Raw genomic sequence first — 113806 nt, 5'->3', positions numbered from 1 at the left:
GCATGGTGTCCGAGCGCGACATGGCCGAGACCCTGGGCGAGGTGCTGGGCCTGCCGCTGCTCGCGGCCAAGGACTGCCCTGACACCCCGCCCGCGGGCGTGCAGCTCTCGGCCAAGTTTCTCAAGCACCATGCGCTCTGCCCGGTTGGCGAGGACGAGCGCACGGTGACCCTGCTCTGCGCCGATCCGCAGGAGACCTACCCCGTCGATGCCGTGCGGCTGGCCACCGGGCGCGAGGTGCGGCTGGTGGTCGGCCTCCGTTCGGAGATCGCCGATCTCATCGAGCGTTACTACGGCCAGGGCCGCAGCGCGCTCGGCGCCATCGTCGAGGACGTGGGCGAGGAGGCGCGCGAGGAGGACGATGTCGAGCACCTGCGCGACCTCGCCTCCGAGGCGCCGGTGATCCGCCTCGTGAATCTGCTGATCCAGCGCGCGGTGGAGCAGCGCGCCTCGGACATCCACATCGAGCCCTTCGAATCCCGGCTCAAGGTGCGCTACCGCATCGACGGCGTGCTGGTGGATGCCGAGAGCCCGCCGGCGGCGCTCACCGCGGCGGTGATCTCGCGCATCAAGATCATGGCCAGGCTCAACATCGCCGAGCGCCGCCTGCCGCAGGACGGCCGGATCATGGTGCGGGTGCAGGGCAAGGAACTCGACCTGCGCGTCAGCACCGTGCCCACCCAGCACGGCGAGAGCGTGGTGATGCGCCTGCTCGACCGCGAGTCGGTGGTGTTCGACTTCCAGCAGCTCGGCTTCACCGAGGAATTCCTGCCGAAGTTCCTGAAGGTGCTGGACCAGCCGCACGGCATCCTGCTGGTGACCGGCCCCACCGGCTCGGGCAAGACCACCACGCTCTATACCGCGCTCTCGAAGCTCAATACCGACGACGTCAAGATCATCACCGTCGAGGATCCGGTCGAGTACCAGCTCGAGGGCATCAACCAGATCCAGGCCCGGCCGCAGATCGGCCTCGACTTCGCCGCCGCCCTGCGCAGCATCGTCCGCCAGGACCCCGACATCATCATGATCGGCGAGATGCGCGATCTCGAGACGGCGAGGATCGCCATCCAGTCGGCGCTCACCGGCCACCTCGTGCTCAGCACCCTGCACACCAACAGCGCCGCCGGCGGCATCACCCGCCTGCTCGACATGGGGGTGGAGGACTACCTGCTCACCTCCACGGTGAACGGCATCCTCGGCCAGCGCCTGGTGCGCCGGCTCGAGCCCACGCATGCCGAGCGCTACGAGGCAACACCGGAGGAGATCGCGAAGTTCGGCCTGCGCCGCCTGCAGCCCGAGGGTCCGATCCACCTCTACCGCCCGCGGCCCTCGGCGCTGACGCCCACCGGCTACCTCGGCCGCACCACGATCATGGAGTTCCTGGTGGTGGACGACGCGATCCGCAAACTGGTGATGCAGCACGCCACCAGCAGCGAGATCGAGCGCGAGGCCCGCGCCCGCGGTATGCGCACCATGTACGAGGACGGCCTCGCCAAGGCGCTGGCCGGGCTCACCACCATCGAGGAAGTGCTGCGCGTGACCGAGGAGGCCTGATCGCGTGGCGCTCTTCCGCTACAAGGCCCTGAGCGCCGCTGGTGAAACGCTCTCCGGCAGCATGGAGGCCCCGCGCGCCGAAGACGTGGTCGCGCGTTTGCAGGAACAGGGTTACCTGCCGCTGGAGGTGGGCACCACGCTGGACGAGGGGGCGGGAGAGGGCCTGGCCGCGCTGTTCCGGCGAAAGGCGATGGACGCGGCCGGCCTGCTGCATTTCACCCAGCAGCTCGCCACCCTGCTCGGCGCCGGGCAGCCGCTGGACCGCGCGCTCGGCACCCTGCTCGACCTGCCCGAGCACCCGCAGGGCAGGCGGGTGGTCGAGCGCATCCGCGAGGCAGTGCGCGGCGGCCTGCCGCTCTCGGCGGCGCTGGAGCAGCAGCACGGGCTGTTTCCGCGGCTCTACGTGAACCTGGTGCGGGCCGGCGAGGCGGGTGGCGGCCTGCAGCCGGCCCTGCTGCGGCTGGCCGACTACCTCGAGCGCGCCGCGGCGCTGAAGGCGCAGGTGGTTTCCGCCCTGGTCTATCCGGTGCTGCTGCTGGTGATGGCGCTGGCCGTCTCGGCCTTCCTGCTCGGGGTGGTGGTGCCGCAGTTCAACGAGCTCCTGGAAAGCACCGACGTGGTGCTGCCCTGGTACACGCAGGCGGTGCTGGCGGGCGGCCTGCTGGTGCGCGATTACTGGCTGCCTGCCTTCGTCGCTCTGGCCCTCGGCCTGCTGCTCGTGCTGCGCCAGCTGCGCCAGCCCGGGCCGCGGGCGCGCTTCGACGCCTGGCTGCTGGGCCGCCCGCGCCTCGGTGAACTGCTGGCCCGCTACGAGACGGCGCGGCTTGCCCGCACCCTCGGCACCCTGCTGGGCAATGGCGTGCCCCTGCTCGCCAGCCTCGGCATCGCCGCGCAGGTGCTGGGGAACCGGGCGCTGGCCGCGGCACTCGAACAGGCGGCCGAGGACGTGAAGACCGGGCAGGGTCTGGGCTTCGCCCTCGGCAAGACCAAGCGCTTCCCTCGTCTCGCCGTACAGATGGTGCAGGTGGGGGAGGAGTCCGGCGAGCTTCCGGCCATGCTGCTCAAGGTGGCCGACACTTTCGACACCGAGACCCAGCGTGCCATCCAGCGCGCGCTCTCGGCCCTGGTGCCGCTCATCACCGTGCTGATGGCGGTGCTGGTGGGCCTCGTCATCGTGGCCGTGCTCGTTCCGATCTACCAACTCACCAGTTCCGCAGGAGTGCTGTGATGCGCGTGATGCACCGGGGCCTTGCCGCCCGCCGCCAGTCGGGCTTCAGCCTGATGGAGATCCTGATCGTGGTCGGCATCATCGCCGCCATCATGGCCTTCGCCGCCAGCCAGATCTTCGGCGGCCGCGACCAGGCGAACGTGCGCCTGGCCGAAACCCAGCTCGAGACCCTGGCCTCGAAGGTCGAGCAGTACCGCATGGACACCGGCCAGCTGCCGGCCTCGCTCGAGGCCCTGGTGTCCAACCCCGGGGTGAATGGCTGGCTCGGACCCTACGTGCGCAAGGCGGAGGACCTGCAGGACCCGTGGAAGCGGCCGATCCAGATCCGCACGCCGGGCCGCAACGGCGAGTTCGAGCTGGTGAGCTTCGGCAGCGACGGCAAGCCCGGCGGCGAGAGCACCGCCGCCGACCTCGTGCGCCCCTGAGCCGGCGCCGGGGGCCACTGTTTTTTTCCTCGGGCCTGCCGATGCCGCGCTTTCCCGCCCGCTTCCCAGCCGTCCGCTGGCAGCAGGGCTTCAGCCTGATCGAGCTGCTGGTGGTGGCGGGCCTGGCCGCCGTGGCCTTTGCTCTGTTCGCCGGCGCCCTCGTCGGCGCCCTGCCGGGGCAACAGTTGCGCGAGGCCACCGGCGCGGTGGCGGCCGAGCTGCGCGCCACCCGGGCCCGGGCGCTGGCCAGCGGGCGCGACCAGCAGTTCCTGATCGACACCGTGAACCGGGAATGGCGCAGCCTCGAGGCCGGGCGCGAGACGCCCAGGCGCCAGGGCCGGCTGCCGGAGGCCCTGCAGCTCGGCGCCACGGTGGCGCGCGAGGAGCAGCCCGGCCCCGGCATCGCCGCCATCCGCTTCTTCCCCGACGGCAGCAGCACTGGCGGGCGCATCGTGCTGCGGCGCGAGGGGGCGGCCTGGCACGTGGACGTGCACTGGCTCACCGGCGCGGTGCGGGTGGAGCGCGGGGCGGGTGGGCGATGAGGCGGGACGTGATGCGGCGGACGGGTGGGGGGGGGCGGCAGCGCGGCTTCACCCTGCTCGAGGTGCTGCTCGCCTTCGCCCTGCTCGCGGGGGCGGCGGTGCTGCTGCTGTCCATCCTCTCGAACGGCCTGCGCGACGTCGCCGATGCCGAGCGCCACGGCGAGGCCGCCCTGCATGCCCGCAGCCTGCTCGACAACCTCGGTCGGGTGGAGCGCCTGCGGCCGGGCCGCCGCGGCGGCGAGCTCGAGGGTGGGCGCTATCGCTGGACGCTGGAGGTGCGGCGCGTGGCCGATCCTCTGCCCGGCGCGGCCCTGCCGCCCGCCGGACAGGGGGGCGAGGGCGGAATCATCGATGCGGGCGAGCCGGTGCTCTACGAGCTCTCGCTGGTGCTGGAGTGGGGCGAGGGCGGGCCGCGGCAGCGCCTTGCCACCCGCACCCTGCGGGCGCTCTACCCGCTGCCGGAGGACCTGTGAGGGCGCGCGGCTTCAGCCTGATGGAGCTGCTGCTGGCGGTGGCGCTGATGGCCACCGGGCTGGCGCTGGCCTTCGGCATCGTGCAGGGCGCCACCCGGGCCGCCGCCTCGGCCGAGCGTGTGGCGATGCAGAGCGACCGGGTGCGCACGGTGCAGGGCTTCCTGCGCCGCCAGCTCTCGCTGGCCCTGCCGCAGGCCATCGACCCCGCGGCGGGCTTCGAGGAACTGCGCCTGCTGCGCCTGTCCGGCGAGCGGGTGGAGCTGGTGGCCGAACTGCCGGGCTATCTCGGCCGGGGCGGGGCCTACCTGCAGGTGTTCCGGCTGGAGCCGGGGCCGCGCGGCCAGCGGCTGGTGTTCGAGCACCGGCTGATGACCCCGGAAGGCCCGCTGCGCGCCGAGCGCCCCCCCGAGGTGCTGCTGGAGGGCCTTGCCGAGGCCCGCTTCGAGGCCCGCGGCTTCGCCCCCGATGGCCGGGTGGAGGACTGGGCCCCGCACTGGGACCGCATCGGCCAGCTGCCGAGCCAGGTGCGGCTGCTGGCCCGCTTCCGCGAGCCGCGCCAGGCCTTCCCCACCCTCGTGGTGCCGCTGCGCTACAGCCTCTCGGGCGCGACGGGCGGCCTGCCCGAGGCCGCGCGCCGCGATGGCCGGGGGGAGGGCGAGCAATGAAGCGGCAGCGCGGCGTGGCCCTGGTGGTGGTGCTCTGGCTGCTGGCGCTGCTTTCGGCGCTGGTCGGCCTGTTCGCCCTGAACGCCCATGCCGAGGCCCTGCAGGCCGCGGCCCTGCGCCAGCGGGTGGAACTGGAGCATGCGGCCGAGGCCGGGATCGAGGCGGTGGCGGCGCGCCTGCTCGCCATCGACGAGCGCCGCCGGCCCCTGCCGGACGGCCGCGAGCAGGCCTTCGATTTCGGTGACGGCATCGAGGTGCGGGTGGCGGTGGTGGACGAGAGCGGCAAGATCGACCTCAACGTGGCCGACGCCGGCCTGCTCGCCCGCCTGTTCCAGCAGTTCGGCCTGGGAGCGGGCGAGGCCGCGCAGCTCGCCGGGGCGATCGTCGACTGGCGCGATGCCGATGGCCTCGTCTCCCCCGGTGGAGGGGGCGAGGCCCGCGAGTACCGGGCGGCCGGCCTGCCCTACGGCCCGGCCGACCGGCCCTTCACCCGGGTGTCGGAACTGCAGCGGGTGCTCGGCATGCGCCATGCCCTGTACCGCGAGGTGCGGCCCTACCTCACGGTCTACACCGGGCTTGCCCAGCCCAACCTCGCCTTCGCCGACCGCCCGGTGCTGGCCGCCATGGGCCTGGCCCCCGCGGTGATCGAGCAGGTGCTGGCGGCGCGGGCGCAGCTGCAGCCCGGCATGCCGCCGCCGGTGCTGCCCGGCGGCATCGTCCTCGCCGCCTCCGGCACCGGCACGTATAGTATTTCCAGCCGCGCCGCGCGGGCCGACGGGCCGATGGCCGAACTCGAAACCACCGTGCGCGTCGGCGCGGGGGGCTTCCTCGGCCAGGTCTACACGCCGCTGGTCTGGCGCCACGGACAACAGGACTGATGGCCACCGCCCCCCTTCCCGCCAAGCTCGACTGGGACACCCTGCGCCTGCGCTGGTCGGCCAGTGCGCTCGCGCGCCATCTCGCGGCCTGGTGGGAGGACCTGCTGGCCCTGCTGCCGCCCGGCTGGCAACAGCGCTGTTTCCCGCCCGCCCGCCGGCTGTGGCTGCGGCTGGAAGGGGAGGAACTGCGGCTCGAGGAAGAGGCCGGCGCCGACCGCACTCCGCTGCCGCCGCTGCCGCTGGCAGGCGGGGAGGGGCCGGCCGCGCTGGCCGCCAGCCTCGACCGCCGTGGCGTGGAGGGCGAGCTCTGGCTGGCGCTGCCGCCGTCGCAGGCCCTGAGGCGCGAGCTGGCCCTGCCGCTGGCGGCGGAAGCCCAGCTCGAGGCCGTGCTGCGCCACGAGATCGACCGCCAGACCCCGTTCAGCCCGGACCAGGTGGTGTATGCCTCCCGGGTGCTGGCCCGGCAGCCTGCCGAAGGGCGGCTGCGGGCGGAACTCGTGGTCGTGCCGCGCGCCGTGCTGGAGGCGGCGCTGGCGGCCCTGGGGCCGCTGGCCGGGCGGCTGGCCGGCGTCGATGTCGATGATGCCGCGGCCCGTGCCGGAGGGCGCCGCAACCTGCTGCCGGCGGCCAGCCGGTCGCTGCGCCGTGACCGCGAGCCGATGCTGCGCCTCGCCCTGGTGGGCGGGAGCCTGTTCTGCCTGCTCGCTGCCGGCATGCTGAGCCTGGGCAACCGCGAGCGCGCCCTGGCCCGGCTCGAGGCCGGGCGCGATGCCGCCTTCGAGACCGCCCGCGAGGCCCGCGCCCTGCGCCAGCAGCTCGAGGCCGCGGCCTCGGCGGCCAACTTCCTCGCCGAGCAGCGCGCCGCCCGGCCGACGGTGCTGGAGGTGCTGGCCGACCTCAGCGCCCGCCTGCCCGACGACGTGCATCTCCAGCGCCTGTCGGTGGAGCAGGGGCGGATCACCCTCACCGGCTTCGCCCGCTCGGCCGGCACCGTGGTGCCGACCCTGCAGGCCTCGCCCTACCTCAAGGGGCCGGCCCTGGTGGGCACGGTGCAGCAGGACCGCGCCACCGGGCGCGACGGTTTCACCGTGGTGGCCGAACTGGTGCCGGGAGGACGCGATGCGCCCCGTCCTTGAGCGCTACCGGCCACTGCTCTGGCTGGGCCTGGGGCTGGCCCTCGCCTATCTTCTGCTGGTGCATCCCTGGTGGACCGCGCCGATGCGCGCGCTCGGCGGCAAGATCGCCGAAGTGCGTGACGAGGAGCTTGCCCTGCGCATGGAAGGGCAGCAGATCCCGCTGCTCGAGGCCCGCCTGCGCGAGGTGCGCGAAATCGAGGCGGCCAACCCCGGGTTCCTCGCCGAGCCGGACAAGGACCTCGCCACCGCGGCCCTGGTGCAGCGCCTCGAATCCGACATCCGCCGCGTCTCGCCCAACCCGCTGGCCTGCGAGATGGTGGCGCGCACGCCCCTCGAGGCCCCAGCCCGCGACCCTTACCCGCGGGTCACGGTGCAGATCCGCCTGCGCTGCGACGCCGCCCTGCTGGGGCAGCTCCTGCACGCCCTGGAAAGCGGCAGCCCGCAGCTCTTCATCGACAACCTCGCCCTCAACAGCATGGCCGGCTACTTCGGCATGGGGCAGGCGGTGACCGACACCCGCATCGACGTGGTGTTCGACCTCTATGGCTACCTGCGGCCGGGACCGCGCCCGGGGGGGCCCAATGCCTGAGCGCCTGCGCCCCGCCACCTGGCTGCTCGCCACCCTGGCCGTCTGGGCCTTCGGCCTGCTGCTGCTCGCCGTGGCCGGTCTCGGTGGCCGGGTGGGCCCGCACCCGGCCAATCCCGCCCTGGCGCCGCCGGTGCCCGAGCTGCGCTTCCGCGAGACGGCGCCGCGGCTCGGCCCGCCCGAGCAGTACCTCGCCGTGGGCGAGCGGCCGCTGTTCTCGCCGGACCGCCGCCCGGCGCCGGTGGCCGTGGCCGCCGCCGAGCAGAAGGCGCCCTTCGAGGGCGTGCTGACCTCGGTGGTGCTCACCGAGGCCCTGCGCATGGCGGTGTTCAGCGAGCAGAACGGGCAGGTGAACCGCCGCGTGCGCCTCGGCGACCCCATCCCCGGCACCGCCTGGCGGCTCGTCGGGCTGGAGCCGCGCCGCGCCACCCTGGAAGGCCCGGAGGGCCAGCGCGTGCTCGACCTGCGCCTGTTCGACGGCCAGGGCGGTTCGCTGCCCACCCCGATTCCGTTCACCGAGGCCAAGCCCGAGCAGGCCCCGGCCCCCGGTGCGCCGCAAAGCCTGGTCGAACAGGCCGCGGCCGCCGAGGCCGAGGCCCAGCGCGGTGCCGCCGACCAGGCCCAGATCGAGGCCATCCGCGCCCGCATCGAGGCGCGCCGCGCGGCCCTGCGCGAGCAGCAGGCCCGCAACGCCAACGCCCCCATCGCCGAGCAATGAGCCCCATGAAGACCACGCCGCTGCTGTCCGCCGCCCTTGCCACGGCCCTCGCCGGCTGCGCCACCGTGCCGGTGCCGGAGGTCCGCCGCAGCGCCGAGGCCGGCCCCGTGCCGGAGATCCGCCGCGCCGAGGGTGAGGTGCTGGCCGATGCCACGCCCTCCGGCGGGGTCATGCTGCAGCCCGGCACCGGCCGGGTCATCAACGAGGCGCTGGCCTCGCAGCCGCCACCGGCCCTGCCGCAGGCCGGCGAGGCCACCTTCAACTTCGAGGGCGAGTCCCTGCACGCGGTGGTGAAGCTCATCCTGGGCGATCTTCTGCAGCAGAACTACGTCATCGCCCCTACCGTGCAGGGCACGGTGACGCTCGGTACGCCGCGGCCGGTGAGCCCGGCCCAGGCGCTCGCCCTGCTCGAGATGGTGCTGGGCTGGAACAATGCCCGGCTGATCTGGAGCGAGGGCCGCTACGCCGTGGTGCCGGCCGACCAGGCGGTGGCCGGCAACCTGCCGCTGCGCACCGGCAGCCCGGCCACAGCCCGTGGCTTCGAGCTGCGCGCCGTGCCGCTGCAGTACGTCTCGGTCACCGAGATGGAGAAGCTGCTCAAGCCCTACGTGCGCCAGGGCGCGGTGGTGCAGACCGATGCCGCGCGCAACCTCATCGTGCTCGGCGGCACCCGCAGCGAGCTCGAGAACTACCTGCGTACGGTGCGCATCTTCGATGTCGACTGGCTCAAGGGCATGTCGGTGGGCGTGTTCCCGATCCAGAGCTCGGAGGCCGAGAAGATCGTCGCCGCCCTGGAGCGCACCTTCGGCCCGGAGAGCGGCACGCCGCTGGCCGGCATGTTCCGCTTCCTGCCGGTGCAGGGCAGCAACTCGATCATCGTCATCACCCCGCAGCGCGAGTACCTGCAGGCGGCGCGCGAGTGGATCGAGCGCCTCGACATGGCGGGCGAGGGCGCCAGGCTCTACGTGTACGAGGTGAAGTACATGAAGGCCGGCGACCTCGCCTCCCAGCTCGGCACGGTGTTCGATGCCCAGGTGAATGCCGGGGGCGGCGGGCCGGCGCCGGTCTCGCCGGGCCTCACGCCGGTGGAAGTGGGGGCGGTTTCCCGGCCGCCGCAGCAGCGCAGCCAGGCCCCGGCCGCCGGCAGCAGCGGCGGCACTTCGCTGCCGGGCGGGCGCGGCGGTGAATCCGGCATCGGCATCAGTGCCATCGAGGAGAGCAATGCCCTGATGGTGCGTGCCAGCCCGGCGCAGTGGGAGTCGATCCGCCGCGCCATCGAGCGCCTCGACGTGATGCCGGCGCAGGTGCACATCGAGGCCCAGGTGCTCGAGGTGGCCCTCACCGGCAGCCTCAGCTACGGCGTGAACTGGTTCTTCGACAATGCCGTGCCGGCCGAGCTGCGCGGCCTGCGCCCCGGGCGCGGCAGCCTGGGCCAGGTGGCCGGGCAGATCGCGGCCGGCGCCAGCGGCGGGCCGGCCAGCCTGGCCTACACCTTCGCCTCGGCCGATGCCGCCGCCATTGTGAGTGCCCTCGACAGCGCCAGCGACGTGCGCGTGCTCTCCACGCCCTCGGTGTTCGTGCGCAACAATGCCGAGGCCAACCTCACCGTGGGTCAGGACCTCGCGGTGGAGAGCACCACCTTCAATCCCGGCACCGGCACCGGCAGCAACGTCATCAGCAACATCCAGTACCTGCGCACCGGCACCACGCTGAAGGTGCGGCCGCGCATCGGCGGCGATGGCATGGTCTTCCTCGAGATCAGCCAGACCATCAGCTCGCCGAGCGCCGACCCCGGCGCCGGCGGCAACCCGAACGTGAGCACCCGCGAGGTGACCACCGAGGCCATGGTGCAGGACGGCGAGACGGTGATGCTGGCCGGCCTCATCAGCCAGACGGATTCCAGGGGAAGTTCCGGCGCGCCGGGGCTCTCGCGTATCCCCTTCCTCGGCGGCGCCTTCGGCCGCCAGAGCCAGTCGAAGAACCGCACCGAGGTGGTGGTGCTGATCACGCCGCGGGTGGTGCGCAGCCCGCAGCAGACCCGCAGCTACACCGACGAGTACCTCGAGCGCTTCGAGGGCATGGCGCCGCTGCGCGCGCCGGCCCGCGACTGAGCCCCCAGCCCGGCCATGCGTTTTCCCCACGGCTCCGTGCTGCGCGAGCTGCTCGGCCGCGAATGGCGCGAGCGCTACCAGGGCAGCCTGCTGGGCGCGGCCTGGCTGGTGCTGCTGCCGTTGGCCCAGCTCGCGGTGCTGGCCTTCGTGTTCGGCCAGCTGCTGCCGGCGCGCTCGGCCAGCGCCGGCATGGCCTATCCGGTCTTCCTCGCCCTCGGCCTCTTCCCCTGGCTGCTGTTCGCCAACGCGGTGAACCGCGGCGTCACCACCTACCTCGACCATGCCGGCCTGATCGCCCGCGTGCCCCTGCCGCCCGCGCTCTACGTGCATGCGCGGGTGCTGGCGAGCGTGCTGGTGGACCTGGCCGGCTTCCTCGTGGTGCTCGCCGTGCTGCTCGCCTCTGGCCTGCGGCCCTCGGCGCCCGGCCTGCTCGCCGCCACGGCGGCGCTGGCGGTGCTGGCGCTGATGGCCCTGGCGCTGGCCCGCATCGCCGCCCTGCTGCAGGTCTTCGTCCGCGATCTCGCCCCTCTCGTGGGCCAGCTCACCGGCCTTGGCTTCTTCCTCTCGCCGGTGCTCTACGAGCGCGCGCAGCTGCCGGCGCCGGTGGCCGCGGCGCTGGGCTGGAACCCGCTGGTGGCGCCCATCGAGGCGATCCGCGGCGGGCTCTCGGGCAGCGCGGCCCTGCCGTGGGCGGCGCTCGCCGCATCGGCGGCGGTGGCGGTGCTGCTGCTCGGCCTCTCGCTCGCCCTGCAGCGCCGCGCCGGCCGGCATCTGGAGGACTTCCTGTGAGCGGCGAGTGGCTGGTGCGGCTCTCCGGCGTGGGCAAGCGCTACCCGGTGGTGGGGGCGCGTGGCGACCGCCTCTCGGCCCTCGGCCGCCTGCTGCTCGGGCGCCCGCCGCGGCGCGAGGTGCCGGTGCTCTCCGGCATCGACCTCGAGGTGCGGCGCGGCGAGTCGCTGGCGATCATTGGCGAGAACGGTGCCGGGAAATCCACCCTGCTCAAACTGGTCACCGGCACCCTCACCCCGAGCGAGGGCCGCATCGAGCGCCGTGGGCGCATCGGCGCCCTGCTCGAGCTCGGGGCCGGCTTCCACCCGGAATACAGCGGCCGGGACAACGTGCGCATGGCCGCGGCCCTGCACGGGCTCTCCGGGCTCGCGCTGCAGGCCAAGTTGCCCGAGATCGAGGACTTCGCCGCCATCGGCCGCTACTTCGACGAGCCGGTGAAGCACTACAGCAGCGGCATGGCCATGCGCCTCGGCTTCGCCGTGGTGGCCGCCACCCGTCCCGACCTCCTCATCACCGACGAGGTGCTGGCGGTGGGCGACGAGCGCTTCCAGAAGAAATGCATCCGCTGGATCGACGGCTATCTCGCCGGGGGCGGCACCCTGCTGCTGGTCTCCCATAGCCCCTACCACGTACGCAAGCTCTGCCGCCATGCGCTGTGGCTGCGCGAGGGCCGGATCGAGGCCCAGGGCGAGGCGCACGCGGTGTCGCGGCGCTACGAGGCCTGGCTGGAGGCGCGTGATGCGGCCGCCGGCGAGGCGGCAGCGGAGGGCCTGCCCGAATACCGCATCGAGTCGCTGGACCTGAGCCTGGCCGGAGGGCGGCTCTCGGTGCGGCTCGTTGCCCGCTCCCGCGAGGGCGAGCGCCCGCACCTGCTGGTGGGTCTGGTGCGGGCCGATGGCACGCCGGTGTACGGCGTCAGCACCGAGATCGACGGGCAGGGGCCCTGGCCGCTGCCGGAGGGCGGCTTCGGCGCCCGGCTGGAGCTCGATGTCTCGGCCCTGCTGCCCGGCCGCTACCGCTTCCGCGCCCACACCATGGACCCCGAGGCCCTGCGCGTCTTCCACACCGTGGAGCAGGCCTTCGACCTGCCGGGCGAGAGCCGCGAGTTCGGCTTCGTGCGCCTGCCGCACCGCTGGGAGGCGCCATGAGCCCGGCGCCCGCACGCATCGACCCCAGCCGCCTGCCGGTGGTGGTGGTGCCGGTGTTCAACGCCCTGGAGGCGGTGGATGCCTGTCTCGCCGCGCTCGACCGCAGCCTGGCCCCGGGGACCCGGGTGCTGCTGGCCGACGATGCCTCCCCCGATCCGCGGGTGCCGGCCCTGCTCGAGGGCTGGGTGCGCCGCACCCGGCTCGCGGCCCGCCTGGTGCGCCGCGAGCGCAACCTCGGTTTCCCGGCCAACTGCAATGCCGCCTTCGCCGAGACCGGCGAGGACGACGTGGTGCTGCTCAACTCCGATACCGAGCCGCAGGGGCCGTGGCTGGAGCGGCTGGCGGCCTGCCTCGCCAGCGACCCTCGCATCGCCTCGGCTACCCCCTGGAGCAACAATGGCGAGATCGTGAGCTTCCCCCTGTTCGTCTCGCCCAATCCGGCGCCCGCGGATCCGGCGGCCCTCGCCGCCGCGGCCGCGCGGCTCGCGCCCGCCTATCCCGTGCTGCCCACCGCCGTGGGCTTCTGCATGGCCCTGCGCCGTGCCGCCCTGCGCGCCGTGGGGGGCTTCGATGCCGAGACCTTCGGCCGCGGCTATGGCGAGGAGAACGACTGGTGCCTGCGCGCCGAGGCCCATGGCTGGCGCCACGTGCTCTGCGACGACGCCTATGTGGTGCACCGCGGCCATGCCTCTTTCGCCGCCACCGGCCTTGCTCCCGGCGGCGAGAACCTGCGCCGGCTCAATGCCCGCTGGCCCGGCTACAACGAGCGCATCGCCCGCTACATCCTCGACGACCCGCTGCGCGGCCCGCGGCAGCGTCTTGCCGAGGCCCTCGCTATGCTGGCGGCCGAGAGTCCGCAGGGAGACCTGTTCCGATGAGCGAGGCCACGCCGCTGCCCTTCACCGGCGAGCGCTACCACCCGGAAGTGCCGCGCGAGATGGCCTACGAGCACTGGCACCGCTACGCCTTCGCGATGGAGCTGGCGCGCGGCCGCCAGGTGCTGGATGCCGCCTGCGGCGAGGGCTATGGCGCCGCCCTGCTGGCGCGTACCGCGGCCATGGTGACCGGCATCGACCGCGCGCCGGAAGTGATCGCCCATGCCCGCCGCCGCTACGTGCATCCCAGGCTGCGCTTCCTCGAGGGCGACGTGCTCGATCTCTCCGCCATCGACACCGAGAGCCTCGACCTCGTGGTGAGCTTCGAGACCCTCGAGCACCTCGCCGAGCACGACCGCCTGCTCGCCGGCTTCGCCCGGGTGCTGAAGCCCGATGGCCTGCTGCTCGTCTCCACGCCGGACAAGCACACCTACACCGACCTTGCCGGCGAGCAGAACCCGCACCATGTGCGCGAGCTCTACCGCGAGGAGTTCGAGGCCCTGCTCGGCCGCCATTTCGCCCGCTGGCGGCTCTATGGCCAGCGCGTGGTCACCCATTCCCTGCTCTGGCGCCTCGATGGCGGCACCGGCGCCACCACCGCCTTCACCCAGGACGGCGAGGACGTGTTCGGCGGCATCCGCACCCTGCCGATGTACCACGTGGCGGTGTGCGCCAAGCGCGGCGAGTCGCTGGCCGGCCTGCCGGCCTTGAGCTGCTTTGCCGATGCCCAGCAGAGCATCCATGCCCATTACCACCAGGTGATCCGCGAGCTGCTCGCCACCGACCGCTACGCCCACACCCTGCGCGAGCGCCTGCGCGCCGCCGGCCTGCCCGACGGCCCGTGACGGCAGCGCAGGGCAGCGGCGGAGTCGATGCCGTGGTGGTGGCCTACGACAGCGCCAGCACCCTCGAGGCCTGCCTGCACTCCCTGCTGGCGCAGCCGCCGCTCGTCCGCCTCGTGGTGGTGGACAACGGCTCGCGCGACGACAGCCGGGCGCGGGTGCGGGCCATGGCGGCCGGCGAGCCGCGCCTCTCGCTCCTCGAACTCGACCACAACCCCGGCTTCGCGGCGGCCTGCAATGCCGGGGCGGCGGCCGGAGACTCGCCCTGGCTGCTGTTCGTGAACCCGGACTGCGAACTGCCGCAGGGCACGCTCGAGCGCCTGCTGGCGCATGCCGCCGCCGTGCCCACGCCCGGCGCCCTCGGCGCCGACCTGCGCGATGCCGAAGGCCGGCGCGATGCCGCCGCGCGGCGGCACGACCTCAGCCTCGGCCGCCTGCTCGCCGCCCGCGGCGGGCGCGATGCCCTCGCCCTCCCGGTGGAGGAGGGCAGGGCCCTGCAGCCGGTGGAGGCCTGCTCCGGGGCCCTGATGCTGGTGCCGCGCGTGGCCTTCGAGCGTATCGGCGGCTGGGACGCCGGCTACCGCCTGCATGTCGAGGACCTCGATTTCTGCCGCCGCCTGCGCGCGGCCGGCTTCAGCGTGGCGGTGGCCAACGACGTGCCGGTGCTGCACCACCGCGGGGTGTCGAGCCGCGCCCGGCCGCTGTTCGTGGAATGGCACAAGCACCGCGGCCTGTGGCGTTACTGGCGGCGCTTCGAGGCGCCTGGCCGGGCCTGGGCCTGGCGGCCGCTGGTGGCCCTGGCCCTCGCGGCGCGTTTCACATTGATCGCCCTGCCGCGTGCGATGCTGGGAGCACGCTCCCGCCGCCGCGCCCGATGAGCCCTGGCCCGCCCGATCGCCTCGCCCTGCTCGAAGCCGTGACCCGGGCCCTGGTCGACCCGGTGTTCGTGCTCGACCGCGACGGCCGCTATCTCGAGGCCTTCGGCGGCAGCGACCGCGCGGCCTACGACAGCCTCGCCTATCTCGTCGGCAAGACCCTGCACGACATCATGCCGGCCGCCATCGCCGACGGCTTCCTCGCCGACGTGCGCCGGGTGATCGATACCGGCCAGCCGCATGTCTACGAGTACACCCTCTCGGCCGACGACTGCGCCGGCAATGCCCACGACGGCCCGCCGGGGCCGCAGTGGTTCATGGGTCGCATCGCTCCGATCGTGGCCGGGGCGGGCGACGTGCCCGACTGCGTGGCCTGGGTGGTGATCAACATCACCCGCCGCCGGCAGCTCGAGGCCGAACTGCAGCGCTTTGCCACCACCGACGAGCTCACCGGCCTCCTCAATCGCCGCGCCTTCCTCGCCCGGCTGGAAGCGGCGATGGAGACCGCCCGCGCTGCCGGCTTGCCGCTGGCGCTCGCCATCCTCGACCTCGATCACTTCAAGGCGGTGAATGATCGCTTCGGCCATGCCGTGGGCGATGCTTTCCTGCGCTACGTGGCGAAGGCCCTGCTGGCCTGGCCGGCCGCCGGCAAGGTGCTGGGCCGCATCGGCGGCGAGGAATTCGCCGTGCTGTTCGAGGGTCTTGCCCTGCCGTCGGCCGCGGCCCTGCTGCGTGAATGGCAGGCGCAGTTCCATGTCCGTCCGTTCGAACTCGCCGACCAGGCGATCGGCGTAGCCTTCAGTGCCGGCGTGGTGGCCATGGCCGACGAGGACGCCAGCACCACCGATCTCCTGCGCCGCGCCGACCACTGGCTCTACGAGGCCAAGCATGCCGGGCGCGGGCTGGTGGCGCATCCGGGCTGGATCGACCGGCGCCTGGGCTGAGCCGGGAACCGGAGTGCCTCAGCGGTGGCGGTTGATGGCGTCGCGGGTCTCGCGCGCCACGCGGGCGGCAGCCTCGGCGAAATCGGCGCCGCCGCTGGCGTAGAGGATGGCCCGCGAGCTGCTGATGACGAGCCCGGTGCGGTCGGCGTCGAGGCCGTGCTTCAGCACCGCCCCGACATCGCCGCCCTGGGCGCCGATGCCGGGCACCAGCAGGGGCACCGCGCCGCCGACGATGGCGCGCACCTCGCCCAGCTGTTCCGGCCAGGTGGCGCCGACGACCAGGGCGAGATTGCCGTTCGCGTTCCAGTCGCGCGCGGCCTTTTCGGCCACGTGCTGGTAGAGCGGGCGGCTCGTGCCGTCGGCACCGGCCACCGGCAGGTCCTGCAGGTCGGCCGCCCCCGGGTTCGAGGTGCGGCAGAGCACCACCACGCCGCGGTCGGCGCGTTCGAGGTAGGGCGCCAGCGAATCGCCGCCGAGGTAGGGGTTGGCCGTGACCGCGTCGGCGCGGAAGCGGTCGAAGGCCTCGCGGGCGTAGTTCAGGGCCGTGCTGCCGATGTCGCCGCGCTTGGCATCGAGGATCACCGGGATGCCGGGATGCGCGGCATGGATGTGGGCGATGAGCCGCGCCAGCGCATCCTCCGCCCCCTGCGCGGCGAAGTGGGCGATCTGCGGCTTGAAGGCGCAGGCGTACTCGGCCGTCGCATCCACGATCGCCCTGCCGAAGGCGAAGACCCGGTCCGGGTCGTCGGCCAGCGGGGCGGGGTAGCGCCCCGGTTCCGGGTCGATGCCGACGCACAGCAGGGAGCCGGAGGCAGCCCAGCGGCGCTTCAGCATGGAATGGAAGGTCATGGCCGGAGATCCTTGGGTGGAGGAAAGAGTGATGAAGCGAGCAGAGAGGAAGGAGTGGTTCTCGTGCTGTCCACTCGTTCCTCTCTCCTCTCCACTCGTTACTTCAAGGCCTTGAACCGGATGCGCTTCGGCTTGGCGCCCTCCTCGCCGAGGCGGCGCTTCTTGTCCTCCTCGTACTCGCGGTAGTTGCCCATGAAGAACTCCACGTGCGAGTCGCCCTCGAAGGCGAGGATGTGGGTGGCGATGCGGTCGAGGAACCAGCGGTCGTGCGAGATCACCATGGCGCAGCCGGGGAACTCCAGCAGCGCGTCTTCCAGCGCGCGCAGGGTTTCCACGTCGAGGTCGTTCGAGGGTTCGTCGAGCAGCAGCACGTTGCCGCCCTGCAGCAGGGTCTTGGCGAGATGCAGGCGCCCGCGCTCGCCGCCGGAGAGCGAGCCCACCATCTTCTGCTGGTCCTGGCCCTTGAAGTTGAAGCGGCCGATGTAGGCGCGCGACTGGATCTCGATGCCGTTGATGTTGAGGATGTCGGCGCCGCCCGAGACCTCCTGGAAGACGGTGTGGTTGCCCTCCAGCTTGTCGCGGCTCTGGTCGACGTAGGCCAGCTTCACCGTCGGGCCGATCAGGATCTCGCCTTTGTCGGGCGTTTCCTGCCCGGTGAGCATGCGGAACAGGGTGGACTTGCCGGCACCATTCGGACCGATGATGCCGACGATGGCGCCAGGCGGCACGATGAAGCTGAGGTCGTCGATCAGCAGGCGGTCGCCATAGCTCTTGCTGACGTTCCTGAACTCGATGACGTTGTTGCCCAGGCGCTCGCCCGGCGGGATGAAGATCTCGTTGGTCTCGTTGCGCTTCTGGTATTCCTGCGACTGCAGCTCTTCCAGGCGGGCGAGGCGGGCCTTGCCCTTGGTGCGCCCGCCCTTGGCGTTCTGCCGCGCCCACTCCAGCTCCTTTTGGATCGCCTTCTGCCGGGCCTTCTCCTGGTTCTCCTCCTGGCGCAGGCGTTCGTCCTTCTGCTGCAGCCACTCGGTGTAGTTGCCCTTCCACGGGATGCCGCGGCCGCGGTCGAGCTCGAGGATCCACTCGGCGGCGTTGTCGAGGAAGTAGCGGTCGTGGGTCACGGCCACCACGGTGCCGGGATAGCGCTGCAGGAACTGCTCCAGCCACTCCACCGACTCGGCGTCGAGGTGGTTGGTGGGTTCGTCGAGCAGCAGCATGTCGGGCTTCTGCAGCAGCAGGCGGCACAGCGCCACGCGGCGCTTCTCGCCGCCCGAAAGATGGGCGATCTTGGCATCCCAGGGCGGCAGGCGCAGGGCGTCGGCGGCTACTTCCAACTGCTGCTCTACCTGGTGGGCGTCGCCGGCGGCGAGGATCGCCTCGAGTCGCGCCTGCTCGGCGGCGAGCTTGTCGAAGTCGGCGTCCGGCTCGGCGTAGGCGGCGTAGACGGCATCGAGCTGGGCCTGGGCACTGAAGAGCTCGCCCAGGCCTTCCTCCACCGCCTGGCGCACGGTGTGTTCCGGGTTGAGCTTCGGTTCCTGCTCGAGGTAGCCCACCTTGATGCCGGGCTGCGGGCGGGCCTCGCCGACGAAATCGGTGTCCACGCCGGCCATGATCCGCAGCAGGCTCGACTTGCCGGCGCCGTTCAGGCCCAGCAGACCGATCTTCGCGCCGGGGAAGAAGGACAGCGAGATGTCCTTGAGGATCTGGCGCTTGGGCGGAACGGTCTTGCTGACACCGTTCATGGTGTAGATGTACTGCATGCTTCACTCCATTCAGACGCGCCCGGCCGCGGCGGCGCCGGCGGCGGGAGGGGGCATTCGGGGACCCGTCGAGTATACCGGACGGGCCCGGCCGCCCCGCGGCGCGGCGGGGGAGGGCTCCGGCGGCTGAATGGCGGCAGCCGGCCGGCCGCGTGGCCAGAGACGATTCAGGCAGGACGCGGGATGCTCGGGCCACGTCCCACCGGAGCCCACTGCCATGCGTACCGGACTGCTGACCTCCTCCCTCGCCGCCTTCGTGGCCGCTGGCGCGCTTGCGCTCGGCCAGCCCGTCGAGGCCCGCGACGACGGCCGCCGCCACCATGAGCGTGGCCACTCGGTGCAGCATCACGGCTGGAGTGACCGCGACTACCGCCAGGGTTACCGCGACGGCCGGCGGGATGCCCGCCGCGACCATCGCCGCGACGGCCACCCCGGCCGCGGCTATGGCCCGCCACCGCGGGTGGTCTATCACGCCCCGCCGCCGGTGGTGATCCACGTGCCGCCGCCGCGGGTGGTCTATGCCCCGGTCTATCGCACGCCACCGCGCTGGCAGCGTGGCTACCGCATCCACGACTACCACTGGGCGCCCACCTATGTCGTGGTCGATTACCACCGCTACGGCCTGCGCCACCCGCCGCACGGCCACCACTGGCGCCGCGACGAGCGCGGCAACTGGCTGCTGGTGGCGATTGCCACCGGCATCGTGGTGGACGCCATCCTCAACGGCTGACGCGCTGCGCAGGCCCGGGCGACCGGGCCGGGGCGGGCCGGCATCCCCAAGGGAGGCAGGGCGGGCGGCTACACTAGGGCCTCCCGCCCCTTTCCTTGCCGAGGCCCGAGCCCGATGTTCCCGAGCAGCATGCGCATCGCCGATTACGACACCGAACTGGCCGCGGCCATCGCCGCCGAGCGCCAGCGCCAGGAAGACCATGTCGAGCTGATCGCCTCGGAGAACTACGCCAGCCCGCGCGTCATGGAGGCGCAGGGCTCGGTGCTGACCAACAAGTACGCGGAAGGCTACCCGGGCAAGCGCTACTACGGCGGCTGCGAGCACGTCGACGTGGCCGAGCGGCTGGCCATCGAGCGCTGCAAGGCCCTGTTCGGCGCCGACTACGCCAACGTGCAGCCGCATTCGGGCTCGCAGGCCAACCAGGGCGTGTTCTTCGCCCTGCTGCAGCCGGGCGACACCATCCTCGGCATGAGCCTCGCCCACGGCGGCCACCTCACCCACGGCGCCAAGGTGAATGCCTCGGGCAAGCTCTTCAATGCCGTGCAGTACGGCGTCAACGAGCAGGGCCTCGTGGACATGGACGAGGTCGAGCGCCTCGCCCTCGAGCACCGGCCGAAGATGCTCATCGCCGGCTTCTCGGCCTACTCGCAGATCATGGACTGGGCACGCTTCCGCGCCATCGCCGACAGGGTGGGCGCCTACCTGTTCGTCGACATGGCGCACATCGCCGGCCTCGTCGCCGCAGGCGTCTACCCGAACCCGCTGCCGCACGCGCACGTGGTCACCAGCACCACCCACAAGACCCTGCGCGGCCCGCGCGGCGGCATCATCGTGATGAGCAAGGCCGGCGCCGGCGAGAAGGCCGAGGAAATCGAGAAGAAGCTGCAGAGCATCGTCTTCCCGGGCATCCAGGGCGGCCCGCTGATGCATGTCATCGCCGCCAAGGCCGTGGCCTTCAAGGAGGCGCTCGAGCCGGCCTTCAGGACCTACCAGCAGCAGGTGGTGAAGAATGCCAAGGCCATGGCGGGCGCCCTCATGGCCCGCGGCTACAAGATCGTCTCTGGCGGCACCGAGAACCACCTGATGCTGGTCGATCTGATCGGCCGCGAGGTCTCGGGCAAGGATGCCGAGGCCGCGCTCGGCTCGGCCCACATCACGGTGAACAAGAACGCCGTGCCGAACGACCCGCGCTCGCCCTTCATCACCTCGGGCCTGCGCATCGGCACTCCGGCCATCACCACCCGCGGCTATACCGAGGCCGACTGCATCGAGCTTGCGAACTGGATCGCCGACGTGCTCGATGCCCCGGCCGATGAGGCGGTCATCGCCCGGGTGCGCGCGGCGGTGACCGCGCAGTGCCGCAAGTACCCGGTCTACGGCTGAGCCGCTGACGGATGCACTGCCCCTTCTGCCCGCACGAGGACAGCCGCGTGATCGACTCGCGCGTGGCCGAGGACGGCAGCAGCATCCGCCGCCGCCGCGAGTGCCCGGCCTGCGGCGAGCGCTTCTCCACCGTCGAGCAGGTGGAGTGGCGCCTGCCCGCGGTGGTGAAGAGCGATGGCCGGCGCGAGCCTTTCGACGAGCGCAAGCTGCGCGCCAGCTTCGACAAGGCCCTGCAGAAGCGGCCGGTGCCGGCCGAGCGGATCGATGCCGCGGTACGCGCGGTGGTGAACGAACTGCGCAAGAGCGGCGAGCGCGAGCTGCCCTCGCGGCGCATCGGCGAGCACGTGATGGACCAGCTAAAGCCGCTCGACCAGGTGGCCTATGTGCGCTTCGCCTCGGTGTACCGCAGTTTCGGCGACGTGCAGGATTTTCGCGAGGAGATCGAGAAGCTGGAGCGCGACCTGCCGGCGGCCCAGACCCTCGAACTGCCGTTTTCCGATCCCATGCCGAAGCCGGGCCGGACGCGGAAGTGATGGCCATCGCCCCGGCGTTCAGCGAGATCGACCACCGCCACATGGCCGAGGCCCTGCGCCTCGCGGCCACCGGCGAGTTCACCACCAGGCCGAACCCGATGGTGGGCTGCGTGCTCGCCCACGGCGCCGAGGTGGTAGGGCGCGGTGCCCATAAGCGCGCTGGCGGCCCGCATGCCGAGGTCTTCGCCCTGCGTGAGGCGGGGAGCCGGGCGGCCGGGGCCACGGCCTATGTCACCCTGGAGCCCTGCGCCCATTTCGGCCGCACCCCGCCCTGTGCCGATGCCCTGGTGGCGGCCGGCGTGACCCGGGTGGTGGCGGCCATCCGCGACCCGTTCCATGCCGTGGCCGGGCGCGGGTTCACCGCCCTGCAGGCCGCCGGCATCACGGTGGAGCAGGGCCTGCTGGCCGACGAGGCCGAGTGGCTCAACCGCGGCTTTCTGATGCGCGCCCGCCATGGCCGGCCCTGGGTGCGGGTGAAGCTGGCGATGAGCCTGGATGGCCGCACGGCGCTCGCCAGCGGCGAATCGAAGTGGATCACCGGCGAGGCGGCGCGCGCCGATGTGCAGCGCTGGCGGGCCAGGGCCTCGGCCATCCTCACCGGCCTTGGCACCGTGCTGGCCGACGACCCCCGGCTCACCGCCCGGCTGCCCGAGGGCGTGGAGTGCGTGCCGCCGATGCGCGTGGTGCTCGACCATCACGGCGCCCTGCCACGTGCCTGCCGTCTACTCGATGGCGAGGCGCCCACCCTGGTGGCGCATGCCGACGACATCGTCCCGGACTACGGTCCCACGGTGGAGGGCTTCGCCGTGCCCCGGCTCGGCGGCCACCTCGACCTCGAGGCGGTGCTGGCCCAGCTCGCCATCCGGCAGGTGAACGAGGTACAGGTGGAGGCCGGCGCCACCCTGGCCGGGGCCTTCCTGCGCGCCGGCCTGGTCGACGAGCTCCTGCTCTACGTGGCGCCGGTGCTGCTCGGCGACCGCGGCCGGCCGCTGTTCGGCGGCCTTGGCATCGAGCGCATGGCCGAGCGCATCGGCTTCGAAACCGTGGACCTGCACGCCTTCCCCGACGGCGACCTGCGGCTCTGCCTGCGGCCGCGGGGCTGAGGCATGGGGCGCGGGCCCGTGGGCGCCCGCGCCCGCTGCAACGGCGCGTTGTCCCGGCCGCGACGCCCGCCCCGGGCAGGCTCCCTATAATCGCGGGCTTCCCGAACCGGACCCCGCGATGTTCACCGGACTCATCCAGGCCGTCGGCCGCCTCGTCGCCCGCGAGTCGCTCGGCGGCGACCAGCGACTGCGTTTCACCGTGGGGGGCTTGCCCTTCGCCGATGTCGAGCTCGGCGAATCGATCGCCTGCAATGGCGTCTGCCTCACCGTGGTGGCCTTCGATGCCGCGGCCCCGGACGGGGCCTGGTTCGATGCCGACGTCTCCACCGAGACCCTGGCCCTCACCACCCTCGGCAGCCTGCCCGTGGGCGCGGCGGTGAATCTCGAGCGGGCGTTGCGGGTGGGCGACCGCCTCGGCGGCCACCTCGTCAGCGGCCATGTCGACGGCATCGGCCTCGTCGAGTCGGTGGAGGCCGACGCCCGGGGCCAGCGCTGGCGCTTCCGCGCGCCCAAGGCCCTGCTGCGCTTCATCGCCGCCAAGGGCTCGGTGGCGGTGGACGGCACCTCGCTGACGGTGAACGCCGCCGATGGCGAGGGCTTCGAGGTGATGCTGGTGCCGCACACCCTGGCGCACACCGGCTTCGGCGGCATGGCCGTGGGCACCCCGGTCAACCTCGAGGTGGACACGGTGGCGCGCTACGTGGCGCGGTTGCAGGAAACGGAGGGCTGGGCATGAGCTTCGCCCCGATTCCCGAGATCCTCGAGGACCTGCGCGCCGGCAGGATGGTGGTCATCGTCGACGACGAGGACCGCGAGAACGAAGGCGACCTCATCATGGCCGCCGAGCTGGTGCGGCCTTCCGACATCAACTTCATGGTCACGCACGCGCGTGGCCTCGTCTGCCTCTCGCTGACCCGCGAGCGCTGCCGCCAGCTGGGCCTGGGGCCGATGGTGAGCAGCAACACCTCGCCGCACCACACCAACTTCACGGTCAGCATCGAGGCCGCGGAGGGCGTGACCACCGGCATCAGCGCCTACGACCGCGCCCACACCATCCGCACCGCGGTGCGTCCCGATGCCCGGCCCGAGCACCTCTCGCAGCCCGGGCACATCTTCCCGCTGATGGCCCAGCCAGGCGGCGTGCTGACGCGCGCCGGCCATACCGAGGCGGCCTGCGACCTCGCCCTGCTGGCGGGCCTGGAGCCGGCCGGCGTGCTGGTGGAGATCCTCAATCCCGATGGCTCGATGGCGCGCCGCCCCGAGCTGGAGGTGTTCGCCCGCGAGCACGGCCTCAAGATCGGCTCGATCGAGGACCTGATCCGCTACCGCCTCGCCACCGAGCACACCGTCGAGCGGGTGGACGAGCGCCCGATCGAGACGGCGCACGGCCCGTTCCGCCTGCTCACCTACCGCGACCGGCTGAGCCGCGAGCTGCACTTTGCCCTGGTGCGCGGCAGCCCTTCGGGCGAGCGCCCGACCCTGGTGCGGGTACACGTGAAGAACGTGCTGGCCGACGTGCTGCAGTGGCAGCGCCCGGACTTCGGCGGTTCGGCCTCTGATGCCCTGGCGCGGATCGCCGCCGAAGGCGAGGGGGTGCTGGTGGTGCTGGCCGATGCCGTGGGGCCGGACGCCCTGCTGGCGCGCATCACCGAGCAGCCCGAGGCCCCGGCCGGCCGGGTGCAGGAGTGGCGGCGCAATGGCGCCGGTTCGCAGATCCTCGCCGACCTCGGCCTGCGCCACCTGCGGGTGCTGGGCACGCCGCGCAAGCAGATCGGGCTCGGCGGCTACGGCCTCGACGTGCTCGAGTACCTGCCCCTGCGCTGAGCCGGGCGGGGGGACGGCCGAGGGCGTACACTGTCGGGCCGTTTTCCCTGCCACGACGCCATGCCCCGATTCGAAGGCGACCTCCGGCCCCGCCCCACGGGCCAGTACGCCATCGTCGCCAGCCGCTGGAACCCGAAGATCACCGATGCCCTCGTCGAGGGCGCGCGCCAGGCCCTGCTCGCCCACGGGGTGGAGGAGGGACGGGTCGAGGTGGTGCGGGTGCCCGGGGCCTGGGAGATTCCGCCGGTGGCCGCGGCCATTGCCGCCAGCGGCCGGGCCGCGGCGATCATCGCCCTGGGCTGCGTGGTGCGCGGGGATACCCGGCACTACGAGCAGGTGGCCGATGGCTGCAGCCAGGCCCTGATGCGGCTGCAGCTCGATTTCCGTCTGCCGGTGGCCAACGGCGTGCTGGCGGTGGAGACCTATGCCGATGCCGAGGCCCGCGCCGGCGGCCGCATGGGCAACAAGGGCGAGGAGGCGGCGCTGGCCGCCCTCGAGACGAGCGATCTTTTGACGCACTGGCAGAAGACCCACGAATGAAGCCGATCCGCACCGATGGCATCGATCCTGCCGCACGCTCCCGTGCGCGCCGCCGCGCCCTGCAGGCCCTGTACGCCTGGCAGATGGCGGGCACCTCGATCCCGCAGGTCCTGCAGCAGTTCCAGCACGAGCAGGACATGGAAGTGGCCGATCTGGAGTACTTCGAGGCCCTGGTGAAGGGCGTGGCCGAGCACCGGGCCCTGCTCGACGAGCGGCTTGCCGCCTTCCTCGACCGGCCGATCGAGCAGGTCGATCCGATCGAGCGCGCGGTGCTGCGCATCGCCGCCTTCGAACTGCTGCACCGCCTCGACGTGCCTTACCGGGTGGTGCTCAACGAGGCCATCGAGACCGCCAAGCGCTTTGGCGCCGAGCATGGCCACACCTACGTCAATGGCGTGCTCGACCGCGCCGCCGCCGCCTTCAGGCCGGCCGAGGCCGGGGCCGGCCGGCGCTGACGCCGCGCCATGCCCGAGTTCAGCCTGATCGAGGCCTTCCGCCGCCGTGCCCTGGCGCGCGAGGACGTGCCGCTCGGCATCGGCGACGATGCCGCCCTGTTCGACCCGCCGGCGGGCGAGCGCCTGGCCCTCGCCGTCGATACCCTGGTGGAGGGCGTGCACTTCAACCGCGGCCTGCCACCCGCCTCGATCGGCTGGAAGGCGCTGGCGGTGAACCTGTCCGACCTCGCCGCCATGGGCGCCACCCCGGCCCTGGCCCTGCTGGCCCTCACCCTGCCCGCCGAGGACCCCCGGTTCGTCGAGGAACTGGCCACCGGCTTTGCCGCCCTGGCCGACAGCCATCGCGTGGCCCTGGCCGGCGGCGATACCACCCGGGGGCCGCTTGCGCTGAGCGTCACCGTGGTCGGCCATGTGCCGAAGGACCTCGCCCTGCGCCGCAGCGGCGCGCGGCCGGGCGACGATGTCTGGGTGAGCGGCAGCCTCGGCGATGCCGCCGGGGCCCTGGCCCTGTGGAAGGCCGGCACGCCGATGCTGCGGGTCGGACCGCTGCGCCAGCGCCTCGACCGGCCGACGCCGCGGCTCGGCGCCGGGCAGGCCCTGCGCGGACTGGCCACCGCCTGCATCGACATCAGCGATGGCTTCCTTGCCGATCTCGGCCATCTGCTGGCCGCGAGCGGTGTCGGCGCGGAGGTGGAGGTCGAGGCCCTGCCGGCCTCCACCGACCTGCGCGAGGCCTTCCCCGACCCCGTCGCCCGCCGCGCCCTGCAGCTCAGCGGCGGCGACGACTACGAGCTGTGCTTCACCGCTCCGCCGAGCGAGCGTGCGGCGGTGGAGCGGCTCTCCGGCCGGCTTGCCCTGCCGCTTTCCCGGGTGGGACGCATCACCGCCGGGGCCAGCCTGCGGCTGCTCGATGCCGACGGCCTGCCCCTGCCGCTGCCGGAGCGCCGCGGCTACGTGCACTTCGCCGAGGACGGCGCGTGAGCCTGCTTCCCGCGGGCACGCGCCGGCGGCTGATGCGCGATCCGCGCGGCTGGCTCGCCGCCGGCTTCGGCGCCGGCTTCTCGCCGCGCATGCCGGGCACCATGGGCTCGCTGGCGGCCATCCTGCCCTGGTGGGGCTGGCTGCACGCCCTGCCACCGGCCGACTACGCCGGCTTCCTGCTGCTCGCCTTCGTGGTCGGCGTGCTCTCGGCGAACTGGGTGATCCGCCAGTGCCGGGTCGAGGACCCCTCGCTGGTGGTCTGGGACGAGTACCTCGGCATGTGGGTCGCGCTCTGGATGCTGCCGCGGGAATGGCCCTGGGTGCTGCTGGCCTTCGTCCTGTTCCGCCTGTTCGACATCTGGAAGCCCTGGCCGGTGCGCTGGGCCGACCGCCGCCTGAAGGGCGGCTTCGGCACCATGGTGGACGACCTGCTGGCGGGCCTGATGGCGCTGGCGGTGGTGCAGGGCCTGCTCGCCGCCTGGCCCCTGCTTGCGGTCCGCTGAGGCCTTCAGCCGAGGTCGTCGAGGGTGAAGGCGGCGCGCCGCCAGTCGGCCCTGCCGCCGCCATCGAAGCCCACCACGTCGAACCGGCAGTCACGCCCGGCATGCCGGGGATGCCGCTGCAGGAAGGCGCTGGCGGCGAGCGCGCAGCGGCGGGCCTTGCCCCGGTCGATGCTGGCGAGCGCGCCGCCGAAGGCCGCGTTGCCGCGCCGCCGCACCTCGACGAAGACCAGCACCTCGCCGTCGAGCATCACCAGGTCGAGCTCGCCCACCTTGTAGCGCACGTTGCGCGCCAGCGGGCGCAGGCCCTGCGCCATGAGCAGGGCGAGGGCGGCCGCTTCGGCGGCATCGCCCACCCGTTGGGCAGCGGTGCGGGGGGCTTGCGCGTCCATGCGCCCGGGCTCCGGTTCAGGGCGTGCCGGATGCCGGTTCCACCGGTAGCAGGGCGCCATCGGCGGCGCGGCGGGTCAGGCCGCCGCTGAACTCGGCCCAGGCCGGGCGGCGTTCGATCACTCCGGCGGCATCGAGGCCCAGTTCGCCCGTGGCCCCACGCAGCACCGCGCCGCCCTGCAGGGCCTCGAGATGGGTGGCTACCTTCCAGGCGTCGTATCCGAAGGCGAACAGGCGCGCCGCGCCGCCGCGCGCGCTGGGCAGGCTACGGGCCACGGCCTCGGCCTCGCCCGGGCCCACGAGATCGCCGAGCAGCCAGGGCAGCTCGGGGTACTGCAGGCCGTCGAGCTCCCGGTCCAGCCGCGGGTCGGCACCCGACTGCACCAGCGAGGTGGCGACCACCGGCAGGGCGGCGAGGCCGGCGGCCTCGCGCTGTGGCATCAGGATGCGCACGGCGGGCGCGCGGGCGGCGATGAACAGGGCCTGGGCCTCGGCGGCGCGCGGCGCGAGCCGCCCCAGGGCCTCGGCGGCGGTGCCGCCCAGGGGGTCGATCGAGGCCTCGGCCAGCAGTTGCCCGCCTTCCGCCACGAAGCGTTCGCGGAAGCCGGCCAGCCCGCGCTGGGCGCTGTCATCGGCCTCGACGATGGCGAGCACGCGGCGGATGCCGCGTTCGAGCAGGCGCTGGGCCACGGCGGCCCCCTCGTCTTCCGGGGCGAGGGCGAAGCTGGCCCCGCCCGGACCGCCGAGCGGGGTGCGGTTGAGCGCCACCCAGCCGAGTCCATCGGCAGGGAGGGCGGCGAGCGCCGCCACTTCCTCGCGGCCGAGCGGGCCGAGCACCCGCTCGGCGCCCTGTTCCACGGCCCGGGCCCGGGCCTGGCGTGCGCCCTCGGCACTGCCCCGGGTATCGAGGAAGAGCAGCTGGGGCCGTGGCCGCTGTTCCGCGTAGTAGGCGGCAAGCAGGCCGTCGCGCACGGCGGCGCCGGCCGCCGCGAGCTCACCGCTCATGGGCAGCAGCACGGCAATGCGCCGGGGCGGGGCGTAGCCATCGGCAAACGGCGGAATGGCCGGGGCCGGTGCGCTGGCGGGCCGCACCGCCTCGAGGCCGCGCCGCCGCAGTTCACGCTGCGCCAGCGGCAGCAGGGCATCGTCGGCGGCAAGGAAACCCGCCTGCCGCGACAGGGCCGCGTCCGGCACGGCCTTGAGCTGGCGCTCGGCATCGCGCAGGGCGCGGGCGCGGGCTTCGCCCTCGAGGTAGGCCGCGCGCTCCGCCAGCGCCGCGGCCATGCCGAAGCGGTCGCCGCTGGCCGCCAGCGCCCGGGCGCGCAGGCCGAGCCAGTCGGCGCGCCGCTCCCGCGGCACGGTCTGCGGGTCTTGCTGCAGCAGGGCCAGCGCCTCGGCGCCGCGGCCCTCGGCCAGGGCCAGCTCCGCCGCGAGCAGGTCGTAGCGCAGCTGCTCCGTGGCCTCGAGGCGCCGCCGCGGCAGTTCGGCCAGCGCGCCGCGTGCCGTGGCGAGGTCGCCGGCCTGCAGTGCGCGCTCCGCCCGTGCGAAGCGGTCGGCCGCCTCCTCGGGCCGCACGCCAGGAGCGCTGGCACAGGCCGCCAGGCCAAGGGCGAGGACGAGCGGCAGCAGGAGCGGGAAGGCGGGGCGTCGGGCCGGGCGGATCGCCATGCGGGATGTCTCGGGGGCTGGGGTCTGGAATGATACGTGCCGCCGGGAGGACACGATGTCGGAAATCGCCAGAGGAACGCTGTACGTCGTTGCCACGCCGATCGGCAATCTCGACGATCTCACGCCCCGCGCCCGTGGGGTGCTGGCGGCGGTGGATGCGATCGCCGCCGAGGACACCCGGAACACCGCGGTGCTGCTCTCGCAGTTCGGCCTGCGCACGCCGCTCGTGGCCGTGCACGACCACAACGAGGGCGGGGTGGCGGCCCGGCTGGTGGAACGCCTGCGGGGCGGCGAGGCCCTGGCCCTGGTTTCCGACGCCGGCACCCCGCTGGTTTCCGATCCCGGCTACCGGCTGGTGCGGGCGGTGCGCGAGGCCGGCCTGCCGGTGGTGCCGGTGCCCGGCGCCTGCGCCGCCATCACCGCGCTCAGCGTGGCCGGCATCCCCAGCGACCGGTTCTGCTTCGAAGGGTTCCTGCCGGCGAAGGCGGGCGCGCGCCGCGAGCGCCTCGCCACCCTCGCTGCCGAACCGCGCACCCTGGTGTTCTACGAGAGCGCGCACCGCATCGAAGCCATGCTGGTGGATGCCATCGCGGCCTTCGGCACCGGGCGCGAGGCCATGCTGGGCCGCGAGCTCACCAAGCGTTTCGAGACCCTGCTCGGGCCCACGCTGGGCGCGATCGCCGCGGCGGTGGCCGCCGATGCCAACCAGCGCAAGGGCGAGTTCGTTCTGGTGGTGCGCGGCAGCGAAGATGACGAGGCAGCCCAGCTCGCCGAAGGCCGGCGCCTGTATGCCGCACTTTCGGCGCATCTCAAGCCCTCGGTGGCGGCGAAGCTCGCCGCGGAGTTGAGCGGGGCGCCGCGCAAGGCGTTGTACGGCGGGGAGTGAGTGGGGCATTTCTCCGGGGAGCGCCTGCCTTCGCGGTGATTGCGCCCCCGTGCCGCTCAAACTCTGCGTCCAGCGCCGTATTCGCGGACGCTCGGCGTCGTGCCTCGCTCACGGGGGCGCACTCCCCGCGGGCGCGGCGCTCCGCGTGGCTGCGGCGAGCCGTGCTTTTCCCGACAGCACCGCGACGAACTTCCCGCGCCGCGCCCGTGCGGATGGCGGTCAGTGGGGAGAGGCCTAGGATGGCCTGCGTCGCCGAATATGGAGCCGGACGCGGAATCTGAGGCGCCCGCGACCGCCTTCCGCACGAGGCAGGCGCACTCCAGATGGAACCGTGCGCGGCCGGCAAGCGATCCAGCGGAACATGCCACACGCGCCAGCCGACCGCGCCGGTTCATCCGCCACCCCGCCGCGGCGCGTACACTGGCGGCGACGGAGTCGGCCAGGCAGTCGCGTCGGGAGCAATCCCGCCGAGGAAAGTCCGGGCTCCACAGGGCAGGGTGCCAGGTAACGCCTGGGCGGCGCGAGCCGACGGAAAGTGCAACAGAGAACAGACCGCCGAACGGCCCGCGAGGGTGCGTGGCAAGGGTGAAACGGTGGAGTAAGAGCCCACCGCTCGCGGGGCCAACGCCGCGGGGCACGGCAAACCCCACCCGGAGCAAGACCAAATAGGGGTGCGATGGGCCGGCCCGGCCTGCACCCGGGTAGGTTGCTTGAGCGCCACCGCGAGGTGTCGCCGAGAGGAATGGCTGCCAGCGGCCGCAAGGCCGCCTACAGAACCCGGCTTATCGGCCGGCTCCGTCACCTCCTCCCCCATTGTCCCCGGGGTTCGCCGGGCGGCGGACCCGTGCCCGCCCGGCCGCCGCTGCCCCCCTCCTCCCGGCCCGCCGTCGCCTTGCTGCTTCCCTGCCGCGCTCCGGCGGCCCGGTGGCCGTGCCGGGCCGGCTGCCACAGGCCAAGCGTCGGGCCGGTCACGTTTCCACTGAAAACAAGGCCTGTGGATAAATACTTAAAGTGATACTTGAAGTGTTGGCTAAGGCCTTGATGCGCCTAGCGAAATTGCCCGCAAAAAGTCATTGACACTCCCCCGTCACGGGCCTACCGTGGGCGCCTGAGGGAATTTCTGGTTTTTTGTGGGAGAAGGTGGGAGTCCACCGACGGGCATGTTCCAGGGCGAGACCGCCATCACGATCGACGACAAGGGCCGGCTGGCGATTCCCGTCGCCTTCCGCGAGATCGTCGCGCGTGAGTGCGGCAACCGTCTCGTGCTCACCTACAACCCCTTCGACCAAGGCTCGCTCTACCTCTATCCCGAAGCGGCCTGGCAGGCAGTGCGCGACCAGGTGGTGGCGCTCTCGCCCTTCGTGCCGGAACACCGCGTGCTGCAGCGCATGCTGGTGGGCGCGGCCACGCCGCTGGAGCCGGATTCCGCCGGGCGGGTGCTGCTTCCGGCCTCGATGCGGATGACCTCGGGCATCGAGAAGCGGGCGGTGCTCATGGGCATGGGCGGGCGGCTCGAGCTGTGGAGCGAGCAGGCCCACCTCGCGCAGATGCGGCAGACCATCGGCCAGGCGGGCATCAGCGCGGCGATGCAGGACCTGCGGTTGTAGCGGCGATGGCCAGCGCGTCCATCGCACCGACCCCGCGACACGTGCCGGTGCTTTGGGCGCCGGTACTGGAAGGCCTCGCCGTCAGGCCCGCGGGAACCTACCTCGATGGCACCTTCGGTCGCGGCGGCCACGCCCGCGGCATTCTCGAACGACTCGGCCCGGAGGGCCGCCTGCTGGTGATGGACAAGGACCCGGAAGCGATCCGTGAAGCCGAAGCCCTGGCGGCTGGCGATGCCCGCGTCCGGGTGCGCCATGCCAGCTTCGCCACGCTGGGCGAGTGGGGCGAGACGGCCGGCGGTCTCGATGGGGTGCTGTTCGATCTTGGCGTGTCCTCGCCGCAACTCGACGAGGCCGCGCGCGGCTTCAGCTTCCGCCTCGATGGCCCGCTCGACATGCGCATGGATCCGACGCGCGGCATCAGTGCGGCGGAGTTCGTGAACACCGCCAGCGAGGCCGAGATCGCCCGCGTGCTGTGGGAATACGGCGAGGAGCGGCAGAGCCGCCGCATCGCGCGTGCCATCGTCGCCCGCCGCGCCGAGCGACCCTTCGAGCGCACCGGCGATCTTGCCGACCTGATCGCCAGGCTGCTGGGCCGCGGCGATGGCAAGACCCATCCCGCCACCCGCAGCTTCCAGGCCATCCGCATCCACGTGAACGCCGAACTGGACGATCTCGTGGCCGGCCTCGAGGCCGCGGAGCGGGCGCTGAAGGTGGGCGGGCGGCTGGCGGTGATCAGCTTCCATTCGCTGGAGGACCGCATCACCAAGCAGTTCATCGCCGAGCGCGCCAAGGCGCCGCCGGCCAACCGCCGCAGCCCGGTGGTCGCGCCTTTCGTGCCGCGCCTGCGTGACGTGGGCGGCGCCATCAAGGCCGACGAGGCCGAGGTGGCGATCAATCCACGCGCCCGCAGTGCGGTGCTGCGGGTGGCCGAGAAGCTCGCCGTGGCAGGGGAGGGCGCATGAGCCTGCGGGCCTTCCTGCTGCTCCTGCTGCTCGGCCTGGTGGCCAGCAGCGCCGTGGCCGTGGTGCTCAGCCGCCACCATCACCGCGCCGGCTTCATCGAGCTCTCGCGGCTGGAGAAGGAGCGCGACGAGCTGAACATCGAGTTCGGCCGCCTGCAGATCGAGCAGGCCACCTGGTCGGAGCCGAACCGCATCGAGCAGGTGGCGGTGACCAAGCTCGGCATGAAGTTCCCGGAAGGCGCGGAAGTGGTGGTGGTGCAGCCATGAGCACGCGCCCGCGTCCCAACACCTTCGATCCGCGCCTGCGCCTGCTGTGGCTGGCAGCGGTGCTGGTGGCCTGCGGCTTCACCCTGGTGGCGCGCGCCGCCTGGCTGCAGCTGGTGAGTACCAGCTTCTATCAGCAGCAGGGCGATGCCCGCTTCGTGCGCGAGGTGCCGATCGTGGCCTCGCGCGGCAGCATCCTCGACCGCAATGGCGAGACGCTCGCCGCCTCCTCGCCGGTGGCCTCGGTCTGGGCCAATCCCAGGGAACTGCTTGGCCATCCCGAGCGCCTGCCCGAGCTGGGGCGGGCGCTCTCCATCGCCCCGGAGGAGCTGGCGCGGCGTGTCTCCGAGCGTGCCGACCGCGAGTTCGTCTACCTGCGCCGGCACATGAATCCCGACGAGGCCGCGGCGGTGATCGGACTCGGCATCCCGGGGGTGCACCAGCAGCGCGAGTTCCGCCGCTTCTATCCGCATGGCGAGGTGATGGCCCATGTGCTGGGCTTCACCAACATCGACGACCAGGGGCAGGAGGGTCTGGAGCTGGCCTTCGACGGCTGGCTCACCGGCAAGCCGGGCCTCAAGCGCATCGTCCGCGACCGCCAGGGGCGCATCATCGAGGATGTGGACCTGGTGCGCCCGGCCGAGCCGGGACGCGATCTCGTGCTCGCCATCGACCGCCGCGTGCAGTACCTCGCCTACCGCGAGCTCAAGGCCGCGATCGCCAAGCATCAGGCCCGCAGCGGATCGGTGGTGGTGCTCGACATCCCGAGTGGCGAGATCGTCGCCATGGTCAACCAGCCGAGCTACAACCCGAATGCCCGCGGCAGCGGCGATGGCGCGGCGCGCCGCAACCGCGCCGTCACCGATCTCATCGAGCCCGGTTCGGTGATCAAGGCGATGACGGTGGCGGCGGCGATGGAGAACGGCGCCGATCCGACCCGGCAGATCAACACCAGCCCGGGCTTCTTCCCGCTGCGCAACCACACCATCCGCGACGTGAACAACTACGGCATGGTGGACATGACCCGCCTGCTGATGAAGAGCTCGAACATCGCCGCCACCAAGCTGGCGCTGGAGATGTCGAACGAGCACTTCCACGACGTGCTCAGCCGCTTCGGCTACGGTCAGGGCACGGGCAGCGGTTTTCCCGGTGAGGCAACGGGCGTGCTGCCGCCGCCGCGCCGCTGGGGCGAGGTGGTGAAGGCCACCATCTCCTATGGCTACGGGCTCTCGGCCACGCCGCTGCAGATCGCCCAGAGCTATGCCGTGCTGGCGAACGAAGGCCGCATGCTGCCGCCCACCTTCGTGAAGGGTGGGAATGCCGCGGCGCCGCGTGGCCGCCAGGTGATCGACCCGCACATCGCCCGCAGCGTGGTCGGCATGCTGGAGACGGTGGTCGCCCCGGGCGGTACCGCCACCACTGCCGCCGTGGCCGGCTACCGCGTGGCCGGCAAGACCGGTACCACCCGCCAGTCGGTGCCGGGCGGCTACCAGCAGCGCTATGTCTCGGTGTTCGCCGGCATCGTGCCGGTGCAGCAGCCGCGCTTCGCCATGGTGGTGGCGATCCACGACCCCTCTGCCGGCCGCTTCTATGGCGGGCAGGTGGCGGCTCCGGTGTTCCACAGCGTGATGGACGGTGCCTTGCGCTTGATGGACGTGCCGCCGGACAATGTGCGTCAGTGGTTCGCCACCGCGCCGAAGGCCGCGCCTGCCGAACTGGGCAGCGATGGCCTGGTGCCGATGGACGCCCCGCCCGTGGCGCAGGCCCGGCCCGCCGGAGGGCTGCCGTGAGCGGCCTGCGTCTCTCCGACCTGCTGGTGGGCGTGGCAGCGGTGCCCACCGTGCTCGACGTGCCGGTGCCGCGCCTCGTGGCCGACAGCCGCGCCGTGCAGCCGGGCGATGTCTTCGTGGCCCTGGCCGGCGCCAGCACCCATGGCCTGCACCATGCCGAGGCGGCGCTTTCGCGCGGCGCAGCGGTGGTGCTGCACGATGGTCTGGTGCCCGCCGGCCTCGTGCCGCCGGCCAGGGCCATCGCCGTGCCGGCACTGCGTGCCCGCCTCGGCGCCTGGGCCGACCGGGTCGCCGGCGAGCCTTCCGCCGCCCTGCGGGTGGTGGGTGTCACCGGTACCAATGGCAAGACCTCGACCGTGCAGCTCCTGGCCCAGGCCCTCGAGGCGCTCGGCGTGCCGGCGGGCACCATCGGCACGCTCGGCGCCGGCCGGGTGGGGCGGATCGTCGAAGGCGAGCGCACCACTCCCGACGTGCTCAGCGTGCATGCCCTGCTCGGCCGCCTGCGCGCGGACGGCGCGCAGGCGGTGGCGATGGAGGTGAGTTCGCACGCCCTCGACCAGGGGCGGGTGGACGGCGTGCGCTTCGAGGTCGCGGTGTTCACCAACCTCACCCGCGACCACCTCGACTACCACGGCACGATGGAGGCCTATGGCGAGGCCAAGGCCCGGCTGTTCGCCATGCCCGGCCTGAAGGCGGCGGTGTTCAACATCGACGATGCCTTCGGCGCCCGGCTCGCCGCGCGTGGCGGCGTGGCCGAAGTCTGGACGGTCTCGGCTGCCGGCCAGGCGTCGGCCCGGCTGCACCTCGAGGAGCTGGCGCTGGATGGCGAGGGTCTGCGCTTCGTGCTGGTGGAAGGCGGGCAGCGTGCTTCCGTGCGCTCGCCGCTGCTCGGCCGCTTCAATGCCGACAACCTGCTGGCCGTGGCCGCGGCCCTGCGGGCTCTCGGCTTTGCTTTCGAGGCGGTAGCCGGGGTGCTGGGCGGGCTTTCGCCGGTGCACGGGCGCATGACCCGGCTCGGCGGTGGCACGCAGCCGCTGGTGGTGGTCGATTATGCCCACACCCCGGACGCCCTGGCCCAGGCCCTGGCCAGCCTGCGCGGCCATGCCCGCGGGGCCCTGGTCTGCGTGTTCGGCTGCGGTGGCGAGCGCGACCGCGGCAAGCGCCCGGAGATGGCCGCCGTCGCCGAGGCCGGCGCCGACCGGGTGATCGTGACCGACGACAATCCGCGCGGCGAGGACGGCGAGGCCATCGTGGCCGACATCCTCGCCGGCTTCCGCCGTCCCGGCGAGCACCGCGTGCTGCGCGATCGCCGCGCCGCCATCCGCGCCGCGGTGCGCGGAGCCGCGGCCGGCGACATCGTGCTGGTGGCCGGCAAGGGTCACGAGCCCTACCAGGAGGTGGCCGGTCAGCGCCTGCCCTTCGACGACGTGGCCGAGGCCCGGGCCGCGCTGGAGACCCGCGCATGAGACCGGTGCCGCTTTCCCTGATCGCCCAATGGACCGGGGGGCGCCTGCTCGGTGAGGACCGCGAGATCAGTGCGGTCTCTACCGATACCCGCACCCTGGCGCCGGGCGCCCTGTTCGTCGCCCTGCGCGGTGAGCGCTTTGATGCCCATGACTTCATCGACCGCGCGGAGGCCGCCGGCGCGGCGGCGGTGATGGTCTCGCGCCCGGTGGATACCGCGCTGCCGCAGCTCCACGTGGCCGACACCGAAGCGGCGCTGGGCGGGCTGGCCGCCGGTCTCGCCGAAGGCCGCCCCGCGGTGGTGCTGGCGCTCACCGGCAGCAATGGCAAGACCTCGGTCAAGACCCTGCTGCACGGCATCCTGCGCCATGCCGGCGCGGCCTATGCCAATCCGGGCAATCTCAACAACGAGATCGGCCTGCCGCTGGCGGTGATCGGGGCGTCCGAGGACGCGCGCTTCGCCATCTACGAGATGGGTGCCGGCAAGCCCGGCGACATCGCCTACCTGTGCCGCATCGTCACCCCGAACGTGGCGCTGGTGAACAACGTCGGCGCCGCCCACATCGAGCGCATGGGCAGTCTCTCCGGCATCGCCGAGACCAAGGGCGCGATCTACGAGGCCCTGCCCGACGACGGCATCGCCGTGGTCAATGCCGACGATGCCTACGCCCCCTACTTCATGCAGCGCATCGGCACGCGCCGGGTGCTGCGCTTCGGCATCGAGCAGGACGCCGACGTGCGCGCCCTGCACATCGCAGAGGGCCCGCAGGGCTCGCGCTTCGAGCTGCGCACCCCGGCCGGCCGCGCCGAGGTTCTCCTGCCGCTGCCGGGGCGCCACAGCGTGATGAATGCGCTGGCCGCTGCGGCGATGGCGCTGGCTGCCGGCGCCGGCCTCGAAGCCGTGCTGCGCGGACTGGAGGAAGCCCTGCCGGTGAAGGGCCGCCAGGTGGCGCATGCGCTGCCGGGCGGCAATGTGCTGGTGGACGACAGCTACAACGCCAATCCCGGCTCGGTGGCCGCCGCCATCGCCACCCTGGCGGCGGGCGGCGGCGAGGCCTGGCTGGTGCTTGGCGACATGCGCGAGCTGGGCGCCGACGGCCCGGCCATGCATGCCGAGGCCGGGCGGCAGGCGAAGGCGGCCGGGTTGACGCGCGTGTGGACGGTGGGCGAGCTCGCCGCGGAGACGTCGCGGGCCTTCGGCGAGGGCGGGCGGCATTTCGCCAGCCGCGAGGCACTGGCCGCGGCGTTGAAGGCGGCGCTGGCAGCCGCCCGCGGCGTGCGCTGCCTCGTCAAGGGGTCGCGCGGCAGCGCGATGGAGAAGGTGATCGAGGCCGTGCTGGCCGGGGAGGGCGGCGATGCTGCTTGAATTGATGCGCTGGCTGTTCCCGGGCTTCGGCCTGTTCGAGTTCATCACCATGCGCGCCATCCTCGGCGCGATGACGGCGCTGGGCCTCGCACTCTGGTTGGGCCCTCGGGTGATCGAGCGTCTGCGCCGGCTCAAGGCCGGCGGCCAGCCGATCCGCAGTGATGGCCCGCAGAGCCACTTCAGCAAGGCCGGTACCCCGACCATGGGCGGCGCGCTGATCCTGCTCGCAGTCACGCTCTCCACCCTGCTGTGGTCGGAGCTGTCGAACCGCTATGTCTGGATCACCCTCGCCGTGCTGCTGGCCTTCGCCCTGATCGGCTGGCTCGACGACTGGATCAAGATCGTCCGCCGCGATCCCAAGGGGCTGAAGTCGCGCCACAAGTACGCGCTGCAGTCGCTGTTCGGCCTGGTGGCGGCGGGCGTGCTGTTCGCCACCGCCGACCATCCCTCGAACACCACGCTCTACCTGCCGCTGCTGAAGAACTTCGCCCTGCCGCTCGGGGCCATGTTCGTCGTGGTGGCCTACTTCTGGATCGTCGGCTTTTCCAATGCGGTGAACCTCACCGATGGCCTCGACGGCCTTGCCATCATGCCGGTGGTGCTCACCGCCGGGGTGCTGGCGGTATTCGCCTATGCCTCGGGCAATGCGGTGTTCGCCGAATACCTCGGCATCCCGCGCGTGCCCGGGGCCGGCGAGCTCGCCATCCTCTGCGCCGCCATCGGCGGGGCGGGGCTTGGCTTCCTCTGGTTCAACACCTACCCGGCGATGGTGTTCATGGGCGATGTCGGGGCCCTGGCCCTGGGCGCGGCGCTGGGCTGCATCGCCATCATCGTCCGTCAGGAGATCGTGCTGGTGATCGTCGGCGGCATCTTCGTCATCGAGACGCTCTCGGTGATGGCCCAGGTGGCCTCGTTCAAGCTCACCGGCCGGCGCATCTTCCGCATGGCCCCGATCCACCACCACTTCGAGCTCAAGGGCTGGCCCGAGCCGCGCGTCATCGTGCGCTTCTGGATCATCTCGGTGATGCTCGCCCTGGTCGCGCTGGCGACCCTGAAGGTGCGCTGATGACCCTGGCCCGGCCGATCGAGCTGCCGCACCAGGCCACCCGCCTCGAGGCCATCGAGGGGCGCTACGACCGCGTGCTGCTCGGCAGCACGCTCGCCCTGCTGGTCCTCGGCCTGGTGATGGTCACCTCGGCTTCGGTCGGGCTGGCCGAGGTGATGGGTGTCGGCGAGTTCCACTTCCTGCAAAAGCAGCTGGTGGCGCTGGCCATGGGGGCGGTGCTGGCCGGTATGGCGATGCGGCTCGAGCTGCGCGAGCTGGAGCGCTACCAGCAGCTGGCCCTGGTGGGCTCCTTCGTGCTGCTGCTGCTGGTGTTCGTGCCGGGCCTCGGGGTGCGGGTGAACGGTGCCCGCCGCTGGCTGGATTTCGTGGTGCTGAACTTCCAGGCGGTGGAGGCGGTGAAACTGCTGCTGATCGTCTGGGCGGCGAGCTACCTCGCCCGACGCCGCGACGAGCTCGCCAGCAGTTTTCCCAGCCTGCTCAAGCCGGTGATCGTGACCGGCCTGCTGGTCCTGATGCTGCTTGCCCAGCCGGATTTCGGTTCCTCGGCCCTGCTGCTGGCCATCGTCGGCGGCATGATCTTCCTTGGCGGCGCCTCGGTGGCGAAGCTTTCCGTCCTCGGCGGGCCGGTGGTGCTGGGCTTCGTGGGCATCGCGGTGGTCGAGCCCTACCGGCTTGCCCGCATCACCAGCTTCCGCGAGCCCTTTCAGGATCCCTTCGGCGGCGGCTACCAGCTGGTGCAGGCGCTGATCGCCATCGGTCGCGGCGAGTGGAGCGGCGTCGGGCTCGGGGCCTCGGTGCAGAAGCTGCAGGCCTTCCCGGAAGTGCATACCGACTTCATCTTCTCGGTGCTGGCCGAGGAACTGGGCTTCCTCGGCGTCTGCCTCGTGCTCGGCCTGTATGCGGTGTTCCTGTGGCGCGCCTTCTCGATCGGCCTGCGCTGCATGAACCTGCGCCGCCACTTCGCCGGCCTCCTGGCCTACGGCATCGGCCTGTCGGTGGGCATCCAGGCCATCGTCTCGATCGGCGTGAACCTCGGCCTCCTGCCTACCAAGGGCCTGACCCTGCCTTTCATCAGCTATGGCGGCTCCAGCCTGATGATGAGCTGTGCCGCCGTGGGCCTGCTGCTGCGCGTGAGCTACGAGCTCGACCGTGCCGAGCGCCAGGTGCAGCGCGCCCGGGGCGAACTGCGCGGGCTCGACGAGCCGGGCGAGTCGGTGCTGCCGGCAGCCCTGGTGGCGCAGGCCGCGCGCCTGTCTCCGGCGCCACCGCGGAGCGTTGGCCCGGCATCTGCCGCCGCTCCCGGACGGCGCATCGAGCCGGTGCTGGGAGGGCTGAAATGAGCGCGCCGCGCTTCACCGTGATGGCCGGTGGCACCGGCGGCCACATCTTTCCGGCCCTGGCCGTGGCCCGGGTGCTGCGCGAGCGCGGCGGCGAGGTGCGCTGGATGGGCTCGGCCGGCGGCATGGAGGAACGGCTGGTGGCCGAGGCCGGCTTCCCGCTCGACGTGCTGCCGATCGGCGCCCTGCGCGGGAAGGGGGCCTTTGCCCTGCTGGCCGCGCCCTGGCGGGTGGGCCGTGCCGTGGCCCAGGCCCGTGGCCTGCTGCGCTGCCAGACGCCGCAGGCAGTGCTGGCCTTCGGCGGCTTTGCCAGCGGGCCTGGCGGGCTTGCCGCGCGCAGCCTCGGCCTGCCGCTGATCGTGCACGAGCAGAACCGCGCCCCGGGCCTGACCAACCGCGTGCTGGCGCGGCTGGCGCGGCGCGTGCTCACCGGCTTTCCCGGCACCTTCCCGGCGCCGGCCGAGGCGGTGGGCAATCCGGTGCGCCCCGCCATTGCCGCCCTGCCCGATCCTGCCAGCCGCCTGCGCGGCCGCAGCGGCCCGGTGCGGGTGCTGGTGCTGGGCGGCAGCCAGGGAGCGCGTGGCCTCAATCTCGCCGTGCCGAAAGCCCTGGCCGGCTGGATGAACCTCGAGATCCGCCACCAGTGCGGCGAGAAGCTGGTCGACGAGGCCCGCGCCGCCTATGCGGTATCGAAGCTGCAGGCGCGGATCGAGCCTTTCATCACTGACATGGCCGAGGCCTATGCCTGGGCCGACCTGGTGATCAGCCGCGCCGGTGCCTCGACCCTGGCCGAGCTCTGCGCCGCCGGCGTGGGCAGCGTGCTGGTGCCCTTCCCGCAGGCGGTGGATGACCATCAGGCGCGCAATGCCGAGTTCATGGCCGAGGGCGGGGCCAGCCTCTGGCTGCGCCAGACCGGGGCGCTTGCCAGCGAGCTTGCCGAATGCCTGAAACCGCTGCTCGGCGACCGCCGGCGCCTGCTGGAGATGGCGCAGGCCGCACGCCGCCTTGCCCTGCCCAGGGCCGCCGAGCGGGTGGCCGACATCGCCTTCGAGGAGGCCTGCCGATGATGCGCGGACGGCTCAAGCACCCCGGCGACCTTGCCCGCGTCTTCAACCGCGTGCATTTCGTCGGCATCGGCGGCGTGGGCATGAGCGGGATTGCCGAGGTGCTGCTCACCCTGGGCTATGTGGTCTCCGGCTCCGACCAGGCCGACAACGCCACCACCCGCCGCCTCGCCGCCCTCGGCGCCACCATCCATCGCGGCCACCAGGCGGCGCACGTGGGCGAGGTGGATGCGCTGGTGGTCTCGAGTGCCATCCGGCCCGACAACCCGGAACTGCTCGCGGCCCGCGAGCGCGGCATCCCGGTGGTGCCGCGCGCCGAGATGCTGGCCGAGCTGATGCGCTTCAAGCGCGGCATCGCCATCGCCGGCACCCACGGCAAGACCACCACCACCTCGCTGGTGGCGAGCGTGCTCTCCGAGGGCGGCATGGATCCCACCTTCGTCATCGGTGGCAAGCTGCTCTCGGCCGGCGCCAATGCCCGGCTCGGCAGTGGCGACTGGCTGGTGGCCGAGGCCGACGAGAGCGATGGCAGCTTCCTGCGCCTGAACCCGCTGGTGGCCGTGGTCACCAACATCGATGCCGACCACCTCGAGAACTACGGTGGCGACTTCGAGCGGGTGAAGCAGGCCTTCGGCGAGTTCCTGCACCGCCTGCCGTTCTATGGCCTTGCCGTGCTCTGCATCGACGACGCGGAAGTGGCGGCGCTGGCCGGGCAGATGCCGCGCCACCTGGTGCGCTACGGCTTCTCCGAGGCCGCCGACGTGCGCGCCAGCGAGGTGCGGCAGGTGGGCGGTGCCATGCATTTCGTGCTGCATCTGCCCGGCGAGCCGCCGGCGCCGATGGTGCTCAACCTGCCGGGGCGGCACAACGTGCAGAACGCGCTGGCCGCCGCCGCCATCGGCTGGCAGCTCGGCGTGGACGCGGAGGCCATCGGCCGCGCCCTGGCGCGCTTCGAGGGCGTGGGCCGGCGCTTCAACCTGAAGGGCGAGCTCGTCCTGCCGGGCGGGGGGCGGGCCCTGCTGGTGGACGACTACGGCCACCATCCGGCGGAGCTCAAGGCCGTGTTCGAGGCCGCCCGCGGCGGCTGGCCGGAGCGGCGCCTGGTGGCCTGCTTCCAGCCGCACCGCTACAGCCGTACCCGCGATCTGTTCGACGATTTCGCCCGGGTGCTGAGCGAGGTCGACGGCCTCGTGCTCTGCGAGGTCTACCCGGCCGGCGAAGCCCCGATCGCCACCGCCGATGCCAAGGCCCTGGCCCGCGCCATCCGCACCCGCGGCCGCGTCGATCCGGTGCTGGCCGGCGCGGCGAAGGAACTGCCCGGGGTGCTGGGCGACGTGCTGAAAGATGGCGATCTCGTGATCCTGCTCGGCGCCGGCGACATCGGCGCCGTGGCCCAGCAGCTCGCCGAACAGGGCCTGCCGGAGCGCGCGCCATGAGCCGGGACGCCGCCATCGCGATGGAGGCCATCCGGGCCCGCGTCGAGGCGCTGGACCCGGCGGTGTTCGGCCGCGTGGCCGTGGTCTACGGTGGCAGCTCGGCCGAGCGCGAAGTCTCGCTCGAGTCCGGCCGCAACGTGCTTGCCGCCCTGCGCGCCCGCGGCGTCGACGCCCATGGCGTCGATGGCCTGCCGGCCCTGCTGCCGGAACTGCTGGCCGGCCGCTTCCAGCGGGTGTTCAACATCCTGCACGGCGGGGTGGGGGAGAACGGCGTGCTGCAGGGGGCGCTGGAGGCCCTGGGCATCCCGTACACCGGCCCCGGCGTGCTCGGCAGCGCGCTCACCCTCGACAAGATCCGCACCAAGCAGGTCTGGCAGGCGGAAGGCCTGCCCACCGCGCGCTTCGTGCGCATCCCGCCGGGCGGCGACCTCGCTGCCGCGGTGCGGACGCTCGGCCTGCCCGCCTTCGTGAAGCCTTCGGCCGAGGGCTCCAGCGTCGGCGTGTTCCGCATCGAGGCCGAGGAAGATCTCAGTGCAGCCGCGGCCTTCGCCGCCACCTACCCGGGCGAACTGTTGGCCGAGCAGATGCTCACCGGCGGCGAGTTCACCGTCGGCATCCTCGGTGATCTTGCTCTGCCCTCGGTCCGCATCGTCCCGGCCCGGGGTTGGTACGACTACCACGCCAAGTACATCGCCGAGGACACCCAGTACCACTGTCCCGGTCTCGAAGGCGAGGAGGAAGCGGCGATCCGCGCACTCGCTCTGGCGGGCTTCCGTGCCGCCGGCTGCCAGGGCTGGGGGCGCGTGGACGTGATGCGCGATGGCGCGGGCCGCTTCCTCCTGATGGAGGTGAACACTGCGCCGGGCATGACCAGCCACTCGCTGGTGCCCAAAGCCGCCGCCCGGCTCGGGCTCGGCTTCGAGGCCCTGTGTCTCGCCATCCTCGCTCAGACCCTGGAGGCCCGGCCATGAGCCCGCTGCTGCGCCTCGTGGCCTGGAGTCTCGCCCTCGGCCTGCTCGCCTTGCCGGTGGTGGCGGTGGTACAGGGCTGGATCGGCGGCGAGCGCTGGCCGATCCGCACCCTTGCCCTGCAAGCACCGCTGAAGCTCGTCGACGAGGCCAGCATCCATGCCGCGGTGCAGCCGCTGGCCGGCGGCGGCTTCTTCGCCGTCGATCCCGACGCGGTGCGCGCGGCGCTGCTCGCCCTGCCTTGGGTGGATACGGTGGAAGTGCGCAAGCGCTGGCCCGACCGCCTCGAGGTACGCCTCACCGAGCTGCGCCCGCATGCCCGCTGGGGCGAGGACAGGCTGGTCTCCGAGGATGGCCGGCTGTTCCCGGTGCCCGCCGGTTTCGCCCTGCACCTGCCGCGCCTCGACGCCGCCGATGGCCGGGTGGCCGAGGTGCTCGCCTTCCACCGTGAGCTGCGGCCACTGCTGCTGCGCGCCGGCGACGATGTCGAGCGCCTCGAGCAGTCGGCGCGCGGCGGCTGGACCCTCACCACCCGCGCCGGCCTGCAGGTGGAACTGGGCCGTGCCGAGGCCCTGCCGCGGCTCTCGCGCTTCGTCCGCCTGCTGCCGGCCCTGCGCCGCGACCCGCAGCAGCGCCCGCTGCTGCGCGCCGACCTCCGTTACACCAACGGCTTCGCCCTGGCCTGGGGCGAGCCCTCCCGCGCCCCGAGTTCCACATGACCCGCAAGAGCGACAAGTCCCTCATCGTCGGCCTCGACATCGGCACCTCCAAGGTCACTGCCCTCGTCGGCGAGTACGCCCCGGAGCAGCCGATCGAGGTCATCGGCATCGGCTCGCACGAGTCGCGCGGCATGCGCCGCGGCGTGGTGGTCGACATCGAATCCACCGTGCAGTCGATCCAGCGCGCCATCGAGGAGGCCGACGTGATGGCCGGCTGCGAGATCCGCTCGGTCTATGCCTCGATCGCCGGCAGCCACATCCAGTGCCGCAACTCCAATGGCGTGGTGCCGATCGCCTCCGGCGACGTGAGCTACGCCGACCTCGACCGGGTGCTGGAGGCGGCGCGCGCCGTGGCGGTGCCGGCCGACCAGCGAATCCTCCATGCCATTCCGCAGGAGTACATCGTCGATGGCTCGCAGGAGGGCATCCGCAATCCGGTGGGCATGAGCGGCGTGCGCCTCGAGGTGCGGGCCCACCTGGTCACCGGCGCCACCGCCGCGGCCGCCAACATCGGCAAGTGCATCCAGCGCTGCGGCCTTGCCGTCGACGACCTGATCCTCTCCTCGCTGGCCTCCAGCACCGCCGTGCTCACCGCCGACGAGAAGGAGCTCGGCGTGGTGCTGGTGGACATCGGCGCCGGCACCACCGACGTGGCGGTGTTCGTGGGCGGCGCCATCCGCCACTCGGCCTGCCTGCCGATCGCCGGCGACCAGATCACCAACGACATCGCCCACCTGTTGCGTACGCCCACGCCGGAGGCCGAGCAGATCAAGGTGCGCTACGCCTGCGCGCTGGCCCAGCTCGCCGGCCGCGAGGAAACCATCCAGGTGCCGAGCGTGGGCGACCGCCCGCCGCGCCGGCTCGCCCGCCAGGCGCTGGCGGAGGCGGTGCAGAACCGCTACGAGGAGATCTTCGAGATGGTGCAGGCCGAGCTGCGCCGCGCCGGCTACGAGGAACTGGTGCGGGCCGGCATGGTGCTCACCGGCGGCAGCGCCCGTATGGAGGGCGTGGTCGAGCTGGCCGAGGAAATGCTGCACATGCCGGTGCGCGTCGGCACCCCGCAGGGCGTGACCGGTCTCGGTGACGTCATCCACAACCCGGTCCACGCCACCGGCGTGGGCCTGCTGCTCTGGGGTCGCTCGCTGGAAGCGGGCCCCCGGCCCTCCCTGGCCGCCGGCAAGGCCGGCCAGGTGTTCAACCGCTTCCGGAACTGGCTCCGGAGCGCCTTCTGAGGCGTCGGCCCCCCGACGCATCCACCCCGAGACGCAACACCCCGAGACGAGAGGACGAGACCATGGCGCAGTTTGAACTCATCGAGAAGCTGGCACCGAATGCGGTGATCAAGGTCGTTGGCGTGGGCGGCGGCGGCGGCAATGCCGTGGCGCACATGGTCAACGCCAATGTGGATGGCGTGGAATTCATCGTCGCCAACACCGACGCCCAGGCCATCAAGAATTCCGGCGCCAAGCTGCACCTGCAGCTCGGCGCCAACGTCACCAAGGGCCTTGGCGCCGGCGCCAACCCGGAGGTGGGACGCCAGGCCGCCCTGGAGGACCGCGAGCGCATCCGCGAGGCCATCAGCGGCGCGGACATGGTGTTCATCACCGCCGGCATGGGCGGCGGCACCGGCACCGGCGCCGCGCCGGTGGTGGCCCAGGTGGCCAAGGAGGAGGGCATCCTCACCGTGGCCGTGGTCACCAAGCCCTTCCCCTTCGAGGGCCGCCGCCGCATGCAGGTGGCGCTGAAGGGCATCGAGGAACTGGCCAGCCACTGCGACTCCCTGATCACCATCCCGAACGAGAAGCTGATCACCGTGCTCGGCCGCGACGCCACCATGGTGCAGGCCTTCCGCGCCGCCAACGACGTGCTGCTGGGCGCCGTGCAGGGCATCGCCGACCTGATCGTGCGCCCGGGCCTGATCAACGTCGACTTCGCCGACGTGCGCACGGTGATGAGCGAGATGGGCCTTGCCATGATGGGGACCGGCGTGGCCCGTGGCGACGACCGCGCCCAGGCCGCCGCCGAGGCGGCGATCAGCAACCCGCTGCTCGACGAGGTGAACATCGCCGGCGCCTGCGGCGTGCTGGTGAACATCACCGCCGGGCCGAACTTCACCATGCGCGAGTTCGACGAGGTGGGCCGTACCATCGAGGAATTCGCCTCCGAGGACGCCACCGTGGTCATCGGCACCGTGCTCGACCCGGAGATGCAGGACGACGTGCGCGTCACCGTGGTGGCCACCGGCCTCAACCGCGGCGTGCAGGCCCAGCGCATCCCCAGCCGAGACTTCCATCGCGAGCCGGTGCGTGGCGCCGAGCGCGAGACGGCCCGGCCCAAGGTGCAGCTGATCCGTAATGCCACCACCGGCCTTGCGGAGTACGGCGAGGCGCCGGCCCCGGCCGGCCGCGAGCCGAGCTTCGGCGCCCTGCGCAGCCGTTCCGCCGACGTTGCTCCGGTGACGGCCCTCTCCGACCTGCCGGCCGACCAGTCCTACCTGGACATTCCGGCCTTCCTGCGCCGCCAGGCCGACTGAACCGCGGGGAAACGGGCACCGGAGGGTCTGCGCCGGCCCGGCCGGTGCCGGGAGAGGCCGTCTCGCTCTCCCACGCCAGGCACGTTGCGGGCAGGGGGCTGCCCGCAACGTTGCAGATTTGACACGGAGAAGTCCGTTTTTTAAGGTTTCGTTAAAGGAGGGGCGTGCTAATGTGCGCCCCCAGTTCGTGTCAACCCCCTTTCCGGGGACCGGCCTCATGCTCAAGCAGCGCACCCTCAAGAACGTCATCCGCGCCACCGGCGTCGGCCTGCACAGCGGCGAGAAGGTCTACATGACCCTGCGCCCGGCGGCCGTCGATACCGGCATCGTCTTCCGCCGCGTCGATTTCGACGTGCCGGTGGAGATCAAGGCCACGGCCCTGGCGGTCGGCGACACCTCGCTCTGCACCGCCCTGGTCAAGGACAATGTGCGGGTCATGACCATCGAGCACCTGCTCTCGGCCATGGCCGGCCTCGGCATCGACAATGCCTATGTCGACCTGTCCACCGCCGAGGTGCCGATCATGGACGGCTCGGCCGGCCCCTTCGTGTTCCTGCTGCAGTCGGCGGGCATCGAGGAGCAGAACGCGCCCAAGCGCTTCATCCGCATCAAGAAGCCGGTACGGGTGGAGGAGGGCGACAAGTGGGCCCGCTTCGAGCCCTTCGAGGGCTTCAAGGTCGGCTTCACCATCGACTTCCAGCACCCGGCCTTCCGCCGCTCCACCTCGAACGCCGAGATCGATTTTTCCACCACCTCCTTCGTCAAGGAGGTGAGCCGGGCCCGTACCTTCGGCTTCATGCGCGACATCGAGTTCCTGCGCGAGCGCAACCTCGCGCTCGGCGGCTCGATGGACAATGCCATCGTGATGGACGACTACCGCGTGCTCAACGAAGACGGCCTGCGCTACGAGGACGAGTTCGTGAAGCACAAGATCCTCGATGCCATCGGCGACCTGTACCTTCTGGGGCACAGCCTGATCGGCGCCTTTTACGGCCACAAGTCCGGGCATGCGCTCAACAACCGCCTGCTGCGCACCCTGCTCGCCGACCAGAGCGCCTGGGAGGAAGTGACCTTCAGCGATTCTTCGAAGTCGCCGATCTCCTACGCCAGCCCGGCGGCCGCGATCTGAGCCCTGGCAGAAGCGTGATGGACTTCGTGAGTCCGGTCACAGTCTTTGACAAAGCCCGCCGTCTTCACGGCGGGTTTCGTCTTTCTTGGCCTGCGCTTACGGTTTTCTTAGCGGGTTTTTAACGATAGCCCCGTAGACTCGGCCGGCCCATGGCGTTCCTCAGCGCGTCCGGCCGCTTGCGGCCAGGCGCAGGAGCTGGGCCCGGAGTTCCGGGTCGGCCACGGATCGGGCGGCGGCCTCGAGCACGGCTCGGGCGCCCGCCGAGAGCGGTGCACCGGGCCGGTCCGGAGCCGGAACGGTCGGGGGCACCACCTTCAGGGTCACCGCGCGGGCCTCGATGCCGGCCGCGTTGGCCGCCGCCAGCAGCAGGGCGGTGTCCAGGCGCAGCCGGGCCTTCCAGGCCGGCGAGGGGACCAGCACCACGGCCGTGCCCTCGGCCACGTTCGCCAGCCGTACCTGCGCGGCCACCGCCGCGGGGAGCTGCTGGCGGAAGCGCGTGTCGGCCGCGTCCAGCCACTGGGCGCGTGCCAGCAGCGCGCCCAGTTCGCCCTCCGCCGCTGCGCGCGCCGCGCGCCGCGGGCCGGGGGAGGCGGGCGGGGTCTCGGTGGCCGGGCGGCCTGACTTGGATCGAAGCATGCTCAATATCATCGTCGTTTCCCGCCACCTCCGCGCGCCCCTGGCCCTGAGCCTCGACTCGGCGAGGCAGCGCGCGGCCGCGGTGGGGATCGCCCTTGGCCTGTTCGCCCTGGTCCTGGGCCTCGGCGGGGTGCTCGGCTGGACGCTCGCCGGCGCCGATGCCCGCATCGCCCCGCTGCGCGCCGAGGTGGCGGCCAGCCGTCAGGCGGTGGAGGACGCACGCGCCGAGGCCCGCCGTGAGGTGAATGCCCTGGCGGTGAAGCTGGGCGAGCTGCAGGCCCAGGCCAACCGCCTGAACGCCCTCGGCCACCGCCTCACCACCCTCGGGCAGTTCCGCGAGGGCGAGTTCGACTTCACCGCAAGCCCCGGCCTCGGCGGCCCGGAGCAGGAGGACGAGGGGCGCCAGGACCTGGCCTTCGCCCTGGGCAGCGTGGAGGCGCAGTTCGACCGCGCCGAGCAGCAGCTCGACGTGCTCGGCGCCCTGCTGCAGAACGAGCAGGTGGCCGCCGACGCCCGCCCCAGCCGCGCCCCGGCTCCGGGCTACATCGTCTCGCCCTTCGGCCGCCGCATCGACCCCTTCACCGGCGCCAAGGCCCACCATCTCGGGGTGGACTTCGCCGCCCGCATCGGCGACCCGATCAAGGCCGCGGGCGGCGGCATCGTGAAGTTCTCCGGCTGGAAGAACGGCTATGGCAACACCGTGATCATCGACCACGGCGATGGCTACCAGACGCTCTACGGCCACAACCAGCGCAACCTGGTGCGCGAGGGCGACATCGTCCGCGCCGGCCAGGAGATCGCCAAGGTCGGTTCCACCGGCCGCTCCACCGGTGCCCACCTGCACTTCGAAGTGCACGTGAACGGCCGCCCGGTGAATCCCACCGCCTACCTGCAGCGCATCCGTGGCTGAGCCGGGCGCGCGGCGCGGCCCCTGGCCGCTTCCGTCCGGCGAACACCCGCTGCGCCGTGGCGGGCAGGCCGGGCGGTTCCGCCGCGACTTGATAATGGCCCCCGCCGCCTCCAGCTAGAATGGAAGGCTGCCGTCCGGCAGCCGTTCGCGTTCCTGAACCGGGCGCGACGCCCTCCCCAGAAGACCCGTCCATGCTCAATCGCCTCCTCACCGCCCTGTTCGGCAGCCGCAACGAGCGCATCGTCCGCCAGTTCTCGAAGAACGTCGCCCGGATCAACGCCTACGAGCCCGCCCTGCAGGCCCTCGACGACGAGGCGCTGAAGGCCAAGACCGCCGAGTTCAAGGCGCGCCTCGCCAAGGGCGAGACCCTGGACGACCTGCTGCCCGAGGCCTTCGCCGTCTGCCGCGAGGCGGCGCGCCGCGTGCTCGGCATGCGCCACTACGACGTGCAGCTGATCGGCGGCATGGTGCTGCATGCCGGCAAGATCGCCGAGATGCGCACCGGCGAGGGCAAGACCCTCGTGGCCACCCTGCCCACCTACCTCAATGCGCTGGCCGGCAAGGGCGTGCACGTGGTCACGGTGAACGACTACCTCGCCCGCCGCGACGCGGCGTGGATGGGGCGGCTCTACAACTTCCTCGGCCTCTCGGTGGGCGTGATCTACCCCGGCATGCCGATGGGCGAGGAAAAGCGCGCCGCCTACGCCGCCGACATCACCTACGGCACCAACAACGAGTTCGGCTTCGACTACCTGCGCGACAACATGGCCCTGCGCAAGGAGGACCGCTACCAGCGCGGGCTGAACTTCGCCATCGTCGACGAGGTCGACTCGATCCTGATCGACGAGGCAAGGACGCCGCTGATCATCTCCGGCCCTGGCGACGAATCGCCGGAGCTGTACGTCAAGGTCAACCGCATCGTGCCGCAGCTCTCGCGCCAGGCCGACGAGAACGCCGAAGGCGATTTCTGGGTGGACGAGAAGGGCAAGCAGGTGCACCTCTCGGAGCAGGGCATGGAGCATGCCGAGGCCCTGCTCAAGGCCGCCGGCATCATCGCCCAGGACGACCATCTCTACGCTGGCCACAACATTGCGGTGGTGCACCACCTCAACCAGGCCTTGCGCGCTCATGCCCTGTTCCAGAAGGACGTGGACTACATCGTGCGCAATGGCGAGGTGGTGATCGTGGACGAGTTCACCGGCCGCACCCTGCCGGGCCGGCGCTGGTCCGACGGCCTGCACCAGGCGGTGGAGGCCAAGGAGGGCGTGCCGATCCAGCGCGAGAACCAGACCCTGGCCTCGATCACCTTCCAGAACTACTTCCGCATGTACGGCAAGCTGGCCGGCATGACCGGCACGGCCGACACCGAGGCCTTCGAGTTCCAGCAGATCTATGGCCTCGAGGTGGTGGTGATCCCCACCCACCGGCCGATGATCCGCAAGGACCTGCCGGACCTCGTGTTCCTCAACCGCAAGGGCAAGTACCGGGCGGTGATCGAGGACATCAAGGAACGCAATGCCAAGGGCCAGCCGGTGCTGGTGGGCACCACCTCGATCGAGACCTCGGAACTGCTGAGCCGTGAACTGCGCGCCGCCGGCATCCCGCACGAGGTGCTGAATGCCAAGCAGCACGAGCGCGAGGCGCAGATCGTGGCACAGGCCGGCAAGCCGGGCGCCGTCACCATCGCTACCAACATGGCCGGCCGCGGTACCGACATCGTGCTCGGCGGCTCGCTGGAGGCCGAGCTCGCCGCCGCCGGCGAGATCGACGAGGTGGCGAAGGCGCGCATCAAGTCCGAGTGGCAGGCCCGCCACGATGCGGTGAAGGCTGCCGGCGGCTTGCACATCATCGGCACCGAACGCCACGAGAGCCGCCGCATCGACAACCAGCTGCGCGGCCGCGCCGGCCGCCAGGGCGACCCGGGCTCCTCGCGCTTCTACCTCTCGCTCGAAGACAACCTGATGCGGATCTTCGCCAGCGACTGGGTGCACAAGGCCATGACCCGCATGGGCATGAAGGAGGACGAGGCCATCGAGAGTGGCCTCGTCACCCGCCAGATCGAGAATGCGCAGCGCAAGGTCGAGGCCCACAACTTCGACATTCGCAAGAACCTGCTCGACTTCGACGACGTGGCCAACGACCAGCGCAAGGTGGTGTACGAGCAGCGCAACGAGCTGCTCGACCAGGGCGATGTGCACGAGGCCGTGGCGGCGATCCGCGACGATGTGCTCACCGCCCACGTGCGCCGCTACGTGCCGGCGCAGTCGATCGACGAGCAGTGGGATCTGGCTGGCCTCGAGGCAAGCCTGCGCGACGAGTTCGGCATCGAGGTCAGCGTGCGCGACGCGGTGGCCCGCGAGCTCGACGACGAGGGCGTGCTGGCCGAGGTGCTGGAGGCCGGTCGCCGCCATTTCGAGGCCAAGGAAGCCCAGCTCGGTCCCGAGCTGATGCGCCAGCTCGAGAGCCAGGTGATGCTCTCCATGCTCGACCAGAACTGGAAGGAGCATCTGGCGCGCATGGACTACCTGCGCCAGGGCATCCACCTGCGCAGCTATGCCCAAAAGCAGCCGAAGCAGGAGTACAAGCGCGAGGCCTTCGCCTTGTTCGAGGAGATGCTGGAGAAGGTGAAGCGCGACATCACCACTCTGCTTGCCCGCGTGCGCATCCGCAGCGAGGAGGAGGTGGCGGCGATGGAGGCCGAGGAGCGCCGTCGTGCCGAGGCCGCCGCTCGCGCCATGCAGTTCCAGCACCCGGAGACCGGCAGCTATTCCGCCGACGAGGAAGCTGCCGAGGTGGCCGCGGCCCAGGGCGGCCCGCGCGCCGCCGCCGTGCGCAATCCAGGGCCACCGATCGGCCGCAACGATCCCTGCCCCTGCGGTTCGGGCAAGAAGTACAAGCACTGCCACGGCCAGGCCCGCTAAAGGCCGGCAGGCCCTTTCCGCCGCCATCATGCCCCCGCCGCCGGCCGCGCCGCCGCTGCATGTCGTGGCGGCGGTGCTGCGCGATGCGGCCGGCCGCGTGCTGCTGGCGCGCCGCCCCGCGCACAAAACCGAGGGGGGGCTGTGGGAGTTCCCCGGCGGCAAGGTCGAGCCGGGGGAAGGCGCCGAGCCGGCCCTGCGCCGCGAACTGCAGGAGGAACTCGGCATCGAGGCCGGGCCGATGACGCCGTTCATCCGGGTGCCGGTGGCCGACGGAGTGCCGGCCGTCCCGGCGGGCGAGGCAGGGCTGCCGCCGCTGCGCCTCTGGCTCGACACTTGGGCGGTGGCGGGTTTCCACGGCCAGCCCCGCGCCCGTGAGCATGCCGAACTCGTCTGGGCCGAGCCCGCGGCGCTGGCCGCCTATCCCATGCCCTTGGCCGACCACCCCGTGCGGGCTGCGCTCACCGCGCCCGAGGCCATCCTGGTCACCCCCGAGCCGGGCGAGGGCGAGGCCGCCGAGGCCCGCTTCCTGCGCGCCGTGGAGGAGGCCCTGGCCCGCGGCCTGCGCCGCGTGCACCTGCGCCTGCCGGATGCCCGTGCCGGCCAGCGGGGAAGGCTCGCCGAGGCCCTGGCCCCACGTTGCCGCGCCCACGGCGCCGCCCTGTACGTGCACGGCGATGCGCCCCTTGCCGTTCGCCTCGGCCTTGGCCTGCACCTGCGCCACGGCCAGCTCTTCGCTGCCGGCGCCGAGGCCCTGTGCGCCGCCCAGCGCGCCGCCGGCCTGCCGCTCTCGGCGGCCTGCCACGATGCTCCCAGCCTGCGCCGCGCCGAGGCCCTCGGCGTGCAGGACCTGCTGCTGGGGCCGGTGGCCGCCACCCCCACCCATCCCGGTGCCCCGGTCCTCGGCTGGGAGGGCTTCGAGGCCCTGCGCGCCCTCACCGCCCTGCCGGTGTATGCGCTGGGCGGCCTCGGGCCCGGCGATCTTGCCGAGGCCCGGCGCCACGGGGCGCAGGGCGTGGCCGGCATCCGCGGGTTCTGGCCTCAGCCCTTGGGCAGGTAGCGTGCCGCCAGCCGCGCCACGGCGGCGGCGAGGTCCTCTGGCGTGCCGGTATTCACCAGCACGTCGTCGGCCAGGGCGAGGCGGGCCTCGCGCGGGGCCTGGGCGGCGATCATCGCCTCGGCCAGCGCCGGGTCGATGCCGTCGCGGGCCAGCAGGCGCTGGCGCTGCAGGGCGGGCGGCAGGTCCACCACGAGGATGCGCTCCAGCTCCGGCCAGGCGGCGCGGCCGCCGCCTTCCGTCAGCAGCGGGATGTCCAGCAGCACGAGGGGCGTGGAGGCCGCCGCGGCGCGCTCACGCATCCAGGCGCGGATGCGTGGGTGCAGCAGGCTCTCGAGCTGCTTTCTGGCGGCCGGATCGGCGAACACCCGCTGGCGCAGGGCGGCGCGGTCGAGCTGGCCATCGGGACGGCGCAGGTCCTCCCCGAAAGCCGCCAGCACCGCCGCCAGTCCCTCGCTGCCCGGGGCCACCACGGCACGGGCCGCGGCATCGGCATCCACGAGGCAGCCGGGATGGAGCGCTTCGAAAGCCCGGGCCGCGGTGCTTTTCCCGGAGGCGATGCCGCCGGTCAGGCCGACCCGCAGGCGGTGGGGGGCGGCGGGGGCGGGCATGGGCGGACTTTAGCCGGCCGGTGCGCCGCCTGGCAGCATCAGGCCCCAGTACAGGGCCATCAGCTGCTCGCCGAACAGGAACCAGAGCCAGCCGGCGATGGCGAGGAAGGGGCCGAAGGGGATGGGAGTGGCGCGGTCGCGGCCCTGCACGGCGAGGCCGATGCCGCCGATCAGTGCGCCCACGAGGGAGGAGAGCAGCACGATGGGCAGGATGGCCGAGGCCCCGCACCAGGCGCCGAGTGCGGCCAGCAGCTTGAAGTCGCCATAGCCCATGCCCTCCTTGCCGGTGAGCAGGCGGAAGGCGTGGTACACCGTCCACAGGCTGAGATAGCCCGCGAGCGCCCCCAAGATGGCGCTCTGAGGCGGTATGAACAGGGTGACGAGGCTGGCGGCCAGTCCCAGCCACAGCAGCGGGTAGGTGAGGCTGTCGGGCAGCAGCCGGGTGTGCCAGTCGATGCCGGCCAGGGCGATGAGCAGGGCGCTGAAGGCCATGGCCGCCGCGCCTTCCAGCCCGAGGCCGAAGCGCCAGGCGCAGGCGGCGAAGGCAAGGCCGGTGAGCAGTTCCACCACCGGGTACTGCAGCGAGATCGGCGCCTTGCAGGCCGCGCAGCAGCCGCGCAGCACGAGCCAGCTCAGCACCGGCACGTTCTGGTACCAGCGGATGGCCTGCCCGCAGGCCGGGCAGTGCGAGCCCTTCACCACGATGCCAGGCGGGGCCGGTTCCTCGCCGGGGGGCAGCTCCAGCAGCTCGCGGGCCTCGCGCCGCCAGGCCCACATCAGGCGCGGCGGCACCCGCAGGATCACCACATTGAGGAAGCTGCCGACCAGCAGGCCGAACAGGAAGACGGCCGCGAGCGCGGCCGTCGGGGAGGCATCCAGACCGGTCAGCATCGATCAGATGGCCATACCGAGCTTGAAGATCGGCAGGTACATGGCAATCACCATGCCGCCCACCAGCACGCCGAGCACGGCGATGATGAAAGGCTCCATCAGGCTGGTGAGGGCATCGACGGAGTTGTTCACCTCGTTCTCGTAGAACTCGGCCACCTTGAACAGCATGGAATCCAGCGAACCGGATTCCTCGCCGATGCCGACCATCTGCACCACCATGGGCGGGAAGATGCCCACCTGCTTCATGGCGAGGTTGAGCGAGTAGCCCACCGCCACGTCGTCGCGGATCTTCCGCGTGGCTTCGTCATAGATGACGCTACCGGTGGCGCCGGCCACGGTATCGAGCGCCTCCACCAGGGGCACGCCGGCCTTGAAGGTGAGGGCGAGCGTGCGGGCGAAGCGGCTGATGGCCGACTGGTGCAGGATCTGTCCGATCACCGGGATCTTCAGCAGCATGCGATCCACGGTACGTTGCACGTTGGTCGAGCGTCGGTAACTGAGCACGAATGCGAAACCACCGGCAACGGCAGCGATCAGCATCCACCACCAGTTCGCCAGCATGAACTCGGAAGCGCTCACGTACATCTGGGTGAAGGCCGGCAACTCCGCGCCGAACCCCTCGAAGGTGGTCTTGAACTGCGGGATCACGTACATCAGCAGGATCAGGCTGACGATCAGGCCCACTGCCAGCACGCCGGCGGGGTAGAACAGCGCCTTCTTGATCTTGCCCTTCAGCGCCTGGATGCGCTCGAGGTAGCTCGCCAGGGTATCGAGCACGCCGGCGCCCTCGCCGGCCTTGACGAGGTTGCGGTAGAGCTCGTTGAACTGCATGGGATAGGCCCTGAGGGCCTCGCTGAAGGCCGAGCCACCCGAGACATCGTCGCGCAGGGCTTTCAGCATGTTGGCGAACTTGGGGTTCTTCTGGCCATTGGCGAGGATTTCCAGCGCCTGCACCATGGGCACGCCGGAGGCCATCATGGTGGCCATCTGCCGGCTGAAGAAGGTGATGTCCTGCGGGCCCACCGTCTTGCCCGCCGAGCCGAACAGGGGCTTGGGCTTGGGCTTCACCACGCCGGGGTTCATGCCCTGCTTGCGCAGCTCGGCGCGCACGTAGTTGGCCGATTTCGCGGCCATCTCGCCCTTGATGGTCTTGCCGCGCCGGTCGGTGGCGGTCCAGACGAACTCCGAGAGCGGGTTCTCGCGGGGGGCGGGCTTGGCGCCCTTGAGGCTCTTCGCAGTGGCAGACATGGCTTAGTCCTTGGTCACGCGGTTCATCTCGGCCAGGCTGATCAGCCCGGCCTTGACCTTGTTGATGGCGGAGCGGCGCAGGTCGCCGATGCCTTCCCGTTCGCACACGGCGGCGATGTCCATGGCATTGCCGCCTTCCAGGATGATCTTCTGGATCTCCTCGGTCATCGGCATCACCTGGTAGATGCCGACACGGCCCTTGTAGCCGCCGTTGCAGTCCTCGCAGCCCACGGCCTCGTACAGGTCCAGCCCGCCCTCGCATTCCTCGGGCCTGAAGCCCTCGGCCACCAGGGCGGCCTGTGGGATGTGCACCTTCTTCTTGCAGTCGTGCAGGCGGCGGGCCAGGCGCTGGGCGATGATGAGCGTGACCGAGCTGGTGATGTTGTAGGGCGCGATGCCCATGTTCATCAGGCGGGCGATGGTCTGCGGCGCATCGTTGGTGTGCAGGGTGGAGAGCACCAGATGGCCGGTCTGGGCCGCCTTCACCGCGATCTCGGCGGTCTCGAGGTCGCGGATCTCGCCCACCATGATCACGTCCGGGTCCTGGCGCAGGAAGCTGCGCAGGGCGGCGGCGAAGTCCATGCCCTTCTTCGGGTTCATCTGCACCTGGTTGATGCCGGGCACGCGGATTTCCACCGGGTCCTCGGCGGTGCTGATGTTGCGTTCCTCGGTGTTGAGGATGTTGAGGCCGGTGTAGAGCGAGACCGTCTTGCCCGAGCCGGTGGGGCCGGTGACCAGGATCATGCCGTAGGGCTTGGCCAGCGCATCGAGGTAGAGCTGCTTTTGGTGGTCCTCGTAGCCCAGCTTGTCGATGCCCATCTTCGCCGCGCTGCCATCGAGGATGCGCAGCACCGACTTCTCGCCGAACAGGGTGGGGCAGGTGGACACGCGGAAGTCCATCTGCTTTGTCTTGCTGATGTTGAGCTTGATGCGGCCGTCCTGCGGCAGGCGCTTCTCGGCGATGTCAAGGCCGCTCATCACCTTGATGCGGGCGGTGATGCGCGGCCCCAGCTTCACCGGGGCGCGGGCCACCGTCTTCAGCACGCCATCCATGCGGAAGCGCACGCGGAAGTCGGTTTCGTAGGGCTCGAAATGCAGGTCGGAAGCGCCGCGCTTGATGGCGTCGAGCAGCATCTTGTTGACGAACTTGACAACCGGAGTGTCGTCGCCCTTGGCGTCATTCCCGCCGGTGGGGTCCTTGTCATCGTCGCCCGCCTCCGAGTCCAGCGCGTCGAGGCCCTCGTCGTCGCCACCGGCATCGAAGGACTCGGCGGCGGTGAAGGCGCGGTCGATGGCGCGCCGGAGCTGCTCCTCGTCGACCAGGATGGGCTCGACGGTGGCGCCGGCGGCGAACTGGATCTCCTCGATGGCCCGGGTATTGGTGGGGTCGGAGATGGCGAGGAACAGCCGGTTGCCGCGCTTGTACAGCGGCAGCACGCCGTGCTTGGTGATGAGCTCCTCGCTCACCGCCTTCACCGGGGCGCGGGCGAGATCGAAGGCGTTGATCTCGAAGAGCGGAATGCCGAACTCGATGCTGTTGGCCGCGGCCACCGCGGCGCTGGTGACGAGTTTCTTCTCCAGAAGCCAGCGCAGCACCGGCTGTCTGGCCTTGGGCGCCTCCTCCAGGGCGCGGCGGGCATCGGCCTCGGAGAGGGCCCCGTCCATCACCAGGCGCCGGGCGATGCCGGTGATGCCGACGAGGTTGGGCGTGGGCTGGGCGTTCATGCGGGCGGGGGGCGGATCAGGCCTTCACGGAATGCGTACTGTAGCGCAGGCTGCCTTCCGCACCGCAAAAAAACAAGGCGGCCCGGCACTGGCCGGGACGCGGCCCAATGCTCCGGGTCACGGTGCCCGGCAGGCGGCCGGCCGGTACTTCGCCGGCAGGGTGCCACCGGTGCAGGACCAGACGAAGCCGTTGTCGTTCAGCGTGGGCGTGAAGACGACGGTGGTACCGTTGGCCGACGGGCTGCCGCCGAGGGTGTCGTTGAACAGGATGGTGATCTCGGCTCCTGCGCCCACGGTGACGGAACTGACGGCATTGCCGCGGATCGAGGCGGCCGGGCCGAGCCCCGCGGCGGCATTGCTGGTGGGCAGCACGCCGTTGGCGGTATAGGACTCGACCACGCTGGTCTTGGCGCCGGCAACCAGGTTCAGGCCTTCCGCGACCTTGGCGCGGATGGCGTAGTCCTGGTAGGCCGGCAGCGCGATGGCGGCCAGGATGCCGATGATCGCCACGACGATCATGAGCTCGATGAGCGTGAAGCCTTGCTGCGGGTGGTGCTGGCGCATATGCCTCTCCCCTTGTGGTGTGGCGCCCTGACCCAAGCAGATTCCGGGCCAGCCCGGCCGGTTCAAAAACAAAGGGCGCCCCGGGAGGCGCCCTTTGCCCACGAACCGGGCCGTGCCCGTTCGCTTGCCGCGATTACGAGCGGCAGTTGGCCGGGCGGTACTTGGCCGGCATGCTGCCGCCGGTGCAGTTCCAGGTGATGCCGCCATCGGTCAGGGTCGGGGTCAGGACGATGGTGGTGCCGTTGGCCGACGGGCTGCCGCCGAGGGTGTTGTTGTAGGTGACGGTGATGGCGCCGCCCGTGCCCACTTCCACGGAGGTGACGGCGTTGCCCCTGATGCTGGCAGCGTCAGCCAAGCCCGCAGCAGCATTGGTGGTCGGGAAAGCCCCGGTGGCGGTATAGCCCTCGGCTACCGCGGTCTTGGCGCCAGCGGCAAGACCAAGCCCCTCCGACACCTTGCCGCGGATGGCGTAGTCCTGGTAGGCGGGCAGCGCGATGGCGGCCAGGATGCCGATGATCGCCACGACGATCATCAGTTCGATGAGGGTGAAGCCCTGCTGGTTCTTCATGGTGTGACCTCGTGTGAAGGGAGGGGGGAGGATGCCGGGGGTTGCCACCGGGCCGTGCCACCCGGCACGTGCGGGAGGAACAATGCACCATCCGTGCCAAGGGGAAAAGCCCGGGATGTGTGATGCATTGCAAAAAGTGTTGTCCCGGCCCGGGGGCAGAGGGCGGAGCGGGCGCAGGGCGTCGGAAACTGACGTAGTGGGACAGGCGGCCGCCCGGCTTCACTCGATGCCGTACTTCTTCAGCTTGTAGCGCAGGGCGCGGAAGGTGATGCCCAGGGCCTCGGCGGTGCGGGTGCGGTGCCAGCGGTGGGCCTCGAGGGCGCGGATCAGGGTCTCGCGCTCGATCTGTTCCAGGGCCTGCGGCAGGGCGCCGGCGGCGCGGGCGCGGTCCAGCACCTCGGCCATGGCGGGCAGGGGGCGGTCTTCGGCCTCGGCAGGGGCGGCTCCGGCGGCGGGGCCGGGCAGGGAGGCGGGCGTGCCGGGGGCTGCGGCGCCGGGCGGGCTGGCCGGCAGGCCGAGGTCCTCGGCCCGCAGCAGCGGGCCGTCGGCCAGGGCGGCGGCGCGTTCCAGCACGTTCTCCAGTTCCCGCACATTGCCGGGGAAGGGGTAGGCCTCGAGGGCGGCCAGGGCGTCCTCGCCCAGCCGCAGGGGCGTGCCCGTGCCGGCCAGCCGGGCCAGCACGGCCTCGGCGATGGGGCGGATGTCCTCGCGGCGCTCGCGCAGCGGCGGCACTGGCAGGCCGATCACGTTGATGCGGTAGAAGAGGTCGTGGCGGAAGCGCTCGGCCTCGACCAGTTTCGCGAGGTCCTTGTGGCTGGCGGAGAGGATGCGCACGTCCACCTTCACCTCGCTGGCCGCGCCCACCGGCCGCACCGCCTTCTCCTGGATCACCCGCAGCAGCTTCACCTGCATGTGCAGGGGCAGCTCGGCGATCTCGTCGAGGAACAGGGTGCCGCCGCTGGCGGCCTGGAACAGGCCCTCCTTGTCGGCATGGGCGCCGGTAAAGCTGCCTTTTCTGTGGCCGAAGAACTCACTTTCCATCAGTTCGGCGGGGATGGCGCCGCAGTTCACCGGCACGAAGGGGCCGTCCTTGCGCGGGCTCAAGGCATGCACCAGGCGGGCCACCAGTTCCTTGCCGGTGCCGGATTCGCCGCAGATGAACACCGGGGCCTGGCTGCGCGCCACCCGCGCGGCCAGCTCGCGCAGGCGCTGCATGGCCGGGGAATCGCCGAGCAGGCGCGGGCCCACGGCCTGGACGGCGGCGCGGCGCTGCACGCCGAGGTTCAGGGCATGGGTGACGAGCTGGCGCAGCACGGCGAGATCCACCGGCTTGGTGACGAAGTCGAAGGCCCCGGCCTTGAGCGCGGCCACGGCGGCCTCGACATTGCCGTAGGCGGTCATCATGGCCACCGGGGTGTCGGGGTGGTGGGCGGCGATGTGCTCCACCAGCGACAGGCCGTTGCCATCGGGCAGGCGCATGTCGGTGAGGCACAGATCGAAGTCGTGGGCGGCGAGCTGGGCGCGGGCGGCGGCGAGGTCGGCCGCGGTTTCCACCCGCAGGCCCATGCGGCCGAGGGTGAGGGCCACGAGCTCGCGGATGTCGCGTTCGTCGTCGACGATGAGGGCGCTGCGGGCAAGCATCGCTGGGGGGGCGGTCGCTCCTTCGAACGCGGGCAGTGTAGCGCCGGGCCTGCCATACTGTCGCCGAGGAGGCCGCCATGCGACTCGATGACGCGCAACGGGATGCGATCCGCGGGGAGGTGCGTGCCGCCTTCGGCCCAGTGGCGGTGGTGCGCCTGTTCGGATCGCGGTGTTTCGACGCAGCGAAGGGGGGCGACGTGGATCTGCTCGTGGAGGTGCCGGAGCCGGTGCCGGATCCGGCATGGCGCACGGCCTGGCTGGAGGCCCGGCTGATGCGCCGCCTGGGGGGACGCCGCGTGGATGTGCTCCTGGCAGCGCCGAACCTGGACGAGCAGCCGATCCACGCCCTTGCCCGTGACCAGGGGCTGCGCCTGTGAACGGCACTGGGCTCGAGGCCAGGCGTACCTTCCTGTTCCGCGTGGTGGGCCGTGAGGCCGAACTGCTCGCCACCACCGATGCGCGGGTATTCGTGAGCCCGTTCACCGTCGAACGGGCGCGATTGCTCGCCGTCGATGTGGAAGAGTCCGAGCGGGTGGAGGCCTTCGTCGCGCGTTTCTCGCGCCTGCAGGACAGTCTGGGCGACAAATTGCTGCCGCTGCTGCTGGCTTCGCTCGGGGAGCCGGTTGGCGCGGTGATCGACAATCTCGACCGGGCTGAACGGCTGGGGTTCCTTGCCTCGGCGGATGCCTGGATGGCCGTGCGCCGCCTGCGTAACCGCATGGTGCACGAGTACGTCGAGGACCCGGTGTTGCTGGCCGACAGCCTGAACGAAGGGCATGCGCGGGTACCGATGCTGCTGCAGGCGGAGCAGGCGATGCGGGCCGAGGCCCGCCGGCGGGGCTGGATTCCCGGCGGCGCTTAGGCCCCGATCCCGCCCCGCCCGGGCAGGCGGATGCGGAAGCAGGCGCCGCCGGTGGGCACGGGCACGTAGCGCAGGCTGCCCTGGTTCGCCTCGCAGAGCTGGCGGGCGATGTAGAGGCCGAGTCCGGTGCCGTGTTCGCTGGTGGTGAAGAAGGGAGTGAACAGGCGGCTTGCCACGCCGGCGGGGATGCCGGGGCCATGGTCGAGCACGTCGATCTCCACCGCGCCTTCGGGCTGGCCGGCCTCCTCGGCGGGCAGGGCGCGCAGCAGCACCCGCGCCGGTTCGCCGGGGCGGCGGCCGTAGTGGCGGGCGTTGTCCACCAGCACCGTGAGCACCTGCTGCAGGTGGCGCGGGTCTACCGTGGCCTGCAGCGGGCGCGGGCTGCGCTCCTCCAGCACGTCCTCGCCGAGCGGGTGGGCGGCGGCGTACTCGGCCACGAAGCGGCGCAGCAGGGCGGGCAGGTCCACGCACTCGGCCTGGGCGGGCTGGCGCCGGGCAAGGCCGAGGATGCTGTCGACGATGCCATCCATGCGCTGGCACTGGCCGAGGATGATCTCGATCAGCCGCCGGTCGGTGGCGGCGAGGGCCGGGGATTCCTCGAGCAGCTGGGCGGCATGCAGGATGGCGGTGAGCGGGTTTCTGATCTCATGGGCGATGCTGGCGCCGAGCCGGCCCAGGGTGGCGAGGGTGAGCTCCTCCGCGCGGCCGCTGTAGTGCCGGGCATCGTCGAGGAAGATGAGGAACAGCTCCTCGCGGGTGCCAGTGGCGGCGAAGCGCGGCAGCAGTTCCGGGCCTTCCTCGCCCGCCCGCAGGCTGCGCGGCTGCGCCTGCCCGTTGCTGCGCCACTGCCGCAGCAGGGTGTCGAGCCGCGGGTTCACTTCGGCGAGGGTGGCGGCATCGCCGCGGGCCCCGAGCAGGGCCCAGGCGGCCTCGTTGAACAGGCGGATGCGGTGGGCCTCGTCCACCACCAGCACGCCGGTGCGCATGCGCCGGATCACCAGTTCGTTGAGCTGGGCGAGGCGTTCCACCTCGCTGCCGCGCGCGTCGGCCAGGGCCTCGCTGCGGGCCAGCTCGCGGCGCAGGAACTGCGAGAGCAGGGCGCCGGCGAGGTAGCACAGGGCGAACATCGCCGGCTCCACCAGCGGCCGGTCGTCGCGGGCGGCGAGGGTGCTGAGGGCGAATTCGCCGAACACGGCGCCGGCCGCCAGCAGGGCGAGGGCGAGGGCGAGGCGCGGCCCCAGGAGCAGGCTGCCGATGCAGATGTTGAACAGCAGCAAGAGGCCGACGGCGGCATCGAGGCCCTGCTGGGCGGCGAGCACGACGGCGGCGGTGGCGATGTCGGTGGCAAGGCCCCAGCCGCCCTGCAGGGCGAGGTCGGCGCCGGGGCGGCGGGCCAGCCACAGCAGCAGCAGCGATGCGGTCAGGTAGGCGGTCGCGGCCGCGCGCAGCAGCGGGGCATCCACCTGCGAGAGCAGCTGCCACTGGTCGGGCATGAAGGCCAGCACCGCCAGCAGCACGGCCTCGAGCAGGCGGTAGAGGGCGAAGGCGAACAGCTCGCGCTGCTGCACGCCGCCGCGGGGCAGCTGGCTCGATGAGCGGACGAAACGCATGGCCGGCACTGTAGCCGCCCTGCGGGGCGGGCGGGGATGCGGGGCCGTCTTTGCCTTCGCCGCCGGGAGCGGGGACAATACGCGCCCCGTCGGCCGGCCCCCCCGGCCGCATGGTCGTCTTCTTCCCTTTGCGGCCCCCGGGCCGCCCCTTTCCCAGGTGCCCCATGAATTTCCACGAATACCAGGCCAAAGAGCTGTTCGCCGAGGTCGGCATTCCCGTTCCTGCCGGCAAGATCGCCCGCACCGCCGATGAGGCCGTCGAGGCCGCGAAGGCCCTGGGCGGCGACTTCTGGGTGGTGAAGGCCCAGATCCATGCCGGTGGCCGCGGCAAGGCCGGCGGCGTGAAGCTGTGCCGCAGCCTGGAGGCGGTGCGCGAGGCCGCCGCCGGCATGCTCGGCACCCGCATGGCCACCTACCAGTCGGGCGGCCGCGCCCTGCCGGTGGACGTGGTGCTGGTGACCGAGGCCTCGGACATCGCCAAGGAGCTGTACGTCTCGGCGCTGGTGGACCGCGCCACCAAGTCGGTCACCTTCATCTGCTCGGCCGAGGGCGGCGTGGAGATCGAGAAGGTGGCGGCCGAGACGCCGGAGCTGATCCACACCATCCACGTGAACTACGTGGAGGGCCTGCAGCCCTACCAGTGCCGCCAGGTCGGCTTCGCCATGGGCCTGAACGCCAAGCAGTGCGGCCAGCTCACCAAGATCATGCAGGGCCTCTACACCCTGTTCCACCGCTACGACCTCTCGCTCGTCGAGCTCAATCCGCTCGCCATCGACAAGCACGGCGACCTCGTGGCGCTGGACGGCAAGATCAATTCCGACGACAACGCCGAGTTCCGCCAGCCGAAGACCACCGCCATGCGCGACATCGCACAGGAGGACGAGACCGAGGTGCTGGCCACCAAGTACAACCTGAACTACGTGACCATGGACGGCAACATCGGCTGCCTCGTCAACGGCGCCGGCCTCGCCATGGCGACCATGGACGTCATCAAGCTCAATGGCGGCGAGCCGGCCAACTTCCTCGATGTGGGCGGCGGTGCCACCAAGGAGCGCGTCACCGAGGCCTTCAAGCTGATCCTCAGCTCGGACAGGGTGAAGGCCATCTTCGTCAACATCTTCGGCGGCATCGTCCGCTGCGACATGATCGCCGAGGGCATCATCGCCGCAGTGAAGGAAGTGGGCGTCAAGGTGCCGGTGATCGTGCGCCTCGAGGGCACCAACGTGGAGAAGGGCAAGGAGCTGCTGGCCGGCTCCGGTCTCGCCATCCAGCCTGCCGACGACATCAACGATGGCGCGAAGAAGGCCGTCGCCGCCGCTGCCGCCGCCTGATCACGACCCACCAAGGAATCGAACCATGAGCGTTTTGGTCAACAAGAACACCAAGGTGATCGTGCAGGGCTTCACCGGCCAGCAGGGCACCTTCCACGCCGAGCAGATGCTCGACTACGGCACCAAGGTCGTGGGCGGCGTCACCCCGGGCAAGGGCGGCAGCACCCACATCGGCCTGCCGGTCTTCAATACCGTGCAGGACGCGGTGGAGGAGACGGGCGCCGATGCCTCGGTGATCTACGTGCCGCCGCCGTTCGCCGCCGATGCCATCCTCGAGGCCGCCGCCGCGGGCATCCGCGTGATCGTGGCGATCACCGAGGGCATCCCGGTGCTCGACATGATGCGGGTGAAGCACGTGCTGGCCCAGTACGACGACGTGACCCTGATCGGCCCCAACTGCCCTGGCATCATCACGCCCGGGGAGTGCAAGATCGGCATCATGCCGGGCCACATCCACATGCCGGGCAAGGTGGGCATCGTTTCGCGCTCGGGCACCCTCACCTACGAGGCCGTGAAGCAGACCACCGACGCCGGCCTCGGCCAGTCGACCTGCATCGGCATCGGCGGCGACCCGATCCAGGGCATGAACTTCATCGACGCTCTGCAGCTGTTCCAGGACGACCCGCAGACCGAGGGCATCATCATGGTCGGCGAGATCGGCGGTTCGGCCGAGGAAGAGGCCGCCGAGTTCATCAGCGAGTACGTGACCAAGCCGGTGGTGGGCTTCATCGCCGGTGCTTCGGCCCCCCCGGGCAAGCGCATGGGCCATGCCGGCGCCATCGCCTCGGGCGGTCAGGGCACGGCGGCAGGCAAGTTCGCCGCGCTGGAGAAGGCCGGCGTCACCACGGTGAAGTCGCCGGGCGATCTCGGCGCTGCCATCGCCGCCCGCCTGAAGAAGTAAGGCCGGAGGGCGCCCTCGCCCCTGCCTGCCGCACGCAAGGCCGTCCGAAAGGGCGGCCTTCGTGTTTTCCGCTGGCGCCAGGACATGCGATTCTCGCCGCGCCGCCGGGCGACACTACGCTTTTCTACCGCCGCCTGATCTCCGATGACGTTGCGCCTCGCCCTTGCCCAGTTCGATTTCCCGGTTGGCGCCGTGGCCGCCAATGCCGAGCGCCTCCGCGCCCTGATCGCCGAGGCGCGCGACCGGCATGGCGCCGACCTCGTGGTCTTCCCCGAGCTCGCGCTCTCCGGCTACCCGCCGGAAGACCTGCTGGAGCGCCCAGGCTTCCTCGCCGAATGCGCCGCGCAACTGCAGCGCGTGGCCGAGGCCTGCACCGGCATCGCCGCGGTGGTGGGCTGGCCGGAGGCGGTGGGCGGGGTGGTGTTCAATGCCGCCAGCCTGCTGCGCGGGGGGCGCATCGAGGCCACCTACCGCAAGCGCAAGCTGCCGAACTACGCGGTGTTCGACGAGCGCCGGCATTTCGCGCCGGGGCAGGGGGATGCCGTGTTCGAGATCGCCGGGGTGCCGGTGGGGCTGCTGGTCTGCGAGGACCTCTGGCACCCGGAGCCGGTCGCCTCGACGGTGGCTGCCGGGGCGCGGCTGGTGGTGGTGCCGAATGCCTCGCCCTTCGAGCGCGACAAGCTGGCCGACCGCGACGCCCTGCTGGCGGCGCGCCAGGCCGAGACTGGCGCAGCCATCGCCTACCTCAATCTCGTGGGCGGGCAGGACGAGCTGGTGTTCGACGGCGCCTCGGTGCTGGTGGATGCCGATGGCCGCCTGCATCCGGCGGCGCGCGCCTTCGAGGACCAGTGGCTGGTGGCCGAGTTCGATCCGGCCCGCGGCGCCTTCGCGCCGCTGCACTGGCCGGCGGAGGAGGATGAATCGCGCGAGTCGCTGGCCTACCGCGCCGCGGTGCGCGGCCTGCGCGACTACTGCGGCAAGAACGGCTTCGGTTCCGTATGGCTGGGCCTCTCGGGCGGCATCGATTCCGCCCTGGTGCTGGCGATGGCGGTGGACGCGCTGGGGCCGGCGAACGTCACTGCGGTACGCCTGCCCTCGCGCTATACCTCCGCTCTCTCCAACGCGCTTGCCGCCGAGCAGGCCGCGGCGCTTGGCGTGCGGCTCGAGACGCTGCCGATCGAGGCGCCGTTCCGCGGCTTTCTCGAGGCCTTATCGCCGCTGTTCTCCGGCCTGCCGGCCGACATCACCGAGGAGAACCTGCAGTCGCGCTGCCGCGGCGCCCTGATGATGGCGCTGGCGAACAAGCGGGGGGGGCTGCTGCTCACCACCGGCAACAAGAGCGAGTACGCGGTGGGCTACGCCACCATCTACGGCGACATGTGCGGGGGCTATGCGCCGATCAAGGACCTGTACAAGACCGAGGTGTTCGCGCTGGCGCGCTGGCGCAATGCCCGGCAGCCGGCCGGCGCCCCACCGGCCATCCCCGAGGCGGTGATCACCCGGCCGCCCTCGGCCGAGCTGCGCGAGAACCAGACCGACCAGGACTCGCTGCCGCCCTACGCCCTGCTGGATGCCATCCTCGAGGCCCATATCGAGGGCCGCGAGGGCCGCGACGCCCTGCTCGAGCGCGGCTTCCCGGTGGAGGCCGTGGACCAGGTGCTGCGCCTGGTGCGCATCAGCGAGTGGAAGCGGCGCCAGGCCGCGCCGGGGCCGAAGCTCTCGCGGCGCGCCTTCGGCCGCGAGCGCCGTTATCCGATCAGCAACGGCTGGCGGAACTGAATCAGCGGCCGGCGGCGAAGGGATTGAGCTGGCCGAACAGGCTCTCGCCCTTCGGCCAGTTGCCCGCGAGATAGGGGTGCTGCGGGTAGTTCATCTCCAGCACGCGGCGGGCGTCGGCGGCGAGGTCCTGCTTGCCGAGCTTGGTGTAGGACGAGGCCAGCAGGGCCACGGCGTCGGCCTCGAACTCGCTCTGCGGGTAGATCTCGAGCAGGTACTTGGCGCGGTTGATGGCCGAGACGTAGGCGCCGCGGCGGTGGTAGTACAGGCCGGTGGTGATCTCGTGGCGGGCGAGGAAGTTCTTCAGGTAGACCATGCGCTGCCGCGAGTCGGCGGCGTAGGGGCCGTTCGGGTAGCGGCGCACCAGGTCGGCGAAGGCCTCGAAGCTGGCCTGGGCGCGGCTGAGGTCGCGGGCCGACATGTCGGCGCGGGCCACCCGCTGGAGGAAGAAGCTCTGCCGCTCGAAGTCGTTGAGGGCGCGCAGATAGTAGGCGTAGTCGATCGCCGGATGGGTGGGGTAGGTGCGGATGAAGCGGTCGAGGGTGGAGGTGGCGTCCTCGTGCTTGCCCTGCTTGTACTGCACGTAGGCGAGGTCGAGCTGGGCCTGCTCGGTGTAGGGGCCGAAGGGGAAGCGGCCGATCAGGCGGCTCAGGTACTGCTCGGCGCGCGAGTAGTTCTCGCGGTCGCGCAGGGCACGGGCCTCGGCATACAGGGCCTCGACCGGCAGGGTCTCGGTTTCCGGTTCGTTCTTGCCAAACCAGCCCTTCATGGTCTGGCAGCCGGCGAGGCCCGCGACGAGGAAGGACAGCAGCGCGAGGCGGGCAAGGGCACGGAGGAGCGGCTTGGATCGCACGGAACGGGCACCGGATGGGGCAGGAAGGCCGGATAATAGCGCGTCTCCCGCGCGGAGCCCCTGAACCCCGACCGAGCCGATGCCCATGCCCCAGCCTGCCCCCGATCCCGCCGACCGCCCCGAGATGGAGGACGAGCGCGAGCTGCTGGAGGCGGTGGTGCCGCTGGAGCACGCCGGCCGCCGCTTCGACCAGGCCCTGGCCGAGCTGTTCCCGGATTTCTCGCGTTCCCGCCTGACGGCCTGGATCAAGAGCGGCGAGGCCCTGCTCGACGGCGCCGAGGTAAAACCTCGGCAGATGCTGCGCGGCGGCGAGACCATCACCCTGTGGGTGACGCCCAGCCTCGAGACCCGGGCCGAGCCGGAGCCGATTCCGCTCGACCTGCGCCATGCCGACGAGGAGGTGCTGGTGCTGAACAAGCCGGCCGGGCTGGTGGTGCACCCGGGCGCCGGCAACCCGCGCGGCACCCTGGTGAACGCCCTGCTGCACTTCGACCCGAAGCTGGCGGAGCTGCCGCGCGCCGGCATCGTGCACCGGCTCGACAAGGACACCTCGGGCCTGATGGTGGTGGCGCGCAGCCTGCGCGCCCATGCCGCGCTGGTAGAGCAGCTCTCCTCGCGCCACGTGCACCGCCAGTACCTGGCGGTGGTGGCCGGCAGCATGGTGGCCGGGGGCACGGTGGATGCGCCGATCGGCCGCCACCCCGGCGACCGCATCCGCCAGGCGGTGAACGAGAACGGCCGCGAGGCCGTCACCCACTACCGGGTGCGCGAGCGCTTCCGCAGCCACACCCTGGTGGAATGCCGGCTGGAAACCGGGCGCACCCACCAGATCCGCGTGCACATGGCGCACATCCGCCATCCACTGGTGGGCGACCCGCTCTACGGCGGCGCCCTGCGCCTGCCGCGCGCCGCCACGCCGGCGCTGGCAGAGGCGCTGCGCGGCTTCCGCCGCCAGGCCCTGCATGCCGAGACCCTCGGCTTCACTCACCCGGCCACGGGCGAAGCCCTGCGCTTCCAGGCCGAGGCGCCCGAAGACTTCCAGCGCCTGCTGGCCCTGCTGCGCGAGGACAGCCGCGAGGCCGGGGCACGGGAGCCGCGGTGAGCCCCGGTCCGGCCACGCCGGCCGCTCCGGGCGGGCCCCTGCCTCCCGGCCTGTTGCCCGCCGGCTGGCCGGCCCCGCCCGGCGTGCGGGCCTTCAGCACCCGCCGTGACGCCTCCTTCGGCCAATCCTTGCCGCCCTTCGACCGCCTGAACCTCGGCAATGCCCGGGGACCGGCTGGTGACGATCCGGCCGCCGTGGCCGCGAACCGCGCCGCCCTGGCGGAGGCGGCGGGCCTGCCCTCGGCCCCGCACTGGCTGCGCCAGGTGCACGGGGTGGCGGTGCACCGCGCCGAGGGGCCGCCACCACCCGAGACGCCGGAACCGGAGGCCGATGCCGCCGTGACGGCCAGGCCCGGCGTGGTGCTGGCGGTGCTGCATGCCGACTGCCTGCCGGTGCTGTTCGCCAGCCGCGCGGGCGATGTGGTGGGGGCCGCGCACGCCGGCTGGCGCGGGCTGGCGGCCGGGGTGCTGGAGGCCACGGTGGCGGCGATGGGCACGCCGCCCGGGGACCTGCTGGCCTGGCTGGGGCCGGCGGCCGGGCCGGCGGCCTACGAGGTGGGCGCCGAGGTGCGCGAGGCCTTCCTCGAGGCCCGCGAGGCGGCCGGCTGGCGGGATGCCACCGCTGCCGCCTTCCGGCCGACCCGTCCCGGGCACTGGCACATGGACCTCTATGCACTGGCGCGGCTGCGCCTCGCCGCCCTGGGACTCACCGCCGTCTCTGGCGGCGGCCGCTGCACCATCGGCGAGCCCATGGCCTTTTTCTCGCACCGCCGCGAGGGACGGACCGGGCGCATGGCCAGCCTGGTTTGGATCGACGCGTCGCCATCGGGCTGAACGCCGGGTTGCGCTGGATCAAGCCCGGCTTGAATCCCGCGTCCATCATCCGCACCTGAAAGCCATCGCGGCCCGTCCCGTGGGCCGCCCCCTTTCGGAGACGACCCCATGCGGATGGACAAGCTCACCTCGCGCTTTGCCCAGGCCCTGCAGGACGCACAGTCGCTGGCGCTGGTGCGCGACCACAACCTGATCGAGCCGGTTCACCTGCTCACCGCCCTGCTCGACCAGCAGGGGGGCGGCACCCGGCCGCTGCTCTCGCAGGCCGGCGGCAACGTGGCCCTGCTGCGCGAGAAGTGCGGCGAGGCCCTCGACAGGCTGCCCAAGGTGACCGGCCAGGCCGGCCAGGTGAACCTCGGCAATGAACTGGCGCGCCTGCTCAACGTGACCGACAAGCTCGCCAGCCAGCGTGGCGATGCCTTCATCGCCAGCGAGCTGTTCCTGCTGGCCTGCGTGGAAGACGGCGGCGAGACAGGGCGGCTGATGCGTTCGGCGGGCTTCGACAAGGCGAAGCTCGAGGCGGCCATCCAGAAAATGCGCGGAGGCGAGAAAGTGCAGAGCGAGAATGCCGAGGACCAGCGCCAGGCGCTGGAGAAGTACTGCATCGATCTTACGGCCCGTGCCGAGAACAGCAAGCTCGATCCGGTGATCGGCCGCGACGAGGAGATCCGCCGCACCATCCAGGTGCTGCAGCGGCGCACCAAGAACAACCCGGTGCTGATCGGCGAGCCGGGTGTCGGCAAGACCGCCATCGTCGAAGGCCTGGCGCAGCGCATCGTCAATGGCGAGGTGCCGGAAGGCCTGCGCGGCAAGCGCGTGCTCTCGCTCGACATGGGCGCGCTGATCGCCGGCGCCAAGTTCCGCGGTGAGTTCGAGGAGCGCTTGAAGGCCGTGCTCAACGACCTTGCCAAGAACGAGGGGCAGGTGATCCTGTTCATCGACGAGCTGCACACCATGGTGGGAGCGGGCAAGGCCGAGGGCGCGATGGACGCCGGCAACATGCTGAAGCCGGCGCTGGCCCGCGGCGAGCTGCACTGCATCGGCGCCACTACGCTGGACGAGTACCGCAAGTACATCGAGAAGGATGCCGCGCTGGAGCGCCGCTTCCAGAAGGTGTTCGTGGGCGAGCCGAGCGTCGAGGACACCATCGCCATCCTGCGTGGCCTGAAAGAACGCTACGCCGTGCACCATGGCGTGGAGATCACCGACCCGGCGATCGTGGCCGCGGCCACGCTCTCGCACCGCTACATCGCCGATCGCCAGTTGCCCGACAAGGCCATCGACCTGATGGACGAGGCCGCCAGCCGCATCCGCATGGAGATCGACTCCAAGCCGGAGGAGATGGACCGCATGGAGCGGCGGCTGATCCAGCTCAAGATCCAGCGCGAGGCGCTGAAGAAGGAGAAGGACGAGGAGAGCCGGCAGCGCCTTGCCGATCTCGAGGCCGAGATCGCCCGGCTGGAGCGGGAGTTCAACGACCTCGAGGAAGTGTGGAAGGCCGAGAAGGCCGCCGTCACCGGCACCACGAAGCTCAAGGAGCAGATCGAGCAGCTGAAGGCCGAGCTGGAGGCCGCGCATCGCCGCCAGGACCTCGCCAAGGCCTCGGAGATCCAGTATGGCCGCCTGCCGGCGCTGGAAAAGCAGCTGGCCGAGGCCCAGGCCGCCGAGCGCAAGGGCTTCACCCTGCTGCAGGACAAGGTGACGGCCGAGGAGATCGCCGAGGTCGTCTCGCGCTGGACCGGCATCCCGGTGAGCAAGATGCTGGAAGGCGAGCGCGAGAAGCTGCTGAAGATGGAGGAGGCGCTGGCCGCCCGCGTGGTGGGCCAGCGCGAGGCGGTGCGCGCCGTGTCCGACGCCATCCGCCGCTCGCGCGCCGGCCTGAGTGATCCGAACCGGCCGAACGGCAGCTTCCTCTTCCTTGGCCCCACCGGCGTGGGCAAGACCGAACTCTGCAAGGCGCTGGCGAACTTCCTCTTCGACACCGAGGAGGCCATGGTGCGCATCGACATGAGCGAGTTCATGGAGAAGCATTCCGTGGCCCGCCTGATCGGCGCGCCCCCGGGCTATGTGGGCTACGAGGAGGGCGGCTACCTCACCGAGGCCGTGCGCCGCCGTCCCTACAGCGTCATCCTGCTCGACGAGGTGGAGAAGGCGCACCCGGACGTGTTCAACGTGCTGCTGCAGGTGCTGGACGATGGCCGCCTGACCGACGGCCAGGGCCGCACCGTGGATTTCCGCAACAGCGTGATCGTGATGACGTCCAACCTCGGCAGCCAGCACATCCAGGAGCTGGCCGGCGAGGGCGAGGCGGCCTACATCCAGATGAAGGCCGCGGTGATGGGCGTGGTGCAGTCGCACTTCCGCCCGGAGTTCATCAACCGCCTCGACGAGATTGTGGTCTTCCACCCGCTGGGCAAGGAACACATCCGCGAGATCGCCCGGATCCAGACCGCCTACCTCGGCAAGCGCCTTGCCGAGCGGCAGATGAAGTTCAGCATCGAGGACAAGGCCCTGGAGCTGCTCGGCAACGTGGGCTTCGATCCCGTGTATGGCGCGCGGCCGCTGAAGCGGGCGATCCAGCAGCAGATCGAGAACCCGCTGGCGCAGAAGATCCTTGCCGGCGAGTTCGCGGCGGGCGACACGGTGGTGGTGGCGAACGAGGGCGGCACCATCGTGTTCCGCAAGGGCTGAGTCTGGGGCGGGGAGCGCCTGCCTCGCTCACGGGGGCGCACTCCCCGCCGGCGCGGCGCTCCAGGTGTTTCGCCGCGAGCCGCGACGCCGCGGGTGGCGTTTCGCGGCAAGCGAGCCATGGATGGCGAGCGCCCGAGTCGGGGCAGGATTGCCCCGACCGAGGGAAGAGTGAAATGCCGCACGCGGCAGGCAGGCTCGCCCGCGACCGCCGTCCGCACGAGGCAGGCGCTATCGAAGTGGAGCTGCACGAGGCCGGCGCCCCTCGCCGTTTACTCCGCCAGCCCGAGATCCTCGCGCCGCAGCGGTGCTACCCCGTCCGCGGTCGTGGCGCGTGGGGTCGGCCGGATCTCGCGGTCCTGGGGCAGCGGCGCGCCCTCGTGCAGATGCGCCCACAGCGCATCGAGCGCGGCGTGGGCGTAGGGCAGCAGCGGCAGGTAGCGCGTCGCCAGCGCCGGCTGGCCGAGGAAGGCATCGAAGTGCTGGGCACGGCGCAGGCGCCAGTAGGCGAGCCGCGCGCCGTGGCGGCGGGCATACGCGGCATAGGCCGCGCTGCTGCTCCATTCCGGCACCAGGCCATCGTCGAGGCCGTGCAGCAGCAGGACCGGCAGCTCGGGGCGTGGTGGCCGGGCGCGGGTGGCGGCGATGGCCTCGCGCACACCGGCATCGGTGCGGGCGAGTGCCAGCAGGGCGAGCAGGCCGCGCAGCCGTCCGTCCTCTCCCGGCGGGTCGAGCAGGGCCACGCCGTTGCCGGGGGGAATGCCGCTGGCATCGCTCCACCACAGCGCAGCCTCGGCCGGGTGGGGCGCCGGCGCCGCGCCCCCGGCATCGCGCACGGCATAGCGGTAGCCGGCCGGCATCGCCTCGGCCGGGCTGCGCGTGTAGGCGGAGGCATAGCCTGCGGCCACCGCCCGCCACAGGTCGAAGCCCACGCTCAGGCTGCCGGCCCGCAGCGCGGCCTCGGTCCAGCCGCTGGCCGCGAGGGCCTGCCAGGCCAGCGTGGCCTGCGCTTCGGTGTCCGCGCCGCCGAGTTCGCCGAGCGCGGCAAGCGTGGCGCAGGCCGCGGCATGGGCCGCTGGCCGCGTGCCGCCGGGGCGCAGCAGCGGGTCGTCGTCGAAGGCCGGGGCGGCGAGCGCGCAGGGCATCAGCAGGGCGGCCTGGGTGGCGATGTCGAACAGCGGCCGCGCGCCCTCGACATGCACGTTCGGCGAGACTGCCACCACGCCGTCCAGCTTCGGGGCGCCCGCGATGCCATGTTCGCCTGCGGCCTCGTCGCCGGCGGCGCGCAGCACTGCGCCGGCGCCATTCGAAAGCCCCACGGCGATGACGGTGAGGTCTTCGGGCGCGATGCCGGCCTCGCGCTGCAGCACGGCCTGCCCGAAGGCGGCGGCCTGTAGCACGTGGCGGCCCCAGTCGGCCTCCGGGTGGTCGCCGGAATGGGCGTGCGGCACGAAGACCGTGCCATCTTCATCGCCCAGCCGCCGCCAGTCGGTGCCGGCGCCCTTGTCGGTGTAGGCCACGGCGCAGCCGCGCGGCAGGCCCCAGCCCCCGGCCAGGGCGATGGCGCCATAGACCCCGCGCGAGCCGGAGGCCGCGGTGACCACGAGACAGGGCCGTTCGCGGTCGAAGGCATCGGGCAGCTGCAGCAGCAGGCGGTGCGGGTGGCGCGCGCCCGGCACGCGGGCGGCGGCATGGAATTCGCGGCCGGGCACCGGGGCGAGGGAGCCGTAGACCTCACCGAGGCCGCCGCCCGGGCTCACATCGGCGATGCCGCGCCAGTTCGTCCACACGGCGCGGCGGCGCAGTTCGGCGAAGCTCGGTGCATTGGGATCGGCGGGCGCGGGGAGGGGGCCGCGCAGGCCCGCCAGCCCCAGCCCGGCGCTGAGCAGGTCGTCTTCGCCGCGGTGCACGCTCTCGGTGGGCACCGCGATCCGGCCCGGGGCATCGGCTTCGGTACCGGCGGCGATCGGCGGCGGGGCGAGCAGGCCGAGGGCGAGCGGCAGGGTGGCGATCATCGGGCCAGTCTCCGGCGGATGGCAGGCCGCGCCATCGTACGTTCGTCCAGCAGTGCGCCGGGGGCGTGCGCGGCATGCTCGGGGCCGTGCCGGCGCCCATGGCCGGCAGTGGAGGGCTGCATGAACGATCGCTTCCTCGAGGGCCGCGTGGCCCTGGTCACCGGCGCCACCTCGGGCATCGGGCTTGCGGTGGCCGAGGCCCTGGGCGCGGCCGGTGCCGTGGTGCACATCAACGGGCTTGGCGATGCCGCCCAGGTGCGCGCCGCGCTCGCGGCGGTGCGCGCGGCCGGCGCGCCGGAGGCCGTGCACCATCCCGCCGATCTGCGCGATCCGGCGGCCATCCGCGCCATGATGGCGGCGGCAGGCCCGCTCGACGTGCTGGTGAACAATGCCGGCATCCAGCACACCGCGCCGCTGGCCGACATGCCGGAGGAGCGCTGGGACGCGCTGCTCGCCATCAACCTCTCGGCCTGCTTCCACACCATGAAGGCGGCCCTGCCCGGCATGGCGGCGCGCGGCTTCGGCCGGGTCGTCAACATCGCCTCGGTGCATGGGCTGGTGGCCTCGCTGCACAAGGCGCCCTACGTGGCGGCCAAGCACGGGCTCGTCGGCCTGTCGAAGGTGGCGGCGCTGGAGATGGCGGGGCAGGGCGACCGGGCCTCGGGCGGGGTGACGGTGAACTGCCTCTGTCCGGGCTGGGTGGAAACCCCGCTGATCGAGCCGCAGATCGCCGCCCGCGCCGGGGACGGCGGGCGCGAGGTCGGCATCCGCGCCCTGCTCGCGGAAAAGCAGCCCAGCCTGCGCATGGCGTTGCCGGCCGAGATCGCGGCGCTGGCGCTCTGGCTGTGCCGGCGCGAGGCGCACAACCTCACCGGCGCGGCCATTCCCGTGGATGGTGGCTGGACCGCGCAGTAGCGGCGGGGCTGCTACCGTGTGCCCATGCACCAACTGCTGATCGTCGACGACCACCCGCTCTACCGGCTGGCCCTGCGCCAGACCATCGCCGATGCCCTGCCCGGGGCCCGCGTGGACGAGGCCGGCGATCTTGCCGAGGCCCATGCCCGGCTGGCGGCGGCGCCGGAGACCGAGCTCGTGCTGCTCGACCTGCAGTTGCCCGGCACCCACGGCCTGCTCGCCCTGGGCGAGCTGCGCGCCAGCCATCCCGGCGTGGCGGTGGCCATCCTCTCCGGCCGCGACGACCCGGGCACGGTGCGCCGGGCCTTCGCCATGGGCGCCTGCGGCTACCTCACCAAGCACGCCACGCCCGCCGAACTGCAGGCCGGGCTCTCGGCCCTGCTGGCCGGCCAGCGCTGGATGCCGGAGGCCCTGCGCGAGCTGCTGGCGCGCACCCCGCGCGATGCCGAGGCTGATTCGCTGGCGGCGAGGCTCGCCAGCCTCTCGCCGCAGCAGCTCAAGGTGCTGCAGCGGGTGGCCGAGGGCCGGCTCAACAAGCAGATCGCCGACGAGCTCGGCATCCAGGAACGCACGGTGAAGGCGCACCTCACGGTGGTGTTCGAGAAGCTCGGGGTGCGCAACCGCACCCAGGCCGGCGTGCTGCTCAGTGCGCTGTCGGGAGAGCCCGCGCCAGCAGGCTCCTGAGGCGCAGTGGCCGCAGCGGTTTGGTGAGCGCGAGGGCGCCGGCGGCGAGGATGGCCTCGCGCACCGTTTCGCTGTGGTCGGCGGTGATGAGGATGCCGAGGCTTTCCGGGAAACGCGCGGCGAGGCGGCGGTGCAGGGCATCGCCGGTGGCGCCGTCGTCGAGGTGGAAATCGAGTAGCCAGGCCTGCGGCGCGAACTCCCCGGCCAGCGCCAGCGCGGCCTCGGGCGTGGCGGCGGCACGCACCTCGGCGCCCCAGCCCTGCAGCAGGTGGCGGGTGGCCTCGAGCACGCCGGGCTCGTTGTCCACCACCAGCACGCGCAGGGCCAGCGTCCCGCCGGGCTCCGGTTCGGGCGGCGGTGCGGTCTCGGGCAGGGACTGCGGTGCCACCCGCGGCAGCACCAGGGCGAACACGCTGCCGCGGCCTTCGCGCGAGCGCAGCTCCAGCGGGGCTTCCATCAGGCGGGCGAGGCGGTCGGCGATGGCGAGCCCGAGGCCCAGTCCCTCGCCGCCACGCTGCAGGCGGCGGAACTCCTCGAATACCGCGCGCTGCTGCGCCGGCGGGATGCCGGGGCCGGTATCGCAGACTTCGATGGCGAGCCCATCCGGCCCGCGCCGGCGCACGCCGAGCAGCACGCCGCCCTGCCGGGTGTAGCGCACGGCATTGGCGAGGAAGTTCTGCAGCACGCGGCGCAGCAGCTGCGGGTCGGCCATCACCCAGGCACCGGTGGGGCGGCAGCGCAGGCGCAGGCCCTTGGCCGCGGCCAGCACCCCGGCCTCGCGGGCGAGGCCCTCCAGCAGCGGGCCCAGGGCCACCGGGCGCGGTGCGGCGCGCAGGCCGCCGGCATCGAGGCGGGAGATGTCGAGCAGGCCGCCGAGCAGCTCCTCCGCCGAGGCCAGCGCCCCGGCCACCTGCGCCACCTGCGGCGCCACCGGCCGGGCCTCCTCCTGCCGTGCCAGCGCATCCACCAGCAGGCGGGCGGCATGCAGGGGCTGGGTGAGGTCGTGGCTCACCGCGGCGAGGAAGCGGGTCTTGGCCTGGTGGGCGCGCTCGGCCTCGGCCTTCGCCGCCGTGAGCTCGCGGGTGCGCTCGTCCACCCGCGCCTCCAGGGTCTCGGCATCGCGGCGCAGGGCCTCCTCGCTGGCGCGGAACAGGCTCACGTCGGTGAAGGTGGCCACGAAGCCGCCGCCCGGCATCGGTTCGCCGCGGATCTCGATCACCGCCCCGCCGATGCGCCGCTCGCTCAGGTAGGGCGTGCCGGCGCGCATGTGGGCGAGGCGCTGCTCGAGGCCGCGGGCGAGGTCGAGCTCGCCGGCCAGGCCGCGGCGCAGGTTGTATTCGACCAGCCGGGCCACCGGCATGCCCACCTGCAGCAGGCCCTCGGGGTAGTCGAAGATCTCGCGGTAGCGGCGGTTCCAGACCACGAGGCGCAGCTCGGCATCGACCACGCTGATGCCCTGGCGCATGTGTTCCAGCGCCACTTCCAGCAGGCGCTGGTTGAAGCGCAGCCCCTGCGTGGCCTCGTCGACGAGGGCGGCCACCTGTTCCGGCGCCGGCCCGCCGCCCTCGCGCAGGGCATCCAGCAACAGGCGGGCCGAGGAGGCGCCCACCACCGCCGCCAGCTCGCGCTCCACCCGCTGCAGCGGGGCGGTGGGCAGGGGGCCGCTGGCCGGCGCCCCGGCCAGTGCCAGGTCGAGGCGCTCCGGGGCCAGGAAGCGTGCGGCAAGCCGGCGCACGGCGGCCACGTCGAGCGCGCCGCCGCGTGGCCCCGCTTCATTGCTGCGCCACTGCGAGAGCAGCAGGGGGAGCAGGCTGCCGATGAGCAGGCTGGCGGCCACGGCCCGGGCCAGCGGGCTCCAGCCCGAGAGGCCGAGGAAGCCTTCGGGCGCCAGCCAGGCCAGGCCCAGCGGCGCTTCGGTCCAGGCCGTATCGGCGCCGTAGGCCGCGGCCACGCCCGGCAGCAGCACCCAGGCCCAGGCGAGGAAGCCCGCCACCAGCCCGGCCAGCACCGCCCAGGCCGGGGTGTGCGGGCGCCACAGCGCGAAGCCCAGGGCCGGGGCGAGGGTGGCGATGGCGGAGAAGGAGAGCGCGCCGATGTCGGCGAGGGCCTCGTTCTCGCCCAGCATGCGGCTGTAGGCCCAGGCGGCCGCCAGCAGCACGGCGATGCCGAAGCGGCGCTGGCGCACCACCGCGCCGCGCAGGTCGCCCTCGCCGGCCCGCCAGCCGCCGCGCAGGCGCAGCGGCGTGAGCCAGTGGTTGCCGATCATCACGCTCAGGGTGAGGGTGGCGAGGATCAGCATGCCGGTGGCGGCCGAGAGCCCGCCGAGGAAGGCGAGCAGCGCCATGCCCTCGGCGCCTTCCGAGAGCGGCAGGGCGAGCACGTAGAGGTCGGCCGGTACGCCCAGCGCGCCGAGCGCCGCCTCGCCGGCGATGGCGAGCGGCAGCACCGGCAGGGCGATCAGCACGAGGTAGAGCGGGAACAGCCAGCGTGCGGTGTGCAGGTGGCGCTCCTCGCGGCCCTCGACGAAGCCGACGTGGAACTGGTGCGGCAGGGTGAACATGGCCAGCGCGCCGAGCAGCACCAGGGCGGGGAAGCCGGCGGTGCCGCCCTCGACCGGCGGCAGCGGTGCTTCCGGCAAACCGCCGGGGCGCAGCAGCAGCCACAGCCCGAGGCCGAGCATGGCGGCCAGCTTCAGCAGGGACTCCGCCGCCATCGCCAGCACCAGACCTCGGTTGTGCTCGATGGCCGAGGCACGCCGGGTGCCGAAGAGCATGGCGAAGGCGCCCAGCGCGACCGCCGCGTAGAGCGCGCCATCCTGCCCCGGCGGGGCGGCAAGATCGCTGCCGCGGGTGACGAGGCCATGGCTCATCGCCACCGCCTTCAGCTGCAGGGCGAGATAGGGAACCATGCCGGCCACCGCGATGGCGGTGACCGTGGCCGCCAGCGCCGAGCTGCGGCCGAGGCGGGTGGCGATGAAGTCGGCCAGCGAGGTGCTGTTGAGCTCGCGCGCCAGCCGGAACACCCGCAGCAGCAGCGGGAAGGCAAGGGCGTAGAGCAGCAGGGTGCCGAGGAAGGTGGGCGGCAGCGGCCAGCCGGAATCGCGGGCCTGCTGCACGGTGCCGAAGAAGGTCCAGCTGGTGCAGTACACCGCCAGCGAGAGCGCGAACACCACGCCCCAGCGCCGCGAGAAGGCCTCGGGATGGCGTTCGCCCCAGAGCGCCGCGCCGAACAGCAGGCCCAGCCAGAGCAGGGCCGCGGCGAGCACGACCCAGGGGCTCAGCATGGCACGGCCTTCAGTCGGCAGCGGCGAGGCGGTCGATCAGGGCGGCCACGAAGGCCACCTGCCCGCCCGCGCGGGTGTCGTAGTCGCTGCCGCCGTAGCCCCACCAGTCCCAGCATGCGTTCGGATTCAGCGGCACGTAGCTCGATCGCGCCTGAGGATAGACGACCACGAGCCCCAGCGCGTCGGCCCAGCGGTTGAAGCCGGCCTCGCGCACGAAGGCTTCGCCCACCGATCCGGCGTCCTGCTGGCAGCCGTGGAAGACGACGACGAGGCCGCAGCCTCCGGCCTCGCAGGCCGTGGGCACGTAGAGGTAGCCGGTGTCCGCGAGGCCCTTCGCCCCGGAGGGCAGAAGCGGCCGCTGATCGAAACGCGAGAGCCGGCCGCCGGCTGCCGCGGGCGGGCGTTCCGCCTCGCCGAACAGGGCCTGCATCGCGAGTCCCGCGCCGTCGATGCCGCAGCGGGCGAGCCAGGGGCTTTCAGAGGCCTCGCAGGGACTGCCGGTGTCCTGCGTAGGCAGGGCATGGCCCACCGGCTGATCGTCGATGAGGGTGAGCGTGATCGAGTCGCCGCCGAGCCGGCGGTAGAGCGCGGCGCTGGCCCGTGACAGCGCCGGGTTCACCGTGCGGTCGAGGCGGCCATGGAAGAGGAAGACGCGGTCGCCGGCGAAGGCCGCGACAGGATCGATGCGGCCGTCCCGGGCCCTCGCCTCTGCTTCGCGGGCAAGGGCATCGAGGTCCGGGCCGGCCGGCTCGGCGAGCATGCAGGGGCCGAGCGCCGTTTCCAGCGCGCCTTTCGCGCAGCCGTAGGGGCCGCCGGCGAACAGCGCGGCCCCGTGGATGTGGGTGTTCAGCGCGACATGCACCTGGGTGGCCATGTAGGCCCCGGAGGACAGGCCCGCCACCGCCACGCGCTGCGTGTCGATGCGCAGCGCCGGCAGCGGCGGCTCGGCCCCGCCGCCGCAGCCGGTGGCGAGCAGGCCCGCCAGCAGGAGCGGCGCAGGGGCGAGGCAACGCATGGGGCCGGCCTCAGAACGCGTAGCGGGCGCTCAGGCTGATCTGCCGCGGCGGGCCGTAGAAGCCGGTGTAGACGCCGAGCGCGCGGTTGAGGTTGTAGCCGGTGGTCAGGTACTCCTTGTCCGTGAGGTTGCTGCCCTGCAGCGAGAAGCTCCAGGCCCCCGCGGTCTGCCAGACCACGCCGGCGCTCAGCAGGCCGTAGCCGTCCTGGGTGATCGGCGGCCGGCCGAAGGGCGGTACTTCCGAGCGCAGGATCTCGGTGGTGGCCACTACCTCGCTCTGGTAGTACCAGCCGAGACGGGCGCTCAGCTCGCCGCCGCCGGCCAGGGCCGTGCGGTATTCGAGGTTGAGGGCGCCGGAGAACTCGGGGGCGTTGGTGAACTCCTGCTCGTTGGCGATGTCGACGCCGGCGAAGCGGAACTCGTCGTACTTCGCATCCAGCCAGGCGAGATTGCCGCTGATCGAGAAGCCGCCGCCCAGCAGCCACTGGTACTCCACCTCGACGCCGCGGATGGTGCCCCGGCCGGCATTGGTGAAGTCGCCGAAGAAGGCGTCGTCCACCCCGTCGCCATTGCTGTCGTAGGCGGTGAACACCGAGAGCTGGATGTCCTTGTAGCGGTTGTGGAAGGCGGCGAGGTTCAGGAACAGGCGCTGGTCGAGCAGGCCCATCTTGGCGCCCACCTCGAGGCTGTCCACCACCTCGTCGTCGAAGGGATTGGCCGAGCGCGGCACCGCCGTGGCCTGGGCGCGGATGTTGTAGCCGCCGGACTTGAAGCCACGCGCCCCCAGGGCGTAGAGCATCACGTTCTCGCTGGCATCGAAGTTGAGGGCGATCTTCGGCGAGAGGTTCTTGAAGTTGATCTTCTTGTCGAAGTTGGCCGCCACCACGCCGTTGGGCACGGTGAAGGTGGCGTCGGTGTAGCCGCGGTTGAGTACCCGGGCGCGCTTGTCCTCATCGGTGTAGCGGGCGCCGAGATCCAGCGAGACGCGGTCGGAGAGATCGAAGCTCCAGTCGGCATACAGGGCCAGGCTGTCGGTGTTCACCTTGCCCTGGGTGTCGCCGAAGTTGAGGTTGAAGAAGTTGTTCCGCACCTGGCCGCCGGCAGTGCCGGAGAAGGCATAGAGGCCCACCACGCCGCGGCTGCGGCCGCCGGCGTCCCAGTTGGCCTGCAGCTCGTGGCTCACCTGCTCGTCGGCGTAGAAGGCCTTCACGTCGGCGATCGGCGCCAGGGTGGTGTCGAAGTCGATGTTGGTCTCGGTCTCCGACTGGCGCTTGGCGAGGATGTACTTCAGCGAAAGGTTGTCGCTAGCGCGCCAGTTCACCGTGGCCGAGGCGCCCTCGACCAGGGTGTCGTTCTTGTTCGGCATGCCATTGCGCACGTCGTAGCGGTCGGAAAGCGGCGGGAAGCTGCCGAAGGCCGGGAACAGGGCATTGAAACGGTTGGCCTCCAGCATCCGCGCGCCGCGCACGCCGCTGGTGTCGTCCACGCGGTCGAAGGCGAACTGGATGTCGAGGTCGTCGTTGACGTAGGCGCCGAGCTGGCCGCGGAAGGCCAGCACGTCCTTGTCACTCACGTCCTCGCCGGTGACGAGGTTCTCGCCGAAGCCGTCGCGGCCCAGCTTCGCTACCGCGAAGCGGCCGCGCAGGCCGCCGTTCTCCACCAGCGGCCCGCCGATGGCGGCCTTGAGGTCGAGCTGGCCGAAGCTGCCCACCGTGGCCGAGACGAAGCCCTCGGTCTGGGTCGGGATGCCGCGCGAGATGTACTTGATGGCCCCGCCGATGGTGTTCTTGCCATAGAGCGTGCCCTGCGGGCCGCGCAGCACCTCGATGCGCTCGACGTCGAACACGTCGAGCAGGGCGCCCTGCGGACGGGCGATGTAGACGTCGTCGAGGTAGAGGCCGACACCGGGATCGACGCCCCAGAGCGGGTCGCTCTGGCCGATGCCGCGGATGTAGGCGGTGAGCGTGCTGCTCGAACCACGGGCGGCGTAGAGGGTGAGGTTCGGCACCTGGGTGCCGAGTTCACCGATGTCGCGGGTGCCGAGGCGATCCAGGGCCTCGGCGGTGAAGGCGGTCACTGCCACCGGCACTTCCTGCAGCGTTTCCTCGCGCTTGCGGGCGGTCACCGTCACCGCGTCGAGGGTACGGGCCTGCGGGCCCTCCGCGGGCTCGGCCTGGGCGAAGGCCGCCGGTGCGGCAATGGCGCTGGCAAGCAGCGCGGCGTGGATGGCAGTACTGAGTCGGCTGCGGAACATCGGTCTTCCCCCAAAGGATGCGGACGCCAGTCGTAAGGCGCGTGCCAGGCAGACTAGGGGGCGGCCCGCGCGCGCGGCACCTGTACCTTGGTCCAATCACGTGCCCGGTGCCGGGCCGCGCATCCTGCCCCGGCCCCACCGGAGCCTTCGAAGGATGCTGAGCGCCCTTGGCCTCGCCGCCGCCCTCGCCCTGCTGATCGCGCTCACCATGCGCGGCTGGAACCTGTTCGTGGCCACGCCGCTGTGCGCCGCCATCGTGGCGCTGAGCTCCGGCATGGCCCTGCTGCCGCCGCTTGCCGCCGAGGGCGCGCCCAATCTGGTGGGCGCCTACATGTCGGGCTTCACCGGCTTCATCACCAACTGGTTCTTCATGTTCCTGCTCGGCTCCATCTTCGGGAAGCTGATGGAGGACAGCGGCGCGGCCGATGCCATCGCCGCCGCGGTGATGCGCCACCTCGGTCCCTCGCATGCCGCGCTCGCCGTGGTGCTGGCCTGCGCCATCCTCACCTACGGCGGTGTCAGCCTGTTCGTGGTCGCCTTCTCGGTCTATCCGGCCGCGCTCGCCCTGTTCCGCGCCGCCGACCTGCCGCGCCGCTTCATCCCCGCCGCACTGGCTTTTGGTTCGGTCACCTTCACCATGACCTCGGCCGGCTCGCCGGAGATCCAGAACTGGATCCCGATTCCCTACCTCGGCACCTCGCCCTGGGCCGCCTGGGAGGCCAGCCTCCTCGTGGCGCTCGCCATGGCGGTGGGCGGCCAGCTCTGGCTCGGCTGGATGCTGCGGCGGGCCAAGGCGCGCGGCGAACGCTTCGAGGCGCGGCCCGGCGATCCTGCCGGCCTGCGCAGCGACCTGCCGCCGCTCTGGGCTGCCCTGCTGCCGACCCTGGCCGTGCTCGGCGTGTCCTTCGCCCTGCACGAGCGCTTCCAGGTCTCGGCCCTGATCGTGGCCCTGCTGGCCGGCTGCCTCGCGGTGGGCCTGCTCTGCCTGCGCACCCTGCGCCAGCCCGGTCGGGCCATCGCCGAGGGCAGCACCGGCGCTCTCGTCGCCATCGGCAATACGGCCGCCGTGGTGGGGTTCGGCGCGGTGGCCAAGCTCTCGCCGGCCTTCGCCGTGGCAGTGGATGCCGTGACCCACATGCCCGGCTCGGGCGTGGCCACCGCGGCGCTGGCGGTCAGCCTGATCGCGGCCATGACCGGCTCGGCCTCGGGCGGGCAGGCCATCGCCCTGCCCATCCTCGCCCCGGCCTTCCTCGCGCAGGGCGTGAATCCCGAGCAGCTGCACCGTGCCGTGGCGATCAGCTCCGGCGTGCTCGATTCCATGCCGCACAACGGCTACGTCGTCACCACCATCCGCGCCATCTGCGGCGAGACCCACCGGGCCGCCTACCTGCCGGTGGGCGCGCTCACGGTGATCGTGCCGGGCCTCGGCCTGCTGCTCTGCCTGGGCCTGTTCGCCCTCGGGCTGTGAGCGCCGGCGCAGGCATCGACTAGACTGGCGGGATGCTCGCCCGCGGCGCCCTGCTGATCCTCTTCTGCCTGAACCTCGCCGCCGCGCTGTGGTGGGGCCTGCATCCGCCGGCGCGCGCCGTGCCGCCGCCGGCCACCGAGCCCGGCATCCCCGGCCTTACCCTGCTCGCCGAGGCGGAGCTGGCCGACCTGCCGGCCGATGCCGAGCTGGCGGTGGCCCCGACCCGCATGGAGGCCACCCCGGTCTGCCTCTCGGTGGGGCCCTTCGACACCCCCTCGGCCCTGCGCCGCGCCGTGGATGCGCTGGGCGGCAGCGTGGGCAAGCTGCAGTACCGCGAGGCGCAGGTGCAGAGCACGCGTGGCTGGCGGGTGTTCATCCCCGCCGCGCCCAGCCGCGGCGAGGCCCTGGCCACCGCCCGCTCGCTCGCCGCCCAGGGGGTGCGCGATTACTACGTGGTCACTGCCGGCCCCGGCGAGAACACGGTGTCGCTGGGCCTGTTCCGCGAGCAGCGCAATGCCGAGGCACGGCTCGCCGAAGTGCGGGCGCTCGGTATCGAGGCCGTGATGGAGGCGGCCAGCGAGGAGCGTCCGCAGTGGTGGCTGGAGATCGCGGTGGCCCCGGACTTCGACTGGCGCCGGCCGCTGGGCAGCGGCGCCTGGCAGGCCCGCCCCATTCCCTGCTTCTGAAGCCGCGGCGCTTCGGGGCCGCCATGGCGCCGGGTTACACTGCCGCCCCTGCGCCGGCATAGCTCAGCAGGTAGAGCAACCGCCTTGTAAGCGGTAGGTCGTCCGTTCGATCCGGACTGTCGGCACCACGTCCTGCCGTGAGCGCCGTCCGGCCCAACGACGACGCGTTTTGGTTTGGAGTGAGCATGAGCCGATTCCCGACCGTGGCGCTGATCGGCGCCCCCACCGACATCGGCGCCGGCCACCGCGGCGCCTCGATGGGCCCCGAGGCCCTGCGCGTGGCCAGGATCGCCGAGGCCCTGCGGGCCCGCGGCGTGGAGGTGCTGGACCGCGGCAACCTCACGGGCCCGATGAACCCCTGGCAGCCGCCAGAGGCGGGCTACCGCCACCTGCCCCAGGTGGTGGAGTGGAACAGCGCGGTGATGCAGGCCGTGGAGGCCGAGCTGGAGGCCGGGCACCTGCCCATCCTGCTCGGCGGCGACCATTGCCTCGGCCTTGGCAGCATCACCGCCGTGGCCCGCTGGTGTCGCCGCAGGGGCAAGAAGCTGCGCGTGCTCTGGCTGGACGCCCACGCCGATTTCAACACCTCCGAGGTCACGCCCTCCGGCAACGTGCACGGCATGCCGGTGGCCATGCTCTGCGGCCTCGGGCCGAAGGAACTCACCCACCTCGGCGGCAGCTGCCCTGCCATCCGCCCCGACATGGTGCGGCAGATCGGCATCCGCTCGGTGGACGAGGGCGAGAAGCGGCTGGTGAAGGAATATGGCCTCGACATCTACGACATGCGCTACATCGACGAGGTGGGCATGAAGCGGGCGATGGACGAGGCGCTGGCCGGCATCGATGCCGAGACCCACGTGCACGTGAGCTTCGACGTCGATTTCCTCGATCCTGGCATCGCCCCCGGCGTCGGCACCACGGTGCCCGGCGGCCCGAACTACCGCGAGGCGCAGCTGGTGATGGAGATGATCGCCGACACCGGGCGCATGGGCTCGCTCGACATCGTCGAGCTCAACCCCGCCTTCGACAAGCAGAACAAGACCGCCCGCCTCGCCGTGGACCTGGTGGAGAGCCTGTTCGGCAAGTCCACCCTGATGCGCGACTGAATGCGGGCGTCCCCTGCTGCCGCCTCCACGGCAGCGGCGCTAGACTCCGCCCACCCATCCCAAGGGAGACCGCCATGAAACCGTTCCGCCTGCTCGCCCTGGCCACCCTCGTGCTGATGAGCCTCACCGCCTGCAACACCGTCTCCGGCTTCGGCAAGGACGTGAAGAAGGTCGGCGAGAAGATGACCGAGAAGGCCGAGGAAGCGAAGCGCTGATCCTGCCCCCTCGCGTGGCACGGGGACGCCGGGGGCGGCCCGGCCCCCGTGCCACGGGTGCTGCATGGGGGCGCAGGGCGGCCGGGGTTACACTCGCGGGCCGCGCCAGACGCGGTTTCCCCGCTCCCGACCGTTCCGCATGACCGCTCCCGTCCGCATCCTCACCGGCATCACCACCTCCGGCACCCCGCACCTCGGCAACTACGCCGGCGCCATCCGCCCGGCCATCGCCGCCAGCCGCCAGCCCGGCACCGAGAGCTTCTATTTCCTCGCCGACTACCACGCCCTGATCAAGGCGCAGGATCCGGCGCGCGTGCAGCGCTCGACGCTGGAGATCGCCGCCACCTGGCTGGCCTGCGGCCTCGATCCCGACCGGGTGTGGTTCTACCGCCAGTCGGACATCCCGGAGATCCCGGAACTCGCCTGGTTCCTGGCCTGCGTGGCCGGCAAGGGCCTGCTCAACCGCGCCCATGCCTACAAGGCGGCGGTGGATGCCAATGTGGCCGCCGGCGAAGACCCGGATGCCGGGGTGAGCGTGGGGCTCTACCTCTATCCGGTGCTGATGGCCGCCGACATCCTCGCCTTCAGGGCGCAGAAGGTGCCGGTGGGCCGCGACCAGATCCAGCACATCGAGATGGCGCGGGATTTCGGCCAGCGCTTCAACCACCTCTACGGCGAGCACCTGGTGCTGCCGGAGGCGGTGATCGAGGAGCAGGTGGCCACGCTGCCCGGCCTCGATGGCCGGAAGATGAGCAAGAGCTACGACAACACCATTCCGCTGTTCGCGCCACCCGCGCAGCTGAAGAAGCTGATCGCCTCGATCGTCACCGACTCGCGCGCGCCGGGCGAGCCGAAAGACCCCGATGCCAGCCACCTGTTCACGCTGTACCGCGCCTTCGCCAGCGAGGCGCAGGCAGCCGGGATGCACGCTGCCCTGCGCGGTGGGCTTTCCTGGGGCGAGGCCAAGCAGGCGCTGTTCGAGCTGCTCGACGGCCACCTCGCGCCGATGCGCGAGAAGTACCAAGCGCTGATGGCGCGTCCGGCCGACATCGAAGCCACGCTGCAGGCGGGTGCCGCGAAGGCCCGCGCCATCGCCACCCCGCTGCTGCGCGAGCTGCGCGCCGCCGTGGGCCTGCGCCCGCTCACCGCCGCGATGGTCGATGCCCCGAAGCCCAAGGCCGCGAAGGCCGCGCAGCCGAGCTTCAAGCAGTACCGCGAGAGCGACGGCCGCTTCTACTTCAAGCTGGTGCATGCCGATGGCCGGGTGCTGGTGCAGAGCGAGGGCCATGCCTCGCCGAAGGAGGCGGGCGCCCTGGTCGCGCGGCTGAAGGCCGAGGGCGCCGCGCTGGTGCACGAAGCGGGGAAGGGCCTGCACCTCGCGGGCGTCCTCGTGGGGCGGCTGGAGGACGGCATCGAGCTTGCCGAGGTGCTGGAATCGCTCGCCGCCTTCGCCGGGGACGCGGCCTGAACGCCGGCCCGGGCAGACTGCCGCGATGAGCATCCTCGCCGTCCTCCTCCTGGGGCCGTGGTTCGCCGTGCTCGGCTGGATCTACTGGCGCAGCGCCCCGGCCCCGTTCGCCGCCGCCCGCGGTTTCGACATCGCCGCGCTGGCGGGCGCCATCGCCCTGTCCGTGCTCGGCATGTGGGCCGGCCTGCAGGTCGAGCCCGCCGGCCACCACCCGATCATCCGCGAGATCGTCGCGTCGCTGATCGCCTACAAGTGCTTCCTGCTGGGCCTGGGACTGGCCTGGGCCTGGCGGCGGCGAACAGCCTAGGTGCGCTTCGCGATTCCCGGCCTTGTCGGCCTCAACGATCGGAAGGGTCTTCGGTTCTGGGCGCGTGCCGCTTGAAACTCTTCAGGGTCAGCGCGCCGGCGATCAACAACACAAGCGCGGTCGCCAGTCGCCAGTAGTCGATGCCCTCGCTGGAGTGCGCAGTCGCTGCCATGTAGAGCGCTGCAAGCAGCCAGATGTATGCCGTGCGACGCATGAGCCCCCTCACCGCGCCCGCTGCAGGTCGTCGATCATCGCCTTGAGGAAACGCGCGGCCTCGCCGCCGGTGGCGGCGCGGTGGTCGAAGGTGAGCGAGAGCGGCAGCAGGCGATGCGTCTCGATGCCGCCCAGCACCGGCACCACGCCGTGGTAGAGCCGGCCGGCGGCGACGATGCAGACGCAGGGCGGCACCACGACGGGGGTGGCGTACTTGCCGGCGAACTTGCCGAAATTGCTCAGCATGATGGTGTAGCCGGAGAGGGTCTCGGGCGGCAGCGAGCGGTCCTTGAGGCCATCGCGCAGGCGGCTGATGCCGGCGCGCATCGCCGCCGCGTCCATGCGCTCCGCCCCGCGCAGGGTGGCGACGAAGAGGCCGTCCGGATGGTCGATGGCGATGCCCACGTCCACCCGCGAATGGCGCCGGAGCGTGCCTTCCCTCGCATTGAGCCAGGCATTCATCGCCGGCTCGGCGGCGCTCGCCACCACGAGGGCGCGGACGAGCCGCACGGTGATGTCCTCGCCCGGGGCCCAGGCATGCAGGTCGGCATCGTCCATCAGGGTGGTGGGCACCACCTCGGCATGGGCTGCGGCCATGCTGCGCACCATGTTGCGGCGCACGCCGCGGATCGGGGCATCGGTGTCGAAGCCCGCCTCGGCAGGCTGCCCGGCACGATCCGGTGCCGAGGCGGTGGCGGAGGCTTGGGGCATGGCCCGCGCCGTGGCCGGCGCCGGGGCTTCACCACGTTCGGCGGCGCGCTTCACGTCGGCCAGGGTCACCACGCCATCGGCCCCGCTCGGGGCCACGCGCGCGAGGTCGATGCCCAGCTTCTTCGCCAGCGCCCGCACCGCCGGCACCGCCTTCACGCCGCCGATGGCCACCGCGGCCTCACGGCGCACTTCGCCCGAGGCCTGCATGGCGCCCACCACGGTGCCGGCATCCTCGCGTGGCGGCGTGGGCGAGGGCGTGGGCGCGGCCGGCGCCGGCGCGTGCCCACCGCCATGCCCATGCCCGGTGTCGTGGCCGGTGGCGCGCTGCGGCAGGCTGGGGTCGATCTCGAACTCGGCCAGCCAGGCCCCGGTGGCGATCACGTCGCCGGGCTTGCCGGCCACCCGCAGGAGCGTGCCGGAGCAGGGCGCAGGCACCTCCACCACGGCCTTGGCGGTTTCCATCGAGACCAGCGGCTCGTCGAGACGCACCTTCTGGCCGATGGCCACGTGCCACTCCACGATCTCGGCATCCGGCAGGCCTTCGCCGAGGTCGGGCAGGAGGAACAGCTGGGTCGTGCTCATGCGGGCTCCAAGGCTTTCAGCTCACCGCCAGGGTGCGGCGCACGGCGGCGACGATCTTCTCGACCGAGGGCAGGTACTTCATCTCGAGGCGGAACAGCGGGATCGGCACGTCGTAGCCGGTCACGCGCTCGACCGGGGCGACGAGGTCGTACATGGCGTGCTCGGCGAGCCGCGCGGCGATTTCGGCGCCGAAGCCGGCGGTGCGGCAGGCCTCGTGCACGATCACGCAGCGGCCGGTCTTGCGCACCGATTCATGGATGGTGTCGAAGTCGAGCGGTTTCAGCGTGGCAACGTCGATGACTTCCGCGCTGATGCCCTCGGCAGCAAGCTGTTCGGCGGCCTCCAGGCACTCCTTCACCTGCGCGCCCCAGGTGACCAGCGTGACGTCGGTGCCGTCGCGAAGGACGAAGCAGACATCGAGCGGCAGGGCCTCGCCGTCGTCGGGCACTTCCTCCTTGTACTGGCGGTAGAGGCGCTTGGGCTCGAGGTAGATCACCGGGTCCGGGTCGCGGATGGCAGCGAGCAGCAGGCCATAGGCGCGCTGCGGCGAGGAGGGCATGACCACACGCAGGCCGGGCACGTTGGTGAACATGGCCTCGTTGGCTTCGGAATGATGTTCCGGTGCACGGATGCCGCCGCCCCAGGGCACGCGCAGCACCATCGGGCAGGTGAGCCGGCCGCGGGTGCGGTTGCGGAAGCGCGCGGCATGGCAGACGAGGTGGTCGAGCATCGGGTAGACGAAGCCGTCGAACTGCACTTCGGCCACCGGCCTCATGCCCTGGGTGGCAAGGCCCACGGTGAGCCCGGCGATGGTGGTCTCGTCGAGCGGGGTGTCGAGCACCCGGTCCATGCCGAAGCGCAGCTGCAGGCCGGCCGTGGCGCGGAACACGCCGCCGTTCACGCCCACGTCCTCGCCCAGCACCAGCACGCTGGGGTCGTTGGTCATCTCGTAGGCCAGCGCCTGGGTGATGGCCTCGATCAGGGTGATCGCGGGTGTCGTCTCGGCGCTCATCGGCGGGCCTCCCACTCGATGGCGTCCTCGCGCTGGGCGGCGAGGTCGAGCGGCAGGGTCTCGTAGAGGTGGTCGAACATGTCGGTCACCGGGGGCGGCGGCACGGCGAGGTAGGCGTTCACTTCCTCGTCCACGCGGCGGTTGCATTCCTCGCGCCAGGCCAGTTCCTCGGCCTCGCTCCATACCCCGAGGCCGGTGAGGTAGGTGCGCATCCGCACCAGGGGCTCGCGGGTCCAGGCCGCCTTCACCTCCTCGTCGGGGCGGTAGCGGCGGGCATCATCGGCGGTGGTGTGGTCGGAGAGACGGTAGGTCACCAGTTCCAGCACGCTGCCGCCATGCCCGGCGCGGGCGCGCTTCAGGGCATGGTCCATGGCGGCGCGCACGGCGATCAGGTCGTTGCCGTCCACCTGCACGCAATCGAGCCCGCCGGCCAGGCCCTTCTGCGCCAGGGTGCGGGCGCCGGTCTGGGCCTTGCGCGGCACCGAGATCGCCCACTGGTTGTTGATGATGCAGAGCACGAAGGGCAGGCCGTAGGCACCGGCGGCATTGATGGCGGCATAGGTGTCGGTCTTGGAGCTGCCGCCATCGCCCACGCAGGCCACCGCCACCCGCGGTTCGTCGCGCAGCTTGAAGGCCAGCGCCGCGCCGGCGGCATGCAGGCACTGGGTGCCGATCGGCACGCACCAGGGGTAGTCGTGGGCCGGGCCGGAGAAATGGTTGCCGCGCTCGTCGCCGCCCCAGTACAGCAGCACCTCGCGTGGCTTCACCCCGCGCACGAACTGGGCGCCGTACTCGCGGTAGCTGGGAGCCAGCACGTCGTCGATCTGCATGGCGCTGCCGATGCCGATGTGCGCGGCCTCGTGGCCAAGGCAGCTGGCGTAGGTGCCGAGCTTGCCGGTGCGCTGCAGGGCCACGGCCTTGGTGTCGAAGGCGCGCACCAGCAGCATCTGCTTGAACAGGGCCAGCAGGACCTTGGGGTCGCGGGCGAAATCGGGCAGGTCCTCGCGGAGCAGGCGCCCGTCCTCGCCGAGGTACTGGACGTAGTCGATCTCGAAGGTCGCCGCCGTGCGCATCGCCGCCTCCCGCCGAAGGGACCTGCTTGATAGCAGGCCGGGCCCGGAAAGAACAAGGCCCGGCGGTGCCGGGCCTTGTCTGTTGCGGCGCAATATCGCCTGCGCTCAGCGGCCGCGGCCGACGCGGATGCGGGCGCTGGCGGCGGCGCGGTTGTTCTCCGGCCGCAGGTCCGGGCGGCTGCCCTGCAGCATGGCCTCCACGCTCACCGTCTCGTCGCCGTCGAAATCGCGCGGCAGGGCGGTGAGCAGCAGCGGCGGCAGCAGGGTGGCGGGCACCTCGGCCACCGGGAAGCGGCAGCTGAGGCGCACGCCGGTGGCGAGGGGCTGGCGTGTGCAGTCCCAGCCCAGGCTGAGCACCGGGCCGAGCATGCCGGACGGGCCGCGGAACGTGATCTCGAGCCGCACGTCGGCGGCGCGGCCGGGGCCGGCGTTGGCGGGCGCCACGGCGAAGGTGGCGGTGGGCGAGACCTTGCCATTGCCCGAGGTGGCGACCAGCACCGCCACCATCAGGTCGGCCGGGGCCTGGGCCGGCACGCTGACCGAGGCCGAGGCGAGGTTGTCGGCGCTGGCCGGGTCGACGCTCAGGGCCTCGAGGCTGGCCTCGAGCGACAGGGACTGACCTTCGCCGAGGCGGCCGGCGGGCACGCGCACCTCGACATCGGCGCCGCTGCCGCTCGCCAGCGACTCGCGGCGGCACTCGGCCTCGCCGCGGCCGGCCACGGCGCGGAAGGGCTCGCAGCTCCAGCCGGGGGCGGACACGCTGGCCTCGGCCACCAGGCGGTCCAGCACCAGGCGCAGGCGCGGCAGGCTGGCGGCATCCGGGCCACGGTTCATGACGCGGACGCCGAAGGCGAAGGCAGCGCCGGCCGCCACGTTGGCCGGGGCCTCGACCGCCACGCCGAGGTCGGCGGTGCGGAAGCTGCCTTCCACCAGGCGCACCACCACCGGGTCGTGGTCGGAGGTGCGCACCGGGCCCTGGCCGAAGCGGGTCTCGGAGAAGTCGGCATTGATCGCCGCGTGGGCGCTCTCCACCGCCAGGCTGCCGCGCAGCACCGCCTCGTTCACCACCACGTGGTCGAGCGACTGGGCATTGCCGTCGAAGGTGAAGGAATAGCGCTCGGCCGGCGGGGCGAGGGTGGTGAGGGTGGTGAGCGGGCGCGTCACCGGGCTCGGCACGTGCAGCAGCACTTCGCCGGGGCCGGCGGCGCGGCCGGTGAGGATGCCCATCACGTCGACGAGGCCGTCGCTGAACTCGTAGGCATTGAAGTCGCCCACCAGCACCAGCTTCCCGTTCGGTTCGGCCAACTGCCGCGCCTCGATCCACTCGGCGAGATACCGGGCCTGGGCCGCACGCTTGGCGCGCACGCGCTCGCCCACCGTAGCCCAGCCCTGCGAGCCGGCAGCGGTGTCGTTGGAGCCGATCAACGAACGCAGATGGTTGACCACGAAGGTGAGCGGCACCTGGCTACCGTTGGTGGCGTTCACCTCGAGGCGCACCGCCAGCGAAGGGCGATCATTGAGCAGTTCAGTACTGCCATTGGCGTTGGTGAAGAGAGTCTCTTTGCCGATCTGCTCGAGCGAGAGCACGCGCACGCGCGGGGTGCCGGGGCGCACCTCGCGGGTACTGACCAGCACACCCACGTCGATGCCGCCCACGTCATTGCCCTCCAGCAGGTGGGCCTGGTACTGCGGGTTTGCCGGGCAGGCGCCGGAGAGGTTGGTATTGATGGCCTCGGCCAGCTTCTCGAGGGCGTTGAGGTTCTCCACCTCGACCACGCCGAGCACGTCCGGGGTCTTCAGGAAGCGGCAGATGGCCTCGCTGGTGTCGCGCAGCCGGGCCTGGAAGGCCACCGGGGTCAGCACCGGCTCATTGATGCCGGGGTCGTCGACGTCGTCGAAGAAGCGCAGCAGGTTGAAGCTGCCGAGGCTCAGGGCATCGGCCGGGGCATCCGGCACCGCCTTCGGCGCCGGGCCGCCGGGCAGCAGGCCGGTGGCATCGCCCGCCAGCTGGCCGGGATCGGGCAGCAGGGTGTAGACGCCGCTGCCGTAGTCGAGCACGCCGGTGAGCGAGGGCAGCGGCGTGCCGGCATCGGCCACGGCGCGGGCGGCGCCAAGCTGGCCATCGCTGTCGATGCGCAGGCGCTCGGGGTTGGTGTCGAAGCGCGGCACGCCGGCCGGGGCGCTGGCGGCGATCACGGCGGTGACCGGGATGCCGGGTTCGCGGAAGGGCCGCGGCACGCCGGCGCGCACGGCGAAGAAGATGCCATCGGAACCGGTGACGGTGGCGGTGCGCTCATTGAGGAAGGCGCCGGAAGGGGCCACGGTCACCAGCGGCCCGGTGGCCACGCGCATGAACTCGTAGCGCTCCAGGGCCTCCAGCGGGCCGCCGGCGGCGAGGTCCTCGGCGCGCAGCGGCACCGCCGCGGGCAGCGGCTGGTTGCTGGCGCGCAGGCTGACCTGCACGCTCACTCCGCCGCCGCCGGTGATCTCGGTGATCGGACGCTGGTTCGGGGCCGAGGCCGGCACGAACTCCACCACCCGGCCGGAGACGCGCACCCGGTTGCCCACCTCGACGGCGGGGAACACGGTGCTGCCGGTGAAGACGAACAGGCCTTCCGAGGTGGCGGGGTCGCCGTCGTCCTCGCCATCGGCGGTCTGGAGGAAGAAGCCGTTGCTGCGGCGGGCGGTGACGATGCCCTCGGTCACCACCACCTGGCCTTCCAGCGGCGAGGTGCTGCCGCTGCCCTGGATGGCGTGGATCGGCACCAGCACGATGTCGTCGTTGCGGATGGTGCCGGTGGCCTCGCCGCGCTCGACGCTGGCGCCTTCCACATTGCTTACACGGACGAAGAAGGTCTCGTCCGGCTCCGGCACCGCATCGCCGATGAGCTGCACGTCGAGGAAGGCCTCGCGGCCGCCCTCGGCGATCTCGAGCCGGGCCTGGGTGGCGATGTAGTCCTCGCCGGCCACGGCGCTGCCGTCGGCGGTGGCCACGTCGAAGCGCACGCCGCCGGCCGGAGCCGGGGCGCTCAGGCGGAAAGTGAAGCGCAGCAGGCTGCCGCTGGCATCGCCCTCCTCGATGGCGACATCGGCCACCGAGAGCGCCGGGATCACCGGGCCGCCGCAGGGGGCCGCGGTGGTGGCGCTGTTGCGCGGCGCCGGGGCGGCCACGTCGAAGTCGGCGGCATTGTTGCCGGTATCGGTGCAGCCCGCGCCCTTGCGCAGGGCCGCGGTGGCATTGCCCAAGGTGGCCGTGGGCGCGGTCTCGGCGCAGTTGGTGCCGGCGCCGAAGCCGACGAAATCGATCACCGCACCACCGAGCGGGCAGGCGCCGGAGAGCGTGGTCTGGTTGCCCACCAGCGCCACTTTGCCGGCGCCCGCGGCCATCGCGATGCTGCCCGTGGCATCCGGCGCGGGCAGGGCGGGGGCGGCGGTGTTGCTGCCGTCGGCCTGCTTCACCAGGTAGTACTGCCCCGGCGCGATCGAGCCCGAGAGATTGGTGCGCTGCCAGCTGGTGCCGGTGCTGGAGGCGTACTGCACCGACCAGCCCTCGAGGCTGACGTTCTCGCTGCCGGCATTGAACAGTTCGACAAAGTCGCTGCGCAGCGGGGCGCCGGAGTTGCCGCCGCCGCCATAGACCTGGCTGATGACGACCTGGGCAGGGGCGGCAAGCGGCAGGACGAGCAGGGCGGCGCCCAGCAGGGCGAGCGGGCGGGGGCGGAAGGGCCGCATCGGGGAGTCCTTGGCAGAAGCGCGGGGCGGGGTGGGGCGGGCAGGGGCAAAACCGTGCCGGGGATCGCGGATTCTACGGATCCTCATGACGTTTTGTTTACCGCCCATTCAGCCCGTTCCCGATGGCAGCGGCCTTTTCCGGGCCTGGGGCAGCCCCGAGGCCCTAGACTTTCCGCCTCCGCCCCCGCCTGCCTCCCATGTCCGAGTCCCTGCGCCCCCTCGAAGCCGGCATCACCACCGACCTGCGCGACCGCCTCACCTATGCCGGCTACCTGCGCCTGGATCTCGTGCTGGCCGCCCAGCAGCCGCGCAGCGCCCCGGACAACCACGACGAGCTGCTGTTCATCGTCCAGCACCAGACCTCGGAGCTGTGGATGAAGCTGATGATCGCCGAGCTGCGGGCCGCCATCGGCTGCCTGCGCGAGGACCGGGTGGACCATGCCCTGAAGATGCTGGCGCGGGTGAAGCACGTGCAGCGCCAGCTGGTAGAGCAGTGGAGCGTGCTCGAGACCCTCACGCCGAACGAGTACGCGCGCATCCGCCCGCACCTCGGGCCCTCTTCCGGCTTCCAGTCGCTGCAGTACCGGATGATCGAGTTCCTGCTCGGCAACAAGCATCCGGCCATGCTGGCGGTGTTCGAGCACGCCCCGGCCGACCATGCCGCCCTGCGCGCGGTCTTCGAGGCCCCCAGCCTCTACGACGAGGCCCTGCGCTTCCTCGCCCGCCGCGGCCACGCGGTGCCGCCCGACCTGCTGGCCCGCGATGTGCGTGAGGCGCACCGCCGCCGCGAGGACCTGGTGCCGGTGCTGGCGCGCATCTACGAGGACAGCGCCGCCCACTGGGATGCCTACCACCTCTGCGAGTCGCTGGTAGACATCGAGGTGAACCTGCAGCTCTGGCGCTTCCGCCACCTGAAGACGGTGGAGCGCATCATCGGCTACAAGCCGGGCACCGGCGGCAGCTCCGGCGTGGGCTTCCTCAAGCAGGCCCTCGACATCAGCTTCTTTCCCGAACTGTTCGACGTGCGCACCGCCCTCGGAGGCGGCTGACCCAAGGCGGGTCGGAAGGGGCAGGGCGGGGCCATGGTCGCCGCGGCTGCTAGGATCGGGCCCCATCCCCATGCCAGACCGCCGGGAGGCCCCACCGCATGACCGCCGCCACTTCGCCCGCGCCCACGCCCGAACCGGCGCGCGGCTGGATCGCCCGCAGCCTCGACCTCGTCGAGCGCGTCGGCAACAGGCTGCCCGATCCCGCCGTGCTGTTCCTGCTGCTGATGTTCGCCGCCTGGGCGGTGAGCTGGGCCCTGTCCGGCATCCAGTTCACCGAGACCGATCCGCGCACCGGGCAGGCGCTCGTCGTGAAGAACCTGCTGGCCGGCGAGTCGATCACCGCCTTCTTCGCCACCATGGTGAACACCTTCACCAGCTTCCCGCCGCTCGGCGTGGTGCTGGTGGCCATGCTCGGTCTCGGCGTGGCCGAGCACACCGGCTTCATCAATGCCGTACTGCGCGGCGCCATGGCGGTGACCCCGCGCAGGCTGCTCACCCCGGCCCTGATCGCCGTGGGCATCCTCAGCCACATCGCGGTGGACGCCGGCTACGTGCTGGTGATCCCGCTCGGCGCGGTGATCTTCTATGCCGCCGGGCGCCACCCGCTGGCCGGCATCGCCGCCGCCTTCGCCGGCGTCTCCGGCGGCTTCTCCGCCACCATGGGCATCCCCTCCAGCCTCGATCCGCTGCTGGCCGGCCTGACCCAGACCGCGGCGCATCTCGTCGATCCCTCGGTCACCGTCAACCCGCTCAACAACTTCTACTTCACCACCGCCTCCTCACTGCTGATCATCCTCGTCGGCTGGGCGCTCACCGACCTCGTGATCGAGCCGCGGCTCAAGGCCACGGCGGTGGACGGCGACCCGGCGGAACTGCCGACTCAAGCGCCGCTCGAGGCCCATGAGAAGCGCGGCGTGCTCGCCGCCTTCCTCGCCATGGCGGCCACCGCGCTGCTGTTCCTGCTCACCGTGCTGCCCGAGACCTCGCCCTGGCGCGCTCCGGCCGGCACGCCGCTGGCGGAAGGGCAGAGCAACCTGCTGGTCAGCCAGGCGCCGCTGATGCAGTCGATCGTGCCGCTGATCTTCGTGTTCTTCCTCGTCCCCGGCATCGTCTACGGCCTCGCCGCCGGCACCGTGAAGACCCACCGCGACATCGTCGCCGGCATGAGCAAGGCGATGGGCGGCATGGGCTACTACATCGTCATGGCCTTTTTCTGCGCCCAGTTCATCTATGCCTTCGGGCAGTCGAACCTCGGCGCCCTGCTGGCCATCAAGGGCGCCAACGCCCTGCGCGAGATGGGCCTGCCGCTCGGGGTCACCCTCACCGGCATCGTGCTGCTCTCGGGCCTCGTCAACCTGCTGGTGGGCTCGGCCTCGGCGAAGTGGGCCCTGATCGGCGCGATCATGGTGCCGATGCTGATGCAGCTCGGGGTCTCCCCCGACCTCACCCAGGCCGCCTACCGCGTCGGCGATTCCACCACCAACATCATCACCCCGCTGCTGCCCTATTTCCCGCTGATCGTGGTGTTCTGCCGGCGCTACGTGAAGAACAGCGGCATCGGCACCCTGGTCGCGCTGATGCTGCCGTACTCGATCACCCTGATGGTGGCGTGGACGGCCTTCCTGCTCGCCTTCTGGGCGCTGGACCTGCCGCTCGGCGTGGGCGCGAGCTACACCTACCTGCCGCCGGGCGGCTGAGCCGCCCCGGACGAGGGGATCGCCCGGCGGCCGCGCCGCATTGACGCGCCGCGGTTTGACGCCGCTTTACACAACGGTTACACCTTGGCCGCCCCGGGGGCTGGGTTGGCCCCCGGTTTTTCTTTGTCACGGGGGTAGACCGCATGGGCGGTGCAGTGAAACACGAGGCGGAGGGCTTCACGCCGCCGCCGGCCGGGGAGTTCCTCGGCCATCCGAAGGCGCTCTGGAACCTGTTCGGGACCGAGTTCTGGGAACGCTTCATGTACTACGGCATGCGCGCCATGCTGGCGGTGCATGTCGCGGCGGCGTTCTTCGCCCACCTCTCGGGGGCCGAGGCGCGCGAGCAGGCCAGCCTCACCTATGGCGGTTTCACTTCGCTGGTCTACATGACCGGCATCCTCGGCGGCTTCATCGCCGACCGCATCCTGGGCTACCAGCGCTCGATCATGCTGGGTGGCGTGCTGATGGCCATCGGCAGCTTCATGCTGATGGCGCCCGATCTCACCACCTTCGTCGCCGGCCTTGCCGTGATCGTGGTCGGCAACGGCCTGTTCAAGCCGAACATCTCCACCATGGTGGGCAAGCTCTACGCGCCGGGCGACGTGCGCCGCGACTCGGGCTTCACCATCTTCTACATGGGCATCAATGCCGGTGCCTTCGTGGCGCCCTTCGTCTGCGCCTCCTACATCGGCCAGACCTACGGCTACCGCTGGGGCTTCTTCTCCGCCGGCATGGGCATGCTGCTCGGCCTGATGGTGTTCCAGGCGGTGAAGGGCTGGCTCGGCCGCGTGGGTACCGCCCCGGCCGGCCAGGAGGGCTTCGGCCCGGTGCTGAAGGTGGCCGTGGGCGCCGCCCTGCTGGTGGTGCCGGTGTACTTCCTGCTCAGCCAGTCGGACGTGCTGGGCGGCCTGCTGATCGCAATGATGCTGGGTCTGGCGGCCTACTTCGTCTACAGCGGCATCCGCAGCGGCGAGAAGGTGCAGCTGCACCGCTACCTCGCCATGCTGATCCTGTTCCTCGCCAACATCCTGTTCTGGGCCCTGTTCGAGCAGGCCGGCTCCTCGCTCAACTTCCTCGCCCAGGACCATGTGCGGATGCCGGACGTGTCGATCTTCGGCTGGACCCCGACCTTCGAGGTGTTCCAGGCGGTGAACCCGATCTTCATCATCCTGCTCGCGCCGCTGTTCGCCACGCTCTGGGTGAAGCTCGACAAGGCCGACTGGAACCCCTCGATTCCGCGCAAGTTCGCCTATGGCCTCGCCGGCGCGGCGCTCGGCTTCTACGTGCTGGTGTTCGCCATCCGCCACTTCGCCGACGCCAACGACAGCATCAGCTGGGTCTGGCTCACCCTCACCTACCTGATCCACACCATGGGCGAGCTCTGCCTCTCGCCGATCGGGCTCGCCATGGTCACCAAGCTGGCACGGCCGCAGGAAACCGGGCTTGCCATGGGCGGCTGGTTCCTCTCGATCGCGATGGCGAACTTCGTGGCCGGGCGCATCGCGGCCATTGCCTCGGGCAGTGGCGGGCATGGCGAGGCGGCCGGTTCGCTGGCGCAGTACGCGGCCACCTTCGACCAGCTGTTCTGGCTCGGCATCGTGATCGCGCTGCTGTTCTTCCTGTCAGCTCCGCTGATCAACCGCCTGATGCACGGGGTGAAGTAAGGCGCCGGCTCAGGCCTCGCCGCCGGGCGAGGCCTGGGCTCCGTTGCCGCTGCGGGCGCCGGCCGGGTCGCCGGCGGCGGCCCGGCACTCCCGCCGGTGTTCGGCCGTCACCTGCTCCATCCGCGCCAGCAGCCGGTCCAGGGCCTGGCGCTCGTCCACCCGCAGGGCGCCGAGCAGGCGCTGCTCGTAGGCCAGGGCCCGGGGCGCCACGTCCTCGTACACCGCCCGTCCCGCCTCGGTGAGGCGCAGCACGCTCTTGCGCCGGTCGTCGCCGTCGATGTCGCGCTGGATGCGGCCGGCATCCAGCAGGGCCGAGACCGCGCGGCTCACCGCCACCTTGTCCATGGCCGTGCGCTGGGCCACCTCGGTGGCCGAAAGGCCGGGGCGGCGGGCCAGCACGGCGATCACCCGCCATTCCGGAATGGCCATGTCGTAGCGCGTCTCGTAGAGCTGCGCGATATCGGCGCTGATGCGGTTGGAAAGGACCGAGAGGCGATAGGGCAGGAAGCGTTCGAGATCGAGCATCGGTGGCTGCGCCGGGGCGCCAGTTGCATGTGGTTTCAAATGAAACTATAACGGGCGCTGAAAGTGCGTCAGCCCCCGTCCCCAGCCCCGGAGCATGCCATGAACGCCACTCCCGCAATGGCCACGCCGAACCTCGGCATGAATGTCACCACCTTCGAGAACCCGATGGGCATCGATGGCTTCGAGTTCGTCGAGTTCTCCGCCCCGGCGGGGCAGGGCGAGGCCCTGCACGCCTATTTCCGCGCCATGGGCTTCACCGCGGTGCGCCGCCACCGCACGCGGCCGATCACGCTCTACAAGCAGGGCGGGGTGCATTTCCTCGTGAACGAGGATCCCGACAGCTTCGCCGCCGATTTCGCCCGTGCCCACGGCCCCTGCGCCTGCGGCTTCGCCATCCGTTTCCGCAAGAATGCCCACGAGGTGCAGGCCGCGGCGCTGGCCGCCGGCGGCGAGCGGGTGGCCCGTGAGGACACCCGGGCCATCGACCGCCCGGTGATCCAGGGCATCGGCGGCTGCATGCTCTATCTCGTGGACGACTACGGCAGCCTCGAGTCCATCTACCGAGACTATGCGCCGATCCCGGGCGCCGACCAGGCCCCGAAGGGCTTTGGCCTCACCTTCATCGACCATCTCACCCACAACCTCTACTTCGGCAACATGCAGAAGTGGAGCGACTACTACGAGAAGCTGTTCAACTTCCGCGAGATCCGCTACTTCGACATCAAGGGCGTGAAGACCGGCCTGGTCTCGAAGGCGATGACGGCGCCCGACGGCATCGTGCGCATCCCGCTCAACGAGTCTTCCGACCCGAAGTCGCAGATCAACGAGTACCTCGACCAGTACAAGGGCGAGGGCATCCAGCACATCGCCTGCTTCACCGACGACATCTACGCCACGGTCGAGGCGATGCGCGCGCAGGGCATCGAGTTTCTGCATACGCCCGACACCTATTTCGAGGTGATCGACGAGCGCATCCCCAACCACGGCGAGGACGTGCCGCGGCTGGCGAAGAACAAGATCCTGATCGACGCCGACCCGGAGACCAAGACGCGCAAGCTGCTGCAGATCTTCACCCAGAACGCGATCGGCCCGATCTTCTTCGAGATCATCCAGCGCAAGGGCAACGAGGGCTTCGGCGAGGGCAACTTCCAGGCGCTGTTCGAGAGCATCGAGCGCGACCAGATGCGCCGCGGCGTGCTCTGAGGGAAGGCCGCCATGTCGCTTGCCTACCTTTCCGGCTTCGGCAACGAGTTCGCCAGCGAGGCCCTGCCCGGCGCCCTGCCGGTGGGGCGGAACTCGCCGCAGCGCTGCCCCTACGGGCTGTATGCCGAGCAGCTCTCCGGCACGGCCTTCACTGCGCCGCGCCACGCCAACCGCCGCAGCTGGCTCTACCGCATCCGTCCCGCCGCCATGCACGGCGCCTTCGGGCTGCTGCCCGAGGGGCGCTTCCACAACGCCTTCGGCGCCGGCCCGGTCTCGCCCGAGCAGATGCGCTGGAACCCGCTGCCGCTGCCCGAGGCGCCTACCGACTTCCTCGACGGCCTTTACACCATGGCCGGCAACGGCGGGCCGGAGGCCGGTACCGGCATCGGCATCCATGTGTACGCCGCCAACCGCTCGATGCAGGGGCGCTACTTCTACGATGCCGACGGCGAGCTCCTGATCGTGCCGCAGCAGGGCCGCCTGCGACTGCGCACCGAGTTCGGCGTGCTCGAGGTCGAGCCCCAGGAGATCGCCTTGGTGCCGCGCGGCATCCGCTTCATGGTGGAACTGCCGGACGGCGTGGCCCGCGGCTATGTCTGCGAGAACTTCGGCGCCGCCCTGCGCCTGCCCGACCTCGGCCCGATCGGCAGCAATGGCCTTGCCAACCCGCGTGATTTCCTCGCCCCGGTGGCGGCCTGGGAAGACGTGGAAGGCGATTTCGAACTGGTGGCGAAGTTCCAGGGCCGCCTGTGGCGCGCCGCGATCGGCCACTCGCCGCTCGACGTGGTGGCCTGGCACGGCAACCACGTGCCCTGCAAGTACGACCTGCGGCGCTTCAACACCATCGGCTCGATCAGCTTCGACCACCCGGACCCGAGCATCTTCCTCGTGCTCACCAGCCCCAGCGACACCCCGGGCGTGGGCAACATGGACTTCGTGATCTTCCCGCCGCGCATCCTGGCGATGGAGGACACCTTCCGCCCGCCCTGGTTCCACCGCAACGTGGCCAGCGAGTTCATGGGCCTGATCCATGGCGCCTACGACGCCAAGGCCGAAGGCTTCGTGCCGGGCGGCGCCTCGCTGCACAACAGCTTCACCGGCCACGGCCCGGATGCCGAGACCTTCGAGAAGGCCAGCGCGGCCGATACCTCGGTGCCGCATTACATCCGCGACACCATGGCCTTCATGTTCGAATCGCGCTTCGTGCTCCGGCCCACCGCCCAGGCGCAGGCGGCCGCCCACCGCCAGCGCGACTATCTTGCCTGCTGGGCCGGCCTGAAGAAGCACTTCACCAAGGACACGCCATGAAGCTCGGATCCCTGAAGGAAGGCGGCCGCGACGGTACGCTCATCGTCGTCTCCCGCGACCTCGCGCGCGCCGTGCGCGTGCCGCACATCGCCCCTACCCTGCAGCGGGCGCTGGAGGACTGGTCGAACACCGCGCCGCGCCTGAACGGCGTGTCGGAAGCCCTCAATGCCTCGAACGCGCAGACCATCGACGGGCACGAGGTGTTCGCCCTCGACATGGCGGCCCTGGCCGCCCCGCTGCCGCGGGCCTACGAGTTCGTCGATGGCTCTGCCTATCTGCCGCACGTCGAGCGGGTGCGCCGCGCCCGCGGCGCCGAGGTGCCGGAGAGCTTCTACACCGACCCGCTGATGTACCAGGCGGTGAGCGCCGGCTTCTATGGCCCGCGCGACCCGGTGCTGGTGCGCGACGAGGCCTATGGCATCGACCTCGAGGCCGAGGTGGTGGTGGTCACCGACGACGTGCCGCATGGCGTTTCGGTGGAGGAGGCCGCCCGGCACATCCAGCTCATCGGGCTCGTCAACGATGTCTCCCTGCGCAACCTGATCCCGGCGGAACTGGCCAAGGGCTTCGGCTTCCTGCAGAGCAAGCCGCGCTCGGCCCTGAGCCCGGTGTTCGTCACCCCGGACGAGCTCGGCGAGGCATGGCGCGACAACAAGGTGCACCGGCCGCTGCTCACCCACATCAACGGCCAGTGGTTCGGCGCCCCGGAGGCCGGCGAGGACATGCAGTTCGACTTCGCCCAGCTGATCGCCCATGCCGCCAAGACCCGGCCGCTCTCGGCCGGCACGATCGTCGGCTCGGGCACGGTGGCGAACCAGAGCACCGACCGGGGCGCCAGCTGCTTTGCCGAGCTGCGCACCATCGAGACCCTGCGCGACGGCAAGCCGTCCACGCCGTTCATGAAGTTCGGCGACACCGTGCGCATCGAGATGCTGGATGCCGAGGGCCGCTCGATCTTCGGCGCCATCGAACAGGTCATCGCCCGGCAGCCGTGAGCGCATCGCGCTAGGCTTGGCGGAAGCAGGCGGGGCAGGGAAGGGGGCGGTGGCCCCGGGCCCCGCCGGGAGACGAGGCATGGTCAGCGGCGGCGGACTCAGGCTGTATTCCTACTGGCGTTCCAGCGCGGCCTACCGCGTGCGGATCGCCCTCAATCTCAAGGGCCTCGACTACCAGCTGGTGCCCGTGCACCTGGTGCGCGACGGCGGCGAACAGCATGCGCCGGGCTACCGGGCGGTGAATCCGCAGGGCCTGGTGCCGGCCCTGCAGCATGGCCAGCGCCTCATCCGGCAGTCGATGGCCATCATCGAGTACCTCGACGAGACCTTCGCCGACCAGCCCCTGCTCCCTGCCACCGCCCGTGAGCGGGCGCGGGTGCGGGGTCTGGCGCAGGTCATCGCCTGCGACATGCACCCCCTGGGCAACCTGCGCGTGCTGCAGTACCTCGAGCGCGAGTTCCGGGCCACGCCGGAGCAGCGCGAGGCCTGGATCCGCCACTGGCTGGCGCTGGGCTTCGCCGCCATCGAGGCCCTGCTGGCCGAGAATCCCTCCACCGGCGAGTTCTGCGACGGCGACCAGCCGGGGCTGGCCGACTGCCTCTTGGTGCCGCAGCTCTACAACGCCCGCCGCTTCGGCCTCGACCTCGACCCCTACCCCACGGTGCGGCGCATCGAGGCGCGCTGCCTCGAACTCGAGGCCTTCCGCCGGGCCGCGCCCGAGGCGCAGCCGGACGCCCCCGCCGCGGCCGGCTGAAGGCCGCGGCTTCGGCGCGGCGCCGGCTCAGTGGCCGAAAGCGCCCCCCGCCCCGCCGCCGCCGAAGACGTCGGCATAGGGGTCGTGCTCGGCCGAGGCGCCTTCCGAGAGGCGGATGCGCAGGGCGAGGCCGTCGCGCGAATCGGCCTTGCGCAGGGCCTCCTCGAGGTCGATCCGGCCTTCCTTGTACAGCCGGAACAGCGACTGGTCGAAGGTGTGCATGCCGGCTTCCAGCGACTTTTCCATCGCCTCCTTGATCTCGTGGATCTGCCCGCGGCGGATCAGGTCGCGGATCATCGGCGTGTTGATCAGGATCTCCGAGGCCGGCAGGCGCTTGCCGTCCTTGCCGATGACGAGACGCAGCGAGATGACGGCCTTCAGGTTCAGGGCCAGGTTCATCAGGATGTTCTTGTGCGCCGCTTCGGGGAAGAAGTTGAGGATGCGCTCCAGCGTCTGGTCGGCGTTGTTCGAGTGCAGGGTGGCAAGGCAGAGGTGGCCGGTCTCGGCGAAGGCGATGGCCGATTCCATGGTCACGGAATCGAGGATCTCGCCGATCAGGATCACGTCCGGCGCCTCGCGCATGGCGTTCTTCAGCGCATTGTGGAAGGCGTGGGTATCGAGGCCCACCTCGCGCTGGTTGACGATCGACTTCTTGTGCGTGTGCAGGAACTCGATCGGGTCCTCGATGGTGAGGATGTGGCCCGTCGAGTTGGTGTTGCGGTAGTCGATCATCGAGGCCAGCGCGGTCGACTTGCCCGAGCCGGTGGAGCCCACCACCAGCACCAGGCCGCGCGGCTCCATGATGATGTCCTTGAGCACCGGCGGCAGCTGCAGCTGCTCCAGGGTGGGCACCACGCTCTTGATGGCGCGGATCACCATGCCCACCTCGCCGCGCTGCTTGAACACGTTGACGCGGAAGCGGCCGGCGTCCTTCACCGCGATGGCCATGTTGTACTCGAGGTCGCGCTCGAACTGCGGCACCTGCCCCTCGTCCATCAGCGAGTAGGCGATCTTCTTCACCATGCCGGCCGGCAGGCCGGTGTTGCCGAGCGGGTAGAGCTTGCCTTCGACCTTGATGTACACCGGCGCGCCGGTGGTGAGGAACATGTCGGAAGCGTTCTTCTCCGTCATCAGCTTCAGGAAATAGCCGATGTCCATGGGTGGCAGGCTCCTCGTGGCCGTTGCTTTACCGGGGCGGGCTTTTGAGAATAGCCCCGAACCCACGCCAAAAGCGACTCCGAAACCCATGACCCGCAACGCCCCCGCCGGCCTTGCCGCCGCCCTCGCCGCCGCCCTGTTCCTGGCGGCCTGCGCCAGCGTTCCGCCGCCCACTGCCGAGCTCGCCGCCGCCGAGCGCGGCATCCGCGAGGCCGAGGCCCGCCAGCCGCGTGGCGCGGCGCAGCAGGCCCTGACCGAAGCCCGGCTGCGCCTTGCCACTGCCCGGGAGGCCTCCGCCCGCGGCCGCCAGGTCGAGGCCCTGGTCGCCGCCCGCGAGGCCGAGGCCGCCGCCGCCCATGCCGCTGCCGAGGCGCGCCGCGCCGCGCTGGAGGAGGAGGTCGAATCGAAGGCCGTGCGCAATGCCGAGCTGCGCCGCCGCCTGCTGGTGCAGGGGGGCTGAGCCATGGCGATCCGTCTCCCGCGCTCCGCTTTCCTGGTGGTCGCCTTCGCCCTCGTCCAGGGCCTGCCGCTCGCCGCCGCCGAGCGCGTCGATCCCGAACTCGCCCGCCTGCAGGCCGAACTGGCCCGGCTGGAGGCCGATGCCCAGTACGCCGGCCTTGCCGGAGTCGAGCGCCTGAAGGCCCAGCAGGCCCTGCAGGCCCTGGCCGAGGCCCGGCGCAGCGAGCGCGCCAGTGCGCTCTACATCGCCGAGCAGCGGGTCCGGGCCGCCTTCGCCGCCGCCCGTGCCGATGTCCTGGCGCAGCGCTCGGCCGAGCTCGACCGCGAGCGCGACCAGATCATGGTCGAGGCCAGCCGGCGCGAGGCCGAGAATGCCCGCCGCGAGGCCGAGCGCCTGCGCCTGCAGGCCCTCGCCCGGCAGGAAGAGGCCGCCCGCCTCGCCGAGGAGGCCGAGGCCGAGCGCACGGCCCGGGCCGAAACCTTCGCGCTCGCCGAGAAGGCCAGGGCCGATGCCGAGCAGGCCCGCCGCCTCGCCGCCACCCGCGCCCGCGAGGCCGAGCTGGCCCGCCAGGAAGCCGAGCTCGCCAGCCAGCTGGTGGCCGAGGCCCTGGCCGCCGACGCCCCGCTGCCGCCCTCGCGCCAGGTCGGCCCGGCCACCGTCTACACCCTGGCCGGCAGCGCCTTCGCCAGCGGCCGGGCCACCCTCACCACCGAGGCCAATGCCAGCCTCCGGCGCCTTGCCCGCGAGATCGGCAACCGCAGCGTCGAGGTCGTGGGCCATACCGACGGCCAGGGCGCGGCCCAGGCCAATCTGCAGCTCTCGCAGCGCCGGGCCGAGGCGGTGGCCGCCATCCTCAAGGAGTCCGGGGCCACCGGCCCCATCCGCACCGTGGGCCGCGGCGCCGCCGAGCCAGTGGCCGACAACGCCACTGCGGAAGGGCGGGCGAAGAACCGCCGGGTCGAGATCATCGTGCGCTGAGAACGTTAGTTCCGGGTGATGGCCTCCGCGCCCTTGCGTTAAGCGCCGCAGAACCGCGACACCGCGCTTGCCCCCTGCCGGGGGCAGGCGTAGCGTCGGATTCCCAAGGGGCATCTTCCCCTTGGCCAACGAGGCAGGTCGAGGAGGTCATTCCATGTTCGAAGGTCAATCCCCCGCCGACGTCGAGGCGCTGATCAAGTCCGATCCCGAGTTCCGCCAGCTCTACCGCCATCACCAGCAGCTCAACAGCAAGGTGATGGACGCCGAGCTCGGCGTGCTCCCGATCGACGACTTCACCCTCGCCCGCATGAAGAAGGAAAAGCTGCTGGCGAAGGACCGGCTCACGCGCATGCTCGCCCGAACGCGGCATTGACCCCGGGCGCGATGGCAAGCGCAACGGCCCGCCCAGTGCGGGCCGTTGTGTTTCGCACGAACGGAAGGAATGGAGCCGCTGTTACAATCCGGGCCCGTTTCCCCCCACGGCCCGTGCCCATGCCCGTCCACCAGAGCGTCCTCGAACTCGTCGGCAACACGCCCATCGTCCGGGCCCGCCGGCTCGATACCGGCCTCTGCGAGCTCTACCTGAAGCTGGAATGCATGAACCCGGGCGGGTCGATCAAGGACCGCATCGGCGTGACCATGATCGAGGCCGCCGAGCGCGCCGGGAAGATCCAGCCGGGCGCCACCCTCGTGGAAGGCACGGCCGGCAATACCGGCATCGGCCTTGCGCTCGCCGCCCAGCAGAAGGGCTACCGCCTGGTGCTGGTGGTGCCGGACAAGATGAGCCGCGAGAAGATCTTCAACCTCAAGGCCATGGGCGCCGAGGTGATCCTGACGCGCTCCGACGTGGCCAAGGGCCATCCCGAGTACTACCAGGACCTTGCCGCGCGCATCGCCGAGGAAACGCCGGGTGCCTACTTCATCAACCAGTTCGGCAACCCCGACAACCCGCTCACCCACGAGACGGTGACCGGCCCCGAGATCTGGGCGCAGATGCAGGAGGTGGGGGGCATGGATGCCATCGTCTTTGGCTGCGGCAGCTCGGGCACCATGACCGGGCTCTCGCGCTTCTTCGCCAGGGCCGCGCCGCAGGTGGAACTGATACTGGCCGACCCGGCCGGCTCGATCCTGACGAAGTACATCAACGAGGGCATCCTCGACACCAAGTCGGGCAGCTGGCTCGTCGAAGGCATCGGCGAGGACTTCCTGCCCAGCATCGCCGACTTCTCCCGCGTCAAGAAGGCCTATGCCATCTCCGACCGCGACAGCATGCTGGCCGGCCGCGAGCTGCTGCTGAAGGAGGGCGTGCTGGGCGGGTCCTCCTCCGGCACCCTGCTGGCCGCCGCGCTGCGCTACTGCCGCGAGCAGACCACACCGAAGAAGGTGGTGGTGTTCGTCTGCGACACGGGCAACAAGTACCTGTCGAAGATGTACAACGACTACTGGATGCTCGACCAGGGCTTCCTCGAGCGCCCGCAGCACGGCGACCTGCGCGACCTGATCCTGCGCCCCTACGCCCAGCGCGACACCATCGTGGTGGGGCCGAACGACGCCCTCACGGTGGCCTACCAGCGCATGAAGCTCTACGACGTTTCGCAGCTGCCGGTGATGGACGGCGAGCGGATCGTCGGCATCCTCGACGAGAGCGACGTCTTGATGCACGTGCATGCCGACGAGGCGCGCTTCCGCGATCCGGTTTCCACCGCCATGGTGACCAAGCTCGAACTCGTCGACATGCGCGCTCCGATCAACAGCCTGATGGGCGTGTTCGAGCGCGGCCATGTCGCCATCGTGATGGATGGGCCGAAGTTCCTCGGCCTCATCACCCGCATCGACTTCCTCAACTACCTGCGCCGCAAGGTGCAGTGAGGCAGCGCCGACTCGGCGCACCGCAAGGACGAACCATGAACGAGAAAGCCCTCGGCTTTGGCACGCTGGCCATCCATGCCGGCCAGCAGTCCGACCCTTCCACCGGCGCGGTGATGACGCCCATCTACGCCACCTCCACCTATGTGCAGGAAAGCCCCGGTGTGCACCAGGGCTACGAGTACTCGCGCAGCCACAACCCCACCCGCTTCGCCTACGAGCGCTGCGTGGCGGCGCTGGAGGGCGGCAGCCGGGGCTTTGCCTTTGCCTCCGGCCTGGCGGCCTCGTCCACCATCCTCGAGCTGCTGGACTCCGGCAGCCATGTGGTGGCCATGGACGATGTCTACGGCGGCACCTACCGCCTGTTCGAGCGCGTGCGCCGGCGCAGCGCCGGTCTCGACTTCTCCTGGGTGGATCTCTCGGACCTCGCTGCCTTCGAAGCCGCCATTAGGCCCAACACCCGGATGGTGTGGATCGAGACGCCCACCAACCCGACCCTGAAGCTGGTGGACATCGCCGCCGTGGCTGAGCGTGCGAAGAAGCGCGGTCTCATCGTGGTGGTGGACAATACCTTCTGCTCGCCGGCCCTGCAGCGCCCGCTGGAACTCGGCGCCGACATCGTCATGCACTCGGCCACCAAGTACATCAACGGCCACAGCGATATCGTCGGCGGGCTTGCCGTGGTCGGAGAGCGCGCTGACCTCGCCGAGCAGATGGCCTTCCTGCAGAACGCCGTGGGCGGCGTGCAGGGGCCTTTCGACAGTTTCCTCGCCCTGCGCGGCCTCAAGACCCTGCACCTGCGCATGAAGGCGCACTGCGAGAATGCGCAGGCGATCGCCGAGTTCCTCGAGCGCCATCCGGCGGTGGAGCGCGTGGCCTATCCCGGCCTCAGGGCGCATCCGCAGTACGCCCTTGCCCAGCGGCAGATGAAGGGGCCGGGCGGCATGGTGAGTGTCTGGCTGAAAGGGGGCTTCGGGGCGGCGAAGCGCTTCATGGAGCGCACCGAGCTGTTCGCCTGCGCCGAGAGCCTGGGCGGCGTGGAGAGCCTCGCCAACCACCCGGCGGTGATGACGCACGCCAGCGTGCCACCCGAGCGCCGCGCCGCGCTCGGCATCGACGACAACCTCGTGCGGCTGAGTGTGGGGGTGGAGAATGTGGGGGATCTGATCGAGGAGCTCGGATGCGCACTCACCTGATTTCCGGGGGCAACATGGACACCGGGACCCTCCGGAAAAACTGCCAAGGACTCGGGGTGGATCGATGAATCTGGCCGGATTCAGCAGGAATGAGTGGGATCTTTTCCGCGCCCTGGCGCTCCGTGACATCCGCAAGCGGTATACCGAGACACTTCTTGGGGCGTCGTGGGGACTCCTCGTCCCCTTGGTGATGCTGGCAATTTATACGATCATTTTCAGTGAGATCTTCAAGGCCAAGTGGGGAGGGCTTGAGGTTGCAGCGAAAACGGACTATGCCGTTATTCTGTTCGTGGGGCTGATCATTTACGGGATCTTTGCTGAATCCGTGGCGCGCGCCCCGTCGTTGATCGTCTCCCAGCCGAATCTGGTGACGAAAGTCGTGTTCCCCTTGCGGCTGCTTCCGATGGTGGCCGTTAGCACCTCGCTTTACAGTGCTCTTGTTTCTCTCGTCCCCCTCCTCGTCTTTCTTGCATTTTCCAGCTTTGGTCTGCACCTGGAGGCGCTTCTTGCTCCTCTTCTCTTGATTCCGACAATTGCCTTCGTGCTGGGGTTCACATTTCTCTTTGCATCGCTCGGTGTTTTTCTTCGGGATGTCGACCAGTTTGCAGCGCTGTTTGCACGAGTAATGCAGTACCTGACTCCCGTTCTTTATCCCTCGGAGATTTTTCCCGAGCCGATCCGGTCGGTGATGCGCGCCAGCCCGCTGGCAGTGCAGGTGGAACAGCTGAGAGACCTGATCGTGTTCGGGAAACTCCCGGACTGGTCGGATTTCGGTGTTTCTGCAGTGATCTCGTTCCTGGTATTCCTTGCGGGTTACTGGTGGTTCCAGCGTACCCGGCGGGCGTTTGCTGATGTCATCTAACCTGCCTTCGATCGAGATAGATGCGGTCTCCAAGGTTTACCGCGTCTACGAAAAGCCTTCAGACCGTCTACGCCAGATGCTGGGCTCGGGCATAAGAGCATCCCTTCCGCGCCGGATCAGTGGACGCTGGCAGTCCAGATCGTTCGGCAGGGAATTCTGGGCACTCCAGGACGTCAGTTTCCAGGTCCAGAAGGGGGAGTCTTTCGGTATCCTGGGGCGAAATGGAGCGGGCAAATCGACGTTGCTCCAGCTGATCGCCGGGACTCTCCAGCCCACCTCCGGATGCGTGAAGGCGAGGGGTAGGATTGGTGCGCTACTCGAATTGGGAAGTGGTTTCAATCCTGACTTCACTGGCCGTGAAAACGTTTACATGAATGCCATGATCCTCGGGTTGACCAAGTCGGAGGTTGATGCGCGTTTCGACGATATCGCAATGTTTGCAGACATCGGGGAGTTCCTCGATCAGCCTGTGAAAACATATTCGAGCGGCATGATGCTGCGGCTTGCATTTGCCGTGCAGACTCAGATTCGCCCCGAGATCCTGATCATCGACGAGGCGCTGGCCGTCGGTGATGCGATCTTCCAGAAACGCTGCCTCGCCAAGTTGCGATCGCTGGTGGACGATGGGTGTACCTTGCTTTTCGTTTCGCATGACCAGGAGACCATTCGGACCATGACATCGCGCAGTCTCCTGCTCAGGGATGGCAGGGTGAGTGCCTGCGGTCCTTCTTCCGAAGTCGTACTGGAGTATCGAAGGCAGCAACATGCCGATGAGAGCGACTATTTCACGCGGATGGCGATTGCCAGGGGCAATGGGGATGGCTCAAGAAGTGTTGATGCTGCGGCGGATATTGCTCCGGCAGCCGATGTGGATCTGAGGAATGCCTTTGGAGACTTCGATGCTTATATCGTTGGGGTTTCAGTCCGGAATGAGGCTGGTGAAAGAGTGGGTTACTTTATCCCCGGCGACCTCGTTCGGATTTTCGTTACCGTTAGATGCAATCGGGATCTCCAGAACCTGAATGTCAACATCAGGATCAGGAACAAGGAGGGGGTGAAGCTCTATTCTTGGGGGACGCTCAACCAGGATATCCATCGCTGGGCGATTGGGGATGAGAGGGAGATATTCTGGGACAAGTCGTTCTCTGCCGGGCAGGTCGTAGAAGTCGAATTCGAGTTCCGGTGCACCCTTGGTGTGGGTTTCTACGAGGTCCAGGCCTCCGTCTCTGAGGAAAAAGATCGTTACTACGCGGAGCAGCGGATGCTGCATTGGCAGGACGAAGCGGCATTCTTCCAGGTGGGGATGCTTCAGCGTGAGTACCGGTTTGGGGGCGTTGCAGACCTCAGGATGTGCGCGCGCTGGCGGGGTGCTCCAGAATGACCCGTCGTCTGTCTGATCCGGAAGTGATCACCCAGCGGTTTTTGCGTGCTACCGGGCAAAGGCGGGTGCTGGTGCTTGGCGATGGTGCAAAATCTGTCGCCACTGCTCTGCGTCTGCGTGGCGTGATCGCCGAGTCGCATGAGGGACACGAATTCCCCATCAAGGCGATCGCCAAGGCGAGAGGCTTCAGTCTGCTATGGCTTGCCGCCACTGCTGTCGGTCTGGAGGCTCGAGTCAAGGCGCTTCTTGCCGGTTTGCCTGTTTTCGAAACCATCACGATCGCCGTCTTCGACGTACTGCCATGTGTGTCGCAACGTGACGTGGTAGAGGCTGCTTTTATTTCTGCAGGCTTCCGAAAGACTCTGGCGGCACTGGAGCTTTCCCCGTATTCCGCCCTTGATCATTTTCCGCCTGAGTCATGGTGGGTTTTTGAGCGGATTCCAGATGCATTGGCAAGCGCCTACCCTCTCGAAGCATTGAAGGAAGAACGGGATCTTCATATGGACATGACGCGCGAGGCTGGGCGCCGTTCGGATGCCCATCTCGTGCGCTATCTCGAGGCTTCTCGGTTCGTCAGGCCTGGGGATGTGGTTCTCGATGCGGCATGCGGCCTCGGATACGGATTGCATAGTCTGGCGCAGGGGAGTCGAGCTTTCGAACTCCTCGGGGTGGATGAAAGCGAGTACGCAGTCAGATATGCTTCTACTGCATTTTCTCCCCCCCCTGGCATACGAATGTCTTTCCGTCGGGGAGATGCCGAGAACCTTTCTTTTGTGGGGTCTTCCAGCGTCGACTTCATGGTTTCCGTCGAGACGTTGGAACATCTCTACCATCCGGAGAGACTTGTCGCGGAGGCATATCGCGTTCTCCGTCCTGGTGGGCGGTTGTATGTGAGCGTTCCAAATCTTTGGGTGGATGAGACCGGCAACGATCCGAACCCGTTTCATCACCATGTCTATGACTGGTCGAAGCTGCGAGAGCAACTTGTCTCGGGCGGTTTCATCATTGAGCGGGCCTGGCTGCAGGATGCTGGTGGCGGCATGCGGCGTACGCATGAGCCCCGAGGAATCAGTGAGTTCGACGTCAGTGGGGAGCCTGCTACAGACGGGGAGTGGATACTTGCGCTCGCCATCAAGCCACTTTCCGAATCCGGCCGTGCGACGGCTGCCCGCAAAAAAGGGAGGGGGATACCGAACATCATCGCGTTCTCGAGGGACTACGACGATGATGCGCTGGTCAAGACCGTGGTTTCGATCGGGCTTCGGGCTTCGACTCCATCTTCGCTGGATGCGCTGGTTTCCCCGTTGCTTGGCTCGGTGCGTCCAGACTCTGCTGATCGTGGCGCACTTTTGTGCGTTTCAGCATATCGGGCGCTTTCCAGGATTCATGAAGCTTCTCCAGATCAGCGTTTGATCCAGGAGTGCGAGGCCTATCTTGAGTGCCCGGTTGAAACGCCCACCCACTACCGGTGGTTCATAAGCATCCGCTATGTCCTGGCGTTGATTGCGATGGCCGAGGGGGCATGGGCGCGTGCGGAGCGATTGCTCACAAGCACTGCGCAGATGGATCCGCTTCGCTATAGCCCGCTGATCGCGACGAAGACGATCGGTGCCTGCGTTCTTCTTGGTGACATGGCCTCGTCGAGGGGCAAGGCGGATGTTGCGCGTCGCTGGTGGCGTAAGGCGATTTCCGAGTGTGAGCGTGTCCTTCGGCTGGCACGGTGGCGGGAGGTGATCGGGTCGCCGAATGCCCCAGAAACGTTCGGGATGCCCGAACTTGCCGAGGTCATTTTTATCGGTGCACGTGCTGCCGGTTCTCTCCGGGCTCTCTCGGAGACATCGGGCCGTACTGCGATTGCATGGCGTCTTGCGAACCAGACCCCTGCAGAGGAGCGCCTTCTTCACCAGGTAGAGGTGGCGGAGCTTCGCGCATGGATCGCGCAGCTCCAGCACGGTCTGAAAATTCTTGATTCTGAGAGGAGTAAAGACCGCGAATGGAGCAGTAGCCTCGAAGAAGGTAAGGCATGGCTCGAGTCCCAGATGCAAGCCTGGAAGGCCGAGGCAGAGGCGATTTCGAAGTCGTCCAGTGAGATCCAGACTCAACTCCGCGAGCATTTGTCGGAGCGCGAGGCGGCGGTGGCCTGGCTGGAGGG

Annotated in this window: 100 protein-coding genes, 1 tRNA gene, 1 other RNA gene and 2 pseudogenes (1 of these 104 cut by a window edge); 79 read left to right on the top strand and 25 right to left on the bottom strand. The window is 71.2% G+C overall.

Translation table 11 applies throughout. From position 1 onward, the window contains the following. The 17 genes in view from gspE to G408_RS0105875 are tightly spaced (at most 41 nt apart) and all read left to right on the top strand, a layout consistent with a single transcriptional unit that may run on beyond the window. A protein-coding gene (gspE, locus tag G408_RS0105955; protein ID WP_028770361.1) for a type II secretion system ATPase GspE crosses the window boundary here: on the top strand, window positions 1-1553 show its 3' portion. The gene continues 148 nt to the left of window position 1, outside the view; the window shows 1553 of its 1701 coding nt (coding positions 149-1701); the start codon falls outside the window, past its left edge; it ends in the stop codon at window positions 1551-1553. A 4-nt stretch (window positions 1554-1557) separates the two neighbouring features. Beyond that, entirely contained in the window at window positions 1558-2781 is a 1224-nt protein-coding gene (locus G408_RS0105950; RefSeq protein ID WP_028770360.1) for a type II secretion system F family protein, read from the top strand. Continuing rightward, window positions 2781-3206 carry a type II secretion system major pseudopilin GspG gene (gene gspG / locus G408_RS0105945; protein WP_156890067.1) on the top strand — a complete coding sequence of 142 codons (426 nt, stop codon included), beginning with the start codon at window positions 2781-2783 and terminating at the stop codon, window positions 3204-3206. Before G408_RS0105950 ends, gspG begins: the two co-directional genes overlap by 1 nt. A gap of 41 nt (window positions 3207-3247) precedes the next feature. Next, entirely contained in the window at window positions 3248-3748 is a 501-nt protein-coding gene (locus G408_RS0105940; protein WP_037412505.1) for a GspH/FimT family pseudopilin, read from the top strand. Between the two features lie 11 nt (window positions 3749-3759). After that, window positions 3760-4221, top strand: coding sequence for a prepilin-type N-terminal cleavage/methylation domain-containing protein (locus tag G408_RS0105935; protein ID WP_028770357.1), 462 nt, complete (start codon window positions 3760-3762; stop codon window positions 4219-4221). Then, window positions 4218-4886: a prepilin-type N-terminal cleavage/methylation domain-containing protein gene (locus G408_RS13390; protein WP_051282666.1), complete on the top strand. Its 669-nt coding sequence runs from the start codon at window positions 4218-4220 to the stop codon at window positions 4884-4886. Before G408_RS0105935 ends, G408_RS13390 begins: the two co-directional genes overlap by 4 nt. After that, the gene (locus G408_RS0105925) at window positions 4883-5764 is read left to right on the top strand and encodes a type II secretion system minor pseudopilin (RefSeq protein ID WP_028770356.1); all 882 of its coding nucleotides are present in this window, start codon (window positions 4883-4885) and stop codon (window positions 5762-5764) included. Before G408_RS13390 ends, G408_RS0105925 begins: the two co-directional genes overlap by 4 nt. Next, window positions 5764-6900 carry a PilN domain-containing protein gene (locus G408_RS0105920; RefSeq protein ID WP_037412502.1) on the top strand — a complete coding sequence of 379 codons (1137 nt, stop codon included), beginning with the start codon at window positions 5764-5766 and terminating at the stop codon, window positions 6898-6900. The genes G408_RS0105925 and G408_RS0105920 overlap by 1 nt, the downstream gene beginning before the upstream one ends. After that, a complete protein-coding gene (gspM, locus tag G408_RS13385; RefSeq protein ID WP_051282665.1) occupies window positions 6884-7489 on the top strand; it encodes a type II secretion system protein GspM in 606 nt (201 codons plus the stop codon). The genes G408_RS0105920 and gspM overlap by 17 nt, the downstream gene beginning before the upstream one ends. Then, complete coding sequence (locus G408_RS13380) at window positions 7482-8204, top strand: hypothetical protein (protein ID WP_037412500.1); 723 nt, start codon at window positions 7482-7484, stop codon at window positions 8202-8204. The genes gspM and G408_RS13380 overlap by 8 nt, the downstream gene beginning before the upstream one ends. 5 nt (window positions 8205-8209) lie before the next feature. After that, window positions 8210-10315, top strand: coding sequence for a type II secretion system secretin GspD (gspD, locus tag G408_RS0105905; RefSeq protein ID WP_156890066.1), 2106 nt, complete (start codon window positions 8210-8212; stop codon window positions 10313-10315). A gap of 15 nt (window positions 10316-10330) precedes the next feature. After that, on the top strand, window positions 10331-11104 hold the full coding sequence (locus G408_RS0105900) for an ABC transporter permease (RefSeq protein WP_028770353.1): 774 nt from the start codon (window positions 10331-10333) through the stop codon (window positions 11102-11104). After that, window positions 11101-12252, top strand: coding sequence for an ABC transporter ATP-binding protein (locus tag G408_RS0105895; RefSeq protein ID WP_028770352.1), 1152 nt, complete (start codon window positions 11101-11103; stop codon window positions 12250-12252). The genes G408_RS0105900 and G408_RS0105895 overlap by 4 nt, the downstream gene beginning before the upstream one ends. Continuing rightward, window positions 12249-13130, top strand: a complete 882-nt coding sequence (locus G408_RS0105890) for a glycosyltransferase family 2 protein (RefSeq protein ID WP_037412496.1) — start codon at window positions 12249-12251, stop codon at window positions 13128-13130. The genes G408_RS0105895 and G408_RS0105890 overlap by 4 nt, the downstream gene beginning before the upstream one ends. Continuing rightward, the gene (locus tag G408_RS13375) at window positions 13127-13972 is read left to right on the top strand and encodes a class I SAM-dependent methyltransferase (RefSeq protein WP_051282664.1); all 846 of its coding nucleotides are present in this window, start codon (window positions 13127-13129) and stop codon (window positions 13970-13972) included. Before G408_RS0105890 ends, G408_RS13375 begins: the two co-directional genes overlap by 4 nt. Then, window positions 13969-14847, top strand: a complete 879-nt coding sequence (locus G408_RS0105880; RefSeq protein ID WP_028770350.1) for a glycosyltransferase family 2 protein — start codon at window positions 13969-13971, stop codon at window positions 14845-14847. Before G408_RS13375 ends, G408_RS0105880 begins: the two co-directional genes overlap by 4 nt. Next, window positions 14844-15788, top strand: coding sequence for a sensor domain-containing diguanylate cyclase (locus tag G408_RS0105875; RefSeq protein ID WP_051282663.1), 945 nt, complete (start codon window positions 14844-14846; stop codon window positions 15786-15788). The genes G408_RS0105880 and G408_RS0105875 overlap by 4 nt, the downstream gene beginning before the upstream one ends. An 18-nt stretch (window positions 15789-15806) precedes the next feature. Here G408_RS0105875 and pyrF read toward each other — a convergent pair whose 3' ends face one another. After that, entirely contained in the window at window positions 15807-16637 is an 831-nt protein-coding gene (gene pyrF, locus G408_RS0105870) for an orotidine-5'-phosphate decarboxylase (RefSeq protein ID WP_028770348.1), read from the bottom strand. 98 nt (window positions 16638-16735) lie between these two features. Then, window positions 16736-18397, bottom strand: a complete 1662-nt coding sequence (ettA, locus tag G408_RS0105865; RefSeq protein WP_028770347.1) for an energy-dependent translational throttle protein EttA — start codon at window positions 18395-18397, stop codon at window positions 16736-16738. Window positions 18398-18614: 217 nt separating this feature from the next. Between ettA and G408_RS0105860 the strand changes: the two genes are divergently transcribed. From G408_RS0105860 to G408_RS0105815, 10 genes are all read left to right on the top strand, one after another. Continuing rightward, window positions 18615-19127 carry an RcnB family protein gene (locus G408_RS0105860; protein WP_028770346.1) on the top strand — a complete coding sequence of 171 codons (513 nt, stop codon included), beginning with the start codon at window positions 18615-18617 and terminating at the stop codon, window positions 19125-19127. A 114-nt stretch (window positions 19128-19241) separates the two neighbouring features. Beyond that, window positions 19242-20510, top strand: a complete 1269-nt coding sequence (gene glyA / locus G408_RS0105855) for a serine hydroxymethyltransferase (RefSeq protein WP_028770345.1) — start codon at window positions 19242-19244, stop codon at window positions 20508-20510. Between the two features lie 11 nt (window positions 20511-20521). Then, window positions 20522-21043 (top strand): transcriptional regulator NrdR, encoded by a 522-nt coding sequence (gene nrdR / locus G408_RS0105850; RefSeq protein ID WP_028770344.1) that lies wholly within the window; start codon window positions 20522-20524, stop codon window positions 21041-21043. After that, window positions 21043-22146 (top strand): bifunctional diaminohydroxyphosphoribosylaminopyrimidine deaminase/5-amino-6-(5-phosphoribosylamino)uracil reductase RibD, encoded by a 1104-nt coding sequence (gene ribD / locus G408_RS0105845; RefSeq protein WP_028770343.1) that lies wholly within the window; start codon window positions 21043-21045, stop codon window positions 22144-22146. Before nrdR ends, ribD begins: the two co-directional genes overlap by 1 nt. Window positions 22147-22264: 118 nt before the next feature. Further along, the gene (locus G408_RS0105840; RefSeq protein ID WP_028770342.1) at window positions 22265-22882 is read left to right on the top strand and encodes a riboflavin synthase; all 618 of its coding nucleotides are present in this window, start codon (window positions 22265-22267) and stop codon (window positions 22880-22882) included. Continuing rightward, window positions 22879-23970 (top strand): 3,4-dihydroxy-2-butanone-4-phosphate synthase, encoded by a 1092-nt coding sequence (ribB, locus tag G408_RS0105835; protein WP_028770341.1) that lies wholly within the window; start codon window positions 22879-22881, stop codon window positions 23968-23970. Before G408_RS0105840 ends, ribB begins: the two co-directional genes overlap by 4 nt. A 60-nt stretch (window positions 23971-24030) precedes the next feature. Then, window positions 24031-24510 (top strand): 6,7-dimethyl-8-ribityllumazine synthase, encoded by a 480-nt coding sequence (gene ribH / locus G408_RS0105830; protein ID WP_028770340.1) that lies wholly within the window; start codon window positions 24031-24033, stop codon window positions 24508-24510. Continuing rightward, entirely contained in the window at window positions 24507-24965 is a 459-nt protein-coding gene (gene nusB, locus G408_RS0105825) for a transcription antitermination factor NusB (RefSeq protein ID WP_028770339.1), read from the top strand. The genes ribH and nusB overlap by 4 nt, the downstream gene beginning before the upstream one ends. A gap of 9 nt (window positions 24966-24974) precedes the next feature. Continuing rightward, window positions 24975-25946 carry a thiamine-phosphate kinase gene (thiL, locus tag G408_RS0105820; RefSeq protein ID WP_028770338.1) on the top strand — a complete coding sequence of 324 codons (972 nt, stop codon included), beginning with the start codon at window positions 24975-24977 and terminating at the stop codon, window positions 25944-25946. Next, window positions 25943-26449 carry a phosphatidylglycerophosphatase A family protein gene (locus tag G408_RS0105815; protein ID WP_245584269.1) on the top strand — a complete coding sequence of 169 codons (507 nt, stop codon included), beginning with the start codon at window positions 25943-25945 and terminating at the stop codon, window positions 26447-26449. The genes thiL and G408_RS0105815 overlap by 4 nt, the downstream gene beginning before the upstream one ends. A 5-nt stretch (window positions 26450-26454) precedes the next feature. Here G408_RS0105815 and G408_RS0105810 read toward each other — a convergent pair whose 3' ends face one another. Beyond that, the gene (locus G408_RS0105810) at window positions 26455-26838 is read right to left on the bottom strand and encodes a YraN family protein (RefSeq protein ID WP_037412486.1); all 384 of its coding nucleotides are present in this window, start codon (window positions 26836-26838) and stop codon (window positions 26455-26457) included. A gap of 16 nt (window positions 26839-26854) precedes the next feature. Next, window positions 26855-28504 (bottom strand): penicillin-binding protein activator, encoded by a 1650-nt coding sequence (locus G408_RS13370; RefSeq protein WP_051282662.1) that lies wholly within the window; start codon window positions 28502-28504, stop codon window positions 26855-26857. Window positions 28505-28559: 55 nt separating this feature from the next. Here G408_RS13370 and rsmI point away from each other — a divergent pair, with 55 nt between their 5' ends. The 17 genes and pseudogenes from rsmI to lpxC all read left to right on the top strand — a co-directional run bounded on the left by rsmI (window position 28560) and on the right by lpxC (window position 47094). Then, on the top strand, window positions 28560-29390 hold the full coding sequence (rsmI, locus tag G408_RS0105800) for a 16S rRNA (cytidine(1402)-2'-O)-methyltransferase (protein WP_037412483.1): 831 nt from the start codon (window positions 28560-28562) through the stop codon (window positions 29388-29390). 431 nt (window positions 29391-29821) lie between these two features. Then, an RNA gene (gene rnpB, locus G408_RS14745) (RNase P RNA component class A) lies at window positions 29822-30191 on the top strand. 359 nt (window positions 30192-30550) lie between these two features. Further along, window positions 30551-30997: a division/cell wall cluster transcriptional repressor MraZ gene (mraZ, locus tag G408_RS0105795; RefSeq protein ID WP_028770334.1), complete on the top strand. Its 447-nt coding sequence runs from the start codon at window positions 30551-30553 to the stop codon at window positions 30995-30997. A 5-nt stretch (window positions 30998-31002) separates the two neighbouring features. Further along, a pseudogene (gene rsmH, locus G408_RS13365) lies at window positions 31003-31941 on the top strand (16S rRNA (cytosine(1402)-N(4))-methyltransferase RsmH); the annotation flags it as partial. 20 nt (window positions 31942-31961) lie between these two features. Beyond that, window positions 31962-32225: a cell division protein FtsL gene (gene ftsL, locus G408_RS0105785; protein WP_156890069.1), complete on the top strand. Its 264-nt coding sequence runs from the start codon at window positions 31962-31964 to the stop codon at window positions 32223-32225. After that, window positions 32222-34012 carry a peptidoglycan D,D-transpeptidase FtsI family protein gene (locus G408_RS13360; RefSeq protein ID WP_051282661.1) on the top strand — a complete coding sequence of 597 codons (1791 nt, stop codon included), beginning with the start codon at window positions 32222-32224 and terminating at the stop codon, window positions 34010-34012. Before ftsL ends, G408_RS13360 begins: the two co-directional genes overlap by 4 nt. A 5-nt stretch (window positions 34013-34017) precedes the next feature. Next, window positions 34018-35478, top strand: a complete 1461-nt coding sequence (locus G408_RS0105775; protein ID WP_028770332.1) for a UDP-N-acetylmuramoyl-L-alanyl-D-glutamate--2,6-diaminopimelate ligase — start codon at window positions 34018-34020, stop codon at window positions 35476-35478. Then, window positions 35475-36842 carry a UDP-N-acetylmuramoyl-tripeptide--D-alanyl-D-alanine ligase gene (locus G408_RS0105770; protein WP_028770331.1) on the top strand — a complete coding sequence of 456 codons (1368 nt, stop codon included), beginning with the start codon at window positions 35475-35477 and terminating at the stop codon, window positions 36840-36842. Before G408_RS0105775 ends, G408_RS0105770 begins: the two co-directional genes overlap by 4 nt. Beyond that, complete coding sequence (mraY, locus tag G408_RS0105765; RefSeq protein WP_028770330.1) at window positions 36832-37908, top strand: phospho-N-acetylmuramoyl-pentapeptide-transferase; 1077 nt, start codon at window positions 36832-36834, stop codon at window positions 37906-37908. The genes G408_RS0105770 and mraY overlap by 11 nt, the downstream gene beginning before the upstream one ends. Further along, entirely contained in the window at window positions 37908-39248 is a 1341-nt protein-coding gene (gene ftsW, locus G408_RS0105760; protein WP_028770329.1) for a putative lipid II flippase FtsW, read from the top strand. The genes mraY and ftsW overlap by 1 nt, the downstream gene beginning before the upstream one ends. After that, a complete protein-coding gene (gene murG, locus G408_RS13355; protein ID WP_037412478.1) occupies window positions 39245-40312 on the top strand; it encodes an undecaprenyldiphospho-muramoylpentapeptide beta-N-acetylglucosaminyltransferase in 1068 nt (355 codons plus the stop codon). Before ftsW ends, murG begins: the two co-directional genes overlap by 4 nt. Continuing rightward, the gene (murC, locus tag G408_RS0105750) at window positions 40312-41745 is read left to right on the top strand and encodes a UDP-N-acetylmuramate--L-alanine ligase (RefSeq protein ID WP_028770328.1); all 1434 of its coding nucleotides are present in this window, start codon (window positions 40312-40314) and stop codon (window positions 41743-41745) included. Before murG ends, murC begins: the two co-directional genes overlap by 1 nt. Beyond that, window positions 41742-42716, top strand: a complete 975-nt coding sequence (locus G408_RS0105745; protein ID WP_281168683.1) for a D-alanine--D-alanine ligase — start codon at window positions 41742-41744, stop codon at window positions 42714-42716. The genes murC and G408_RS0105745 overlap by 4 nt, the downstream gene beginning before the upstream one ends. Next, window positions 42713-43432: a cell division protein FtsQ/DivIB gene (locus G408_RS0105740; RefSeq protein WP_028770326.1), complete on the top strand. Its 720-nt coding sequence runs from the start codon at window positions 42713-42715 to the stop codon at window positions 43430-43432. The genes G408_RS0105745 and G408_RS0105740 overlap by 4 nt, the downstream gene beginning before the upstream one ends. Then, window positions 43429-44664 (top strand): cell division protein FtsA, encoded by a 1236-nt coding sequence (gene ftsA, locus G408_RS0105735; RefSeq protein WP_028770325.1) that lies wholly within the window; start codon window positions 43429-43431, stop codon window positions 44662-44664. The genes G408_RS0105740 and ftsA overlap by 4 nt, the downstream gene beginning before the upstream one ends. 62 nt (window positions 44665-44726) lie before the next feature. Continuing rightward, window positions 44727-45965 (top strand): cell division protein FtsZ, encoded by a 1239-nt coding sequence (ftsZ, locus tag G408_RS0105730; RefSeq protein WP_028770324.1) that lies wholly within the window; start codon window positions 44727-44729, stop codon window positions 45963-45965. Between the two features lie 217 nt (window positions 45966-46182). Then, window positions 46183-47094, top strand: coding sequence for a UDP-3-O-acyl-N-acetylglucosamine deacetylase (lpxC, locus tag G408_RS0105725; RefSeq protein ID WP_028770323.1), 912 nt, complete (start codon window positions 46183-46185; stop codon window positions 47092-47094). A gap of 159 nt (window positions 47095-47253) precedes the next feature. On the opposite strand, the gene G408_RS13350 is transcribed toward lpxC, so the two are convergent. Further along, window positions 47254-47730: a DciA family protein gene (locus tag G408_RS13350; RefSeq protein WP_051282660.1), complete on the bottom strand. Its 477-nt coding sequence runs from the start codon at window positions 47728-47730 to the stop codon at window positions 47254-47256. Here G408_RS13350 and G408_RS0105715 point away from each other — a divergent pair. The 3 genes from G408_RS0105715 (at window position 47729) to G408_RS0105705 (ending at window position 52618) form a co-directional block, all read left to right on the top strand. Beyond that, entirely contained in the window at window positions 47729-48640 is a 912-nt protein-coding gene (locus G408_RS0105715) for a M23 family metallopeptidase (protein ID WP_037412471.1), read from the top strand. The genes G408_RS13350 and G408_RS0105715 overlap by 2 nt on opposite strands. Before the next feature lie 191 nt (window positions 48641-48831). Further along, window positions 48832-51561: a preprotein translocase subunit SecA gene (gene secA / locus G408_RS0105710; protein ID WP_028770321.1), complete on the top strand. Its 2730-nt coding sequence runs from the start codon at window positions 48832-48834 to the stop codon at window positions 51559-51561. A gap of 28 nt (window positions 51562-51589) precedes the next feature. Beyond that, on the top strand, window positions 51590-52618 hold the full coding sequence (locus G408_RS0105705) for a Nudix family hydrolase (protein WP_028770320.1): 1029 nt from the start codon (window positions 51590-51592) through the stop codon (window positions 52616-52618). On the opposite strand, the gene coaE is transcribed toward G408_RS0105705, so the two are convergent. The 7 genes from coaE to G408_RS0105670 form a co-directional block, all read right to left on the bottom strand. Beyond that, window positions 52600-53226 (bottom strand): dephospho-CoA kinase, encoded by a 627-nt coding sequence (gene coaE / locus G408_RS0105700; RefSeq protein WP_028770319.1) that lies wholly within the window; start codon window positions 53224-53226, stop codon window positions 52600-52602. The genes G408_RS0105705 and coaE overlap by 19 nt on opposite strands. Window positions 53227-53235: 9 nt before the next feature. Then, window positions 53236-54114 (bottom strand): prepilin peptidase, encoded by an 879-nt coding sequence (locus G408_RS0105695; RefSeq protein ID WP_425423339.1) that lies wholly within the window; start codon window positions 54112-54114, stop codon window positions 53236-53238. Between the two features lie 6 nt (window positions 54115-54120). Then, on the bottom strand, window positions 54121-55365 hold the full coding sequence (locus G408_RS0105690; RefSeq protein ID WP_028770317.1) for a type II secretion system F family protein: 1245 nt from the start codon (window positions 55363-55365) through the stop codon (window positions 54121-54123). A gap of 3 nt (window positions 55366-55368) precedes the next feature. Further along, complete coding sequence (gene pilB, locus G408_RS0105685; RefSeq protein ID WP_028770316.1) at window positions 55369-57090, bottom strand: type IV-A pilus assembly ATPase PilB; 1722 nt, start codon at window positions 57088-57090, stop codon at window positions 55369-55371. A 117-nt stretch (window positions 57091-57207) separates the two neighbouring features. Next, window positions 57208-57654, bottom strand: coding sequence for a pilin (locus G408_RS0105680; protein WP_028770315.1), 447 nt, complete (start codon window positions 57652-57654; stop codon window positions 57208-57210). A 133-nt stretch (window positions 57655-57787) separates the two neighbouring features. Continuing rightward, entirely contained in the window at window positions 57788-58222 is a 435-nt protein-coding gene (locus G408_RS0105675; RefSeq protein ID WP_028770314.1) for a pilin, read from the bottom strand. 219 nt (window positions 58223-58441) lie between these two features. After that, the gene (locus G408_RS0105670) at window positions 58442-59863 is read right to left on the bottom strand and encodes a sigma-54-dependent transcriptional regulator (protein WP_028770313.1); all 1422 of its coding nucleotides are present in this window, start codon (window positions 59861-59863) and stop codon (window positions 58442-58444) included. 77 nt (window positions 59864-59940) lie between these two features. Here G408_RS0105670 and G408_RS0105665 point away from each other — a divergent pair, with 77 nt between their 5' ends. Together G408_RS0105665 and G408_RS0105660 are read left to right on the top strand one after the other, a co-directional pair. Beyond that, on the top strand, window positions 59941-60240 hold the full coding sequence (locus G408_RS0105665; protein ID WP_028770312.1) for a nucleotidyltransferase domain-containing protein: 300 nt from the start codon (window positions 59941-59943) through the stop codon (window positions 60238-60240). Continuing rightward, a complete protein-coding gene (locus G408_RS0105660; RefSeq protein ID WP_028770311.1) occupies window positions 60237-60725 on the top strand; it encodes a hypothetical protein in 489 nt (162 codons plus the stop codon). Before G408_RS0105665 ends, G408_RS0105660 begins: the two co-directional genes overlap by 4 nt. Here the strand turns inward: G408_RS0105660 and G408_RS0105655 are convergent. Further along, a complete protein-coding gene (locus G408_RS0105655) occupies window positions 60722-62335 on the bottom strand; it encodes a sensor histidine kinase (protein WP_037412468.1) in 1614 nt (537 codons plus the stop codon). The genes G408_RS0105660 and G408_RS0105655 overlap by 4 nt on opposite strands. Before the next feature lie 164 nt (window positions 62336-62499). On the opposite strand from G408_RS0105655, the gene sucC reads away from it, so the two are divergent. From sucC to G408_RS0105640, 3 genes are all read left to right on the top strand, one after another. After that, a complete protein-coding gene (sucC, locus tag G408_RS0105650; protein ID WP_028770309.1) occupies window positions 62500-63666 on the top strand; it encodes an ADP-forming succinate--CoA ligase subunit beta in 1167 nt (388 codons plus the stop codon). A gap of 25 nt (window positions 63667-63691) precedes the next feature. Next, entirely contained in the window at window positions 63692-64567 is an 876-nt protein-coding gene (gene sucD, locus G408_RS0105645) for a succinate--CoA ligase subunit alpha (RefSeq protein ID WP_028770308.1), read from the top strand. A 144-nt stretch (window positions 64568-64711) separates the two neighbouring features. Continuing rightward, window positions 64712-66346 carry an NAD+ synthase gene (locus G408_RS0105640; protein WP_028770307.1) on the top strand — a complete coding sequence of 545 codons (1635 nt, stop codon included), beginning with the start codon at window positions 64712-64714 and terminating at the stop codon, window positions 66344-66346. Between the two features lies 1 nt (window position 66347). On the opposite strand, the gene G408_RS13345 is transcribed toward G408_RS0105640, so the two are convergent. After that, a complete protein-coding gene (locus tag G408_RS13345; RefSeq protein WP_037412524.1) occupies window positions 66348-67196 on the bottom strand; it encodes an outer membrane protein assembly factor BamD in 849 nt (282 codons plus the stop codon). An 85-nt stretch (window positions 67197-67281) separates the two neighbouring features. Here G408_RS13345 and rluD point away from each other — a divergent pair, with 85 nt between their 5' ends. The 3 genes from rluD to clpB all read left to right on the top strand — a co-directional run bounded on the left by rluD (window position 67282) and on the right by clpB (window position 71822). Next, on the top strand, window positions 67282-68298 hold the full coding sequence (gene rluD / locus G408_RS0105630; protein WP_084628088.1) for a 23S rRNA pseudouridine(1911/1915/1917) synthase RluD: 1017 nt from the start codon (window positions 67282-67284) through the stop codon (window positions 68296-68298). Further along, a complete protein-coding gene (gene pgeF / locus G408_RS0105625) occupies window positions 68295-69131 on the top strand; it encodes a peptidoglycan editing factor PgeF (RefSeq protein WP_245584268.1) in 837 nt (278 codons plus the stop codon). The genes rluD and pgeF overlap by 4 nt, the downstream gene beginning before the upstream one ends. 114 nt (window positions 69132-69245) lie before the next feature. Next, the gene (gene clpB, locus G408_RS0105620) at window positions 69246-71822 is read left to right on the top strand and encodes an ATP-dependent chaperone ClpB (protein WP_028770304.1); all 2577 of its coding nucleotides are present in this window, start codon (window positions 69246-69248) and stop codon (window positions 71820-71822) included. A gap of 269 nt (window positions 71823-72091) precedes the next feature. Here the strand turns inward: clpB and G408_RS0105615 are convergent, their stop codons facing one another. Further along, window positions 72092-73834, bottom strand: a complete 1743-nt coding sequence (locus tag G408_RS0105615; RefSeq protein ID WP_084628086.1) for a 3-hydroxybutyrate oligomer hydrolase family protein — start codon at window positions 73832-73834, stop codon at window positions 72092-72094. A 120-nt stretch (window positions 73835-73954) separates the two neighbouring features. Here G408_RS0105615 and G408_RS0105610 point away from each other — a divergent pair, with 120 nt between their 5' ends. Next, the gene (locus tag G408_RS0105610) at window positions 73955-74749 is read left to right on the top strand and encodes a 3-hydroxybutyrate dehydrogenase (RefSeq protein ID WP_028770302.1); all 795 of its coding nucleotides are present in this window, start codon (window positions 73955-73957) and stop codon (window positions 74747-74749) included. A gap of 24 nt (window positions 74750-74773) precedes the next feature. Beyond that, a complete protein-coding gene (locus G408_RS0105605) occupies window positions 74774-75433 on the top strand; it encodes a response regulator (protein WP_028770301.1) in 660 nt (219 codons plus the stop codon). Here G408_RS0105605 and G408_RS0105600 read toward each other — a convergent pair. The 3 genes from G408_RS0105600 to G408_RS0105590 are packed head-to-tail and all read right to left on the bottom strand — an operon-like array spanning window position 75393 to window position 81985. Next, window positions 75393-78716 (bottom strand): PAS-domain containing protein, encoded by a 3324-nt coding sequence (locus G408_RS0105600; protein WP_028770300.1) that lies wholly within the window; start codon window positions 78714-78716, stop codon window positions 75393-75395. The two genes, G408_RS0105605 and G408_RS0105600, sit on opposite strands and share 41 nt — an antisense overlap. A gap of 10 nt (window positions 78717-78726) precedes the next feature. Beyond that, the gene (locus G408_RS13340; protein ID WP_051282659.1) at window positions 78727-79731 is read right to left on the bottom strand and encodes an extracellular catalytic domain type 2 short-chain-length polyhydroxyalkanoate depolymerase; all 1005 of its coding nucleotides are present in this window, start codon (window positions 79729-79731) and stop codon (window positions 78727-78729) included. 10 nt (window positions 79732-79741) lie between these two features. Continuing rightward, window positions 79742-81985 carry a TonB-dependent receptor gene (locus tag G408_RS0105590; RefSeq protein WP_028770299.1) on the bottom strand — a complete coding sequence of 748 codons (2244 nt, stop codon included), beginning with the start codon at window positions 81983-81985 and terminating at the stop codon, window positions 79742-79744. A gap of 154 nt (window positions 81986-82139) precedes the next feature. Between G408_RS0105590 and G408_RS0105585 the strand changes: the two genes are divergently transcribed. The 7 genes from G408_RS0105585 to G408_RS13330 all read left to right on the top strand — a co-directional run bounded on the left by G408_RS0105585 (window position 82140) and on the right by G408_RS13330 (window position 87235). Then, on the top strand, window positions 82140-83453 hold the full coding sequence (locus tag G408_RS0105585; RefSeq protein ID WP_028770298.1) for a GntP family permease: 1314 nt from the start codon (window positions 82140-82142) through the stop codon (window positions 83451-83453). Window positions 83454-83485: 32 nt separating this feature from the next. Continuing rightward, the gene (locus G408_RS13335; protein ID WP_051282658.1) at window positions 83486-84139 is read left to right on the top strand and encodes an SPOR domain-containing protein; all 654 of its coding nucleotides are present in this window, start codon (window positions 83486-83488) and stop codon (window positions 84137-84139) included. A gap of 52 nt (window positions 84140-84191) precedes the next feature. After that, window positions 84192-84267: transfer RNA gene (locus G408_RS0105575), tRNA-Thr, on the top strand. Between the two features lie 57 nt (window positions 84268-84324). Further along, on the top strand, window positions 84325-85245 hold the full coding sequence (gene rocF, locus G408_RS0105570) for an arginase (protein ID WP_028770297.1): 921 nt from the start codon (window positions 84325-84327) through the stop codon (window positions 85243-85245). Between the two features lie 74 nt (window positions 85246-85319). Next, the gene (locus G408_RS15060; protein WP_084628085.1) at window positions 85320-85460 is read left to right on the top strand and encodes an entericidin A/B family lipoprotein; all 141 of its coding nucleotides are present in this window, start codon (window positions 85320-85322) and stop codon (window positions 85458-85460) included. 139 nt (window positions 85461-85599) lie between these two features. Continuing rightward, window positions 85600-86928 carry a tryptophan--tRNA ligase gene (locus G408_RS0105560; RefSeq protein ID WP_028770296.1) on the top strand — a complete coding sequence of 443 codons (1329 nt, stop codon included), beginning with the start codon at window positions 85600-85602 and terminating at the stop codon, window positions 86926-86928. A 25-nt stretch (window positions 86929-86953) separates the two neighbouring features. After that, entirely contained in the window at window positions 86954-87235 is a 282-nt protein-coding gene (locus tag G408_RS13330; protein WP_037412464.1) for a hypothetical protein, read from the top strand. 31 nt (window positions 87236-87266) lie between these two features. Here the strand turns inward: G408_RS13330 and G408_RS0105550 are convergent, their stop codons facing one another. The 5 genes from G408_RS0105550 to G408_RS13325 form a co-directional block, all read right to left on the bottom strand. Then, entirely contained in the window at window positions 87267-87449 is a 183-nt protein-coding gene (locus G408_RS0105550) for a hypothetical protein (protein ID WP_028770295.1), read from the bottom strand. 8 nt (window positions 87450-87457) lie between these two features. Continuing rightward, complete coding sequence (locus tag G408_RS0105545) at window positions 87458-88741, bottom strand: dihydrolipoamide acetyltransferase family protein (RefSeq protein WP_028770294.1); 1284 nt, start codon at window positions 88739-88741, stop codon at window positions 87458-87460. Between the two features lie 16 nt (window positions 88742-88757). Continuing rightward, window positions 88758-89753 (bottom strand): alpha-ketoacid dehydrogenase subunit beta, encoded by a 996-nt coding sequence (locus tag G408_RS0105540; protein ID WP_028770293.1) that lies wholly within the window; start codon window positions 89751-89753, stop codon window positions 88758-88760. Continuing rightward, complete coding sequence (gene pdhA, locus G408_RS0105535; RefSeq protein ID WP_028770292.1) at window positions 89750-90826, bottom strand: pyruvate dehydrogenase (acetyl-transferring) E1 component subunit alpha; 1077 nt, start codon at window positions 90824-90826, stop codon at window positions 89750-89752. Before pdhA ends, G408_RS0105540 begins: the two co-directional genes overlap by 4 nt. Before the next feature lie 105 nt (window positions 90827-90931). Beyond that, complete coding sequence (locus G408_RS13325; protein ID WP_051282656.1) at window positions 90932-94558, bottom strand: lamin tail domain-containing protein; 3627 nt, start codon at window positions 94556-94558, stop codon at window positions 90932-90934. A gap of 197 nt (window positions 94559-94755) precedes the next feature. Between G408_RS13325 and G408_RS0105525 the strand changes: the two genes are divergently transcribed. The 3 genes from G408_RS0105525 (at window position 94756) to G408_RS0105515 (ending at window position 98968) form a co-directional block, all read left to right on the top strand. Next, entirely contained in the window at window positions 94756-95607 is an 852-nt protein-coding gene (locus G408_RS0105525) for a tryptophan 2,3-dioxygenase (RefSeq protein ID WP_028770291.1), read from the top strand. Between the two features lie 98 nt (window positions 95608-95705). After that, the gene (locus G408_RS0105520; protein ID WP_028770290.1) at window positions 95706-97304 is read left to right on the top strand and encodes an AbgT family transporter; all 1599 of its coding nucleotides are present in this window, start codon (window positions 95706-95708) and stop codon (window positions 97302-97304) included. Between the two features lie 155 nt (window positions 97305-97459). Next, on the top strand, window positions 97460-98968 hold the full coding sequence (locus tag G408_RS0105515) for a peptide MFS transporter (RefSeq protein ID WP_028770289.1): 1509 nt from the start codon (window positions 97460-97462) through the stop codon (window positions 98966-98968). 117 nt (window positions 98969-99085) lie between these two features. On the opposite strand, the pseudogene G408_RS13320 reads toward G408_RS0105515, so the two are convergent. Then, window positions 99086-99493 (bottom strand): annotated as a pseudogene (locus tag G408_RS13320) (MarR family winged helix-turn-helix transcriptional regulator); the annotation flags it as partial. A gap of 99 nt (window positions 99494-99592) precedes the next feature. Here G408_RS13320 and hppD point away from each other — a divergent pair. From hppD to maiA, 4 genes are all read left to right on the top strand, one after another. Then, window positions 99593-100696 carry a 4-hydroxyphenylpyruvate dioxygenase gene (hppD, locus tag G408_RS0105505; RefSeq protein WP_028770288.1) on the top strand — a complete coding sequence of 368 codons (1104 nt, stop codon included), beginning with the start codon at window positions 99593-99595 and terminating at the stop codon, window positions 100694-100696. 12 nt (window positions 100697-100708) lie between these two features. Continuing rightward, entirely contained in the window at window positions 100709-102004 is a 1296-nt protein-coding gene (gene hmgA, locus G408_RS0105500; protein WP_028770287.1) for a homogentisate 1,2-dioxygenase, read from the top strand. After that, complete coding sequence (locus G408_RS0105495) at window positions 102001-102999, top strand: fumarylacetoacetate hydrolase family protein (protein WP_028770286.1); 999 nt, start codon at window positions 102001-102003, stop codon at window positions 102997-102999. Before hmgA ends, G408_RS0105495 begins: the two co-directional genes overlap by 4 nt. Window positions 103000-103078: 79 nt before the next feature. Then, a complete protein-coding gene (maiA, locus tag G408_RS0105490; RefSeq protein WP_028770285.1) occupies window positions 103079-103753 on the top strand; it encodes a maleylacetoacetate isomerase in 675 nt (224 codons plus the stop codon). A gap of 27 nt (window positions 103754-103780) precedes the next feature. Here maiA and G408_RS0105485 read toward each other — a convergent pair whose 3' ends face one another. Continuing rightward, window positions 103781-104911: a PilT/PilU family type 4a pilus ATPase gene (locus tag G408_RS0105485; RefSeq protein ID WP_028770284.1), complete on the bottom strand. Its 1131-nt coding sequence runs from the start codon at window positions 104909-104911 to the stop codon at window positions 103781-103783. Between the two features lie 88 nt (window positions 104912-104999). On the opposite strand from G408_RS0105485, the gene G408_RS13315 reads away from it, so the two are divergent. The 8 genes from G408_RS13315 to G408_RS15260 all read left to right on the top strand — a co-directional run. Next, window positions 105000-105371 carry a DUF4398 domain-containing protein gene (locus tag G408_RS13315; RefSeq protein WP_037412461.1) on the top strand — a complete coding sequence of 124 codons (372 nt, stop codon included), beginning with the start codon at window positions 105000-105002 and terminating at the stop codon, window positions 105369-105371. A 3-nt stretch (window positions 105372-105374) separates the two neighbouring features. Beyond that, entirely contained in the window at window positions 105375-106349 is a 975-nt protein-coding gene (locus G408_RS0105475; protein ID WP_028770283.1) for an OmpA family protein, read from the top strand. Window positions 106350-106503: 154 nt separating this feature from the next. Further along, entirely contained in the window at window positions 106504-106722 is a 219-nt protein-coding gene (locus tag G408_RS0105470; RefSeq protein ID WP_028770282.1) for an HP1242/YdcH family protein, read from the top strand. Between the two features lie 119 nt (window positions 106723-106841). Further along, entirely contained in the window at window positions 106842-108218 is a 1377-nt protein-coding gene (locus G408_RS0105465; protein WP_028770281.1) for a pyridoxal-phosphate dependent enzyme, read from the top strand. 35 nt (window positions 108219-108253) lie between these two features. Beyond that, window positions 108254-109411 (top strand): cystathionine gamma-synthase, encoded by a 1158-nt coding sequence (locus G408_RS0105460; RefSeq protein ID WP_028770280.1) that lies wholly within the window; start codon window positions 108254-108256, stop codon window positions 109409-109411. 64 nt (window positions 109412-109475) lie between these two features. Then, window positions 109476-110273, top strand: a complete 798-nt coding sequence (locus G408_RS0105455) for an ABC transporter permease (RefSeq protein ID WP_028770279.1) — start codon at window positions 109476-109478, stop codon at window positions 110271-110273. After that, on the top strand, window positions 110263-111654 hold the full coding sequence (locus G408_RS0105450; RefSeq protein WP_028770278.1) for an ABC transporter ATP-binding protein: 1392 nt from the start codon (window positions 110263-110265) through the stop codon (window positions 111652-111654). The genes G408_RS0105455 and G408_RS0105450 overlap by 11 nt, the downstream gene beginning before the upstream one ends. Further along, a partial coding sequence (locus tag G408_RS15260; protein ID WP_156890064.1) for a class I SAM-dependent methyltransferase occupies window positions 111651-113806 on the top strand: 2156 nt, incomplete at its 3' end. The genes G408_RS0105450 and G408_RS15260, both read left to right, overlap by 4 nt.

Origin of the sequence: Silanimonas lenta DSM 16282 (genome assembly GCF_000429065.1) — a bacterium.
In the GTDB taxonomy this organism is placed as follows: Bacteria; Pseudomonadota; Gammaproteobacteria; order Xanthomonadales; family Xanthomonadaceae; genus Silanimonas; species Silanimonas lenta.
The sequence above is the reverse complement of the archived record's forward strand: the minus strand, read 5'-3'. Positions and strand labels throughout refer to the sequence as shown.

Coding starts and splice junctions, on each gene's coding strand:
- gspG (WP_156890067.1), top strand. CDS start 2,781: ATGCGCGTGATGCACCGGGGCCTTGCCGCCCGCCGCCAGTCGGGCTTC.
- G408_RS0105940 (WP_037412505.1), top strand. CDS start 3,248: ATGCCGCGCTTTCCCGCCCGCTTCCCAGCCGTCCGCTGGCAGCAGGGC.
- G408_RS0105935 (WP_028770357.1), top strand. CDS start 3,760: ATGCGGCGGACGGGTGGGGGGGGGCGGCAGCGCGGCTTCACCCTGCTC.
- G408_RS0105925 (WP_028770356.1), top strand. CDS start 4,883: ATGAAGCGGCAGCGCGGCGTGGCCCTGGTGGTGGTGCTCTGGCTGCTG.
- G408_RS0105920 (WP_037412502.1), top strand. CDS start 5,764: ATGGCCACCGCCCCCCTTCCCGCCAAGCTCGACTGGGACACCCTGCGC.
- gspM (WP_051282665.1), top strand. CDS start 6,884: ATGCGCCCCGTCCTTGAGCGCTACCGGCCACTGCTCTGGCTGGGCCTG.
- G408_RS13380 (WP_037412500.1), top strand. CDS start 7,482: ATGCCTGAGCGCCTGCGCCCCGCCACCTGGCTGCTCGCCACCCTGGCC.
- gspD (WP_156890066.1), top strand. CDS start 8,210: ATGAAGACCACGCCGCTGCTGTCCGCCGCCCTTGCCACGGCCCTCGCC.
- G408_RS0105900 (WP_028770353.1), top strand. CDS start 10,331: ATGCGTTTTCCCCACGGCTCCGTGCTGCGCGAGCTGCTCGGCCGCGAA.
- G408_RS0105890 (WP_037412496.1), top strand. CDS start 12,249: ATGAGCCCGGCGCCCGCACGCATCGACCCCAGCCGCCTGCCGGTGGTG.
- G408_RS13375 (WP_051282664.1), top strand. CDS start 13,127: ATGAGCGAGGCCACGCCGCTGCCCTTCACCGGCGAGCGCTACCACCCG.
- G408_RS0105875 (WP_051282663.1), top strand. CDS start 14,844: ATGAGCCCTGGCCCGCCCGATCGCCTCGCCCTGCTCGAAGCCGTGACC.
- pyrF (WP_028770348.1), bottom strand. CDS start 16,637: ATGACCTTCCATTCCATGCTGAAGCGCCGCTGGGCTGCCTCCGGCTCC.
- ettA (WP_028770347.1), bottom strand. CDS start 18,397: ATGCAGTACATCTACACCATGAACGGTGTCAGCAAGACCGTTCCGCCC.
- G408_RS0105860 (WP_028770346.1), top strand. CDS start 18,615: ATGCGTACCGGACTGCTGACCTCCTCCCTCGCCGCCTTCGTGGCCGCT.
- glyA (WP_028770345.1), top strand. CDS start 19,242: ATGTTCCCGAGCAGCATGCGCATCGCCGATTACGACACCGAACTGGCC.
- nrdR (WP_028770344.1), top strand. CDS start 20,522: ATGCACTGCCCCTTCTGCCCGCACGAGGACAGCCGCGTGATCGACTCG.
- ribD (WP_028770343.1), top strand. CDS start 21,043: ATGGCCATCGCCCCGGCGTTCAGCGAGATCGACCACCGCCACATGGCC.
- G408_RS0105840 (WP_028770342.1), top strand. CDS start 22,265: ATGTTCACCGGACTCATCCAGGCCGTCGGCCGCCTCGTCGCCCGCGAG.
- ribB (WP_028770341.1), top strand. CDS start 22,879: ATGAGCTTCGCCCCGATTCCCGAGATCCTCGAGGACCTGCGCGCCGGC.
- ribH (WP_028770340.1), top strand. CDS start 24,031: ATGCCCCGATTCGAAGGCGACCTCCGGCCCCGCCCCACGGGCCAGTAC.
- nusB (WP_028770339.1), top strand. CDS start 24,507: ATGAAGCCGATCCGCACCGATGGCATCGATCCTGCCGCACGCTCCCGT.
- thiL (WP_028770338.1), top strand. CDS start 24,975: ATGCCCGAGTTCAGCCTGATCGAGGCCTTCCGCCGCCGTGCCCTGGCG.
- G408_RS0105810 (WP_037412486.1), bottom strand. CDS start 26,838: ATGGACGCGCAAGCCCCCCGCACCGCTGCCCAACGGGTGGGCGATGCC.
- G408_RS13370 (WP_051282662.1), bottom strand. CDS start 28,504: ATGGCGATCCGCCCGGCCCGACGCCCCGCCTTCCCGCTCCTGCTGCCG.
- rsmI (WP_037412483.1), top strand. CDS start 28,560: ATGTCGGAAATCGCCAGAGGAACGCTGTACGTCGTTGCCACGCCGATC.
- mraZ (WP_028770334.1), top strand. CDS start 30,551: ATGTTCCAGGGCGAGACCGCCATCACGATCGACGACAAGGGCCGGCTG.
- G408_RS13360 (WP_051282661.1), top strand. CDS start 32,222: ATGAGCACGCGCCCGCGTCCCAACACCTTCGATCCGCGCCTGCGCCTG.
- G408_RS0105770 (WP_028770331.1), top strand. CDS start 35,475: ATGAGACCGGTGCCGCTTTCCCTGATCGCCCAATGGACCGGGGGGCGC.
- mraY (WP_028770330.1), top strand. CDS start 36,832: ATGCTGCTTGAATTGATGCGCTGGCTGTTCCCGGGCTTCGGCCTGTTC.
- ftsW (WP_028770329.1), top strand. CDS start 37,908: ATGACCCTGGCCCGGCCGATCGAGCTGCCGCACCAGGCCACCCGCCTC.
- murG (WP_037412478.1), top strand. CDS start 39,245: ATGAGCGCGCCGCGCTTCACCGTGATGGCCGGTGGCACCGGCGGCCAC.
- murC (WP_028770328.1), top strand. CDS start 40,312: ATGCGCGGACGGCTCAAGCACCCCGGCGACCTTGCCCGCGTCTTCAAC.
- G408_RS0105745 (WP_281168683.1), top strand. CDS start 41,742: ATGAGCCGGGACGCCGCCATCGCGATGGAGGCCATCCGGGCCCGCGTC.
- G408_RS0105740 (WP_028770326.1), top strand. CDS start 42,713: ATGAGCCCGCTGCTGCGCCTCGTGGCCTGGAGTCTCGCCCTCGGCCTG.
- ftsA (WP_028770325.1), top strand. CDS start 43,429: ATGACCCGCAAGAGCGACAAGTCCCTCATCGTCGGCCTCGACATCGGC.
- ftsZ (WP_028770324.1), top strand. CDS start 44,727: ATGGCGCAGTTTGAACTCATCGAGAAGCTGGCACCGAATGCGGTGATC.
- lpxC (WP_028770323.1), top strand. CDS start 46,183: ATGCTCAAGCAGCGCACCCTCAAGAACGTCATCCGCGCCACCGGCGTC.
- G408_RS0105715 (WP_037412471.1), top strand. CDS start 47,729: ATGCTCAATATCATCGTCGTTTCCCGCCACCTCCGCGCGCCCCTGGCC.
- G408_RS13350 (WP_051282660.1), bottom strand. CDS start 47,730: ATGCTTCGATCCAAGTCAGGCCGCCCGGCCACCGAGACCCCGCCCGCC.
- secA (WP_028770321.1), top strand. CDS start 48,832: ATGCTCAATCGCCTCCTCACCGCCCTGTTCGGCAGCCGCAACGAGCGC.
- G408_RS0105705 (WP_028770320.1), top strand. CDS start 51,590: ATGCCCCCGCCGCCGGCCGCGCCGCCGCTGCATGTCGTGGCGGCGGTG.
- coaE (WP_028770319.1), bottom strand. CDS start 53,226: ATGCCCGCCCCCGCCGCCCCCCACCGCCTGCGGGTCGGCCTGACCGGC.
- G408_RS0105690 (WP_028770317.1), bottom strand. CDS start 55,365: ATGTCTGCCACTGCGAAGAGCCTCAAGGGCGCCAAGCCCGCCCCCCGC.
- pilB (WP_028770316.1), bottom strand. CDS start 57,090: ATGAACGCCCAGCCCACGCCCAACCTCGTCGGCATCACCGGCATCGCC.
- G408_RS0105680 (WP_028770315.1), bottom strand. CDS start 57,654: ATGCGCCAGCACCACCCGCAGCAAGGCTTCACGCTCATCGAGCTCATG.
- G408_RS0105675 (WP_028770314.1), bottom strand. CDS start 58,222: ATGAAGAACCAGCAGGGCTTCACCCTCATCGAACTGATGATCGTCGTG.
- G408_RS0105670 (WP_028770313.1), bottom strand. CDS start 59,863: ATGCTTGCCCGCAGCGCCCTCATCGTCGACGACGAACGCGACATCCGC.
- G408_RS0105665 (WP_028770312.1), top strand. CDS start 59,941: ATGCGACTCGATGACGCGCAACGGGATGCGATCCGCGGGGAGGTGCGT.
- G408_RS0105655 (WP_037412468.1), bottom strand. CDS start 62,335: ATGCGTTTCGTCCGCTCATCGAGCCAGCTGCCCCGCGGCGGCGTGCAG.
- sucC (WP_028770309.1), top strand. CDS start 62,500: ATGAATTTCCACGAATACCAGGCCAAAGAGCTGTTCGCCGAGGTCGGC.
- sucD (WP_028770308.1), top strand. CDS start 63,692: ATGAGCGTTTTGGTCAACAAGAACACCAAGGTGATCGTGCAGGGCTTC.
- G408_RS0105640 (WP_028770307.1), top strand. CDS start 64,712: ATGACGTTGCGCCTCGCCCTTGCCCAGTTCGATTTCCCGGTTGGCGCC.
- rluD (WP_084628088.1), top strand. CDS start 67,282: ATGCCCCAGCCTGCCCCCGATCCCGCCGACCGCCCCGAGATGGAGGAC.
- clpB (WP_028770304.1), top strand. CDS start 69,246: ATGGACAAGCTCACCTCGCGCTTTGCCCAGGCCCTGCAGGACGCACAG.
- G408_RS0105615 (WP_084628086.1), bottom strand. CDS start 73,834: ATGATCGCCACCCTGCCGCTCGCCCTCGGCCTGCTCGCCCCGCCGCCG.
- G408_RS0105610 (WP_028770302.1), top strand. CDS start 73,955: ATGAACGATCGCTTCCTCGAGGGCCGCGTGGCCCTGGTCACCGGCGCC.
- G408_RS0105605 (WP_028770301.1), top strand. CDS start 74,774: ATGCACCAACTGCTGATCGTCGACGACCACCCGCTCTACCGGCTGGCC.
- G408_RS0105600 (WP_028770300.1), bottom strand. CDS start 78,716: ATGCTGAGCCCCTGGGTCGTGCTCGCCGCGGCCCTGCTCTGGCTGGGC.
- G408_RS13340 (WP_051282659.1), bottom strand. CDS start 79,731: ATGCGTTGCCTCGCCCCTGCGCCGCTCCTGCTGGCGGGCCTGCTCGCC.
- G408_RS0105590 (WP_028770299.1), bottom strand. CDS start 81,985: ATGTTCCGCAGCCGACTCAGTACTGCCATCCACGCCGCGCTGCTTGCC.
- G408_RS0105585 (WP_028770298.1), top strand. CDS start 82,140: ATGCTGAGCGCCCTTGGCCTCGCCGCCGCCCTCGCCCTGCTGATCGCG.
- G408_RS13335 (WP_051282658.1), top strand. CDS start 83,486: ATGCTCGCCCGCGGCGCCCTGCTGATCCTCTTCTGCCTGAACCTCGCC.
- rocF (WP_028770297.1), top strand. CDS start 84,325: ATGAGCCGATTCCCGACCGTGGCGCTGATCGGCGCCCCCACCGACATC.
- G408_RS15060 (WP_084628085.1), top strand. CDS start 85,320: ATGAAACCGTTCCGCCTGCTCGCCCTGGCCACCCTCGTGCTGATGAGC.
- G408_RS0105560 (WP_028770296.1), top strand. CDS start 85,600: ATGACCGCTCCCGTCCGCATCCTCACCGGCATCACCACCTCCGGCACC.
- G408_RS13330 (WP_037412464.1), top strand. CDS start 86,954: ATGAGCATCCTCGCCGTCCTCCTCCTGGGGCCGTGGTTCGCCGTGCTC.
- G408_RS0105550 (WP_028770295.1), bottom strand. CDS start 87,449: ATGCGTCGCACGGCATACATCTGGCTGCTTGCAGCGCTCTACATGGCA.
- G408_RS0105545 (WP_028770294.1), bottom strand. CDS start 88,741: ATGAGCACGACCCAGCTGTTCCTCCTGCCCGACCTCGGCGAAGGCCTG.
- G408_RS0105540 (WP_028770293.1), bottom strand. CDS start 89,753: ATGAGCGCCGAGACGACACCCGCGATCACCCTGATCGAGGCCATCACC.
- pdhA (WP_028770292.1), bottom strand. CDS start 90,826: ATGCGCACGGCGGCGACCTTCGAGATCGACTACGTCCAGTACCTCGGC.
- G408_RS13325 (WP_051282656.1), bottom strand. CDS start 94,558: ATGCGGCCCTTCCGCCCCCGCCCGCTCGCCCTGCTGGGCGCCGCCCTG.
- G408_RS0105525 (WP_028770291.1), top strand. CDS start 94,756: ATGTCCGAGTCCCTGCGCCCCCTCGAAGCCGGCATCACCACCGACCTG.
- G408_RS0105520 (WP_028770290.1), top strand. CDS start 95,706: ATGACCGCCGCCACTTCGCCCGCGCCCACGCCCGAACCGGCGCGCGGC.
- hppD (WP_028770288.1), top strand. CDS start 99,593: ATGAACGCCACTCCCGCAATGGCCACGCCGAACCTCGGCATGAATGTC.
- hmgA (WP_028770287.1), top strand. CDS start 100,709: ATGTCGCTTGCCTACCTTTCCGGCTTCGGCAACGAGTTCGCCAGCGAG.
- G408_RS0105495 (WP_028770286.1), top strand. CDS start 102,001: ATGAAGCTCGGATCCCTGAAGGAAGGCGGCCGCGACGGTACGCTCATC.
- maiA (WP_028770285.1), top strand. CDS start 103,079: ATGGTCAGCGGCGGCGGACTCAGGCTGTATTCCTACTGGCGTTCCAGC.
- G408_RS0105485 (WP_028770284.1), bottom strand. CDS start 104,911: ATGGACATCGGCTATTTCCTGAAGCTGATGACGGAGAAGAACGCTTCC.
- G408_RS13315 (WP_037412461.1), top strand. CDS start 105,000: ATGACCCGCAACGCCCCCGCCGGCCTTGCCGCCGCCCTCGCCGCCGCC.
- G408_RS0105475 (WP_028770283.1), top strand. CDS start 105,375: ATGGCGATCCGTCTCCCGCGCTCCGCTTTCCTGGTGGTCGCCTTCGCC.
- G408_RS0105470 (WP_028770282.1), top strand. CDS start 106,504: ATGTTCGAAGGTCAATCCCCCGCCGACGTCGAGGCGCTGATCAAGTCC.
- G408_RS0105465 (WP_028770281.1), top strand. CDS start 106,842: ATGCCCGTCCACCAGAGCGTCCTCGAACTCGTCGGCAACACGCCCATC.
- G408_RS0105460 (WP_028770280.1), top strand. CDS start 108,254: ATGAACGAGAAAGCCCTCGGCTTTGGCACGCTGGCCATCCATGCCGGC.
- G408_RS0105455 (WP_028770279.1), top strand. CDS start 109,476: ATGAATCTGGCCGGATTCAGCAGGAATGAGTGGGATCTTTTCCGCGCC.
- G408_RS0105450 (WP_028770278.1), top strand. CDS start 110,263: ATGTCATCTAACCTGCCTTCGATCGAGATAGATGCGGTCTCCAAGGTT.